Origin of the sequence: Streptococcus oralis subsp. tigurinus (genome assembly GCF_002093545.1) — a bacterium.
GTDB lineage: Bacteria > Bacillota > Bacilli > Lactobacillales > Streptococcaceae > Streptococcus > Streptococcus oralis_C.
Map to the genome: position 1 here is coordinate 1 of NZ_LNVF01000004.1, position 115343 is coordinate 115343.

Consider the following 115343-nt stretch of genomic DNA (forward strand, 5'->3'; position numbering starts at 1 on the left):
GTATAGGCGATTGGAGTGCCACCTTTATCTGCATCCAGATCGGTGAAAATAGCTTGCCAGTTGTTCGCAGCATTCAATTCACGTGTTTGACCAGTTTCAACACCATCTGCTAGAAGTTTAACAGTAATAGAGCCCGGACGTTTGCCATCTTGGTTCTCGCCATCATTCCAAACTTTCTTCACTGGAACCTGTGTTTTAGCTGGTGTGTAAACATTAGTGAAACTTGTGCTACCATCACTTGCATCACTGCGGTATTCAACCGTTTTATGCAATTTACCTTGACCATCATCGGTTACAGTTACTGTAGCTGTGACGGTCTTAGCATCGTAGGTGATACCATTCTCCGTTGTGCCAGCTTTTACTTCCTTAATAGTGTAAGTGTAAGTACCTGCTTCATCAAATGTCAACTCTGAGAACTTAACTTTTCCGTCAGCACCATTCTTCGCTTTTTCAACGTTACCAACTTGGTCTGTCAACGTAAATTCGAACATGTCAGCTTCGAGATTGCGATTGCTTAGTTTCTTATCTACTTCAAGAACAGCTTTGGTATTTTCAGCCTTATAGGTGTTTTCGAAAGTGCTGTCGTTATTGTCATAGGTAACAGTTGCTTCAAGCGCTCCCTTACCGTTGTCAACAACTTTGATCGTTACTTCGATAGTCTTGTTAGAATAAGTGATTCCTTTATCAGTTGTCCCAGCATTCTTTTCAACGATGGTGTAATGATAAGTGTCAGCTTTATTGAATTCTAAATCTTCAAACTTAATGTTTCCAGCTGCATCATTTGTTGTTGTTTGAATTGGAGCTGTACCATTTTTCTCAAACAAGGCAAACTCGAATTCACCACCTTGAAGCTGAATTGGCTTATCAGTGTTCTTATTGATGAATGATTTGGTTGCTGAAACAGGAGCTTTCACATTAGCAGGCTTATAAGTATTGACGAATGTTTGAATTCCGGCATCTGTAATGGTGTTGATGGCACCAGAGATTGGTGGTACAAGATTAGAACCAGGTGCTGAAGTTGAAAATTCAGCTGCTGGAAGTGCTACTTGAGAAATTTCTAATTTCTCAACCCAAGCAACCAGCTGACCTCTTCCATTATCATAGACGTGTACAATTACAGGAACTGTTCTATTATCATAGGTGATACCATTTTCAGTTTCACCTGCTTTTGCTTCCACAATGGTGTACTGATAATGTCCTTCTTTTGTAAATTTAATAGGCTTGAAGACTACGCGACCAGTTCCATCAGCATTAGTACCTTTATTCTTGATTCTTTGAACTTCTTTTCCATCATTATCTTTCAAGATAAATTCAAATTCTTCGTCTTGAAGCTCTGTTGGACGACCTTCCAATTTTTTCTTAGCTTCAATTACAGCCTCAGCTGGTGAAGCACTATAGGTATTGGTGATAGTAAGAGGGGCCGTTTGGCTAGGAGTATAACCGTCTATCGGATCTGCAATGAGATTGCCTTCTTCATCGACTTCCATCACACTATAAGTGTACTTCACACCGTGCTCATCAGTCGCAGGAAGGTCTGTCCATTCTACAGTTCCATCTGTTTTGGGAACTTCTTTTTGACTAACACCAGCCACTTCTTCAATCGCTCCACCTTCTGGTGTACGGTACAATTTGAAGTAGACAGTTGGACGAATATGTTCCTGACCGCCAACCCAGACTTTCTTAGCCGTCACGTTTGTCTTTGGAACTTCGTAAGTGTTGGTGACTTTGTTGTTTCCGTTATAGGATACAACATAGCTGTTGTCGCCTACTTTGACCTTCTCTCCTTCTTTCAAAGGAAGGTTTGTCTGGTCTTGAAGTTCGCGAACAGAGTAGATTAATTTCGTCCCATCAACATCACGTTCAGGAAGTTGATTTTTCCACTTATAAGTGTAGACACCGTTCGACACGGTTACTTCAGGGGTGTAGTTCCCGGTAACAGGTTTTGCATCTGCAACAGTTTGTCCTTCTTTGTGCACATACAAACCGAGTTTGACTTCTTTGTAGTCAGTTGCTTTTCCGTTTTTCCAAGTCTTGGTTGCTTCAAAGTCAACTGTCACACGTTTGTTAGAGATATTGAGGGGAACACCTTTTCCATCTTTCATCTCCACTTCAAACTCTTGACTATTTACCTGATAGCCTGATTTAGGAGTTTTTTCTTTAACAATATACTTACCATCACTGAGAGCCTCTGAAAGAGCAATTCCGTCTTTATCTGTTGTAACGGTATCAACCAAGTTATTAGTGGTTTTCTCACGGATTTCAAAGACAACGCCTGCCAACTTAATATCTGCATCCGCTTCATCGAATTTTGTGATTTTGATCTTTCCAGCAATATCAGCAGTAACAGTTGCACCTACAGATTTAACAGACTTTAAATTAAACGTTGCCTCTGTTCTGGTTCCGGTACTACCTCCGTATTTTTCCCAAATAAGTTGTGGTTGGTTATCAATCAAGTACTGCGCTGAGTTACTTATCGTTGAAGTATCTGCTGGTGAGGACGTATCATACGTTAAGAAAAAGCTCTTTGTACCCATATTGGTCGGCATGAGCAACTCAAATCCTCGTTTCCCGTTGACAAAGGTCAACAAAGCTTTTTTATCTGAGTTAGCCTTGTATACCTCCGGATCGGTTGTGATTTCGTATTCATCACCTAAACGTTTAAGAGCAGATGAATTCGTATTCGTCGTTTCGAATTCCGCTTCATGCATATAGAAAGTACCTTCCACATAGTTAGCAAAGGCTCCCTTTGAAACGTCATCTGTAATCTTCACCACATGTCCAGTCATATCTTTCTTAGCGCGATTAATCTTCATCTGAAAATGTGCTCTCGCCTTATTGTTATCGTTATAACCGTACTTTGTAATGGTTTCTCCAATCACGTCAGTCTGTTCATATTTATTCACTTTATACGTGATGGTCTGTTTTTTACCATCTGGTAAAACATAGGTAACCGTTTTCCCCTCTTTTTTGAGTGTTTCAGTTGCTTCTGCAACAAAGTCCCCACGGATATTTTGCTTGTCCTTCACCTTGTCATTGAAGGTAAATACCAGCCGATGGTTAGCATTCTCCACTCGGACAGTCCCCATTTTGATATTTGATGTCGAATCAATCAAATCCAGACTACCATCCGTCAAACTCAAGTTATCTGGAGCCTTTACGATAAAGTAATCACCATCCTTGATTTCATTAGCTGCCACATTGGGAAATGAGAATTTACCCGAATATTTCAATTTCATCGAAGTATCATTTGAACCATGAATTCCTTCAGTCTCGCTTCCTGTAGATGCTATAGTAATCTTCAAGTCATCTATTTTGACTTTACTCGTGATATCAGTTGCCGCATGTGCTTCACCCGCCGGGAAAAGCATCATCAAGAATAAAAGAGGGAATACCAGAAAACCGAGATATTTTTTTATCTTATCCATTATGACCAACCTTTCTATTTGTATATCGATAAAAAATTAAGTATTCAATTCTACGTACGCAACACCTCCACAATATAGTGACGTATCCATAATAACACCATGCTCTATTCTTGATAAAATTATATTCACTTACAGCACATGATATAATAGAACTTATCAAGTTTATTATAACATATATATTTTAATTGATTTATTTCATTACTAAAGAATTTATTTACGAAATGTCAACTTTAAAGAATCCATTCCTTTAATATTTCCACTCCCTTTCAATAAATAATGTCCCTTTATTCATAAAACTAAATATAACCAATTTATCAATCTATATACTGTTATAAGACTTAACATAGTAGAAATATATTAAAATAAAAGTTTAGAACATAACAAAAAGTGAACTAAACAGAATTCTGATTGTCCCAGAATAGTTTGGTTCACTTTTTATTTAATCTATTAGATTTTCAAAATTCATAATGAAGAGTTTTTAAAATATAAATCTATTTTGTCCCCATCTCTTCATATCGTAGAAATTCTAATCCTCTTTTTTGCCTTTAGTGGCTACTAGTCCTGCACTCAAACCAAGAAGAGCTAAACCTGCTGCTACTGCTGCTTGACCTTCTGCACTTCCTGTATTTGGTAACTGTTCTTTTTGAACCTGACTAGCTGCACTTGAAGTGTTTTGTTTTGTATCTGCTTTTTCTGATACTTGTGGTTTTGTAGACTCTTGCGGTACTGGTTTAGTCGTTTCACCAGCCGTACCTACTTCTACGATGCGATCCTGAGCCACGACTTTATCATAGCTTTCTTTTTCAGTTCGCTTGCCATTTTCAACTTCGATCAAGTGAACACGGATACCTTTTTGTCCCTCTTGGAGAACACGGGTTTGACCTGCTGGAAGCTTATCGTTCTTTTGTTCCTGAACCTTGAAATCAATTGTTTCTTCTTCGATTACAAGTTCTGGTCTGTTAAGGACAAGGTTCTTCACTTCATCCTCTGGAAGGGAGGTTCCTTGCTTCGTTCCTACTTCTACGATGCGATCCTGAGCTATAACTTTATCATAGCTTTCTTTTTCAGTCCGCTTACCATTTTCAACCTCGATCAAGTGAATGCGAATACCCTTTTGACCTTCTTGGAGGATACGAGTTTCACCTAGATACAACTTATCAGACTTACGTTCCTGAACCTTGAAGTCAATTGTTTCTTCTTCGATTACAAGTTCTGGTCTGTTAAGGACAAGGTTCTTCACTTCATCTTCTGGAAGGGAGGTTCCTAGTTTCGTTCCAACCAAGACGATGCGGTCTGTCGGAGCCTCTACCACTTCACGAAGTTTTTCTTCCTTACTTCCATCAGGATTAATCGCTGTAAAGATACGTTCTTTACCAACTTTTCCTTCTTGTTCTACACGAGTTTCACCTAGATACAGTGTTGAATCTTTTTTCTCAACCGTCTTGTAGGCCAAATCTTTTTCAACAAATTCGAGTTTTGGAAGTTCTTCTTGTACAGCAGCAACTGTCTTCTCAGAAACTGGTTTTTCCTTGGTCAACTGGATACGGTATTCCTTGACTTGTTTTCCACTTTCTGAAACAAGACGAACAAGTACTGGAAGGCTATCGTCTCCGCTATCTACAACTGTTGAAGCCACTTGGTCTGTTTCCTCAACTGAAACTTTTGGACGTTGTCCGCTATAAGTTACTTGATAGTCTTGACGGTTTTCAGAGAAATCAGGAAGTTCTTTTCCATCTACAAGAATCTTCGATTGAGTGCTTTCTTGAGGCAATTCGCTTGGAGCAAGGAAGGTCATCTCAATCATCGCAACACCGCTCTTGTCAACTTTACGCTCCATACGCCATCTCATGGCTTTGGCTTTGACAGCTTTAAATGTTACGTTGATTTCATCACCAGCTGCAATGTCTTTATCCGCACGATAAGGCACAGCTTCCCAATTTTCTGGATTGTTGAATGGATGGGCTGCATCATAGGCTTGATAGTTTGAATAGTAGGTAGGGACTTCAAAATCTGGGCCGATATAGCGCTCCAAAACAAGTTTAGATGGTGCATCCGTACCACTATCTGCAAAGAAATGAAGTTTGGCTTGCGCAACAGTCCGTTCTACAATCTTGCCATTTTCACGGAAGATCACACCTGCTGATACTTCTGGATTAGAAGATGGAGTTGGAGACCAGTTTGTCCAACGACGATTTTCTGAATGATTTCCGTCATTGAGATAGTCCACACGGTCATGGGAATTTCTATCAATATCGTTAGTGGCTGAAGCAAAGGCGCGGTTACTATTTTCATCATACTCTGGGTTATTTGAGAGAGCTTCGCCTAGTTTGTCTGTCACTCGTACAGTGAACTCAGCAACAAGATCACTACCTAGGACATGGCCTCGAACAGTAAATTGACCTGCTTTTGTCAGATTTTCTGCTGGAACTTCTTCCCATTCAACTGCCAAGTCTTTTGTTTCATAGCCGTCTTTACCTGTGAAGTAAACCGGAACCTTAGTTGGCAATTCAAGCGGTTGTCCTACTTGTACCAAGCGAGCTTGTTTGACAGCTGCAACTGGTTTACGAGAGAGCAAATCTTTATTGCTTGTGAAGTGCAGACGGTATTCTCCTAAGATATCACCATTTTCAGCCTTAGCGATAACACGAACTGGCTCACCTTCGCGAACGCTCGGAACAACGGTAGCAAGACCATTGTTGCTAACACTTGCTGTTACTGCAGGAACTTTTCCATCTACAGACTCAAGATAGTAGTCAGTCAAATCAGGATTGAAGTTTGCTAAATCTTTACCGTCAACTTGGATTCTCGTTTGTCCTTGTTTGGCTGCCGCAACTTGTTTCGCAAAGATTTGTACCTCTGTGATAGATGTTCCTTTCTTGCTATCAAGTCGAACCATACGAATACGGACAGCATAGGTTTCAACTTTATCAAAGCTAAAGTGATTCATTTCTCCAGCTTTTAATTGAGCTGGTGCTTTGAGATTGCTTACCTCTTTCCAGTTTGCAGGATCGTTAAAGACATGGTTTTCCTCACCTACAAAGCTAGGGTTTTTAGGAGCTGTTGGAACGGTCTTACCGACATAATACTCAATCACATAAGACTTCGGTACACCAACTCCGTGGTCTTCATGGAATCCGACACTTAGATTATCAACCGAACGTTTACTCAAGATACCTGAATCTCCGAATAGGACACCAACTGAAGCTTCTGGATTACTGCGATTCCAGTTTGTCCAACGGTTGGCTGGGCGGTCATTAAAGGAAATCAATTTATCGTTGACGTTTGAAACAGGGTCGCTTGGATTTGAGTCTGAAGCAAAGGCCAGTGGCAATTCTGAACCGGTCCATTGGTCAGAAATATTTGCTCCCTTCTCAGTTTGAGCAGATACGCGAACATGAAGTTTAGTTGTTAATTGCGTACCTTCTAGGCGACCATTAACTGTAAAGACACCCTCCTCGGCGTATTGGTCTGGATGAATCGCATCCCATGCAACCTTGGCAGATGAAACGTGACCATTTGAATCGTAAGTACGGACGCTTTCTGGTAATTGTGGCGCTTCTGCGATTGGTGTTGTCACACTGACTTCTTCAACCGATACGATACCTTCTACAGAGACTTTAGCACGCGCTTCAAGGTCAAGTCCTTCAACTTTACCTAGCACTTCAAAGGTTTGATAGTGGTCTAGTTTTTCTTTTGGAATAGCTTCCCAAGTGACTTTGTGGGCTTTAGGGAAACCTTTGTCATACTCAACTGTTACTGTTGCTGGAAGGCTTGGTTCCTGATGCAAGTCTGTTACTACGTTTACTGGACGGATAGATTGGGCTACTTTTTTCTCAGTATTGGCCTGAATCGTGAGATCGATTTGACCTGTAACCCCCTCATATTCTGCTTTGAGAGTGACTGTTCCTGGCTTATGCAACTCAAGCATTCCTTTACGAACTGCGACTTCCCCTTCACCACTTGTAGAGAAGTTCACTTTATCTGCTGGTAAAACTGCTTGTGTTCCGTCTTGATAGTGGGCAAGGACAGACAATTTCACTGTTTGATCTTCTTTAAGACCGTCAGCTTTCTCTACTTGTAACCTCAAGTGGTCAATTTTTGGTGCTTCTTCAAGGAATTGAATTGCATAGGTTTGAAGAGGGCCACCATCTTTTGGTTGAACATAGATGCTTGCACGCATGCCGTTTGCCGCACTTGCTTGGACTACAGTAACATCCGCATTTTCAGCACTTGCTGTGACTTTTGGTAACTTAGCGCCATAAGCAAGAGTGCGGTATTGCATTGGTTTTTGGCTAGTAAGTCCTGTGACAGCTTCACCACCAACCGTTACAGTTGGTACTACAGGTGCTGCAACATCACCGTCTTCTACTACAAGGGTAGCGTGAATAGTCTCACCACCCAGTTGGCCAGTCATTGGAATACGTGATCCTGCAACCGACAGTTTAGCTTTATCTGCTTCCGCAATCTCCCACTTATCAACTTCGTATTCTTGTATGCTTCCATCCGTAACAGCAATAGAAACGTATTTGTCAACAGCACTCAAGTCTGTTCCTGGAGCAACACGCTTAACAGTTGGAAGCTCATTTGCAATTGCTAGAATTTCGACACGGGCCTCAACTTCGCGTCCGTCTGCCATACCTTTAACAGTCACAACTCCTGCTTGGCTCACATCAACTGAAGACCAAGTTACTGGACGTTTTTCACGACTGCCATCACTGTAGATAAAACCGACTGTCTTCGGCATTTTTGGCTCTTTCTCAATAACAGTACGTACTTTTGGTACTTCTGTCCCGAGAACGGTCTTTTCTTGGTCTTCTTTCTTACCAGTAAAGATGGTGACTTGGTCCGATTTCAAGAGATCTGAATGGGCTGTTAGTGTGAATTTACCTGCTTGTTCAGTTGATTTGACAATGGCAACACCTTTACCGTTAAAGGCTCTGCGGACCCAAGAACCGTCTGGTTGCGCCTTGTAGCGTTCACGGCTGGCTTGTTCCCCATTATCGACACCGACCAGTTGACCTTGTCCATGTAATTGGAAACGAACCAGATTATTTGCAGTTGGTACAACATTTCCTTCACTGTCTACGATTTCGTAGTAGATGTAAGTCAAGTCTTTTCCATCTGCTGCGATTGCGTGTTCTTCCTTGACGAGGCGAACTCCTGCTGGTTGGCCTGCAGTAGTGATCTTATCACGTGCAATTTCTTTTCCAGCTTCATCTCGTGCTACAGCTTCCAGAGTACCTGGTTGGTACGCAACCTTCCACTCAAGATAGAGTTCCTTGGCATTGGCACCTTCTTGGTAAGTGCGTCCATCGCTGGTTTGTTTTTTGTTGAAGGTCTTAACTCCGAGAGATTGACCGTTCAAGAACAATTCAACGCTTGCAGCGTTAGAGTAAGCACGAACTGGAATCTTACCTTCTGAATCAGCAACATTTGCTTTTAGAGTAGGATCTTCCCAGTTCCAGTGAGGAAGGAGGTGAACCATTGGTTTCTTCTTAACAGAAACCCATTGGCTTTGGTAGAGATAAAAGTCATGTTTTGGAATGCCGGCTGTATCTACGATACCAAAATAAGAGCTCTTAACGGGAGTTTGGTTTTGGTTGTGCCATGGTGTTGGTTCTCCAATATAGTCCGTACCTGTCCAGATAAATTGTCCTGCGTAACCAGCATTATCTCGGTCAAAAGTCCATGAATCTGTTGCTGTTTTACCCCAGTTAACTCGGTCATTACCATAGTCAGACTGTTCGTAATGACGTTCAGGTCCGTTACTATGTTTCAATTCATGTTCAGGACGATAGTAACTTCCACGTGTACGGGTTGCTGAAGATGTTTCTGAACCGTAAATCAACCAGTTTGGATGTTTCGCACGAAGTTTCTTGTAGTTGTCTTCTGAGTAGTTGAAACCAACCGCATCCAGTTCATCAGCAATTTTCTCATGATCACCACTACCATCACCAAAGCGGAACTTATCTGCTCCCATGGTAACATAACGAGTCTTATCAACATCTTTAATCACTTTTACTAAGCGTTTAACCGTTGCAAGTGAGTGAGCATTGCCGTTGGCTTCACCGATTTCGTTTCCGATAGACCACATGAAGACAGCTGGGTTATTTTTGTCTCTTTCGACCATGGTACGAAGATCGTAGTCAGACCATTTTTCACCTTTTCTAGCTTCTGGGTGAGTGGCATCTTTTTCAAAGAAACGTCCGTAGTCATAAGGTTTCTTGCCACCATACCAAGTATCAAAGGCCTCTTCCTGAACCAGCAAACCAAGTTCTGCTGCGATTTGCAAGGTCTGTGGACTTGCAGGGTTATGGGTTGTACGGATGGAGTTAACGCCCATCTCCTTCATTTGTTTGAGACGACGGTATTCTGCTTTATAATTTTCTTCTGCTCCAAGCGCTCCGTGGTCATGGTGCAAGGAAACACCATGGAATTTAATGCGTTCACCATTCAAAGAGAAACCTTCATTTGGAGTCCAGTGATAGTAACGGTAACCAAACAAATCTTTCTTAGCATCAACCAATTGACCGTCACGGTAAACACGCGTAATCAATTCGTACAAGGCAGGTTTATCGTTTAAAACTGTCCAGAGTTTTGGTCTTTCAACTTCTAAAATTGCATCAAGGCTTGTTGATTCATGTGCTTTTAAGGTACGACTCGCTGTACGAACCAAACCCGTTACAGCCTGACCACCACGTTCAACGATTTGATACTCTGCCACCAGTTCATGGTCTTTATCATCTGTATTGACGATTTTGCTGGCTACATGAGTTTCAACCTTGCCATGTTGCTGTTCTTCAAGTTTTGGTGTTAAGATAGTTGTCCCATTCTTCTCAACATGAACCTTATCTGTCACTTGCAAGGTTACATCACGGTAGATACCACTACCAGAATACCAACGGCTACTTGGTTGTTTGTTGACAGCATGGACAGCAATCACATTCTCACGACCATCTTTGTGAAGGTATTTGGTGATATCGTATGAGAACTGGTTATAACCATTTGGATAATGCCCCACTAACTGGCCATTGACATAGACTTGAGAATCCATGTAGACACCATCAAATGTCACACGAACATTTTTCTTAAGGTCTTTTTCATCGAGCTTAAAGGTCTTGCGATACCAAGCTTCACCACCATTGAGCTGTCCACCTTCGTTTTGGGCAGGTGATTGATGGTCAAAATCGTTAAAGATACTCCAGTCGTGTGGGAGATCCAATTTTTGCCATGTTGATACATCGGCATCTGATTTCACAGCTTCTTTAGGATTCGCATTGAGTTTAAAGTGCCAATTTTGATTAAAATTCACTTTTCTATCTTCAATCATTTGATTCACTTCTTCATTTGTCGCAGCTTTCAAATCTTCCTTGACAGGCTTTTCTTGACTTGAAGCTTGAGATTCTACCTTTGGAGCTGTTTCTTCAGGTTTTAGTGACGCTTTCTCCTCTTTTGGAACTACAGGTTCATCTTCTTTCTTCTCTGGCTTGCTCGCTTCAATTGGAGCAGCTTGACTTTGGTCGACACTTGTAACATCCTTGTGCTCTGCTACAGTTTGATCTTCTTTTTCCTCCACTGCCGGACTTTCCTCTTTTGCTTGTTCCACAGTGCGGGCGATAGGAGTTTCATCCGCGAAAACTGGTGATTCTCCAATGACACTTCCTCCAAATAGAACCGCACAGGTTCCAATCATCACAGAGCAAGCGCCTACGGCAAACTTGCGAATGCTGTAGACTCTTTTACGATTCCAATGGCCTTTTTCCATAAAATCCTCCTTTAGTAACCGCTTCTATTTCATTGTAAGCGTATTACTTTTTCATAGCCTTTTACCCCTATTTTATAAAATAATATAGGGAATTTCAATACCCTAAACACAAAAAATCATATTTTTGATTGTTTTTTCTATAATTAGTAGAAAAGTTTAAAAATCTGAATGTACATTTAGTGAATGGTTTTACTAAAAAAGGCGGTGGGACAGAAATCGATAGACAAAGTCTCGATTTCGTAGTCCCAGCCCCGCGAGGATGATTAGGAGCTTTTTGGAGTCTAAAAGACGAACAAAAAGTTCAATCATCTACCGCGTCAAAGTTTGATTGCTAAAAAAAGTGAGGTCGGGATCTTTTGTCCCAACCTCTTTTACGGACTATCAAACTGATATTTCCTTATAGATTATTGACTAGATTTCCCCTTTTCCAAAAGCTTGACCATCTCATTTTTACGTTCTTCTAGCTCTGCAATTTGATGAAGCAAAAGCTCTGAAAAATCACAATTAAGCTCCTCGGTTTCGCCACTGTTGTACCAGTCTAGAGCAACTATGTGATTGTCCTTATCAAAACAGAAAATCACATCTCCATCACCAATGATAGACAGAAATGGAATATAATCCACAAAGCCCAGAGCGTGTAATTCCTTGGTTTTAAGACGAATGTCTAAGAAGTCTGGGATGCCATTTGCAATTCCCAAGACCTTAATACCTCGACAGAAGGTCCAAAATGGTGCTACATCGTAAGCCTTGGCTCTTGGCCATAGCTCTTCTCTGACCTCCATAAAGATACCTCCCAGAGCTGACATGGTGAATTCCCTGAAATCTTCTGGCAGACGAATGCCGTATTGATTTTCAAAATCCTGAACATCTTCTTCCGATGGTTCATTACCCATGCAGGCGACAACTTGATAAGTTTCCTTATCATAGTGACGAAAATAATCATAAACTTCATTGAGTGACATCATTCAACTCCTTATCCAAGATAGATATACTCGATAACCACATCACAGAGTTGGTGATCCTTATCATAGCCAAAGTAAACAGGATAATTTCCATCTCCAAAACCAGACTGAATCATTGGAATAGTCAGATCTGTATCTGGGATTTTAAAGTTTATCCAATCACCGCCTTCTCGCTGATATAGGGGATATTCTATGGCATTTTGAGCAAAAATTTCCGCAAAGAAATCATCATAAATGTTTTTTTCAGGATTTTCTTGATACCATTTTTCTTCAAAATCACAGTAGGCATTTTTAGTCTCAACATCCACAATGGTTGCCAAGCCTGCATCGACTGAAAATCCAAAATAAGAATCTTCTTCAACCGAATCCAGATTTTCAGTGCCAGTTAAGGCTTCATAGTAGACAACTGGAAGCTTATCTGTAAATTGAACTCTTGTTGCAACATACCTATAATGATCTTCTTCGATTTTGACTACTAAGGTTTTGAGAGGAAATGTTCCTTTGGGAACGGTCTCTAGATAGGGTTTTTCATTCCTACGGAGCCAGACCAAGGGATCTCTAACTAAAATTTCTCCACTTGGGAAGGTCACTTCCCCCATATCTAAGACAAATACTTCCTTTCCGTCTATTTCTTTCATCTCAAAACATGCTGCATAATTGACAGACGAGGTCAAAATATGCTTGATTTCTTGGTATTTTTGTAACCATTCTTTAGAAACTTGAAGTTTTTCCATCGGTCTTTCCTTTCTCGTTTAAAACAAACCTGTACTAGAGTTAAAAATCGATTTAAATCGAATCTAATTGAACTACAAATCCATCTGGCAAGATGACTTGCTGACCATCTTCAAACTGGCAATGACTCGCTAAATCAACTGAATCTCTGTCTAAGATAACATTCTCCTTAGACTGATTAAAGATAGCCTGAACTTCTTTTCCTTGGTAGTTCCAGCTCAAGGCAAGAACATCTGGTTTCACTTCTTGCAAGCAATATGAACCATGCTGAATCATACTTGCCACTTCCTTACGGACCTTAATTAATTTCTTCATGAAATTCAGCATATCATTGTCCTCAGACACACGGTCCCAAGGCATGACACGACGGCAGTCGGGATCTGGTCCACCTATTAATGCAAGCTCTGTTCCGTAATAGATACAAGGAGTCCCTTTTTGAAGGTAGAGGAAGGTTAAAGCAGCCTTGACATGTTGGAGATTTCCTTTGGCAGTTGTAAGAATACGCTCTGTATCGTGAGAATCCAGGAGATTTAACATAACCTCTGAGATTTGTTGCTTGTAGTACATTGACTGGCTATTGATTTCTGAAATAAACTGCTCTGTCTTTTTATGCTGACGCAAGAAATAATCCTTGATACTTTCAGAGAGCGGGTAGTTCATGACAGCATGGAACTCATCCCCTTTTAGCCAAGGTTGAGACGTATGCCAGATTTCACCTAAAATATACAAATCAGGCTTTTTAGCGAGAACTGCCTTTCTAAAATCTTTCCAGAACTGATGGTCAATTTCATTGGCAACGTCCAAACGCCAAGCATCGATATCAAAATTCTCAATCCAGTAGGTCGCAACACTTAAAAGATAGTCTTTGACTTCAGGATTTGCTGTATTTAACTTAGGCATATAGCTAGCAAAGGCAAAGGTATGATAAGGTAGTTCTCTCGCGTTTTTCAGTTTATCCTCTGTAATTGGGAATTCTTGAATATGGAACCAATCTTTATAAGGTGACTTTTCTCCATTTTTTAGAACATCCTGCCATTGGGCAGACTGGTCGCCAATATGATTAAATACCGCATCTAGCATGATCTTGATACCACGTTTGTGAGCTTCCTCGACTAGAGTAGCAAAGACTTCCTTGTCTCCAAAGTGACGGTCGATTTCAAAATAATCCGTCGTATCGTACTTATGATTGGTTGTAGCTTCAAAAATCGGACATAGATAAAGTCCAGTGATTCCCAAATCTTTTAGATAGTCTAGATGGTCGATAATCCCTTGTAAATCTCCACCAAAAAAGTCATTCCTATTAGGTGTAATGGCAGCATCCCACTCTCGAGCTGCATTTGGAGTTAGATTAGGATTTCCATTAGCAAATCGTTCTGGGAAAATCTGATACCAAACGGTATTTGAAACCCAGCTAGGAACTTGACAACCGTCAATTTCGTGAATATAAGGAAGCTTAAAGCCATTGCCTTCAGCATCCAAGTTTTCTTGAGTATGTTCCACACAACCCTTATCACCGTATAAAACACCCTGACCTTCCTCATCAAGGAGCTCAAAGAGATACTGAATCCGTGCAAAATCAACCGATACTGTAACCTGCCAATAATCAAATAAAGCATCCGAGGTTGCTTTAGTCATTTCTTTCTTGGCTTCATACTTATCCTCAATGAAAATAAAGGGATCTCCATAGTGCAAAATGACCTGCTGTACATCATTTTTCTTGGTTCTGATTCGGATATGTAGCTGACCTTCTTTATACAGATAAGCATACTCTGATTCTGGTCTATGATAAATGGCTGTCAATTCCATGTCTTGTCTCCTAAATAATCTATCATCAACAAAAACGCAAACGTTTTCATAATCGCTATTTCTAGTATACTATTTTAAGATTCGATTCGCAATACTTGGTCAAATTTGACAAGAAAACACCTCAAAATAAATACTGCAGACTAACCAAGAAATTTCAGCACCTATCTATAAGAAGCTCCCAAACTCAGCCTCACAGCCTAGTCAATTCGACAAAGGGCAAGTTCTTTTAAACCTCTGTCGTACAGGAAAGTTAAACAAAAGTTGTCTGTCATATTTTGAAGCTTGTGTTTACTCATTCCTCTAGGCAAGGCTATATCGCATAATTCTCTTGTTGCCAGAGAAAATAGCTTTTGCTTGCCCTTCCAATCATCATTCTTAAATAAGGGGCTCAGGATAAGATAAGGCGAATCCGTAAAAATTCCATTGACACCAGCTTTTTTGCCTAAAGCCTTTAAATGTTCAGATTCTAATAACTTTTCGATAATACGACCATCACTAGAGATTTTAACAAGAGCATAATAGTCCATGCCCCATTTATTGACAGAGGTTTGACTTTCTCCAGAGCTAAAGGCATAGAGCTCTTGCTTCCAAGATTTCATACTATCGATTTTAGGACAAAAACTTGAGTTCGTGTCGTGGTGATTTAACTCTTTTTTATCAATATGCGAATAAGTGGTCCACTTCGCCTGCTTTTTCTCTCGATCAAATTCTAAAAGGGCAAAGTTTCTTGCCTGATTTGTATAAACTTGATTTTCAAAACACACGGGTATCTGGTCGCTATCTGATACGATTTGAAAATATCTCTCTTGTGCCTTTTTAGGAAGTATACTTTGCGGATCCTTTATGGCAATGATTTCTGGATGAGAAAAATCACCAGTATAATAGACTATTTCCTTGCCAGCCTTGATGATGCCAATATTTTGTCCATCTGTAAAGAGTAGAGGCTCTTCCTCCCAAACATGGTCACAATACCAAGCATCTATCTCCTTCACACCCAAAGGAGATACTTCTAGCAGACAGTAGCGATTGCAAGCTTCCTTCTCACTGGTCAAGACAAAGGCTCTACCATCATGTAACATGACAGAATTGAAAACACTATTGTAGTCCTTGTCTAGTTCCCATTTATTCAATGGACTTAACTTTAACTTCCCCATTTTCTCTCTCCTAATCCATCACCACTCGTTGATGGCATATAGAATAGCTAATCTAATATTTCTTAGCAATTGATCTGAAAGTTCATCGTATTGTTGACCAAGTCCCTTATCTTGCGCCAACCATCCTGGTTCGTCATTCCATGAACCCATTCCTCCAAAAACATCCGCTGCACTTGCAGCTCTAAATATATTTTGATTTTGTGGCGGAATTTGAGGTTCCTCTAGTACCTTAGCAGCATCAAGGTCAAGTAGATGGTTTCTAGCAGAGTGAAAGACTTTGGCAAAGTTGTCACATTCAATTTTAATTGCTAAATCTTCTATACGAGCCAATATGTCCTTAAATTCTTCGATATTATTTTCATAGTGGGGAATGTCTTGAGAAGACCTTTCCCATTCATACTCGGTGTAGGTAACATCCCAGCCCCTGCCTAGGGAAGCAGATTTCCAATTTGGTAGGAAATAACTTGCCTTCCCATCTTTATAAAAACAGAGAATTGAACTCTGTGTCGTATTGGAGAAACCTAAAATACCTCTGTCATTTACTGAGATAGGGCAAAATAATTTTAAGTCCTTCAAACCTTTTTCCTTAAGATTTTCAAACCAATCAGATACAGATAGTTCTATAACTTCCCCCTTTTCTGACGGCAAAATTTGAAAGCTCAACTTATTTGTATATTTTTCAGGCTTATAGCATATTTCTTTACCACTTTTTAAAGCCTTCCTAGCTGCTGCCACGATACAGGCAATCTGATACATTTGTCCGTTCATATGATCTCATCCATTATCCCTTCAATCAGATTTGTAAGGCTTTCAGCCGCATAGATCACCTGGTCAGGATCATGGATGTAACAAATAATCTGCCCTTCCTGACCCTCCTGGTCTGGATCAAAATCCAGCATAAGATAACAAGAGTCACAATACTGGGCAAAAGGAAGCCATTTTTTATTAAAAAGATAGGGCTTTATTCTACTATCACGCATGTTTTCTAGGTCTTGACTAGAAAAATAGTCGGGAAATTCTGTTAACAAAGCATCCCTATTTTGAAAGTACTTTTTACAAGTCTCAATTTCCTGTAGACTCATGAGAGAAAAAGTCAAATCTCTCTGGTCAATTACACAAGGTAAAATAGAGAGGTATTTACTCCCATCTTTATAGCTATAAAGCTCTTTGAAGTCACTAGGTAGACGAATGCCAAATATTTCCTCAAAGGTTTGAAGCTCTTCCTCGGAAGCACCAGAAATGTCCTGATAATCTTCCAGATATCCTTCCTCTACAGGATCATCCAAATCCCAGTCTTCAAAACACTCACAAATATAAGTTTCTATTTTTTTAACTTGGTCAATTAGTTGCATAAGAGCCCCCCTTTTTGATTTCTCTTAACCTTCAAGAATTTCTTGTAAGTGTCTAGACATATTGCAGATAAATTCTTTAAAGCTACAAATATCACTTATAGTTTCGTGTTCCTCATCGTAAAAAGCTACTTTACTTGTCTTTGGATGCCAAATGAGATAGATATGAGTATAATCTCCGGTTGACCGTGAAATACGGAGAAATTTTTTACGACCTTTTTTTAAGGGAATTGTTTGCATGAGAGGGAAAAACTCTATCCACTTAAAATCACAGTTAGTAAGTTCAAAATATAAGTCTTGACTCATGAGAAAATCGGTAAGTTCCCGAGGCAGTTTAAATGGTTTTAGTTCATCCAATTTATTGCATAAATTATGAAATTCTACTGGCTCTAGTTTTTTAAAGTATTCTGCCATCTCTTGATCCCCCTTTTCGATAGCGATACTATAAGGTCTCATACCATCTTTTTCAGTGAGAGTCACGTCCGCCCCGTGCTCTACAAGGTATTTACACATATCTAGGTCAACATATCTTGCAGCTACACTGAGAGGCGTTGGCTTAAAGGGATAAACCGAGTCGGAGGCATTATAGTTTATATCAACTCCATTTTTAATAAAAAAATCTAGCACCTGATAATTTCTATCTGCAACAGCTCTCCTAAATGCTTTTCCGCCATATTTTTCGACACTATGTCCTAATGCATGGATAATAGCTAGATTATCAAATTTATTGCCAAATAAGGCTTCTTGAAAGGCTTCCGACTTTACAGCATTTACACTATTAATCTTTGCTCCATGTTCCATAAGATACTTGATGAACGTACCATCACAATACCTGACAGCCAACAAAAATGAAGGGTTATTTTTTACATTTAAATGAGCCCCCTTTTCCACTAGCCATTTTAGGGAGTCAAAATTTCCTGTAATCAAGGATAAATCAATTGGGCTTAGAGAGGTATACTTGCTGATTTCTATTTCTTGGTCAATATCCCAACCACTTGCAAGATATTGGTCTAAGGCCCAGGTGTCTCCCTCTATGATGTCCTTAACAAGTTGTGGAACCGATTTAAATTCTCCAATATTTTTTAATGTAATCATTGTCAAACTCTTATTCTTTTTACCGCTTATAACTTGGTTCTTCTAAGTCAATTGGTTTAGGATTTTGCTTAATCCAAGCAAGAGCCAATTGGCAGAGGCGATCCAAACGGGGACCATCGTTAAAATCTTTGCCGTAAATTTGACTGATGAGTTGCTTGGCTTCTTCTAAGTCAGTGTCTGAAAGTGGAGTTCCTAGAGAAAGATAGTGAGGCATAGCCTGTAGCATCTTGTGGTAGTCTCTGTCCCAGTTGGCCCCACCATTGCGATCCAGTTCATCTCGAACTCTGCCTGGTATACGGATAGCTTCTCCCTGAACAGTTTTGGCTGGCCCACTCGAAGGGATTAAGAAGGACCAAAGTTCCTCATATTGTTCCTCCCAGGATCCTTCTACTAGCTTAATCGGTGAAACTCCATCATGAGTTAGGCGTTTTTCTACAGGCTTAACATCAAATATCTCATAGAGCTTCGTTAAGCCTTTATCTGCAGCCTCTATGTAGTCAGGATGGATACCTTCTCTGTGAAATTCAAAATCCTTACCAATATTTTCAACCTTTTCTTTCATAGCAGAAGTTTTTTTAGCGCCCGCCTCTACCAACATGGTGGCAATTTCAGCTGTTTGGGCAATATAGATTCCCCGGCAGACCATCAAGACTGAAGCTAGAGGAGTTCTTCCCATATCATTCTCTACATTGACATTTGCTCCCTTGTTAATCAAAAATTTGACTGTTTTAGGATGAAAAAACTCAGCTGCCATATGTAGAGGGGTCTCGCCATATCTATTGGGCTTTTCAATGTCTGCCCCCAATTCACACAAGAGTTTTACTGTATCTCTACCCAAGATTGCTTGACGGTATAAAGGAGTCCCTCCATAATAATCAGGAATATTGATATCCAAGCCCTTTTCGACAAGCCAGATAACCAATTCATCCGGGACTCCTCCCATATGCAGAGGTGTACATAAGCTAAATCTTCCATCATGGGCGGTTAATTCACAACGATCATAGACTGCTTTAAGGGCTTCAATATTTCCTTCATCCATTAAATCCTTAAACTCTTTTGGTAATGTAACTCTTTTCTTTGCCATCTTTAGTTCCTTTCTTCTGATTCAGCATCTAGGGCAAGCCAATGAAGATTGTCAATATTTTTTAAAGTCCTGACTTTTCCATCATAATCATTTTTCAACTCAAGACCGTTTTGCTCAATAGATATATGATTGTACCAGTGGTCTAGGCTGGCGTATTCCCCCATATGAATATTGATGAGGATACTCGTTATGGGATTCCAAGTCCCTTTCTTAACTGTTTCTGCTAAGAGGTAGTAAGCATCTAAAAATATGAGATTTCTCCCATAGATCCAAAAGGGCAGATCAAGTTCTAACAAAGGCAACTTGGCAGAAAAAATCTCATCACCGTGTGGTGGTACGGTTTCATAATGAAATTCTATCTCACTGCCATAATAGGTAATCAAGGCTCCCTGACATCCGATATCTTGAGGAATCCCTTCCTCAGCTACAATAAATTCCATGACCTGCTCCTTCTATTTTCAATCATAAACTCCGACCAGACTCTGCCAGAATATCAGGCTGGACGCATTCCCTATTCTAGTCATCAAGTGGATGAAGTTACTTTCACAACCCTTCCAAACTGCAAATTGGGCCGTTCCCATGGCTCTCACAAATACTAGAAAATCTGGTGCCAGCCATATTTTTTCATCATAGGTCAGCTCTGCATCAAGAGCATAGACCGCCCCAGATTGACAATCCAGCAAAATAGTGTAGGGATCTCCATTTGCAATGATGATCAGACCTCTTTCTTGTAGAGTCGAGTAATCGTGGTATTCCAAATTGCGATTGATCAGCCAAGTAAGACTAGTGTCGTCCCCATATCCAAACTGGTAACTTAAAAAACCGACCTGCCCCCAGTTATAGGCCAGAATATACTTCCTAAAAATCGGATCCAAATCTTGTATTTGCAGTTGTTTTTTCAAACGATCCAGTTCAGACACAGGCACTTCAGTATGGCTCAGGACAATTCCTTCTCTTATCTCAGGGTCAAGCCCTTGTATTGCTTCCTCAATAATGGAAATAATTTGGTCAATTGTCAATAATTCCATTGTCAACCTCCGGCTATACATAGGGCATTATCTAGGGTAAGCTAGCTGGTTTGGGACTTCATTTATCTAATGAACTTTCTTATCTCAATTATACTCCAAAACTGTCAAATAGAGATAAACTACCAGTATTTTCAGGGATTATTTTTGATCAACAACTTCTCCTTATTAAAGCAAAAAGCCATTCCTCAAGGGAACAGCTTTCTCACTTATAATTAAAGGTTTCTCCAGCCAACTTATCAGCTAACTTGGGAAAGAGGCTATAAAATTTGTGGGCTAAATTGAGCGAAAGAGGAAGATTGAGTTCTCGTTTGTTTTTTCCTATGGTCTTGACGATTTTTTTAGCAACCGCATCTGGTTCTAAGAGAAATCGGTCAACCGACTTGAGGTAGCTACCATCTGGGTCTGCCTGGTCAAAAAAGGCAGTACGAATCGGTCCTGGATTAACCGTAGTTACATAGACACCATAGGGCATGAGTTCGAGGCGCAGAGCATTTGAAAATCCAATAGCCGCAAACTTGGTCGCCGAGTAAAGACTGGACTTGCTAGTCGCTATCAAACCTGCCATACTGACGATATTGATGATATGGCCTTTTCGGCTTTCTTTCATACGAGCTGCAAGACGACGAGACAGATTCATCAGGGCAAAGGTATTAACCTCAAACATCTGGTGAATGTCTTGATCAGAGATCTTGTCAAACTCTTCAAAAATCCCGTAACCAGCATTGTTAATCAAGACATCAATCTTGCCATAACGGAGATAGAGGTCAGCTACCAGAGCTTCTAGGGCTGAGTCATCAGTAATATCGATTTCAATCAATTCCACATTAGAATGATTTCCGTAGAGTTGGGCTAGTTTTTCCTTGTTTCTACCTAGTAAGATGAGTTGGTCATTTGGCAAGAGTTTGACCATTTCTTGGGCTAAGCCACCGCTAGCTCCGGTAATGAGAATAGTACGCATACTTATCCTTTCTCAATCTTCTAAATTTCCACTTCTTCCAAGTCTTTGACCACATGGACATTTTCAAAAACAGTGGCCGCATCTTTCTTGAGCCGGCTGATATCTTTTGAGAGGAAGCGGGCGCTGATATGATTGAGCAAGAGGCGCTTAGCACCGGCTTCTACTGCTACTTGTGCTGCCTGCATATTGGTTGAGTGACCATGATTGCGGGCAATCTTCTCATCACCCTTGCCATAAGTCGACTCATGGACAAGGACATCGGCATTGACAGCTAGACGCACACTGGCATTGGTTTTTCGGGTGTCACCAAGAATAGTGATAATCTTACCTGGACGGGGAGCTGAGATATAGTCAACTGCCCTGATTTCAGTTCCATCTTCGAGAACAACATCCTGACCGTTTTTGATTTTTCCAAAAAGCGGGCCAAATGGGACACCAGCTGCCTTAAGTTTTTCAGCATCCAAAGTTCCTTCTAAGTCCTTTTGCATGACACGATAGCCAACACAGAAAATAGTGTGGTCCAGCTCCTCTGCATACACCGTGAATTTATCGGTCTCAAGGATTTTCCCTAGAGAATCTTGGTCAAACTCATGAAAATGAATGCGGTAAGGCAGACGAGAACCCGACACACGTAGACTGGTTAAGACAAAGGACTTGATCCCTTGAGGTCCGTAGATGTCCAAATCTGTCTGCTCCTCATTGGCCTGAAAGGCACGGCTAGAAAGAAATCCTGGCAAGCCAAAGATATGGTCTCCATGCAGATGAGTGATAAAGATTTTGCTGACCTTCCGTGGTCGAATCGGGGTTTCCAGAATGCGATTTTGCGTTCCTTCACCACAGTCAAAGAGCCAAACTTCGTTAATCTCATCCAAGAGTTTCAGGGCGAGACTTGAGACGTTGCGGGCTTTAGAGGGCTGACCAGCTCCCGTTCCTAAAAATTGAATATCCATTTGATACTTTCTAATTAATCAATATATAACATGGCTGTGCGGTTTTCCGATCGGAAATAGCGCTTGCCAGAAAAAGCAACAGCTTCTTGTAATAAATCCTCTTGGCTATAACCTTTGAGACGTTTGCGACCATCAGCCAAGCTTTCCAAATCTGTCAAAGCTGTGAGACTCTCCACACTAACAACTTCTTCGTCTCCGGCATCCTTCATGTAAATCTTTCCAGACTCTTCAAAGACCAACTGATGAGGGAAAATTTGCGCAATCTCAAAAAGCAAGTCATTCGAGATTTCCTCTTCATTTTCAGAGAAAATCCTTCCCAGTCCTTCACTCTCGTAGCAAAATCCAAAAGATTTGCCAGATAAATTAAGACGAATGAAAGGCTTATTTTCAAAGGTGAAACTTGGCTCAGCATTGTAGAGATTCAATTCCTGGCTTAGTTCTACAAAATAATCCGTCGCAGCTTGAGGACTCTTTTTCTGGTAGAGTTCTGCAAAGTAAGCATTCACTACACTGGGCGGAGGGGTGATGAGAGCCAACTGCTCTTGTTCTGTTTTGCCAGCTAGAAGTTGATCCAGATAGACCTTATCCAGACTTGTATAGCCCCCATATTTTAGAGCCAAGGTTTTAATATCAGTCATAAAATTCCTCTAACCTCCATTTGTTTTTCTCCGAAATATAGCCTGTAATCGCTTCTCCATCATCTTGGTAGTCACGATCTTCAAGAATCGCTACACTTTCCAAATCATGAATCTTGTAGGACTTAGAAAAAGGCACCCGTAGAGTAAAGGATTCAAAAATATCCTTGATTTTCTCTAAAAATAAAGCCTGCAACTGCTCACGACTATCCTCAGACTTGGCAGAAATGAGGGTATAGGGCGTCTGAGTAGGCGTGAAATCCTCCACCAAATCCGCTTTATTATAAAGGGTCAGACGAGGAATATCCTCCATATCCAAGTCTTTCATGATAGACAGAACCGTTTTTTCATGCTCCTCGTGATAAGGATTGCTGGCATCAATGACATGAACCAGAAGGTCTACATGCTTACTTTCTTCCAAGGTTGACTTAAAACTGGACACCAATTCTGTTGGCAAATCTTGGATAAAGCCAACAGTATCAGTCAAGGTAACCTGAAGATTGCCTCCCAGATGGATACTCTTAGTCGTCGCGTCCAGAGTCGCAAAGAGTTCGTCCGCTTCATACTGGGTCTTACTGGTCAAGGTGTTCATGATGGTTGACTTCCCAGCATTGGTATAACCAATCAAACCAATCTTAAAGGTACTTGACTCCAAGCGTTTTTCTCTGACTGTCGCTCGATTCTTCTCAACTACCTTAAGCTGACGCTCAATATCTGTGATTTGATTGCGAACACTACGTCGGTTCAGTTCCAACTGACTCTCACCTGGACCACGGGAACCAATTCCCCCTGCCTGACGGCTGAGCATAATTCCCTGACCAACCAAGCGAGGTAAGAGGTACTTAAGCTGGGCCAAATGCACTTGAAGTTTTCCTTCATGGCTTCGAGCTCGCATAGCAAAGATATCCAGAATCAACTGCATACGGTCAATCACCTTGACACCCAGAACTTCCTCTAGATTGACATTTTGCCGTGGTGTCAGACGATTATTGACGATGACAGTGCTAATTTCTTCCGCATCTACCATCAGTGCAATCTCTTCCAACTTACCAGAGCCAACAAAGGTCTTGGAATCATATTTTTCACGTTTTTGTCTGTAGCTATCGACTACGACTGCCCCAGCTGTCTTAGCCAGACTGGCCAACTCTTCCATGGACAGGTCAAAATTATCCATGCCCTGCAGTTCAACACCAATTAGCAGGACCCGTTCTTCTTTTTTCTCCGTTTCAATCATTTAAAAACTCCTCAATCTGGCTTAGAATACGCTCCTTCACGCCAGACTCTCCTATCTGATAAAAGGTCATCTGCATGCGATTACGGAACCAGGTCAACTGACGCTTGGCAAAACGACGGGTAACCTGTTTGAGACTCTCACTAGCTTCCTCTAAAGTCTGCTCCCCACGGAAATATGGAAATAGTTCCTTGTAGCCAATTCCTTTGGCTGCCTGCGCATCAGGGTAATGGTCAAAAAGCCACTTGGCCTCATCCAAAAGCCCAGCCTCAAACATCAGATCCACTCGGTTGTTGATACGTTCATAAAGCTGACTACGCTCATCATCTAAGCAGATAATCAGAGGTTCATACAAAGTCTCTTGATTTTCCAAATCCTGACCAAAATGGGCAATCTCCAAGGCGCGCATGGCACGACGACGGTTAAACTGGGGAATTTCAAGACCTGCTTGCTTAACAAGATGGGCTAATTCCTCATCTGAATAAGGCTCCAAACTAGCCCGATAAGCTACAATCTCCTCATGAGGTGTTTCCCCACCTAGATGATAGCCTTCCAGCAAGCTCTGGATATAAAGTCCAGTTCCACCAGCGATAATGGCTAGCTTGCCACGGCTTTGAATATCCTCAATAGCCTTCTTAGCTTCTGAAACAAAATCAAAAGCCGAGTAAGACTCGGTCACCTCTCTGACATCAATCAAATGATGAGGAACAGCTACTTGCTCCTCTGGGCTAGCCTTGGCCGTCCCAATATCCAATCCTCTGTATACTTGCTGACTGTCACCACTGATCACCTCTCCACCAAAGCGCTTGGCCACTTCAATAGCAAGGGCTGTTTTCCCAACAGCAGTCGGTCCAACAATCACAATTATTTTTGTTTTCATCTTTTTTCCTTGAAAAATTCCCATTTTTTCGTTACTATTATTATATCACAAAAAGGTCGGTCAGAAAAATGCTACCTCTTGAGGAGCCTGGCTGATCGGGAAGATAAAGGAGGAAGACTCATGGCTAAAGGATTCGCTAAAGGTCTTGTAACAGGTGTCGCAGGAACTGTCGCTGCCGTTGCAGGTGCAGTATACGCAATTAAAAAGAAAGTGATTGAGCCAGAAGAGCAAAAAGCAGCTTTCATCGAAGAAAATCGTAAAAAAGCGGCTCGCCGTCGCGTATCACATTAAGCAACAAAAGAAGTTGGGGATAAACTTAATTTGAGGAGAATACCCAATAAATATTTCCACAATAAAACACATAGTATCAGGTATTCAAAAAGCTGATACTATGTGTTTTTTGATTTCGACGACTTTTAACCCATACTTTATAATTAAAAAGTAGAAATCGAATTGATAAATAAAGTATGAATCTATATTACGAAAGTTAGACAGAAAATTTCATGATTGAGGTGTAAATTAAATATGTTTGCTACTATTCTTTACTTATATTATTCATAAAAAGGCAATATTGAATCTATTAAATTTACAATATCAGATTTTGTAATAACGTATATATACACAATGACGTTAACTGTCATCCAAATGCAAACAATTCGCGTACTAATAATTTTACAAATGAACGAGACATACTTTCCTCTTTTTATTGATTGTCACTGAGACAAATTAATTACTTTGTCGTATTGTGCAAGTGTCTCCTCATCATAATGGTGGATTACCTCAACCAAGGTTTGTGGAAGGGTTAATAAGATATTTGAAATTTGTTTTGAATTCACTTTATCAAGATTGGCTTTAACCTCGTCTGCCAAAATCAGATCACTATCATGATACAAACTGCGAGCGATTTCTATACGTTGCTTTTCCCCACCAGAAAGATGATTTCCATAAAGAAGATGTCCCTTTAAAAATTCTAGATTTACTCGATTAAGAATCAGGTCCATCTTTATATTATCCATCGACTCTCCAAGGGTAATATTCTCCTCAAGTGATAAACCATCAAAAATATAGGAATCTTGTAAAATATAAGAAGCTGATTTGGCAACTTGCTCTTGATTTAAGATCTGACCAGCATAAGTCACCTTCCCCAAATCTGGAGATAGTTGCCCATAGATGAGGTTAAGTAAGGTTGACTTACCACAACCACTTGCACCTATTAGAGCAATTTTTTCTCCTTTTTTAATTTCAAATGATAGATTTTCAAAAAGTATATTATCTTCAAAACTTAAACTGACGCAATCAACTAAGATAGGAAAAAGTGATGTTGAAGACAGGTCATCTGTTTGTATAATCGCATCTTGAAGTAGAAAATCATAACGATTCCTAAGCTGCTTGCTTGATTTATAGGTATTGATAAAATATGACAATTCATTGAATTGATAGCCTATGTTATGAGATACTAGATAAATTGCAACAAAACTAGCTCCTGACAAATAATTATAATAAGTCATTATACCACCGATAATGATGGGAACTACCGAACAAAATGCGTCAATACTATTAATGAGAATATTATTAATCGTACGTTGTTGTTCATAACGAATGTCCTGATCAATTCTCTTCGACAAGGCTCTTCTGAAAAGAGAATAGAAGAAATCCATAGCACCGTAATTTTTAATCACACTCTCTCCACCAATGATATTCGTTGTCTGAGACAAGTACTCCTGATTCGACGTCGCTTTTTCCTCAGAAATAAGGGCTAATTTTTTACTACCTATACCACTACAGAGTGCAGGCATAGAGTAAAAAAAGATAAATATCCAGCCCAACCAAAAATTTGTTGTCAATGCATATACAATGGAAACTATTGTAAAACCAACTGAGGAAATAATAATGACTGCTGGTTCGAGATAAGACGTTTCTAATTGTTTGACATCGTTTTCAAGATTGGATAGGATATCCTCTTTTTTACTATTTTTATTATATAGAAAATGCTCAAACAATTTATATTTCGTGATCCAAGTGAAATCTGCTACTAACTTGGCATAATAATACCTTTTCCCAGCCAATCCAATAAGAATAAATAAATTACCAATTATACCTACAGTAAGGGCTATCCATAAATCATCCAGAATCTTCTTCTCAAAACTGGCTATAATCATCGATACCAAGGTTGGTGTGATGATAGCCTCTAACCACGTAATAGCAATGAAAATAAAATAGAGCACCAAATGTTTTTTTGTGATGAACTTTTTAAGCATATCTAATGAACCTTTCAAAATTGTTAACTAATTTTGTTAAACGCTCTTTATCCTTACTCAATTCAATAATTTTATAAATACAGTATTCCATTAAATCTTGTTTTTTACACTCAATAAATTTTCCTTCTTCAGAAATAATTGATGAATAGCCATCAATCATATTTGCGACACATTCCATGCACATTCCTCTACACCAACAATCTTTACACTTAGAAAAGTTATCCTTATTATTGAATTGTGTAACTTTATCACTGCTATGGGTCCCCCAAAATCTAAAGCAAGATTTAGTTGATCCATCAACATCAAATGTTATTGTTGTTTCTGGATCAATATCATCACAAAACGATTCTATCTTACTTTTAAAAATCATTGAAAGTAGCACATCATAAACAATCGGGCTAATGTAGTTTTTAACATTATTATTGATAATATCTTCGAATGACTGATCGATAAATGTTTTTCTATTTTCTTCAGTCATTTCCATTTCTTTAACTATTAGAATTTTATTTTTGCTAAATACATTATTGATATTAAATCTAACACCCATATCAGTAAAATATCTATAGATATCCCCTTTTTGAAATCCAAGTATTTGATGCATCCGCGTGTAAGTAGAAGCGACTTCAAAATTTTCGTAATCTATTTCTTTTAAATACTGAATAAAATTCAATGTTCGTCTATGACTTCCCTTGCCTCTTAACTTATCGTGAATCAATTGTGGGCCATCAAGGCTAACTGTTAAAAAAGGATGATAATTGTTAATCATCATTTCAACTTTCTTATTTAGGATGGTACCATTTGTCACAGTTTCAATTTTTTGAATCTCAATATTTTTAGATAGCTTTTCAATAATATAAACAAACAAATCAATATTTAAAAACGGCTCGCCTCCAAAAAGGATTAATCTCTTTATACATTGAATTCTGCGAGAGACTAGCTGATCAATAATTTTATCTGCTGTATCAATATTCATCAGTTGATTCATCATTCCGTAATTACCACCATCAGCATAGCAGTATGTACATGAAAGATTACAGTTATTTGAAATATTGATTACTACTTTTTTTAAAATACTATAATCGTTTTCTTTTTTGATATTATTATTCAAATCATCTATTGAAGTTGATAAAGTAAAGGTTTCAGAATTAAAATAAAGAGTATCAGATTCTGTAATAAATGCTTTTAACATAATTATTCCCCCTATATAACATAGAGAGGGAATAAAAATCCCTCTCACAATAAAAATAAGATAGTCGTTACCGACCTCCACCACAAGAATGACTAGGGCCGCAATCATGAATAACATAGGCTGATTTATTGGCTAGTAATTCTTCCAAATCGATAATTTTGAGATTATCCATTTTATTGTCCTCCTTTATTTGATGATATGATTATATCATTCAATAGTTCAGTCACAATTTCTTTCCCATATCTGCTTGACGACTGTCCTCCCCTAAAACTTTTTTTAAATGTCCTTCATAAATCTTTGCTAAGTGGTTACTGCCTGCTAATTTTATTGCTCCAATACATTTTTTCATTTCAATAATTGCAATCTTATTTCCGTTTTTTTGATAGCGATAAAGGTTTTGAGCATAGAGAAAAATGAGTCTTTCATAAATTTCTGTCTCGATAAAAAAGCATTGTTTCAATTGTTTTTCAAAATACAAAGCATCCATAAACTTTTTCTTTTCAATACAGGTAATATAAGCATTAAGCAACATGGTTGAAATCAGGCGTCGATTAATAGGAATTTCTTTATAAAAATCTGATCGTCTAGACATTTCTCTTGCTAAAACCATAAAAACATCATGTTTTAGAACATCCAAAGTATTCATGAAAATCAACAATTCATAATATCCCCAATATTCAACACCAAATAGATAATCGGTTAAATCATCCAAATCTGTTTCATTATAGTATTTTTCTCCCGATAAATCCTGAAGGCGAATTTTAACTAAAATGGTATTTATATGATGAAATTTCTCTCGTTTTCCTTCATTTTCCATTTGAGATATCAACAATCTCTTCATCCCTTCAATGTCGCCAGTCGTTACACATTTCCTAACCTGAGCTAATAGTTCATTTAGTTCATCACGATGAAAATCATGAACGGCATACATAAATTCATCAATTGGCATGTTAATTTCATTTAGAATATGTATAAACTTTGAAATGGTTAAATCCGTTTCTCCTTTTTCGAAACGTGAAAGCTGAGATGTTGATATACCAGCCTTCGTGAGATCCTTTAACCGCAATCCTCTTGATTCTCTAAACTTTTTAAAAATTTCTCCAAAATTTTTCATTCTGAACCTCCATCACGCATATATGGGAATATATTTTATTCACCCCAATAATAACATATAATAAAAAAAAACAAAAGTGAGGATTACACATGAAAAAACAAAAAATATTACCACTCCTACTCTTTTTACTAGAAGGAATTATTATTATCGGAGTTGGATAATCTTAATTTCTAAGGAGAGTTTTGCCTAGACTGCTCATCGATAAGTACTGCTGAGCGCCGGCTTATAGTTTGGAGGCAGGTAATGTACGTAACAGTCAGGTATTGCCTGCCCTCTTTAGCTAGATAGAAAACATCAAACTTTCTTACATTATCGCGAATTCCAGTTACAAAACTCCCATTAAACTTAAGTTCTTACTGAATTAAGACATCACTCCTATCTCTCCTTACACTCGTCCTAACAGACAGAAGGATATGCTTAGTCCGAAAAAGTTTAACTATAGTCAGCACAATGACTCCTATACCTGTCTTAAAAAGGCTTTTCGCTAGACCACTACAGTTGACGAAAAGCCTGCTTTTGCAGATTATAAATTTGAACTTTATCCTCATAAATTACAACATAAGAAAACACCTCATAAGTTAGATTTTTCTGTCTAACTTATGAGGTGTTAGTCATAGAAGGATATTTACATTTTTCTTAAATAGCCAAATCAAACTTCAGTTGTGGCTTGACTGGATCATAGTCAACCAACTCAAAGTCTTCCGCTTTGATATCAAAGAAATTAGTCCCATCAGGAACATTCAAGACCAAGCGTGGTTGGCAGTTTGACGGCTCACGACGGAGCAATTCCTCTGCTTGTTCAAACTGATTATCATAGATATGGAGGTTATTGATAAAGTAAAAGAACTTTCCAACCTTCCATCCAAAATGCTTAGCAATCATCATCTGAAGAGCCACATACTGCATAGCATTGATGTGGTGTGCAACCAGCATATCATTCGAACGCTGGGTCAAGGTCGCATCCAGATAGATTTCCCCATCAACGCGACGGACATCAAACATGGTCTGAAAGGCGCATGGAAGGAGGCCGTCTGTCTCCTCAAATGCTTGGTAATCCCAGAGTGAGATGATATTGCGGCGGTTCCAGGGATTGGCTTCCAACTGCTTGAGAATCTTGTTGATGATATCGTGCTTTTTAACCACAGCCCCATAGCGCTCACCGATAGTCCCCGTCTCTCCCACTTCCCAGTCATTCCAGTAGTGGACATTGTACTTGTCATTGAGCACTTCTAGGCTATTAGACTGATCTTGGTAGATCCAGAGTACTTCCTTGATGGCGGATTTGATTGCAATGGGTCGCAGGGTTGTGATGGGAAATTCCCCTTTTGCCAAGTCATACTCTGCAAAAGCACCCGTTACGTACTTGGAGTTGGCAACAGTCCCATCCTTGTACTTGGGACGAGCCTGCTCAGAAAAGACACCGTCTTTGAGGATTCGTTCAATATTCTCTTTAAAAATCGTATCTGCTTTTGTCATTTACTCTCACCTCATTTATTGTCCTAACTAGTATAGCATAAAAAAAGAAAGGAGGAAAATCACTGGCTTTAAAGTAGTGTTTTCCCCTTTTTATTATCTTATTGCAATACAAGTGATGCTGCTCCGATAACTCCAGCGTCATTTCCTAGAGTTGCGAGAGCTAATTTAGTTGATGTGCGTACTTGTGGGAAGGTATTTTCATCATAAACCTTTTGCACGCCTTGGAGAAGGAATTCTCCCGCAGCTGATACTCCACCACCAATAACGATTGTTGAAGGATTGAGGATTGAGCCGATATTGGCACAAGCGATTCCCAAGTAACGTGAGAAGTTACGGTAAACGATCAAGGCAAGGTCGTCTCCTTCTTTTGCAAGGTCAAAGACAGTTTTAGCAGTTACTTCTTCTCCGTCATCAATCAAGCGTTTCAAGGTCGCATCGCCTTCGTATTCATCTGCATATCGACGAGTCAAGTTGACAATCCCTGTTGCAGAAGCAACTGTCTCAAGACAGCCTTTTTTACCACAGGTACATGCGATTGGTTGGTCAAAGTCAACAGTGATGTGGCCAAGCTCACCTGCTGCACCAGCAACACCGTGAAGCAATTTGCCTTCTGCCACGATACCGCCACCAACACCTGTACCAAGTGTCATAAAGACAACGTCCGGTTGGTTGTCACCAGCCCCCATCCAGCGCTCACCAAGAGCAGCTACGTTGGCATCATTATCAATGAAGAATGGAATCCCCAAGGCTTTTTCAATCTTTTCTTTAATCGGTTGAAGGGTTTTCCAGTTGAGGTTATATGCACCGATAACAGTTCCTTTTTCACGGTCAACCACACCAGGTGATCCCATTCCAATCCCTCGGAAATCCTTAGCTGACAATCCAAGCAAGTCCAAACGATGCTGAATAGACTCAATCATATCATCTACAATGTGGCTTCCTTCGTCCAAAATGTTGGTCTTGATAGACCATTTTTCTTGGATTTCTCCTTCTTGAGTTAAAATCGCAAACTTGATAGATGTTCCACCAAGGTCAATCCCAATAATCTTTTGACTCATCGTCTTCTCCTTTTTAATTGAAAATGCTTACAGATATAGTATAACAGAATCGTCTGTTTTGTGCAAAGGTTTGCATTAACTTCCTAGAAATTATTCTGATTTATGGTTTCCAAAGGCCAGAACCATCTACGTAGTATCTGCCACCATCAACTCGCTCATTCTTTGCCATTTTACCATCTGATTTGAGGTAATAGTTCCCTTGCCAAGTGTTTCTAGCATAAACACCATTGGATTTTAGGTAGTACCATGCTTGATAACTGGTGTCATAAACCCATTCACTTGCTGCCATCTTACCATTCGACTTGAGATAATAGCTTCCTTGCCAAGCGTTACGGGCGTAAGCTCCGTCCTCTTTTAGATAATACCACGATTGATAATAGGAATCATATAGCCATTCACCTGCTGCCATCTTACCATTTGATTTAAGGTAGTAGCTTCCCTGCCAAGTATTTCTCGCATAAGAACCGTCGGATTTTAGATAGTACCAAGATTGATAGCTAGCATCATAAATCCACTCGCTGGCTGCCATCTTGCCATCTGACTTAAGGTAATAGCTACCTTGCCAAGTATTCCTAACTGCATGCCCATTTTCAGCAAAATAATACCAATAACCGTCCTGTTTGACCCATCCGCTAGCTGTGACATTGGATTGCGAACCCGACTGGCGTGGTTTAAAGACTCCCCGAGGTGCATTTGCACGTTCACAAGCTATCCCATCACCATCACGATCTAGTTTAGAAGAGTAACCTGGTTCTCCTCTATGAATATCAGAGTAACCATTTTCCCATGCTTCTCTACAACTAGAAAAATGAATATTTTCCTCTGCAGTAACTGGTTCGGTAAATAGTCCCCAAACTAGAAGGGCAGCAAAAGCCACTTTTAGCAAAACTTTTTTTTCATTATTCTCTCCTTTTTTGATACCGTTTTCGCTTTTATTTTACCAGACTTATTCCAGCAATTCAAGAAAACTTCTAGTCTTTTCTGCAAACTCCTTCGGTTTGTCAGTGTTCAGTGTGTGAGGACCGTCAGGAATAATCTGCAACTTAGAATCTGACATCAATTGATGAAGGCCTCTCATAGAACTGAGATTAGGCTTGTCTTGGCTACCACAAATTAGCAAGGTTGGATAGTAACAATTCTGTGCTACTTGGGTTAAATCAAGTGTTTTCAATTCCTCAGAAACACCAACCATGAGAGCTTTGTCTGCTCCCTGCTTTTCAAAAAAACTTTTTGGAAGTAGTTTAAAAATCATCAACTGGATTCTAAACAAGATATTACCTGCTAGTTTCACTGGACAGCCTGACAAGACTAAACCTTGAAGATTTGGCAAATCGTAACTTGAAAGCTCTAGTGCAAGAGTAGCACCGAGGGATAAACCGATTAAAACAAAAGGTTTCTTCTCCCCTGATAGGTATTTAGCTATCCGTTTTTTGGCTTCCTTATAAGACCCAACCCCCGTAGGAAACAATTCAAGGGCCTCAGAAGGATGATTGGCAAGTAGATCCTGAACTTCCTTCCAGCTTGCGGCCGTCTGACCTAAGCCATGTAAAAATATCAATTTCATTTATTTCTCCTTCAATAACAACTCATACAAGCCTCTGACTGCATTACAGCCATAGACAGCTTCTGCTTGGTTCAAGTCTGCCAAAGTCAGAATTTTCTCTTCTACCTGTCCTTTTCCTAGCAAATGCTGACGATAGATTCCTGACAAGATGCCAAGATTGATAGGCGGTGTGTAGAGCTTCCCGTCAATTTTCAGAACCAAATTCCCGATAGACGTTTCCAAAAGCTCCCCTGCTGCATTATGGTAAATGATTTCCTGTTTACCTAGACTTAAGTGTGGTCTATGAGTTGTTTTAAAGTAGGTAAACGCCTGATTCAAATCTGCTTCTTGCAGGCAGAGTTTAGCTTTGCAGAAGCTTGGACTAAGAGGTGTTAAGATTTGGCGACTGAGTTCTATCTCTCCAGACTTGCTGAGGCTTATTCGCAAACGGTAGTCTTGGTGGGAAGCACAAGCTCGACACTCTTCCTCTATCTTTTGTCTCAGTTCTTCTGGATCAAAAGGATAGGCAAAATAACGACTCGCCTTTGTCAGTCTTTCCAGATGTTGATCTTCAAACAACAGTTGTTTTTGGCTGATTCTCCCAGTTGTAATCAATTTGAAACGAGCTTGTTTACGATAGAGAACAGCCGCCTTTTGATGAACCTCTCGGTATTCAGATTCCCAAGTACTATCCCAAGTAATGCCACCACCCACTCCATAGATGGCTTTCCCTTGATGCAGTTGGATAGTCCGAATGGCGACATTAAAAATCCGTCGCCCATTTGGAAGCAAGAGACCAATAGTTCCACAGTAAACCCCTCTAGGTTGAGGCTCCAAGTCCTTGATGATTTTCATGGTAGCAATTTTCGGAGCTCCCGTTATGGATCCACAAGGAAAGAGAGAGCGAAAAATGGCAACCAAGTCCACATCCAATCGTAACTGACTCTCGATGGTCGACGTCATCTGCCAAACAGTTGAATACTGCTCCACTTGGCACAGACGTTCTACATGCTCACTGCCCACTTCAGAAATACGGTTCATATCGTTGCGCAAGAGGTCCACAATCATCATGTTTTCAGAGCGATTTTTAGGATCCTGTTCTAGCCAGCTAGCTTGGGCAAAATCTTCTTGGTCAGTCACTCCACGCTGGGTTGTTCCCTTCATTGGTCGCGTTGTCAACTCACGGTCATTTTGCTCAAAAAAGAGCTCTGGACTCATGGAAATCACTGCCATCTCGTCATGTTCAATATAAGCATTGTAGCCCGCCTCCTGCTCTACCACCATACGATTGTAGATGGCAAAAGGATTGGCACTTAAGTCTTGCTTGAGTTGGACGGTGTAGTTGACCTGGTAGGTGTCCCCCTGACGCAAATGATGGTGAATCTGGGCAATAGCCTTTTCATAGTCTGCTTCAGACGTTACTTCCTGCCAATTTGAAGGCAAATCAATATCATCATAAGTCAGAGGAATAGGCGATGTTTCTACCCTATCATGAACTGTAAAGTAAAGCAAGTACTCGCCCAGTAAAGGAGCTTTATGAACTGCTAATTTCTCCTCAAATGCAGGTGCAGCCTCGTAACTGACGTAGCCTACCACATAATAGCCTTGTTCTTGGTAGCTTTCCACCTGTGCCAGCAGGTCCGCAACTTCTGCTAAATCTCTCGTTTTTAACTCTTTGATCGGCTGGGTAAAGGTGTATCTCTCGCCCAAATCTCTAAAATCAATCACTGTTTTTCTATGCATACCTTAAGTATAGCATAAAAAGGCAGATACAGACAAAGCTGATCTACCTTTTTTCATTTTACTAGTCCTATCTACTATTTAGTGAATAAATCTCCAGTAAATCCGTCTGATTTCTGCAAGAGTTGTTTGTAAACTTTCCATTTAAGATTCACTGTATTATCAAATTTATTACCTTGAAGGTCTTTTTCAACTGAAGCATCGAATAGCTCTTGAAGTTTTTCATATGTTGAAATCTTTTGACCATCAATTTCAATTTCTACAAAACCTTTCTCAGCTTTAGCTCTGACTTCTTTATACCATTCTTTCTTCCACTCTTCTAATGTATTAAATCTACCTTTAGAAACTTTTTGGATGATAAAGTCATCACCTAGACCTACGTTACCGGCTACTTTAGATTCTTGTTTATACTTGTTAGATGCATACCCTAAGAATCCATCAAGGTAACCGTAGTAGCCCCACATACGGAATGTATTGTGTTTGAATGAGATTGAGCCAGCCGTACTCTTACTTGTGTTACCACCGTAAATACCAGTCATCATATTCACAACAGTATAAGCAGAATCGAATCCTTCAGTACGGTAATGACCATTACCTGGTAGCCCGTGTTTAGTAGCGAAGTTGTTATCTACAAGTTGATCAATAACTGTCAGTTTCATATTCTTCTCATCATCATTTAAATCACGAACTAAATCCCATTGGTGTGGTGCACCTTCTAACTTATTATAGCTCGCTTTTTCGCGATATTTCTTATCGATTTTCTTGAACCACTTATCGTTAGTTCCAGTATTTTTCTTGATGACAGATTCTGCTTCTAAGTAATCAAGCATCATCATTGATTCGTTATAGTTCTTCATGTAGTGATCAATCTTCTCACGACTACTTAACATATTAGGATCATAGTTATAAATTTGTGTACCATCATTTTTACGTTCGTACGCCATATTTAATCCAAGTGAACCATATTCACCATTATAGTTTGTAAGAGATGGTGATTGTAGCATACCTTGAGCAAATGATTCAATATCTGTCCCTTCACGGTGACGCCATGTTCCTAAGTAGGCCATACGGTCATTGATATGAGTTGTTTCGTGAGTGAATGCAGATGTACCATAATCACTAATCATACTAGAGATGATGTAGTATACAGCTTCTGAATTTTGTGGGTTAGAAAAGATATAAGCATACGCACCCATACCGTTATATCCGTGCCATTTACCTGTAGGTCCATAGAACTCACGAACTGGAGCATAGTCACCATTCTTATTATGACCCATTCGGTCAGCCCATCCATTACCTGGAACATCTTGGTTATCCCAAATTGCTGATGGAACCATATTTTCAGATTTCAACAACTGATTACGTACATTATCAGCAGCAAGTCTTGACCAGAAGTCTAAGTAATTAATTTGCTCTTGTGCACGTAAGTCGATTTCTTTCTTAAACGCTTCACGTTCAGCTTCTGTATTCTTACCATATTTCTCAAATGCACTAAACGCTAGCGTATTGTACGTTGAAATTAAGAACATGTGAGCCTTCTTCGTATTAAGAAGTGGTAAAATGTATCGACCATGTTCACCGTTATTTAAGTTTTCATATAAGTGATATTTCTTATTAGCAAAATCAGGGTTAGATGATTGTTTCTCAACTACATAGTTAGTATGAGAAATAGCTTTCTTATACCATACATTCATATCAGTATCTTCTGTAAAGAGTTTCATGTTATATGTTAAGAAGTCATTTAAATTACCTTTACCTGTTGCTCCCGCAATCACATCACGATAAGCATCTTGAGTTCGATCCCCTTTCAAGAAATGTTCACGTGAACCAATTTGAATCAATCTATCGATAACGCTAACGTTCTTACCATAAAAATCAGGCTTGAACATCATGAGGTCTTTAATGCTCATATCATTGTATTTAAATCCATAATAACGATTTAAATAAGTAAGACCCATCATAATCTTAGCTTTATTGTCTTCCACTTTTTTAAGAAGAGCTTTCATGGCAGCTTCATCACTATTCAATTGATGGTCTTCGTTTTCAACTAAAGCTTTGACTAATTTATCTAAATTAGCTTTCGTTTCTTCAAAGCTTTCTTCAAGGAACAAGTTACGAATGTAATTGTTCTTATGATTGTCACTATTCTCAGCTGGTTTGTTACGTTTGTCCATTAACGCACGCACTTCAGGTGAAATCAATTCAACACCTGCTAATTTTGCTTTAATATCGTTGATTAATTGTGTTCTATCTTTAACAACCATATTCGGTGTATAAACGACGTCACCAAGACCTTCGATACTATATTCACGAACTTGTTGGACTTGAGAATCAGCTTTACGTGTGACAACTTTTTCTTCCTTAGTACCATCAGCATAATGAATCATAATATGATCAACATCTGACAAGTCAGTTACAAATTGCCCATCTTTCATACCTGTCACAGATAATACTTCTGTAGTTAATAATTTAGATCCTTCAGGAGTCTTATTACCTTGATTCACAATCCACTCTTTATTGTAGAACGGTTGAAGTTTTTCAACATTTCGGTAAGCAAGTTCACGTTCTGCATTATAATCTTGAGTAGTTTTGTACGTGTCTTCTTTATACGCTACGTGATTTAATTTATCAGTCAAATATGGTGTGATTTCATATTTATCGGCTGTGATATTGAACGAAGCAATCCGTTTATCCGCTTCTGCTTGGTCGACACCCTTAATCTGTTTTGAACGGTTATAAGAAACGTTACCTGATGCAACATCGTTCACATACACATTGTTCTTGAAGTAATCAAATCCGAAGTATGGGTCACCTGAGTCAACTGACCCTGAACCATACATCATTTCACCATTTGTCACTTTCATCATGCTGACGTTATTTTCAACCCAACCCCAGTCATAGTTTTCGTGAATTAAACCACCGCTTTGATTATTGGTTTTGAGTGTCAATGTCCCTTTGATCACAGATTTAGTTAAACGACCTTTTTGTTTAACATCATTTGGATTTCCACCATGGTTGACTTTGGCAATCAATCCACCAAATTTAGCATTGTTGGCTTTAATGTCAGCTTCAACATAAGAACTATCTACATTGCTTCTCCAGCTTTCACTTACGAGTCCACCAGACCACCAACCTTTGTTACCTACGCTTTCGATTTTACCGATAAAGGCTACATTACGCATATTGGATTCATCTAGTTTGTTGACCATACCTGTAACGTCGTTATTACCAACCACATTACCCGTAACCTTAATATTCTCAATCGTTGAGTTCTTAAACATATCTCCAAGTGGAGCTGTTTTATCAGCCCACGACATATTGATATTCACATTACCAAAGTTGATGTCATGAATATAAGCATTTTCAACACGGTTGAACAATGGTCGAGCTAGATTGTGAATGGTATAACGTTTATCACCTTCACTATACAACTTACCTTTAAAAATGTTCGTCACGTATTGTTTATTCGGAGTCGGAACATTTGCTGCATTAAGATCCGCACCAAGTTTAAACTCACCCGTTGGGTTAGCTTGCATATCTTTTACAAGCTCATTGAAGTTGTAATATACATTACCTTCTTTTAATTTTTGTTTTTCAAAGTAATGAACATACTCTTCACTGAAAGTATCATCTGCTCTACGTTGAACTAAGTTTGGAGCTTTTGCTACCACTTTGTACAATATTTTTCCATCGACAACCACTTCTTCAACAGAACTTACCGTAAGTCTTGTTGTCTTATTATCATGAGTTGTCACTCGTAAGTAAAGTGGAGTAACGTCTGTCGGTTTTTCAGTAAGTAAGCTCTTATCTGTTTCAACACCAGCATCATCCACACTCATCAAGCTTGTTTCTTTGATGTTTTTGATTTCAACTTTTTTAAGGTCAAGTCTTAGCGGTTCTTCTTTCAGAACCTCTTCCTCATCACCCTCACCACGGTCATAAACCATCTTCGTTTCAAGTTTATAATCCTTGTAGTACTGTAAATCTGTCAGGGTAGTTGTCAAGTCGTCTGGTGAAACATTCAAGGTTTTGACAATCTCATCACCTTTTTTCAGAGTTAAGGTAATAGATTTAATGGCTGCCTTACTTGGATTTTCTAGACTATACTTAACATCTGAAGTACGCTTCAAATCCTTAGGCTCAACTGCTGTGATGGTCAATACTGGTTTTTCAAAGGTCTTGGTACCACGTTTCAAAATTTTGTCTTGAGGTGCCTCAAGAATTTCCTCTGTAACTTTTGGAGCGTCCTCTATTTTAACTCCCTTAATGGTATTAAAGGTCTTGGTGATTTTTTTCTGGCCTTCTTTTCCTTCTTGAGCTACAACTTCTAAGCCTTTTTTCAGTTGGTCATCTTCTTTAACAACTTCCTTAAATGGAATCTTTTCAAGACTTTCTTCTACAAGAGTTCCTTCAATTGGTTTAGTCCCACGACTTACCTGTTGGTTTACAGGCTCCTTGGTAACTTCTGTGCTAGTTGAAAGAACTTGGTCAGTTTTAACACCTTCTACTGTTTTATAAGTTGTTTTAGTAACTTGACTACCTTTTTCACCATTTCTTACGACAGTTTCTTCGTCCGTATACTTGGTTGGATCCTCAGTCGTTTCAGTTTTGTAGTCTAGGTCTGTAGTCGATGTTTCAACAAGGGTTCCCTCAGTTACTTTGTACTCAGGTAACTGTTCTTGTACAAGAGCTTGACCTACTTTACCTTCCTCTTGTGTACCTTTTACTTCTACTGGAGCATCTGGTAATGTTGGTTGCGTCAAAGCTTGACCTTCTTTGCCTTCTTCTTGAGTTCCTTTTGCTTCAACTGGAGTCTCTGGCAATTCAGGTTGCGTTAAGGATTGTCCTGCCTTACCTTCTTCTTGAGTTCCTTTTACTTCAACTGGGGCTTCTGGTAATTCAGCTTGTGTTAAGGCTTGTCCTGTCTTACCTTCTTCTTGTGTACCTTTAGCTACTTGGTGAGTTGGTTCAGCTTGTGGTACTGGAGTTGGAGCAGGTTGCACCTCTTTCTTAGTTCCGACTGCAATGACTTGAGACACAGGATTTTGGACTACTTGGTCTTCGATGACTTCTCTAACTTCTTGACCGTTAACCATCGATACCTTGGTTACAAGGCGACGCTGACCATTTACTCCGGCTGCGACGATACGAGTCTCTCCTTCTGCTAGATTCGCATCTGGGCTTGTGACTGTTTCAAAAGGAATCTCTACCAAGCTCTCTTCCTGTCTAGTCTGAGGATTCTCAAAAACTGGTTTTTCTTCAACAGCAGGAGAAACCGGAGTTTGTGCCACAGGTTTTTCAACGACGGTTTCTGGCGCAACAGTCGGTGTTTCTTGAACTACTTCTGTTTTCTCGATTTCATTTGCACTTTGCTTTTCTACTGGCAACTGAGGCTTCTCAGCTGAAGCTGGTCTTGATGGGTGGAGTTCTGCTTCCTTGAAGTAACCAATGTATTCATAGCCATCAATATGGATAATTCCTTCAGCCAAACCTTCATGTGTAGAGGCCGAAATAGTTTGGTTATAAGAAAGCAATTCTTTATTTTCAAATGCAAATGTCCCATAAGGTACAAAAGTGCTGGCTCCCAAAGAACCAATCAAGAGAACACCTAGGACCTCTTTGCGACCTTTTTTGGATACCAAAAAGACTGCTAGTGAGGCTGTTGCCAAGCCAAGACCAGCCAAGGCTAGTTCTTTACTTCCTGTGTAAGGAAGTTGTTGACTGTTAGTTGCTTTCTTGCGATAAACTACATAGAGAATATCTTCATCTTGAAATTCTGTAGGAACTTCATGGTGAATCAGGGCTTTTTCAGACTCGGTCAATTCCTGCTCCGCCAAATAACGGTAATGAACACTATGAGCACCGCCAGCTTCATTGGCATGCACTTTATCTACTGAAAGGGTACTGACACCAAAAAGGAAGGCCCCGATGGCTACAGGACCTACTCCAACAGTGAGCTTACGAATCGAATATTTGGTGATTTTTTCTAGTTGTTGTTTTGTTTTTCTCATTCTCACGACTTTCTGATAGAATCTTGTGGATACTGCGCACGCGCACCACCAATGAGTTTTGGACGGCTAGCTAGAGCCGTTACGTGGGCGTGCCCAATCTCACGCAAAACTGGTCGAATTGGAACCTGAACATGCTTGACATGCATACCAATTGCAGTGTCTCCGATATCCAATCCAGCATGAGCCTTGATAAATTCAACCTCAACTGGATCTTGCATAAACTTGAAGGCTGCCAACTGACCTGAACCTCCTGCATGAAGTGTAGGAAGGACGCTGACCATTTCCAGACCAAACTGCTCTGCCACCTGACGTTCAACGACGAGGGCTCGATTGACATGTTCACAACCTTGAACGGCTAGATGAATTCCATTTTCTTCTAGGATATCTAGGATAGTCTTCACAATAATTTCCCCAATTTCTTGGCTGGATTCCTTGCCAATCTGACCACCTATCACCTCACTAGAAGAAAGGCCCAAAACAAAGATGGATCCCTGCTTCAAATTGGCCTTTTCTAATACATCTTCAACAATCTGGCTTGTTGCTCTTTGAATATCTTTTTCCTTCATACTTGATACCTCTTTTGTCATTATCTATCATATCGTTTTTTCTACGTTTTAGCAAGATAGACAACCTAGAAAGCTTGCCCAATTACGCATAAAACTCCCAGAATTGACTGGGAGTTAGCTAGTTTCTATTCCATTTATGTATATTTCAACTGTCGTACCTTTTGAGGGAATAGAATCAATCTTCATTTGGTAATCTTCTCCAAAATGAAGTTTGAGCCGTTGGTCAACATTTTGAAGACCAACTCCCCCACGTTTGAGCTGACTTTGACTACTATCGTCAGGATTTTGGAAACCAACACCATCATCCTCAATGCGGATGATTAGTCCTGAATCCTTTTTCTGGACGGAAACTTTAATATGTCCCTGTCCATCTTTCTCCTTGATGCCGTGATAAAGGGCATTTTCTACAAGGGGTTGTAGCACCAGTTTAGGCAATACTAAATTATCAAAGACAGAATTTTCATCAATTTCATATTCCAGCTTATCCCCATAACGTTGTTTCTGGATAAAGAGGTACTGGCGGACATGATTGATTTCATCAGACAGGAAAATCAAGTCCTTTCCTTGATTGAGCGCCAAGCGGAAATAGGTTGCCAAGGACTTGGTCACCTGAACCACTCGCTGACTATCCTGAAATTCAGCCATCCAGATGATAGTGTCCAAAGTATTATAGAGAAAATGCGGATTGATCTGACTTGACAAGGCTTGAAGTTCATACTGACGGGTCGTTTCTTCCTGCCTGCGAACATCTGCCATCAACTGATCAATCTGATCCAACATAGCATTGAACTGGCGAGTCACTTCTCTCAGTTCATGGGCACCAGTTTCCTTGGCACGCAGATTCTGACCACCAGAAGCAATTTCCAGCATGGTTTCTCTCAGGTCCTTCAAGGGGGCGATCCAGCGCTTGAGACTGAACCACACCAAGCAGAGACAGGCAAGAAGAGATAAGGCACTAGCAGCAAGCAAGGTCCACATGAGTTGACTCCGAACCTTATCTAACTTCTCCAGTGAAGACACGCCTATAACCGTCCAATCAGTTCCTGCAATCTTTTCCTGACTCACATAGGATTGGTGGTCTGGAGTATAACCCTGCCCTGTCTCAATATAGGGTTTCATGGCCTCCATTTCGCTAGATGAGCTATAGACAGTACGTTTAGGATGGTAGACAAATTCATGCTTCTCATTGATGATAAAGGCAAAGCCCTGCTGGCCCAACTGGAGTTGGTTGAGATATGCTTCCAGAGTTTCATAGGAAATATCCAAGCGAAGCACACCTAAATTGGTTCCCTTTGCATCAACAAGTTCCTGAGTGACAGAAATAACCCACTGGCTGTCTGATTTACGAGCTGGTGTCAAAACGGGTTTAGCCCCCTGATGAATAGCCTTTTGGTACCAATCCTCAGCCATCATATCTGAGGAAGTTTTCATCTGCACACTGTCATCAGTGGAAATGACCTGACCAGACTTGGTTACCAACACCACCGTTTTCAAATCCTGGTCTGCCTTTAAGATGGTCAAAAATAGATCTCGGATTTCCTTGACCTTATCTTGACTAGGATTCTCAGCATAGGCTAACACATCCTTCTGCTGGGTCAAACTGGTTGAGGTGGTTTCTAATTTTTTGATATAAGACTGGATAAAGTGGCTAGTTTGACTGATGGTCGTTTGGCTATTGCCTTCAATGGTAGTCTCAATGGCTGATGAACTAGATTGATAGTAGAAAGTCCCAACCACAGCTAGGAGAATGAGAAAGACCAGAAAGATGGAAATAACCATTCTGACCAGGAGAGAAGAACGCTTCATCGGCCTTCTCCCTTCTTAAACTGACGAGGTGTCACACCTGCAATCTGTTTAAAACGTTGGGTAAAATAGTTCATATCTTCAAAACCAACCTTTTCGGCTATCTGGTAAATCTTTAAATCCGTGGTCAAAAGCAAGAGCTTGGCTTGTTTGACACGCTCTCTCACCAGATAATCCTGAAAAGGCAGACCCAACTCTTTCTTAATCAAGGAGCTCAGATAAGTCGGACTAAAGCCCAAGTCACTGGCCAAAGACTTCAAACTAAACTGACTATCAGCCAGATGGGACTGGATCTTCTGAGCCAGATTTCCCTCAAACTTATCGGTTAATAAATCTTGTAACTGCTCTTCCTTCTCTTCCTTATCTAGTTTTTGCTTGATTTTCCCCAACATTTCCTCAATATCCTGACGAGAAAAGGGCTTAAGCAGATAGTCATCTACACCTAGTTTGACAGCAGACAAGGCATAATCAAAATCATCGTAACCCGTTAAAAATACCAAATGCACTTGTGGATAGGTTTCTCGTACCAGACTGGCCAACTGGATGCCATTTAGCTGAGGCATGTTGATATCGGTTAAAATGATATCCGGCACTTGTTGTTGAATCAATTCCCAAGCCTGTCTTCCATTTTCAGCCTGACCGATGATTTTCATATCGTAGGCTGCTACATTGACCAGTTTGGTCAAGCCTTGTCTTACCAGATATTCATCTTCTACGATTAAGATTGTGTAGGTCATGCTCTGCTCCTTTGTCACTTACTAGTATCAGTATAGCAAAATTCTCCTCTAACCGCTTAGGAAAGCCCTCTTATACTCAATGAAAATCAAATAGCAAACTAGGAAGCTAACCGCAGGTTGTGCAAAGTTCAGCTTTGAGGTTGTAGATAAAACTGACAAAGTCAGCTCAAAAACACTGTTTTGAGGTTGTAGATGAAACTGACGAAGTCAGTAACTATACGTATGGGGACGGTAAGGCGACGCTGAAGTAGTTTGAAGAGTCTTAATCGACATAATCTAGTAAATAAGCATAGCCTTTTTCTTCCATTTGGTCTTTGGGAATAAAGCGGATAGAAAGACTATTGATACAGTAGCGCAAGCCTCCCTTGTCCTTTGGTCCATCCGTAAAGACATGACCAAGGTGAGAATCTCCAACTCGGCTTCTTACTTCCATGCGCGTCATATTGTAAGACTTATCTTCCTTGTAAGTGGCAACATCCGGGCTGATAGGTTGTGTGAAACTAGGCCATCCGCAACCAGACTCAAACTTATCCTTTGATGAAAAGAGGGGTTCACCAGTTGCCACATCCACATAGATACCGGATTCAAATTTATCCCAGTAGCGATTGGAAAAAGCTCGTTCCGTTTGATTTTTCTGGGTGACGGCATACTCCTCAGTTGACAAGGTCTTTTTCAATTCCTCATCACTTGGTTTAGGATATTTGCTGGCATCGATGACGGGATATGCAGCCTGATTGACATTGATATGACAGTAGCCATTTGGATTTTTCTTGAGGTAGTCTTGATGATAGTCCTCAGCCACCACAAAATTTTTCAAGGGTTCCTTTTCAACTGCCAGAGGTTGGTCATATTTTTTAGCAACTTCATCAAAGACTTGATTGATTACTTCCAAATCCTTGTCATCTGTGTAATAAACGCCGGTACGATACTGAGTCCCCACATCATTTCCTTGTTTATTTTTGCTGGTTGGATTGATAATGCGGAAGTAATGAAGCAGGATTTCTTTGAGGGAAATTTGGTTGGCGTCATAGGTGACATGGACAGTCTCTGCATGTCCTGTTTGGTTAATCAATTCGTACTTGGTTGTTTCCCCTCTACCATTTGCATAGCCTGAAACGGCATCTGTCACTCCAGGCACGCGTGAGAAGTATTCCTCCACTCCCCAGAAACATCCCCCAGCTAGATAAATTTCGTGCAAGTCTGCGTCTTTGCTAATCTCTGTTTTTTTCACTGTTTTTCCTCCTTGGCTAACTGACGCTTTCTCAATTTGCGAGCTATCTGTCTGGCCTGCATTTCGCATCAATAGAAAATAGAAACCGCTTATGGCTAGGAGAATGACCCCTGCCAAGACAAACAATTTTACTTTATCATTCATGATCTTTCTCTACCCCATTTCTTTCAATGTCTTTAAAATCATATCCTTATCCATAAAACCTGGTTGCGTTTTGACCAGCTTGCCTCCCTTGTCTATAAAGGCTTGAGTCGGGTAAGAACGAATACCATAACTTTCCAAAAGTTTGCCTGACGGATCAATTAGAACTGGAAAATTTTTATAATCCAAGCCCTTGTACCAGTTCTTAAAGTCCGCTTCTGCTTGCTCCCCCTTGTGGCCAGGAGATACCACTGTCAAAACTACGTAGTCATCACCAGCATCCTTAGCAATTTCGTCCGTATCTGGAAGGCTGGCTAGACAGATGGAACACCAAGAAGCCCAGAATTTAAGATAGACTTTCTTGCCTTTGTAGTCAGATAAACGATAGGTCTTACCATCTACTCCTGTTAGTTCAAAATCAGCGACTGCCTGACCTTTAGTCGCAGTTTGCGCACCGACTTGTTCTGTTTTGGTTTGCTCCTTCATAGTTGATTCGTCTGACATGTTTTTAGCCGAACAAGCTGCCAAGCAACAGATTGAGCCTACTCCAAGTAGACATGTTTGCCATTTCTTCATTTCTTCTTCCTCTCTATTCAAATAATCTTGTCAAAATAGAAGCATTTCCCAAAAGCACCAAGATTCCCATCAGGATAATGAGGAAACCACCCACTTTTTTGAGGGTTCCGAGGTAAGGATGGAGTTTTCGAAAATGTTTCAAAACATAGCTGGAGGCGAGAGCTAGAACCAAAAATGGTAGCGCCAAACCTAGCGTGTAAACCAACATGAGACCAGCTCCCTGCCAAGCACCTGAGCCACCTGAAGCCGCTAAGGCCAAAACAGACCCCAGAACTGGCCCCACACATGGCGTCCAAGCAAAACTAAAGGTCAACCCCAGTAAAAATGCCTGACTATAGCCGTTAGCGTTTTGACCCTGTCTCTTTAATTGTAGCCTTTTTTCCTTGTAGAGCCCCTTCAAATGTAAGACTTCCATCTGGTGTAAGCCCAAGAGAATGATAACTGCACCTGTCACATACTGAAACCAAGAAGCATACAGCAAATTGCCTAAAAAACCAGCTCCATAGCCCAGTAAGATAAAGATAAAAGAAATCCCCGCTATAAAGGCCAGAGTTCGCACTAAACTAACAAGTGAGATTGAAATTTTTCCGCTAGAAGCCTGAGCACCATCTTTGTCATCCAACAAGATCCCTGCATAGACCGGTAACAAGGGTAAGATACAAGGAGAAAAGAAGGAAAGAATTCCAGCAAGAAAAACACTGATAAAAAAGAATACATTGTCCATTGCCTTCCTCCATTCTTTGATTTGTTAAGTCTATTATAATTCCCAACTCTAAGAAAAAACAGGGACAATGATAGGAAAAAATAGGAATTTAATCAGTTTATTCAGAAATATGGTACAAAAAAAGCCAGACAAGGTCTGACTTTGATAGAAACAGAAAAGAAAATCACCTGTCTTCCCTAATTATCTGGTAATAAATAAGGTCCGAAACGTAGTCTTTTCTCTCCACACCATTGGCAATAGTTTTTAGATAGGACATTCCAGCCTTCTCCATCACACGGCCTGAAGCTGGGTTAAGACTGGCGTAACGAGCTCTGACCTTTTGAAAGCCTGCTTGAGTAAAACAAAAGTCTAAGACAGCTTTCAAGGCCTCCGTCATCATACCTCGGCTCCAATAATTTTTTCCTAAAATATACCCAATTTCACAAGAAGAATCGTTCTTATCCATATCAACGATGCTGATATCACCTATCACTTGTTCTGGGTTTTCCTTGAGGCAAATCGCCCATTTGTAATAGTTGGGATTGGCATAAGAGGCAACCCAATTGCGAATTGAGTTTCGAGTCACATCGACATCAGGATGGGGATCCCAGGTGACATAGGTCAGATTCTCAGCAGACGAAGCCCAATTTTCAAACATAGCTTCTGCATCACTTTCCACAAATCTTCTCAAAATCAATCGTTTCGTCTGCAACGTTTGCGTACCGATTGCTTTCATGATGTTACCTCGCTTTCTAAGCTTAAGGCTCAAGCTAAAAAGGTCCCCCGGACCTTCTTCGCTTTCTCATTTCTAGGCTCAGGGTAAAAACCTCCACTAGAGGTTCCTCGTTTTCCCGTTTCTAGACTCGGGCTGAAAACCTCCACTGGAGGTTTTCACTCCCAAAAGTCATCAAATACGGTGATGGGTAGGTGGCGTTTATGTTGGCCTTTGTGCCACCAGTTTTCAATAGTCGCTTGGGCTTCTGGGCTGATTGTTTTGCCTTCTAGGTAATCATCAATTTCATTGTAAGTGACTCCAAGTGCGATTTCGTCTGCAATACCTGGTTTTTCTTCTTCCAAATCTGCTGTTGGGATTTTTTCATAAAGGGCTGGGTCTGCACCAAGCTCTTTCAAGAGTTGTTTTCCTTGACGTTTATTGAGACGGAAAAGGGGTAAAATATCCGCACCACCATCACCAAACTTGGTAAAGAAACCTGTGATATTTTCAGCTGCATGATCAGTCCCAATAACAGCTCCGCTATGGGCTCCAGCAAGCGCATATTGAGCAATCATACGGCTACGAGCCTTGATATTTCCTTTATTAAAATCCGTCATTGGACTGCCTGTAGCTTCTACTGCTAAGGCCATGGCATCAACAGAGTCTTTTATATTCACAACCAAGCTGACATCTGGTTGGATGAAAGCGAGGGCTTTTTGAGCATCCGCTTCATCAGCTTGCACGCCATAGGGCAGGCGGGCAGCGATAAATTGGTAACTGTCATCTCCTGTCTCTGCTCGCATTTCTTCCATAGCTAATTGCGCCAAGCGCCCTGCTAAGGTTGAGTCTTGTCCTCCAGAAATCCCTAGTACAAAAGTTTTAAGGAAGGGGTGTTTTTTCAAGTATCTCTTTAAGAAATCAATCGAACGACGGATTTCTTCCTGAGCGTCAATCACTGGCTTGACACCCAGTTGCTGGATAATGGTCTCTTGCAAACTCATTCTTATTCTCCTTCACCAAGAGCTTCCTTGCGCATCTTGTCAATCAAGTCCATCTTATCTTGCCAAATATCACGCGCCAAGTCTACTGGATAGTGCTGTGGATTGAGTACCCGTTTATACTCATCCCAAAGCTTGTCAAATTCCTTACGAGCATAGGCTTGAATGTCAGTCAAACTAGGCAAACTATAAACTAATTTCCCTTCTTTGAAAATATCCACTAAGAGAGGAACGGCATCAAAATTACGAACGGTCTTCTTGATGTATGTATAAGTCGGATGGAACATCTTGATTTCAGTCATACCGCTCACATCCACACCATCATAGGTGATGTAGTCGCCTTCTGACTTGCCTTTTTCACGACTGGTAATGCGCCACACCTGTTTCTTACCTGGCGTTGATACTTTTTCAGCATTATTAGACAGTTTGATGGTATTGCGCATACGACCATTCTCATCTTCGATAGCTACAATCTTATAAACTGCCCCAAGAGCTGGCTGATCATAGGCTGTAATCAGCTTGGTTCCCACACCCCAGACATCAATCTTGGCCTTTTGCATCTTGAGGTTGAGAATAGTATTTTCATCCAAATCATTAGAAGCATAGATCTTAGCCTCTGTAAAGCCAGCCTCGTCCAGTTGCTGACGGACTTTCTTGGAAATGTAGGCAATGTCCCCAGAGTCGATCCGCACACCCATAAAGTTAATCTGATCACCCAGCTCACGCGCCACCTGAATGGCAGCTGGCACACCGATTCGCAACGTGTCATAAGTATCGACAAGAAAGACACAATTTTTATGAGTCGCCGCATAAGCCTTGAAGGCCTGATAGTCATTTCCATAAACCTGTACCAAGGCATGGGCATGGGTTCCTAGAACAGGAATGTCAAAAAGCTTCCCTGCCCGCACATTACTAGTGCCATTGGCTCCACCGATCACGGCTGCGCGTGTTCCCCAGATAGCTGCATCCATTTCTTGTGCACGGCGTGTCCCAAATTCCATCAATGGTTCATCTTCAATGACAGACCGAATACGAGCTGCCTTAGTCGCCACCAAGGTCTGGTAGTTGACGATATTCAAGAGAGCCGTTTCAACCAATTGACATTGGGCTAGAGGTCCTTCCACCTGCACAATCGGCTCATTAGCAAAGACCAAGTCCCCTTCCTGAGCAGAACGAACCGTCAATTCCAACTTGAGATTACGCAGGTACTCCAAAAACTCTCCATGATAGCCTAGCGACTCTAAGTAGTCGATATCACTATCTGAAAAGCGCAAGTCTTCAAGATAATTCACAATCCTTTCCAAACCTGCAAAAACAGCATAGCCATTGTTAAACGGTTGCTGGCGGAAGTAAACCTCAAAGACCGCCTTCTTATTGTGAATCCCTTGGTCAAAGTAAACCTGCATCATGTTGATTTGATACAAGTCTGTGTGCAATGTCAAACTATCATCTGGATACATATGTTTTCCTTCTTCCTAGTTTACAAACTTATGAAAGTTTTCGATAACTTTCATACCATCCGATAAATTAGTACTATTATAACACATTTTGTCGGGATTGAGAAAAGAGTAACAAGCTTTTATACTTCTTCAAGCTCATCCATATCTTGCTCAAACTTTTTTTGAGCCCATTCGCCATAACTTTTAAGGCCGAGATTGCCGATAAAAATCCAAGGAAGGTAAATCAGATAAGTAATGACCCAAGCAGACAAGTATTTAACGTTCAAAGGATTGTGCTGATAAATTTCTATGTTAAATTGATAATTCTCCAACATCAAGAGAGTCGTAATAGTGAGAGTTACCAGCAAACACCCTAAAATTGTAAAATGAAAACGACTATAGTAGTTCACACCCAAATCTCGAGAACGGCCGAAAAAGTAAGAAGTTCCAATAATGATAATGATGAGAATCATTCTCGGATTAAAAAGACTTGGTGCTAATACTGCAATCATATAAGATAAAATCAAGAAAGCTATAGAGATATAGAAACTTTCAGCCCCCGCTTTATTCATCAGTTGTTCTTCTCTTTCGTCTAATAATTGATAATAAAAAAATCTATTTTTCATCTTCTTCCTCCCAAACTTGCTGATTTCTGCGATTCAAGTATAGAATAACTCGGTCCATAGAATAACTCCCAACGAGATAGATGATAACTGCTAGAACCACTTTTAGGGAGTACTTCCAAGTCAATAGACTGACCAGTTCCTCGCGATTGCCTACGATATCAATCAATAAAACCACTATAGAAAATCCCAAAGCAGATAAAATTCTTTCTTTTCCAGTATTCTCAACAATATCTCGAATATCAATTCCTACATACATGCGGCGAATAATGGCATACAAACCTACTCCAATCAATAAAAGTAATTCTGGTGAATAGGATAGAAGCGTTAAATTAAAAATATAAACTTTGGCAAAAATTTCCAGTGCCAAAAATAGGCACATTCCCAAAAGAATTTCTCCTGAAATCTTTCCATCCAATTTTTCCGTACGTTCATCTTTGATCACAAGTTTTTTTCTATTCTTCATCTTCTTCCTCCCAAAATAATTGATCTAATGTTTTTCCTAAGCATCTGCAAATGGACTGGCAGAGGGAGAGACTCGGATTGTATTTCCCAGCTTCAATCAAGCCTATAGTCTGCCTAGTAACGCCCACAGCTTCTGCCAAATCCCCTTGTGTTAAATCACGCTCCACCCGAGCTAATTTTAACTTTAAATTTTTAGCCACTAGCGTCCTCCTTCACATTCTTAAAAAGTTGCGCTTCTTTTAAAAACATTATACCATATATCTAACTTAATGCAATATATAAATGTCATTTTGTAAGATTTTATTAACAAAAAAACTCTCTACTACAAAAAATAGAGAGCGTTGCCTTTAAATATAGGATTTCAAAATATCAACGACATCACTTCTTTTCTTGACCTGATGGGCCTTGATGCCCAAGTTCTGAGCTACGTTTGTATTGTCCTCAATATCGTCTAGAAAGACACAATTTGTAGGATCTAGCTGGTATTTATCGAGAATCTCCTTAAACATTACCAAATCAGGCTTTATAGCTTTTATATCACAGGATAAGACAAAGCCATCTAAAAGTTCTTTTAAGGGAGATAGTTGCTCTTCCAGCAAGTCATAAAATACCTTTGAGGTATTGGACAAGACAAAGATGCGATGCCCCTTTTTCTTTAGTTCTGACAAGACAGGAAAGACTTCCGTATAAATGTCAATGTAGCTAGGCCAGTTCCAGATAACTTCTTCGACCTTCTTTTGATAGGTCCTGCCAATCATTGACACAACTTTAAGCACCAACTCTTCTCTCGTCATGGTTCCAAGATCTAATCTTTCCCAAAGCCCCGACTGAAAAATGGCCTTATCTAAAATCAAATATTCTTCCTTCGTATCCGAAACACCTTGCAAAATCTTATCTTTGTTCCATTCTAATAAAACGTTGCCCATATCTAGTATGATATCCATTAGCCCACCTCCATAGTGATGTGAAGATTTCCTCTTTGATTTATACTTTCATATTTAGCTTACAAATCCTTTTGGTAATAGTATCTTTGTCCTGTATAGGGATAGTCTTGCAAGGTAAAGACTTCCTTGTAGCCATACCTTTTATAAAAATCTGGCGCTTGAAACTGGTAAGTATTGACGAAAGCAAAACGACAGTTTCGATTCTTAGCTTCACTTTCTGCCTGTTGCAATAGTTTTGAACCGATTCCCTGTTCTCGCAATTCCTCTTTCACAAACAAATACTCGATTTCCAACCAATTTCCGAAAGTCTCTGCTACTAAGCCTGCCAAGAGATTACCCTTTTCGTCTTCGACATAAGGATTCAGTGGCTCGCTTTCAGCCTCTTCTCTTTTGGAACGATTATAAGAACGAATCAGATTTCCTATTTCTTGCGCTTTATGCGATTCCTTATTTTCCAATCTAAAGTGCATCCAAACCTCCTTCGAACTGTTACAGCTTGATTATAATCTTATTTCAATAGACTGTCAAACTAGAAAAAAACTCACCAAGCAGAGTTGATGAGTTCATGAGTTATTTTCTAAATTTCCACTGGCTATAAATTCCGAAACCGATAATCCAGATAGCTGAACCAATTGCTCCCATAAAAGTAGATTCTTGTAAAAAGAGGGTTACAAAGACAAAGATAAAGAAGAGCATGGTTAAAGGATTTAGAAAACGGTAATGGGGCATGAGGTAGCCATCCGCCATGAAGTCTTGTGACTTGCGGTATTTGAGATGAGCCACCATGATCAAGATATAAATCGCGATGTAAACACCTGATGAAGACGCCGTAATCAAAGCAAAGGCATCGGAAACACCTGGCAAAACATTGATAAAGGCAGCTAGAGCAATCAAGATTGCTGAAGCGATGATGGCATTTTGTGGAACATTATGGCGAGAGAGAGTATCTGCCTTGATCGCTTTTAGGAAGCGATTGGGTGAATCATGAGCAATCTGGTAGAGGTGTCGCCCTGTTGAATAGAGGGTTGAATTAAGAGCAGACGCTGCCGACGTCAAAACGACAAAGTTAATCAGAGCCGCTGCCCACTTGATACCTGCTAACTCAAAGACCGTCACAAATGGTGAATCTGAAGAAGCAAGTTCTCTCCAGGGAATGATAGACATAATGGCTAATAGAGCACCACCATAGAAGAAGACAATTCGGAGAGGAATTTCTTTAACTGCTTTTGGCAAAACCTGACGAGGATTCTTCGTTTCAGAGGTTGTCACTCCGATAAATTCAATCATCAGATAGGCAAAAAATACCATTTGAAAGGCCATGACAAAGTTCATGACTCCATTTGGGAAAAGAGAGAATTGATTGCTGATATTTGCCAGACTTGCAGCACCATATGGTGTTTCAAATCCTGTCAAGACCATAAAGACCCCTGTTGCAATCATAGCTAAAATAGCCACAATCTTAACCATAGCAAACCAAAACTCGACTTCTCCAAAGAGCTTAACCGCAATCAGATTGACCAAGGCCAAAATCGTTAAAAAAACAATCTGAATCAACCAACTAGGCCAAGAAGGAAACCAAAACTGAACATAATGCGAAATCGCAGTGATTTCTGCCATACCGATAAAGACAACAGACAACCAATAAGACCAAACAGAGAAATACCCCCAGCCTTTCCCCAAATGACGGGTGATAAAGTTGATAAAAGTATGTTGTTCTGGATCCTGATATAGCATCTCCCCAACAGCCCTCATCATCAAAAACATAAAGGCTCCTGTAATCATGTAAATCAGGATGATAGAAGGTCCAGTAAGGCTGATAGAACGACCAGCACCTAGGAAAAGTCCTGTTCCGATTGTCCCCGCAATGGCCATCACCTGAACATGGCGATTGGTTAAACCACGCTCCATTTTATTTTTTTTCTTATTTGAACTCATATAGTCTCCTATTTATTCAAAAAATCAAAAAGGAGTTGAGCAAGTCAAGACCTCCACTACTCCGTTTTCATTCTATTTAGGCTGTTTTTTCAACCTTTAAAATTTTGACATCGTAACTACCAACAGGTGTCTCAATCGTAACAATATCGCCTGTTTTTTTGCCGATCAAAGCTTGTCCAATCGGACTTTCATTTGATACCTTCCCAGCGAAAGCATCCGCACCTGCAGAACCGACAATGATGTAGACTTCTTCTTCCTCTTCACCGATTTCTTGAATGGTTACGGTCTTACCGATAGCTACCTCATCTTGGGCAACTGCATCGCTATTAACAATTTCAGCATAGCGAATTTTTGTTTCTAGACTTGAAATTTGTCCTTCAACAAAAGCTTGTTCATCCTTAGCTGCTTCGTACTCACTATTTTCTGAAAGATCCCCGTACGAACGAGCAATTTTGATACGCTCTACTACTTCAGGACGACGAACGAGTTTCAATTCTTCTAATTCTTTTTCTAACTTTTTCTTTTCTTCAAGGGTCATTGGGTAAGTTTTTTCTGCCATTTTTTCAACTTTCTTTTCTGTTACTTTTTTAAAACAAAATTATGTGGAAAACCACATAATTTTAGTTTGAACTACTTGATTGTGTTAATTTACTATTGATATGTTCTGCAACGTTTTGGTCATGCTCTTCTTTTGTCGTTGCAAAGTACACTTTACCGTCTTCAACATTTGCTACAAAGTACAAGTACTCACTCTTTGTCTGATTTACACTTGCTTCAATAGCATCAAGGCTTGGACTATCAACTGGGCCGGGCATGAGGCCAAGATGTGTATAAACATTATAAGGTGAATCAATCGTAGTATCAATTGCAGTATCATCAGCCAAGCTAATCTTTTGGTCAAGTTTTCCTTCAGCATACAAGATAGCAATGTTGCTTTGAAGTGGCATACCAAGATTCAAGCGGTTATAGAAGACTCCCGCAATCAATTTACGATCTTCGGTCTTAGCCCCTTCTTTTTCGACAAGAGAAGCAATACTAAGCAATTCATTAACTGTCAGATTCTTTTCTTTGATCATAGTGTAATACGGTGACATGGCCTTGTCCATAGCTGCTAACATATCATCAATCAAGCTTTCAACTGTGGTGCTGTCTTTGATAGTGTAGGTTGCTGGGAAAAGGTAACCTTCAAGGCGATAACGAACGCCACTGTCTTTTGTTGGGAGACTTCCAAGAAGGTTTGGATACTTGGCTACTAGTTGGGAAATGAAGGTTTCATCTTGAGCTTTTGCCAGGAAAGCATCCGCTGTAAGAGGTTCTTTAAAATCACCTTGGAGTTGACCTACTGTCTGAGCAATTTGCTCTAAGGTATAACCTTCTGGAATAGTTAAGTTCGCAAGCACTGGTTCTTGAGGTTCAGGAGTTCCACCTTTTTGCAATTCTTGAATCAAGTCATCCGTACTCATGCTCTTCTTCAAATTGTAATAACCTGACTTCAAATCTGAACCCTTATACTTAGCATAAATACTAAAGATAAGTCCATGTTTGACCAAACCAGATTTTTCCAAAGTGCTCCCAATTTGTTGCACATTTGATCCTTCTGGAATTTGAACTGTCATATACTCCTTAGAGCTCGCATCAACAGGTTTCAAAGAGTCTTGAACATAACCGTACCCAAAGTATCCACCAGCAGCCACAAGTACCAAGAGAACTAAAAAGGTTACTAGGAAACCTTTGGCTTTTGATTTTTTCTTTTTCTTGGTTGGCTTTTTACCTTTACGGCGACGGTTACGACGTGATTCCTCCGTTAATCTGTCTGAGGATCCAGTTGAAGCTAGCGCTTCAGCTTTATTCTCAGAAGAAGCAACTGATGTATTGGCCTCTTCTGTCTTATAAGTCACATCTATCTTGGTCGGAGTATCGTTAAATTCTTTTTCTTCAGGTTCAAGTTCAACTGGTTCCACCTTAGGTTGAACGGACTCCACTACAGGTTCTTCAGCTGGATGAATCGGTTCTACTAGAGGTTCTTCAGATTCTACAACTTCAATCTTGTCAATGACAGGCTGTCTAATCTCTTTCTCTTCTTTTTCATCCGTTTTATCAGCTTCAGCACTCGAAAGTGGAGGAACACTCGGCGCATTCTTTAGAATTTTATCGACAACAGATAGGGAATCAGCCATCAACTCTTCTGTTGAAGCATCCGATTCAGGATTTACAGGAGTTACTGAACTAGCTTGAGATGATGAAGCTGTCAGATTTGGAATGTCTACTTCTTTCTCTCTTCTATCTTGTTCTTTTACTCTCTCTAAATCACGTAGAATCTGATCTTTAAAGCTTAATTTTTCTTCTTCTCTTGATTTTTCAGTCAAAAGCATTACCTCCTTGTTGACAATCCATAATATTATATCTTAAAAGTCGCAGAAAAGCAACCAACTAGGCCATTCCCTAGCTAGTTTTCTTTATTTTCCGGATGCCAAACCATATCATACCAACTTTCACCCGCAAAGCTTGACTGGGATACCCCTTCATTCACAAATCCATGTTTTTCATAATAAGGGATGAGATAGTCATGGCAGGTCAAGTTGATACCTTCTCGTTCATGTTCTAAAGCGACTTCTTTCAGAGCCCTTAACAATCTTTTCCCCACGCCCAAGGCTTGTGCCTCCTTAGCTATGGAGAGACAGGTCACAGAGATATAGCCTCCAGGTCGATGGCTATAGTCTTTTATCTCTTCTGTAAAGGACTGATCTTGTAGATGACGATGTGGGACGACTGGACCTTCGATATACCCAAGGATACGTCCCTCCTTTTCAGCTACGAGAAAACTGGTCTGAATTTCACGTAAATGCGACTCAAAGACCGAACGAGGAATGGCTTCTTCAAGGGAGAAATTCTCCAGCTCTATCTCTAAAATTTGATCTAAATCCGAAAATCTTGCGTGTCTGATTTTCATACTTCCTCCTGATAAAAAGGATTGGCCCAAATCAGATTCCATCCCGAAAATCTTGCGCATGAAGCTTCTGGCACTTCTTCCTCAACAAAGCCATTCATCTCAAAATAAGAGAGCAAGTCATCAGGACAAGTCAAGCGAAGATACTCATACCCTCCTTCCACCACCACTTGTTTCAAGCTAGCAAGAAGAAGGGTCCCCAAGCCTTGCCCGCGATGGTCAGGATGAATAGCTAATGATCTTATTTCTATCCATGTGGGATGAAGAGACTGAGATTCTCCTAAAACATAGCCTACGAGCTGGTTTTCATCTCTAGCTACAAGAAAGGTATCCGCAATCTTACGGATACTCTCTTCTAAAAATTCGTAGCTCACTATTTCTTCTGAGGATAAACAAGATTCTTCAATTGCTACAATTTCTTCTAAATCCGATAAAGTAACCCGTCTTATGGTGATTGGAATTTCCATTCTTTTTTCTTATTGGACGTTGCTTGTCAAATTAGACAAGAGACGTTCAAATGAGTACTCATAGGTTTGGATATCTCCTGCTCCCATAAAGACATAGACTGCATTATCATGCTCAAGGAGTGGTGATACATTTTCAACTGTGATGACTTGGCTTTTCTTCTTAATTTTATCTGCTAGGTCTTCTACCTTGACGTCACCATGGTCCACCTCACGGGCTGATCCATAGATTTTCGCCAAGTAAACAGCATCTGCCTGGCTCAAAGCTTTAGCAAAGTCGTCCAATAGGGCAATGGTTCTAGTGAAAGTGTGTGGTTGGAAGATTGCAACAATTTCCTTGCTTGGGTATTTCTGACGAGCCGCATCTAAGGTCGCAATGATTTCCGTTGGATGGTGGGCGAAATCATCAATAATAATGGTGCCATTGACAACCTTTTCAGTGAAACGACGCTTGACACCTGCAAATGTTCTCAAGTGTTCACGGACCAAGTTCAAGTCAAACCCTGCTGTATAAAGTAAACCAATAACGGCTGTCGCATTCATAATATTGTGACGACCAAAGGTTGGAATGTGGAATTGACCCAACTCTTGTCCGCGGAAATGAACTGTGAAGGTCGAACCAGTCGTAGAACGTAGAAGGTCGCTAGCTACAAAGTCATTTCCCTCAGCATCAAAGCCATAGTAATAGATTGGAGCATTGGCTGTAATCTTACGCAACTCAGCATCCTCACCGTAGACAAACAAACCTTTAGTAATTTGTTTGGCATAGTCATTAAAGGCGTTGAAAACATCCTCTAGACTAGTAAAGTAGTCTGGATGGTCAAAGTCAATATTGGTGATGATAGAGTATTCTGGGTGGTAAGGCATGAAATGTCGCTCATATTCGTCAGATTCAAAAACAAAATACTTAGCATTTTCAGAACCTCGACCCGTTCCATCCCCAATCAAGAAGCTAGTGTCTGTGATGTGAGACAAAACGTGAGACAGCATCCCAGTCGTTGATGTCTTACCATGCGCTCCTGCAACCCCCATGCTGACAAAGTCACGCATAAAGCTGCCTAGGAATTCATGGTAACGTTTGTAGCTGATACCATTTTTGTCGGCATAGGCGATTTCAACATTGTTATCTGGACGAAAGGCATTTCCAGCAATAATTTCAAGATCCCCTTGCAGGTTCTTTTCATCAAAAGGAAGAATCGTAATCCCTGCCTGCTCTAGTCCACGTTGAGTAAAGTAGTATTTTTCAACGTCTGAACCTTGAACCTTGTGTCCCATTTGGTGCAACATCAAGGCCAAGGCACTCATCCCTGATCCCTTGATTCCAATAAAATGATATGTTTTTGACATGTTTTTCTCCCTTACTCAGTAATTCTTGTCAGATTCAACTCTTGGGCAACCTGACGTTCCTGTTCCGTTTGCTTATTCTTTTTATTATAGATTTGACTCTTCTTTAGAAAATCATAGTTGTTCTTTTTAGCCTTTTCCGTTTGAGATTTCGGAGTTGGAGTCACTACCTGGCCAGCTTCCTCGGCTAAGATATAGTGGGACTGGCTCAAGTTTTTACTAAACTTGGCAAACTCACCTGGATTTTCCTTTTGAAATGGTGCTGTTGGTTGGTTTCCTTGACGAACAAGTGTTGAACCATTGTGTCGTCTAGTATGACTAACATCCTGAGTCAAATACTTGGCCGAACGTTTCTTCTTCAGATCCGCACGCGCCTCTTCTCGAGCCAATTCAGCATACGTTTTTTCAACTTTTTTAGGTTCTGGAACTGGTTCTGACTCCTTGCTAGCTGCCGAGGGAGTTACAGCCTGTTTCTCATTGATAGGAGACCATTCCAAATAGTTTTTATCGCGGTAATCACCCTTGATATTGCTAATAAAGTCTGACTCATCGTACAAGTCCATGACTGGCATTTTAGTCAGCATGATCTCATCATCTGACACCAATGGAAATCGATCTTGTTTCATTTTGTATTTCCTTTCAACACTTCATTATAGCGTATTGTCTTGATTTTTCAAGTGCTGGCTTCAGAAATCCCTAAAATTTCTCGAATTTCTGCCAGACTAAGACTCGCACGCGATTCCGTCCCATCTAAAACTTGGGAAACTAGGTGTCTCTTCTGTTCTTGGAGTTCTTGAATCTTTTCTTCAATGGTTCCTCTAGTAATCAAACGATAAACTTCTACCTTCCGCTCCTGTCCCATTCGGTGAGCTCGTCCGATAGCCTGAGCCTCGACAGCAGGATTCCACCAGAGGTCCACTAGGATGACGGTGTCAGCTCCTGTCAGATTGAGACCGACACCCCCCGCCTTAAGGGAGATGAGAAAGATATCCCTTTCCCCTTGATTAAATATTTTGGTCATCTCTTGTCGGTCTTGAGCAGGAGTTGAGCCCGTAATTTTGAAGGAAGTCAAGCCCAAATTTGGGAGCTCTTGCTCGATTTTTTCCAACATTCCTTTGAACTGGGAGAAAATCAAGACCCGATGCCCACCATCTGCCACTTGTAGCAATAAATCTCGAAGACTATCCAGTTTCCCACTGGCTCCCTGATAATCTTCCATAAAGAGGGCAGGGGTATCACAGATTTGACGCAAGCGCATCAGACCAGACAAGATTTCTACGCGACTTCTCTGGAATTCTTGATCTGTCACTTGCGCTAGGCGGTCTCGCATCTGTTGCAACTGGGCTAGATAGATGGCCTTCTGCTGGTCTTCCAGTTCATTTTTATAGACGACTTCGATCAGGTCAGGCAGCTCTGTTAGGACTTCTTCTTTCTTACGCCTCATGACGAAGGGCTTGATAAACTGCGCTACCTGCTCAGCTGGTAATTTCATAAACTCTTTCTTGTTCGGCAAGAGCCCCGGAAGCACAATTTGAAAGATAGACCACAACTCTCCTAAATGGTTTTCGATGGGCGTACCTGACAAAGCAAATACTGCTGGCACCACAAACTGGCGCAAACTCTGAGCAATCTTAGTCTGGGCATTTTTCATGACCTGGGCTTCATCTAAAAAGAGAAAATCAAAAGCCATCTCTTGATAAAGCTCGCTGTCTTGACGAAAGGTGGCATAGCTAGTCACATAGATTTGGTGATTTTCAGAAAGAATTGCTTCTCGATTCGCTTTCAAACCATGAACGACAGCCAAATCCAACTGTGGGGCAAATTTCCTAAATTCATCTGCCCAATTGTAGATCAAACCTGACGGCGCTAAAATCAAGACCCGACTATTTTCTGTCACCTGACTAGTCAAAAAAGCGATAGTTTGCAATGTTTTTCCCAGTCCCATATCATCTGCCAGAATGCCACCAAAACCATAGTGATGAAGCATCTGGAGCCAACGAACACCCTTTTCCTGGTAGTCTCTCAAACTCGCCTGCACCCGTATATCTCCCAAAGGAAAATCCTCTGGATGGGTCAAATCATGAGCTAAATGCTGAAATTCCTCTGTGAAGGAGATCCTATCTCGACCTTCAAAAAGCTGAGAAAGGCTATAAGCCAGAGATTTTCGAGCTTGAAAAGAACCATCTTTTAGCTCAACCCCCAGTTCCTGCAAATTTTGACGAATCTGCTTGGTTTCCTCATCAAAAAAGTACACTTGGTCAGAAGAACTGATATAGAAATCCTTATTGCTGGTCAAAGCTTTAAGAGCTTGATCAATCTCTTCTTGGGCAATTCCTTGGAAATCAAACTGGATTTCCAACAGTCCTCCCTTGGACTCAATCTGAACCTGAGGAGCTTGGACGCTGTAGAGCTGATTCATCTCATCAGACAAGAAAACCTGACCCAATTTCTCAAAAGCTGGAATCGTATGGTGAAAGAAAGAATAAACTGCCTCTGGCTTCAAGGCCTGTCTCCAAGACTGAAAATCAGCCTCAAAACCAGCCCCTAAACAGACTTGAAATAATTGGTTTACCAAGACAGCATCACTTGAAAATGGCAATTGTTCCAGCTGTTGACGACTAGTCACCTTAACATCTCCATAGTCAAACTGGATATCCAAGCGGATGCGGCCGTCATCCTCCCTATCAAAGTAAAAGATTGGTGAAAAGGGTCTGATTTGCAAGCGCTCGGGGGCAGACACTATTCCTAGCTGTCCAAACAAAGGCAGACAAGCGGCCAGACGGTCACGATCACTGTTGTCAAACTGGAGGCATTTTCTCCCTCTCTCCTCCTGAGGAAGCTCCTTAATTTTCTTTAGTAGGCTGATTTGTTTAGGGTTTAAGAGATAAAGATTCCCCTTACGAAATAGAACCGCTCCCCCATAGAATACGTTGACTCGCTCACTTTCAGAAATCTCCATTTCAAAATAATCGGGATGCTCCCTCACAGAAAAAGTGAAAAGTCCCGCATCGGGATCTAAATCATGAAAGAGAAGATTTTCATAACTATCGATCTGGTGTTCGAAATGAAAATCTTCCAAGTTCATCAGCAACTCCACTCCCTGCTCAAAAAAGGTCAGAGGGAAAAAGAGGTGACGACCTTGATTGGGGAAAAAGAGGTCTTGACTCAGTCCCTCCTCAATCAAGCCACATAAAAAAGTAAGAACTTCTTGACTAGCTGTATCAAAAGCATCCCAAGACAAGTCATTTTCATAGTGTTTCCCAATCATGTATGGCTTTCGTTGGACCAAGACCTTCAAAAAGAGAGGGATGTCACGAATGACATAATATTTTTGACTATCAACTAAACCGATTCGGAGAGTCCAAAGGAGGCGATTGGTCCCAGCTTCCACCTGGCCTTGAGCCGACAAAGTGTAGATTTGCTCTCTCTTCTGAGGTTGGATACGCTCCAAAAAACTACCGCCAAAACTAACCTTGGTTTCGACCTCTTCTTGCTCTTCATGTCCTTTTTCTAAGGCTTGTAAAATCACCTGGCCTTCTTCATCATTCTTCAGATAATGCTCTAGCGCTGCGAGGTGAACACAGTAACCTCTTTTTTGGAAAAAATCACAAGAACAAAAAACAAGATCATCCTCTAAGCTGTAGCGCAAGTCTTCTCCCGCCACACGAGTATAGAGGCGATTCCCTTTTTCCTTGATAATCTCAATGTTGCCTGTCTCATAGAGAGTAACACCCTCCATGCGCAACTTTCCCGGAATCAATTTAGCCATAGTTACCCCTTTATCTTATCTTTTCATTATACCACATTTTCCCCTATGAAAATAGCCTTCTAGGAAGACTTTTCTCCTAGAAGGCTGGATTTTTAAAGTGTAGCAAAAGTGGTCACGATGCGTTGACAAACCTCTTCCAATACTGACTTCGGCATGGCTACATTGAGGCGGGCATGAAGAGTTCCCTTCTCCCCAAAGTCCAAACCTCGGTTCAAGATGACCTTGGCTTCATTCTTCAAAAGCTCTTGCAAGCGGTCATCCGTTAGGTCATAGGCTGAAAAATCAAGCCAGATCAAGTAGGTACCTTGTGGTTTCATGACCTTAATCTTGGTTTCGTTGCCCAAAACATCCACTACATAGTTAATGTGGTTCTCAATGACTTCTTTTAACTCTCCTAACCAATCCTTGCCATAACGGTAGGCAGCTTCTGTTGCCAAATAGCCCAAGCCTGAGATTTCATGCTGGTTATTGGCCAACTGGCGTTTCTGGAAAGCAACTCGAAGCTTTGGATTTTCAATAACTGCATAGGAATTCTTGGTCCCAGCAATATTAAAGGTTTTAGTGGCACTACTCAAGATAAGGGCAAAGTCTTTAAAAGCAGGATCAATGGTATTGAAAGACTGGTGCTTGTGACCAAAGAGGGCCAAATCTTGGTGAATCTCATCTGAAACAAGCAAGACACCGTGTTTTTGGCAGAGATGGCCAATCTTTTCTAACACTTCCTTTTCCCAAACACGTCCACCAGGATTGTGAGGATTGCAAAGGATATAAAGCTTCACATCCTCTTCCACCATATCCTTCTCCAACTGGTCAAAGTCAATCTCAAACAGACCATTCTTTTCCACCAAAGAATTGGTAATCAATCGGCGATTGTTCAGTTTGACACTGCGGGCAAACGGTGGATAGACTGGTGTGTTAATCAGAACAGCTTCTCCTTCTTTTGTAAAGGCTTGAATGGCTGTTGAAATAGCTGGTACCACTCCCTCGATAAAGACGAGAGCATCTTTGTCAAAGTGATAACCGTGTTGGCTGGCTTCCCATTCTTGAACCGACTCAATCAAAGCGTCGCTTGCATAAGTATAGCCATAGACCAACTGATCTGCGTAGGCTTGTACAGCTTGTCGAACTTCAGGCAAGACTACAAAGTCCATATCCGCTATCCAAGCTGGTAGAACTTCTCGATCAGCTTCTGCCTCTTTCCATTTATAGGTATGATGCCCAAAACGATTGGGCAGGCTTGTAAAATCATATTTCCCCATATCTGTCTTATCCTCCCAAGGCTTGGCGCAAGTCCGCAATCAAATCTCTAGCATCTTCAATCCCAATTGACAAGCGTAAGAGGTCATCTGTTAAGCCATAGGAATGGCGCACTTCTGCTGGAATATCCGCATGAGTCTGAGTTGTCGGATAGGTGATCAGACTCTCCACTCCACCCAAACTCTCAGCAAAAGAGAAGACCTTCAAGCTATTTAAAATGTGAGGAATAACTTTCTCATCTGCTACTTTAAAGGAAATCATCCCCCCGCGACCAGTATAGAGAACTTCCTTAACTGCTGCAGAATCCTTCAAAAAGGCAACCACTTCTTGGGCATTGGCTGTTGAGCGTTCCATACGAAGAGACAAGGTCTTGAGACCACGAATCAATTGATAACTGTCAAATGGTGACAAGACTGCTCCTGTCGTATTGAGATTGTAGAAAAGCTTCTCGTATAGTTCTAAACTATTGGTCACAACCACTCCAGCCAAGACATCATTGTGGCCTGCTAGATACTTAGTTGCTGAATGCAGAACGATATCCGCTCCATCTTCAATTGGACGTTGGTAAATCGGACTATAGAAGGTATTGTCCACCACCACTTTGGCACCCTTAGCATGAGCCAATTTTGCTAGTTTTTCAATATCAAATTCCAACATCAAAGGGTTGGTTGGGGTTTCGATATAGAGAACATCCACATCTTTCTCTAACTCGGCAATCAATTCTTCTTCTGTATTGGCATAGGTAAAATGAAAACGACCTTCCTGCTCGACTTGGTTGAACCAACGGAAAGAACCACCATAAAGGTCACGCACTGCTAGGATCTTACTTCCTACCGGAAAGACACTAAAGGCCAGTACAATCGCGGCCATACCTGAGCTCGTTGCTAGGGCGTAGTCTGCCGATTCGATCGCAGCCAAGACTTCCTCCGCCTTACTCCGAGTTGGGTTTTTAGTGCGAGTGTAGTCAAATCCCGTAGACTGGCCAAACTCTGGATGCTGATAGGTTGTTGAAAAATGAAGCGGAGTTACCAAGGCACCTGTTGCCTTATCTGACTTGATTCCTGCCTGGGCCAAAATTGTGTTCATGTGTCGTTCTTTGCTCATACAATACCTCCAAATCTATAGTAACTATTGTATCATTTATTTTCGCCAACTCATTTTCTTGTTTTCAAGAGCTAGTTATAGTTTCAAACTATACAAAAACGATAGTTCCTTGAGAAACTATCGTTTTTCCTGTTGAATAGACTGGTTATTTAACGTGTTTTGCCAGTTCTTCTTGGGCTTTTTTATTTGATTCTTCTTTTTCTTTCAGCCATTTTTCTTTAGCTTTTTCGTACTCATCAGTCGTTACAGTCTTATCTTGCAACTTGAGGTACTTGTATGATTCGACACCCTTATTTCCAGCTTGTGAGAATGGCGATGAGAATGGAACTGTCTTTCTCAAGCTAGGTGTTCCACCTTGGGAAACGTTTGGAATTGCAAGGGCGCTATCAACGAGCCAAGCTTGAACTTCAGCATATTTTTCATAACGTTTTGCTGGGTCTTGCTCTTTATTAGCTTCTTCCAACATTTGAGTGTAAGTATCCAGACCAACTGCCTTAGCCTTGTCATTGACCTCACCTGGTTCTAGACCAAGGTTTTGCAACATACCGCCGTTATTGACATTTAGGATATCTAGATAGCTTGATGGATCCAAGTAGTCCGCACTCCAACCACCATTATAGATATCAAAGTCTTTTTGAGCTGCAGTTTGAGCGAGGTAGCTAGAATTATCGTAGTCATCTGTTGATAATTGTTGGATATCGATAACCACATTCTCAGCTCCGAGAACAGATTCGATGGATTGTTTCAAAGAGCTCGTTTCAAGTACACCTTTTTTAGCTGATTGGTCTACAGATACATCCAAGTGGATTGGGAATTGTACACCCTTAGCTTCCAATTCTTTCTTAGCTTCTGCAAATTTAGCTTTAGCCTTGTCAGGATTGTAGTATGGGTCTTGCGCGTCTGCAAAGTTGATTCCTTGCCATTCTTGGCCATAGTTGACCATCTTTTCTGAAACAACATCACCAAAGTCTTTTCCGTTGATACTTACAAATGTTGGAGGTACAACCAAGTTACGAATAATCTTTGTTGCTCCTTCTTCCCCTTGAGATTGTGCTCCATAGGCTGTACGGTTATAAGCATAGTTGAAGGCTTGACGGAAGTTTTTATTCAGAACTGCTTCTTGGGTTGATTTCTTTTCGATATCTGAGGATTTAGACGTGAAGTTATAAGATTTTCTGTCCAAGTTGAAGTTCAAGTAATAAGAAGTTGCGTTTTGCATACTATAGATGATGTTATCCTTGTTCTTCTCTTTAATTCCTTCAAAGCTTGAGCTATTTGGGTAGAGACGCGCGTAGCTGTATACTCCTTCTACGAAGTTACGAGCTAGGGCATCTTGGTCACTACCATCATAGTAAGTCAATTTCACATCATCCACAAAGACATTTTTAGCATCCCAGTAGTTGGGATTTTTCTTGTATTCGATAACAGATTTTGAAACAAAAGATTTCATCAAGAAAGGTCCATTGTACAAAATGCTAGAAGGGTCTACCTTAGCAAAATCATCCCCTTTTGATTTCAGGAAGTCCGCATTGACAGGGAAGAGAATGGTTGAAGTTGTTTTAGAATTCCAATAAGGTTCTGGACGAGTCAAAGTATACTGAACTGTTTGGTCGTCAATCGCCTTAACACCGACAGTTGAAAAGTCAGTTGTTTTCCCGTTGATATAGTCATCCAAACCTGCTACAGAGTCTTGAACCAGGTACAAGGCTTCGGATTTTTTATCAGCAGCATATTTCAACCCAGTGACAAAATCTTGCGCCGTTACAGGGGCGTATTCTTCACCCTCATAGGTATACCATTTTGCATCCTTACGCAATTTGTAAGTATAGGTCAAACCGTCCTGAGAAACAGTCCAATCCTCTGCCAACGATGGAACATAGTTACCGTATTGGTCATTTTCCATCAATCCATCTACCAAATTAGTAACGATGTCGTTGGTTGTTGCACGGTTTTCTGCAAGATAGTTCAAACTAGATGGATCGCTCGAATAAACATAGTTATATGTTTTAGAAGAACTACTTGAGTTTCCACATGCGCTCAGTAAGATACCTGCGCTTAACACGACACTTGCAAGTGTCAGATACTTGGCCTTAGACTTTTTCATTTCCAGAACCTCCTGTTTTAAATATTTGTTATATTATACAGTTTTGGTTTTATTTAGTCAAGCTTTTTTTGAAGAAAAAGTCAAAAAACATATTTTTTCGCTACTAAATTTAGAGAAAGTTCTACTTTTTTAATATTTTGAACAATAAAACAACCTTTCTTTAATAGAAAGGTTGTAATTATAACTTTTATTTATAAATCATTTACGATATTTTCAATCGTGTCCGTAGTCGATCTGCTTGAGCTTGGCCAATTATCTTGTCCAAGAGTCGTGTCCGTAGACTCATCAAGCCATAAAGACCTCCTCCAAGCCCTCCGATGAGAGCTACATAAAGGAAACTCCAGAAGCGTCCACTTGGCTGGAAGACAAAACCGAGTAGCCACTGTATGAAACCAACTAAGATAAACATGACAAGGGTCAAAATAGTAATCAAGATAGTTCGCTTCAAGATAATCTTTCGACGAGCACCCGTTACTTGGCAGATATCTCGGTACATCAAAAAATTTGGAATGATGAGACCGATGGTCGTTGAAATCAAGGGACCATAACTATGGAAAATGGCAATAGCTGGTAACTGCAAGACTAGCTTAGCAATTGATCCATAGACAAAGTAAAGAACTGCCTTGCGGTTGCGGAACATGGCCTGAAGCATAGGAGACAAGACCATATACAAGCCTAGGATAGTAGACTGCAAAACTGCAAAGACAAATAAGCCCATGGCTAGACTATCTGGCTTACCGTAAAAGACTGTATAAAGAGGTTCCCCTACCATGACCACTCCAACCGTTGCCGGTAGTAGAAATAAGAAGAGCATGGTGAGGCTATCTTGGACTAGGCGAGCCGCTGCCTGCAAGTCGCCTTTTACATAGTTTTCCGTCAACAGCGGCAAGCCGACACTCCCAATCGAAACTCCCACAGAGATTAAAATCATGGTAATTTTATTGGGATTGGCAGAAAAATAAGAAAACATGACAACCAAGTCTTCGTTGCTATAGTTGGTAAACCACTTCATACTATTGATAAAAGTCATCTGGTCTAAAATCTGGAAGAGCTGAATGGCCGATCCTGTCAGGATAAAGGGAATGGCTTCCTTGATGGTATCGACTAAGAGTCGCTTACTATTGATCTTATCCCGTGTTTCAAAGACTCTCTTAAGCAAACCTTCTTGGGCAAGAAAATAAATCAAAACTGCAAAACTTGCCACCATCCCCACAAAGGCCGCAAAGGTCGATTGGGTAACGGCTGATAGGTAGTCACCAGAACCCATCTTCATAATGAAGAAGGTCGCCAACAACATCCAGATAACACGAATCACCTGCTCAGCGATTTGGCTCATAGCATAGGGTTTCAGATTGTTCATCCCTTGGAAGAAGCCCCGGATGACACTCATAGATGGGAAAATCAAGACCGCCCAAGCCAAACTCTGCATGATGGGAATCAGGTCTTTCCCCACACCTGACAAATCTGCTAACCAGGGAGAAAAGAGATACAAGACCAAAGCAAAGACTAAGCCCAAGCCCGTCATAAAGCTTAGGAAACTCCGAATCAAGGCAAAGCTGTGCTCTTCTTCTCGCATGGTATTGTACTTAGCCACTTGTTTGGCGACTGCAACTGGAATACCCGCTGTCGAAATCAGCAAGAACCAGGCGTAAATATTATATCCCATGGTAAAGAGTCCATTTGCCTTAGCAGCATAGGTCCCCATCCAGATATACCAGGGAATAATGTAGATAGCCCCAAGGAGGCGACTAATAAAGTTACTAGCTGTTAGCCAAGCAGTCCCTCGCAACATCTGGGCTTGCTGGTGATTGTTTTCGTTAGACATAGCTTCCTCATTCAATTTTAATAACTAGGAAATTTTCCTCATCTTCCATTATAAACTTTTCCTTGTTACTTGTAAAATTCAGACTTTCGGTTTACAATAGAAAGTATGATAAAGATTGAAACCGTATTAGATATATTAAAGAAAGATGGTCTCTTCCGCGAGATTATCGACCAAGGACACTACCACTACAACTACAGTGAAGTTGTTTTTGACAGCATCAGTTACGACAGCCGAAAAGTAAAAGAAAGCACTCTTTTTTTTGCCAAAGGCGCTACCTTTAAAAAAGAATATCTTCTCTCCGCTATCTCGCGGGGGCTGAGTTGGTGTGTAGCTGAGCAAGACTACGAGGTCGGTATTCCTGTTATTGTCGTGAACGACATTAAGAAAGCCATGAGTTTGATTGCGATGGAATTCTATGGCAATCCACAAGAGAAACTCAAAATTCTCGCTTTCACAGGGACAAAAGGAAAGACAACTGCAGCCTATTTTGCCTATAACATCTTGGCTCAACATCATCGCCCAGCTATGTTGTCTACTATGAATACAACCTTAGATGGTAAGACCTTCTTTAAGTCTGCACTCACAACTCCTGAAAGTATCGATCTCTTTGATATGATGGCTCAGGCTGTTCATAACGGAAGAACCCATCTTGTAATGGAAGTCTCAAGTCAAGCCTATCTAGTTCATCGAGTCTATGGTTTGACCTTTGATGTAGGTGTCTTTCTTAATATCACTCCTGACCACATCGGACCAATTGAGCATCCTAGCTTTGAAGATTACTTCTACCACAAACGTCTCTTGATGAAAAATAGCCGAGCAGTTGTCATTAACAGCGACATGGACCACTTTTCTGTCTTGAAAGAACAAGTAGAAGATCAAGACCATGATTTCTATGGTAGTAAGTCAGACAACCAAATCGAGAACTCCAAAGCCTTTAGCTTTTCCGCTACAGGTAAACTCGCTGGTGATTATGATATCCAACTCATCGGTCACTTCAATCAAGAAAACGCTGTTGCTGCTGGACTTGCCTGCCTTCGTCTAGGTGCTAGTCTGGAGGACATCAAAAAAGGAATCGCTGCAACCCGCGTTCCTGGACGTATGGAAGTCTTGACTCAGAAAAATGGTGCCAAGGTCTTCATCGACTACGCCCACAATGGTGATAGTCTGAAAAAACTGATCTCTGTTGTAGAAACTCATCAAACTGGAAAAATTGCTCTGGTTCTCGGTTCGACAGGCAATAAAGGAGAAAGTCGACGCAAGGACTTTGGCCTCCTCCTTAATCAACATCCTGAGATTCAAGTCTTTCTCACCGCTGATGACCCCAACTATGAAGATCCAATGGCCATTGCTGAAGAAATCAGCAGCTATATCAGTCATCCTGTTGAAAAGATTGCCGATCGTGAAGAAGCCATCAAGGCAGCTATGGCCATCACAAATCAAGAACTCGATGCCGTGATTATTGCTGGTAAGGGAGCTGATTGTTACCAGATCGTCCAAGGAAAAAAAGAAGACTATCCTGGAGATGCGGCTATCGCAGAACGTTATCTATAAAAAAATCAAGGGAAGTTTTCCCTTGATTTTTTTAGTCTTCTTTCTTAAATGAATTTTTAAGACCTTCAACGGCACCTTCTACAGCACCTTTAGCATCTTCAACAACTTCTTTTGCTTTGGCAACTGTTTTTTCTACAGTACCTTCTGCTTCTGTCTTGCTATCACCAGTAACTTTACCAAATCCTTCTTTTATAGCACCAGTTGCTTGATCCAATTTATTTTCAAGTGACATAGCTCTGTCTCCTTTGCTTTTAATACGATAAACGTTACCGCTTACATTCAGTTTATGCTTATTCTTTAATAAAGTCAAACAATCTGCTCAAAATGAAGCAATTAAGGTAAATAGAAAGTCAACTGTTCCTTGTCGAAATCAACAGCCAACTCATACTTCCCTTCTTCGTTTTGCACAACATAGCCTAGGACGACCAAACTATCCACAAAGATATCACGGCGTTTCTGCATCAGTTGATCTTTTTTGAGGAATTTTAACAAAAAAGTCGTCATATATTTGAGGGCGTACTCAGGATTGACATCTCCTAAAATGGCATAGAGTTCTAGCTGTTTTTCTGTCAAAGGATAATGATTCTTGACCTTATAGAAATAATTCGACAGGGTCATCTTTTCTCTTGCAAAATCCGTATGCTCGATTAAAATAGCTGCATTGGTTTGATTGCGCAATTCCGTCTCAAAAGTCTTCTCCACCAAGTCTTGATAGACTGGACTGTCCTCTCTGACAAAAATCTCTTTATCAAGGGCTAAATCATCCGTAGATTCTAAAAAAGGAAGATTGAGCGAATAGTGTTTATTTTCCCTTCGGATCAAGCCTGCCTTTATATACTCTTCCATGAGTTTATCAACTGCCACATCTGGAAACTGAGCCTTGATTTCTCGTAGAATCACATCGTCATGCTGGTCCAGATAGTCAACCAAATCTATAAAAAATGGCTGTCGAGTCAAACGAGATGGATTAAAAATCTGAATCATGAAGATTCCTTTCTTTACATTTTAAAAGAGGGGATGCTGCTAACTGACTAGGATTGGTCCCCGGCTGGTTCAGAGGCACAGGAAGTTCGAGTTTCCTGTAATATTCCCTCCAAAAATCACTAATCTCCTGCTCCCCGTCTCCAAATTGCATCGGAATGGTCTCAAAAATAGGGAGAATTTCTGCGATGTACTGGGAACAGTAAAAACCAGATCCATCTGGATAAAAAGAGGCGTTATAGGGTGCACCTAAATGTTTGCTGGCTCTTTCCTTTACCAAGTCAGCTTCCATCTCTGGATAGACATAAAGGTCATAGAGATGAGTCGGTTCAAAAAATTCAGCTGGTTCTTGACAGATGACACCTGCTTGCCCACTAGCATGGTAGATCAAACCGTCCAAAAAGATAGCTACATGACTATAGTTCCCAGTAGAAGCCTGGATGGCCTGCCCCATATCTGAAAGGTCCTTCACAAAAATCAAATCGCCATTTGCTAACATCTTTCTCTCCTAGAAAAAAAGGAGCCGAGACCCCTTTAGCTATATGGAAAATACCGTTTTCTATTTTGAAATAACACCCAAAATCTTAAGCATTAAAGCTCTCAGTCAACTGAGGCACCACTTGTTTCTTACGTGAAACAGCACCTGGAAGAAAAGCATGGTTGTTTTCAAGTTTGAAGTTGAAGGCTGCTTCCACCTTGTCCATGTTTGATCCAAGAGCCAAAATTTCTGAGTTTGAGTTGACGATGTCTGTAATCATCAAGACAAAGTCAGAGTAGCCGTTTGCTGCATTAGCCGCTTGCATTGCTGCTTCGATTTCAGCTTGGCGTTCCAAGACTTCAGCAATATCAACTGTGTTAACCTGAGCAACACGAACCTTATTTCCGTTGAGTTCAAAAGTCTTAGCATCGATGTCAATCAATTCTTCAGCAGATTTACTAGCCAAGTTTGTACCAGCTTTCAGCATAGCAAGACCGTACTCTTCCAAGTTGACACCAGCCAATTCTGCCAATTCAGGAGCAATGACCTTGTCAGATGGGTGAGTTGTTGGTGATTTCAAAAGAAGAGTATCTGAAATCAAACCTGAAAGCATCAAACCAGCAATTTCTTTAGGAACTGCTACACCGTGTTCTTTGAACATGCGGTAAACGATAGATGAAGCTGATCCAACTGGTTCCAAGCGCATGTAAAGCGGGCTCGCAGTTTCAAAGTTAGCTACACGGTGGTGGTCTACAACACCATAAACTTCTACTTCAGCGATATCTGAAACAGATTGTTGGAATTCATTGTGGTCAGTCAAGATAACTTGCTCTGCACCTTCTGCTTTAGCAGATGTAATGACGCGTGGTGCTTCTACACCAAAATAGTTCAAAACAAAGGCTGTTTCTTCATTAGGAGTTCCAAGTGCTACTGCTTCTGTGTCCAATCCATACGCCTCTTTTGCAAGATAAGCAAAGGCTACAGATGACCCGATGGCATCTGAGTCTGGATTTTGGTGACCAAATACTAGAATCTTAGACATGATAATACCTCTTTAAATTTATTCATCTTATTTTAGCACTTTTTTCCTCTTTTGACAAAAGTAAGAGGAGTCAAAGGACTCCTCATTAGACATCAATATCGTTAACTAGATTTTTTTCTTGATTTTCGGATAGAAATCGTTCTTTCTGTGGACGTTTCTTTCGTTTGAGAAGAGCCTCTGCTGACATGGCTTCTTCCTTACTGGCAAAACCTTGAGCATAGATGAGTTTGACTGGCAAGCGAGCTCGGGTATACTTGGCGCCCTTACCACTATTATGAACGGCAAGGCGTTTCTTCACATCTGTCGTGTAACCAGTATAGTAAGAACCATCACGGCATTCCACCACATACATATATGCCTTATGATCCATAGTAAATCTCTTGAATTTCTGGCGTGTAGGAACCATCATCGTTGTGAACAATGAGTGGTGGCAGGACCTTGAAGCCACTAATAGATCCATCTTTGATAGCTTCGATTAAAAGCATATTGGCTTCCTTTTCCCGTTTAGGATAGACAAATTGCAGGCGCTTAGGAGCCAAATTGTGGCGTTGGAGCATGTCTAGGATATCCAAGAGCCGATCTGGACGGTGAACCATGGCCAAACGCCCGTTAGACTTGAGAATACTCTGGGCGCTCCGACAGATTTCTTCTAGATTGGTTGTAATTTCATGTCTAGCTAAAAGGTAGTGTTCACTCTCGTTCAGATTAGAATGCAGATCCACCTTGAAATAAGGGGGATTGCACAAAATCATATCCACCTTACTTCCTTGGATGTGAGCAGGCATATTTTTCAAATCATCGCAAATAACCTGTATTTGCTCTTCCAAGCCATTCAACTGAACCGAACGCTCTGCCATATCCGCCAAGCGCTCTTGAATTTCTACAGAGAGAATTTTTGCCTTGGTACGACTACTTGCAAAAAGTCCAACTGCACCATTTCCAGCACAAAAGTCCACAATTAAACCCCGTTTAGGGAAGCGAGGAAAGCGTGACAAGAGAACACTATCCACCGAATAGCTAAACACCTCTCTATTTTGAATGATCTTGATATCTGTCGAAAAGAGCTGGTTGATGCGCTCTCCTGATTTTAATAATTGTTCTTCTTTCATACTTTTATTATATCAAACCATGTTAATATTACAAATGATTTAGATAATTGTATTTATGGTTTCTTCTTTAAATGCTCTAGTGCCTCACGCGTCCAAACAGGCATCATTCGTCCAAGTGGTGCAAAACCGTGCTTGATTCGATCATTTGAAAAACGTCTCCGTCTTGGCAATTGATGTTTTTCCTCTTCCAGGGTACGTATGGAAAGACTAGCCTTACCAGTGTATTCGTCAAAATCCACCACCTGAACTTGGACTTCATCGCCAATTTTTAAAATGTCATAGATATTTTCAATAAATCCCGTCCGAATCTCCGAGATGTGAATCAGCCCTGTCACCCCTGTCTCTAACTCAACAAAGGCACCATAGGGCTGAATTCCTGTAATACGCCCGTTTAGCTTATCACCTATTTTCATCCTAGTCCTCAATTTCAATCGTTTCAATTACCACATCTTCAACTGGCTTATCCATTGCACCAGTCTCAACAGCTGCAATGGCATCCAAGACCGCAAACGATTCTGCATCTACCAATTGCCCAAAAACAGTATGGCGACGGTCAAGGTGAGGAGTTCCACCTTGTTCTGCGTAGATCTCAGCGATTGGTTCAGGCCAACCACCACGCGCAATCTCTTTCTTAGAGTACGGCAAGTGTTGATTTTGAACGATAAAGAACTGGCTTCCATTGGTATTTGGACCCGCATTGGCCATAGAAAGAGCACCACGGATATTGTAAAGTTCTTCTGAAAATTCATCTTCAAAAGCTTGACCATAAATGGACTCTCCGCCCATACCAGTACCAGTTGGGTCTCCACCTTGGATCATAAAGTCCTTGATAATGCGGTGGAAAATCACACCATCATAGTAACCGTCTTTTGACAGAGCAACAAAGTTGGCTACTGTTTTGGGAGCATGTTCAGGGAAGAGCTTGATACGCAAGTCTCCGTAATTTGTCTTAATAGTCGCCAACGGACCTTCAACTGTTTCAATGTCTACCTGTGGGAAATGCAATTCTTTTTCTACCATACCAAATCCTTCTAAGGCATCAAAAATGCCATCTTCTTCTACTGTTTTTGTAATATAATCTGCTTTTTCTTTGATTTTATCATGGGAAACACCCATAGCAACACTAATGCCTGCATAATCAAAGAGTTCTAAATCGTTAAGACCGTCCCCAAAGACCATAACATTCTCTGGTTTCAAGCCTAGATGTTCTACAACCTTGGCTACACCAGTTGCTTTGGATCCTGAAATCGGCACGATATCAGATGAATGTTCATGCCAACGCACCATGCGAAGTTTATCTGATAAAGACTCTGGTAAGTGCAAGCCATCCCCTTTATCTTCAAAGGTCCACATCTGGTATATATCTGCTTTTTCATGGAAGTCAGGATCCACATCCAAGTTCGGATAAATCGGATCAATAGCCTCACTGATCAGTTCTGTTCGAGTAGAGAGCTTGGCGTCATGACTGCCAACCAAGCCATATTCAATTCCCTCTCGCTTAGTCCAAGAGATATACTCCTCAACATCTGACTTGTCAATCTGATGCTGATAAATGACCTGACTTTTTTTATCTTCAATATAAGCCCCATTTAGGGTTACAAAAAAGTCCGGCTTGAGCTCACGAATCTCTGGAACAACTCCAAAAATACCACGTCCAGAAGCAATACCTGTTAAAATTCCTTTTTCACGCAACTGCTTAAAGACAGTGGGAATTGTAGCTGGAATAAAACCCGTCTTTGACGTACGCAGGGTATCATCAATATCAAAAAAAACGATTTTAATCTTCTTTGCCTTGTATTTTAATTTCGCATCCATCTCTCTACCTCTTTTCCATCACTCTTTCCATTATACCATAAAGCTGATGAAATTCCTTTTTTGAAAAAAGATGAAAATCCTATCAAAAAGAGAGCCAGTATAACTAGCCCTCTCTTTTCATTCTAGAACATCTCTAGAGCAATCATGGTAATCATTGTTGCATCATAGTAGTTGTCCAAAGATAAATCTTGTGTAAAAATGTATTTATTTTGCTGAAGAAGTTTCAGATAACCTTCTCCCTTGTCAGATGCATAGGTAATCGGTGCCAAAAAACTACCTGCCTGGTATTGATTGAGGGCCGTTCCATTCAAGTCATAACCAGCATAAATACGTTGCTCTTTCATAAAGAAATCCATCATCTTTTGAACGAGTTTTTGGCTTCTTTCATCCTGACTCTGTGACAAGTGATATGGCAAACGACAAGCGTTATAAGAATACGCTCCATCATACTGAGATTCGATAGTGTTGGCATCAACAAGACGTACCCCTGACTTCTCAGCCCAGATAAAGTCTGGCAAGAGACCCGTATCAGAATGAGAACTGATTTGCTCCAATTGCCCAAGCATCTTATCCTTAACATCTAACCACTGTTTGTTTCCAGTCAGGTCATAAAAAGACTGGAAATAGTGAGGAAGAGTATCAGACGTTCGCATCAAGTAATAGTAATCGGAATCCTTGTTGGCCCAGTTCCCTACTGTCAGAACACCTGTCTGATCGTTGTAATTGTATTGAAGGATATCAGCCAAGATCTTTTTAGCTTGCTCTTGGTATTCCTGTGCTTTATCTGGCCACTGTTTGGCAGCTTCAATTAAAGAATAAGCGATATAGAGATCTCCATCAGTTGCGTTTTGCTTCTCAACCGTTTCACTCTCATTTTTGATCACTTGCTTCCAAGACATCAACTGCGTCCCCTCAATACGATGATTTTGGTAATAACTATAAAGACTATCAAAATCTGCTTGACTTGCTTGCCCTTTTTGGGCAGCTAAAACTGTTATGAGCATGCCGTAACTTTGAGCTTCTGATAGAACTGTTGTCTCCTCAGAATCATTCGTCGTACGGACATAGGACTGATTTCCCTTAGTCACAAGAAACTGTTGGCTCCATTGGTGGTAAATACGATTGCGCATCTCGACTTTACTCCTTCCTCTTGCTAAAAACAAGGTTAAACAAAAGATAGAAAGGATGAGCACAAACCATACATATTTTAATTTATTCGTTTTCATAAATCCTCCTATCCTGCAAATCGCTTGGTTTTAACCCACTTGGTTTCTTTTCGTCGGAGTACCTTGTCCAGAACGATTGAAGAAATGGAATCAATGGATACAACGATAAACATCTGTGCGTAAGAGAAATAGGCTACCAAGGCTAACCAGATTTGTTTTGTCGTCGCTTGTCCAAACTGACTTGCTAATGCCGTCATAATTTGCATCAAATAGAGACCAATCATGAGAATTCAGTTGAAGAGCATGAGCTGGGCGATGTAGATATTATCCGCATCAAAAGCAAATGGAATTCTGACATCTGGGAAGAAAAGATTAAGACAGATCGCTAGCACATTCGCTAGGAAAATCAAATCCGATAGGACAATGGCAAAGTTAAACCAAAAGAAAACACAAGAATAGTTAAAGACTTCTAGTTTAACGCGCCAGTTTGCTCTGCCAAATAAATGCTTAAAATTTGAGAGAACAACTTCGTAGTTTCCTTTAGCCCAACGTTTTCGTTGCATATAGTAACTCTTTAAGGTTTCAGGTTCTTGTTGGAAAGCCTCTGAGTTATAAGCAAGGGCGATCAATTTACCACTCTGCATGATTTTAAAAGAAATATCGGTATCCTCAGTCAAGGCACCATTTTTCCAACCACCGATACTCTTTACAAAGTCGGTTTGAATGATAAAGTTGGTTCCTGGGATACGACCAATTTTAAAGAGATGCCACATCCCAACATGGTGCACCCGCTGGGTAACAACGATTTCTTGGTTGATACAACGAGTCAAAAAATTTTGATTGGCATTTCGAGTCTTGTTGCGACCGAAAGATGCCACGTGGCGTTCTGGGTCCTTTATCACTTCTTTGACAAGGAAATAAAGGGCATTTTTTTCAGGCATGGCATCTGCATCATAAACACAGATATATTCACCCGTTGCCATCTCTAAGGCATCGTTTAGAACGCCTGCTTTTCCTCCCGTACCAGTACGGTCGATAATAGTCAGATTTCTTCCTACATATTCAGGCAGAGCTTGTACAGACAAACACTCTGCATAGGTGTTGTCCGAACAGTTATCCGCAAATAGAAGCAACTCCACACGATCGTGAGGGTAATTCATATCCAAGATAGCTTTTGCCGTCTGGGCAATAACCACATCCTCATTATGAGCAGGAACAACAATAGTAACCTTAGGGTAATAAGGTAGTGGCGAGGTATCCACACGAAAATCACTGTGTTTAAACCAAAAGTGAACAGCTGAAAAGAGAATTACCAAGCCCCAAGCTAGAGAAATCCAAATTGTAAGCAAGGTAAAAATCATTAACATTTGACTAATCATGATTCACCGCCTTAAAATTTTTGTTCACTCGATGGTAGAGAATATTGTATGCAATAAATAGTATAATAAAACAAATGCCAAAGGTGAGACTGAGTCCCAAAGCAATGCCAAAAAATATATTGGTTAGAGTCATGTTTCCCTCCTAATATTCTACAATTACATCTGTCTCTAATTGACGCTTGAGATTACTGGCAACATCCGAGTAGTTTTGGTATTTATCTTTATTATCAGAGTTAATCATCAAGTAACCTGTTTGAAATTGAATTCCTTGGTTTCCATCTTCTCCATGAAAAACTAAACTGCCTAGTTTCTCCTGCAAACCATTCAAATAGAGTTGCTTCAAAGAATCTTGACTACTATTAGATAAAACAAGAAAATTCCCATTTGAAACGTAATAGAGTTTATCGTTGTAACTCAATTCCTGAGAAATTACCTCTTGAATGCGACTGAGCATCAGATTATGTTCTTTCGGTTTAATCTGGAAGAACAAATCTTCATGCGCCCAATGAATCAATAAGGACTGTACCGTCACATCACTTTGTTCAGTTACCATAGCATGGTAATCTGCTCGAGCTGCGTCCTCCTGTTCTTGTACCTTTGAGGCCACCTTGAAGAAATAATAACGAACCTTAAGTAGAATCCCAATCAAAAGAGGAAAACTGATTAATAAGAAGACCAGTTGAATGATTGGGATATAAACCACACCCGCCACCAAAACGATAAGTCCAAGCCCAAATGTTAAGATAAGGGTCCAAGTAAGCAAAAGGTCAGATAATACCAACACTGCAAACAAGGCTAAAGCTAAAAACAAGATTTGTTCTAAAATGATTGCTCGAGCATACAAAAAACAAAGCACCAAAAGAATGGCCTCACAAGCAAGCAAAGCCATAAGCCAGTTTTTAAATTGACTCCAATTTTTCATGTTATCTTATTTCCCCCCTTTGAATTCAGATACAGAAGTCGCTGCACCAAAGTACTGTTGAATGGATTGGACGATTCGTTCAGAGGCTCTTCCATCTCCATAAGGATTCGGTGCCTGGGACATTTGTATATAAAGAGCTCCATCTGTTAAGAGAGCTGTCATTGCTTCTTTCACACGTACTGGATCCGTACCAACTAGCTTCAAAGTACCTGCTCTTACTCCTTCTGGACGTTCCGTCGTGTCACGAAGGACAAGGACAGGTTTGCCGAGAGAAGGCGCCTCTTCCTGAACACCTCCAGAGTCAGTCATGATAAAATAGCTTCTTGAAGCCAAATTATGAAAATCAAGTACATCTAAAGGCTCAATCAAGTGAATACGATCATGACCAGCTAAGATATCGTTTGCTGTTTCTTGCACAGCAGGGCTAAGGTGAACAGGATAAACAACTTCAATTTCCTGATGAAGATCGACCATCTCACGTAAAGCTGTAAAGACATTTCTCATTGGTTGACCTTGATTCTCACGACGGTGCATGGTTACCAATACAAGTTTCTTATCTGTATCCAATTGATCTAGAACTTCATGATAGTAATCCGATTGAACGGTTAGTTTCAAGGCATCAATGGCTGTATTTCCCGTAATGACAATAGCAGACTCAGGATGATTTTCCTTGAGTAGATTTTCTTTACTCTCACTAGTTGGAGCAAAATAGAGATCCGCAAGGTTATCTGTCATCTGACGATTCATTTCTTCTGGGAAGGGAGAATACTTATCAAAGGTCCTTAGACCAGCTTCAACGTGGCCGATACGTACCTGATTATAGAAAGCAACTAAACTTGCTACAAAAGTTGTCGTTGTATCTCCATGAACAAGAATCATATCTGGACGTTCTTGCTTAACAATTGGATCAAACTTTTCTAAAATTTTTCCAGTAATATCTAAGAGGGATTGATTTTGCCCCATAATATCCAGGTCATAATGCGGCTTGATGCTAAACGTTTCAAGAACTTGATCTAGCATTTGACGGTGCTGAGCTGTCACAACTGTAATCGTCTCAATACTGTCACTATGTTTTTGCAATTCCAACACTAAAGGGGCCATTTTAATAGCTTCTGGTCGTGTCCCAAAAACAACCATCACTTTCAATTTCTTCATTATGGTATCCTTCTACTATAATAAAATTTGACACATCAGATTAATCTTTATATCGAATTGTTGCGCAAATCAATTAATTTGATTATCTTAATTATTTTACCGTCAATTAATTTATATGTCAAATTTTTCTAAGTATATTATTGCATTTAATTTAATTTTAATAAAATGTAATATTTCTGTAACGCTGTAATTTACAGCTTGTAAACCTTATACCTTAAAGTTTTCTTAAAATTTTTTTGAGCGAAGTATTTTTAAAACATTCTAAAACTTACCATTATCTAAATATTTATTTTTTCTTAATAATTCAGATAATTATATTTTAGCGTTTCATAGAATGTATCTCTTTTTCTAATACGAAAAATCCCTCTCTAATGAAAAAGGGATTTACGACTTCTTGCTATTTTAAAGTTAAACTTTATAAGATCTATCTTAAATCAAATCTTTTGACAGATATAAAACAAGGTCACCGATATCTTCACAAGTAGCATTCATCGCCACTGGATGGTTCCGATACCAAACCCCTGAACCATCAGGTAGATAGCCTCTTTTTACATATAGGCGTTGAGCAGATCCATATCCTGAATGGAGCCCAACACCAAGGGTCACCTTATCCGATATGAGCTTAACTCGTTTTTCCGCTTCTTCCATCAAGAGATTTCCAATACCTTGATTTTGAAAGGGCTCAAAGACATTGAAATCTGAGAGTTCTGGATAGATTTCTGCAAAAGGCCCCTGCTTAGCGCAGGGCAAAATTGTGATATAACCCGCTAAAGCACCCCCAACCTCTGCAACTAAGACTTCTCTCTCCCCACATTCTTGTTCAAGAAAATACCTAGCCAAAATTTCTTCTCTCCCCGGCCAACCTTGATTGATAAAACCTTGGGATAGTTCTTTAACATCAGATGTTTGCATTTTTCTAATCAGACACGTTGTTTCCATAAGGTACTCCTTAAAAACCTTCTTCCACTATTATAGCACGATAATAGAGATAATAGAGATAAAAAGAAAAAGAAAGACCTAGCAAACTAAAAATAGAATCCTACTAGGCCCAGAAATATCTGCTTTTGATTGTTCACAGTAAGAATCTTAATTCGCTTTCTTATTTTCAAACTCATGAAAAGAGGTTCACCCGGACCCAACTCGCTCTCTCATTTCCATGCTCGTAAAAAAAGACCCGTAAGGGTCTTAATTCGCTTTCTTGTTTCCGAGCTCATGAAAAAGAGGTCCACTGGACCTCAACTCGCTCTCTCATTTCCATGCTCGTGAAAAAAAGACCCGTAAGGGTCTTTTCTTTAATCTTCGTTTACGAAAGGCATCAAAGCCATTACGCGAGCGCGTTTGATAGCTGTTGTTACTTTACGTTGGTTTTTAGCTGAAGTTCCTGTTACACGACGAGGAAGGATTTTCCCACGTTCTGAAACGAAACGGCTAAGAAGCTCAGTATCTTTGTAATCAACATATTCAATTTTGTTTGCTGCGATGTAATCAACTTTTTTACGGCGTTTGAATCCGCCACGACGTTGTTGAGCCATGTTTTTTCTCCTTTATAGTATTAATTGTCCATTAGAATGGTAAATCATCATCTGAAATGTCCAATGGATTTGTTGCTCCAAATGGATTTTCAGAACGTGAAAAGTCTGGTACTGGGTTTGCAGGTGCTGATTGACCAGCAGTTGGTGCAGAATAAGCTCCACCTGAATGTCCTTCGCGCACTCCGCGGCTTTCCAACATTTGGAAATTATCCGCCACGACTTCTGTTACGTAAACACGTTGTCCTTGCTGGTTATCGTAACTACGAGTCTGGATACGACCTGTGATCCCGATAAGAGAGCCTTTTTTAGCCCAGTTAGCAAGATTTTCAGCCTGTTGACGCCACATAACGACATTGATAAAATCAGCCTCACGTTCGCCATTTTGACTCTTAAATGTACGGTTTACTGCAAGAGTAAAAGTCGCAACTGCTACATTTGATGGGGTATAACGCAACTCAGCGTCACGCGTCATACGCCCTACAAGTACAACATTGTTAATCATAATCTACCTTCTTACGCGTCAAGTTTGACGATCATGTGACGAAGAATGTCAGCGTTGATTTTTGAAAGACGGTCAAACTCTTTAAGAGCTACGTCATCGTTTGCTTCAACGTTAACGATGTGGTAAAGTCCTTCACGGAAATCTTGGATTTCGTATGCAAGACGACGTTTTTCCCAATCTTTTGATTCAACAACAGTTGCACCGTTGTCAGTCAAGATAGAGTCAAAACGTGCTACCAAAGCGTTTTTCGCTTCTTCTTCAATGTTTGGACGAATGATATAAAGAATTTCGTATTTAGCCATTGATATGTTCCTCCTTTTGGTCTAATGACCCCCAGTCTTTGCAAGGGGTAAGTGAGGTTCGCTCACAATAAACCATTATACTAGAAAAACTGACAGATAGCAAGTAAAAAAGATAAAAGTGAAAAAATAACTTTATTACTTAGAAATAACATCCTCTTTGAGTTCCAAAGCTCTGGCCATCTCTTTCAAAATGAAAAATAGCAAAAAGCTGGCTAGCACTAAAACGAGCCCTAAGTAAAGGAAGGCTACTACAAATCCTAGATAGTCAATCAACCATCCCGTCAGAGGAAAAATGATGATCATACTTAGGCTGAACATCATAGAGTAGACACTTAGCATGGTTGCCCGTACCTCGCTTGGGAGTCGCTTTTGTAAATCATTATCAAAAATCGGCTGAAAGAGGGCATATAAGGCGTTACTGAGCCAATAAATCAAAATGTAAATCAGTGGCGTACCAAAATAGGAAAGCAAATAAGTTCCTCCCGTCAAGAGTACAAGAATTGGAAAGAGTTTTAAGGCTGAATACCTCTTTCCAATCTTACTTGCTAGATAAACTGCCCAGATATTCAAAACACTGCCGATCAGCATGACTATCGAAATCTGCCACCCTTCTAAGTCAGGCAGTTGATTTTGATAGTAAAAATAAAACATGCACATCAGTGTCCCGATGATTTGGGAAAGAATCATCCAACTAAAAAGACTGGGGTTTCTCCGCAACTCCTCTTTGACAGTCCAGATTATTTTTTTCATTGTCAGACGCTCAGACTTTTGTGCTTTAACACTAGGCTCTTTTAGCATCCAAGTTAGGAAAAGAACGATTATAGAAGTGGCAATCATGATATAGTAGGTCAAATGCAATTGACCATGGACAAAAAACCCCGCTAAAACGGTCCCCAAAGACCGAGTTCCTTCTGCTACTCCTGACATAAAACTGGAGATAGACAAGTAGCGCTCTTTTAATCCAGCCTCCACGGCCGAATCATAAACCATAGCTGCACTCGTCCCCGAATCAAAATTATAAGACAAGGCACTCACCACCATAGCGAGTGCGTAAATCCAAAAATTACCTTGTCCTAGTAACATGAGAATAGACGACGCGATTCCAGCTATTCGACTTAAATATAGATTGGTTTTATAGGAATAGCGGTCAGCTAACATTCCAGAGGGAATTTCACAGATGACACTGGTAGCATGAAAAATACTTTCCAATAAGCCAATCTGCCAAAGCGACATCCCGTTTTGACTGAGAAATAGAATCCAAAAGCTGGTAATGCCCAGAAAGGCAAAAAATTCCACACCAGCCATGAGACCGATATTCTTCCGATAATTTCGTTTAAACATAGTTTCTCCTTTAACAAGTGTATTTGTATCTTTGTGTTTGTCACTTGTTAAGCTGTGCTTTACATGTTCTCCACCTCTTCTTTCTTCTACTTTGAAAAAACGCCCCTAGGGCGTTTTGATTTATTTTATGGTTTGATACGGTGCAACATACGTGGGAATGGAATCGCTTCACGGATGTGTTTTGTACCTGCTGCGAAAGTTACCATACGCTCGATACCGATACCAAATCCACCGTGTGGTACTGTACCGTATTTACGAAGGTCAAGGTAGAATTCATACTCTGTACGATCCATACCAAGTTCATCCATCTTAGCTACAAGGGCATCGTAGTCTTCCTCACGCATAGAACCACCGATGATTTCTCCATAGCCTTCTGGTGCAAGCAAGTCTGCACAAAGCACGCGCTCTGGATTTCCAGGAACTGGTTTCATGTAGAAGGCCTTGATAGCTGCTGGGTAGTTCATGACAAATGTTGGCACACCAAAGTGGTTTGAAATCCAGGTTTCATGTGGTGAACCGAAGTCATCTCCATGCTCCAAATGCTCGTAGTCAGCATCTTCATCGTTTTCATGCTCTTGCAAGAGGTCAATGGCTTGATCGTAAGTGATACGTTTAAATGGCTCAGCAATGTAGCGTTTCAAAAGTTCTGTATCACGCTCCAATGTTTCCAAGGCTTGGGGAGCACGGTCCAATACACCTTGGAGCAAAGCTTTTACATAAGCTTCTTGCAAGTCAAGTGACTCATCATGTGTCAAGTAGGAGTACTCAGCATCCATCATCCAGAACTCTGTCAAGTGACGGCGAGTCTTAGATTTCTCCGCACGGAATACTGGACCAAAGTCAAAGACACGACCAAGAGCCATAGCTCCCGCTTCTAGGTAAAGCTGACCTGATTGACTCAAGTAGGCTGGCGTTCCGAAGTAATCTGTTTCAAAAAGTTCTGTAGAATCTTCTGCTGCGTTTCCTGAAAGAATTGGGCTATCAAACTTCATAAAACCGTTCTTGTCAAAGAACTCATACGTTGCATAAATGATAGCGTTACGGATTTGCATAACAGCCACTTGCTTACGAGAACGAAGCCACAAGTGACGGTTGTCCATCAAAAAGTCTGTTCCGTGTTCTTTTGGTGTGATTGGGTAGTCTTGAGATTCACCGATGACTTCGATATCTGTGATATCGAGCTCATAGCCAAACTTAGAACGCTCATCTTCTTTGACAATCCCTGTCACATAGACTGAAGTTTCTTGGCTCAAGTGTTTGATAACATCAAACTTCTCAAGTCCCACTTCTTCACCAAATTTTTCTACAAAGTTTGGTTTGAAGGCTACACCTTGGAAGAAGGCTGTCCCGTCACGCAATTGCAAGAAGGCAATTTTTCCTTTTCCTGATTTGTTGGCAACCCAGGCTCCGATAGTCACTTCTTGATCAACGTAGTCTTTTACTTCGATAATTGTTACACGTTTTGTCATAATCTATCTTCCTTTTTTCGTTTAACTTGTCCGAAGACATCATTACCCACTATTTTACCATAAATAGACTGCGATAGCTAGGTTCTACTAGAGAAAAATCGCGAGATTTTCGATACAAAAAATCTTCGTCAAAAAGGCGAAGATTTTGAGTTTTATTTTTCCATAAATTGATGCAAGCGACGAATAGCTTCTTTTAATGCATCCAAGTCTGTTGCATAGCTGAGACGAACATTTTCTGGTGCTCCAAATCCAGCTCCTGTAATCAAGGCAAGGCCGACTTCTTCGAGAATAGCCGTTGTAAACTCTGTCACATCTGTATAACCCTTCATCTCCATCGCTTTCTTAACATTTGGGAAGAGATAGAAGGCTCCTTGAGGCTTGACAACTTCAAATCCTGGAACTTGGCACAAGAGAGGATAAATGGTATTCAAACGTTCCTCAAAAGCCTGGCGCATGGTTTCGACAGAGTCTTGTGGCCCAGTTAGGGCTTCAATGGTAGCATATTGCGATACGGCAGTCAGGTTAGAGGTTGTTTGTCCTGTTAGTTTGCTCATAGCAGCTATAATTTCAGGATTTCCCACAGCATAACCTACCCGCCAACCAGTCATGGCATAGGCCTTAGATACACCGTTAATCACGATGGTTTGCTTGCGAATGGCTTCTGACAGACTAGAGATTGGAACAAATTCGTTCCCGTTATAAACCAAACGACCATAAATATCATCTGCTAGGATAAGGACATCATGTTCAACAGCCCAATTTCCGATAGCCAAGAGTTCCTCACGAGAGTAGATCATACCGGTCGGATTAGATGGCGAATTGAGAACTAAGACCTTGGTCTTATCTGTTCGGGCTGCTTCTAGCTGCTCTAATGTTACTTTAAAGTGATTGTCTTCCTTGGCCTGGACAAAGACTGGCACTCCTTCTGCCATTTTGACTTGATCTCCATAGCTGACCCAGTATGGTGTAGGGATAATGACCTCATCACCTGGATTGACCACAGCCATAAAGAAGGTGTAGAGAGAGAACTTGGCACCAGTGGCAAAGGTAACCTCGTTTACCGCTACGGAATACCCATAGTAGCGTTCAAAATAGGTATTAACCGCCGCTTTTAACTCTGGTAAGCCTGAAGCAACTGTATAGAAGGAAGCACGTCCATCACGAATCGCTTCTACCGCTGCATCCTGAATGTTTTCAGGAGTATGAAAATCAGGCTGTCCCAAGGTTAAGAAAAGAACATCCTTTCCCTGAGCTTTTAATGCTTTGGCTCTTGCATCACTGGCTAGAGTGACGCTTTCTTCCATTTCTAGTACACGTTTGGATAGTTTCATATGCCCTCCTTATTGGATCACTGCTCCTGTTTCAAAGTCAACCAGATAGTACTGGTTTCCTGACTTGACTTCCCAAATCGGCTTATCCTGATAGCGACCAAAGGTGACTTTGTCAATATCGCTAGCTCCTTTTTCCCTCGAAATCGTCGCTGCCTTGTCTTGAGAAATCCCCTTATCAAGCTGATAAACGTAAATCTTATGTTCATTCTTTTCAATCAGTACGGCAATGGCCTCTTGCTTTTTATTATGTCCTAAAACGCTGTAATAACCTTCTAGTCCATTATAAAAATCAACCTGATCTGCCTTTTCCAATTCTGCATACTGCTTGGCCAGTTTTTCTCCTTCAACCCTAGCATCTTGATAGGGTTCCATGCTGAGTGATATCAGATAAAGAAAGGAAGTGGTCATGACTAGCAGTACCAGAGAAATGCCGATTCCATATTGTATAAGTAGCTTATTTTTTGCTTTTTTCTGTCTTAGTTTCACTCGTCTATTTTACCATCTCTCCTCCTTTATTACAAGTGATGACAGAAACATTCTGAGAATCATTTCCTATAAAATATAAGTTCTTGTTTTTCTCTCTCATTATTGATAAAATATCCTTATGAAACAGTATTTAAAAGAGCAAATTTCCGATAATCAATTAGACTTAAAAACGGCTATCGTCCTCAATAAGGCCATACGAACTTTTAAACCCTATGAAGCCAAGGCAGCTAAAGAACACGGATTAACACCAACTCAATTTTCTGTTCTGGAAACTCTCTATAGCAAGGGAGAACTGCGCATTCAGGATTTGATTGAAAAAATGTTGGCCACTTCTGGAAACATGACTGTTGTTATTCGAAATATGGTTCGAGATGGATGGATTTCTAGAACCTGTGATCCCAAGGATCGCCGTTCCTTTTTCCTGAAATTAACACCTGCAGGCCGCAGGAAAATTGAAGAGGTTCTTCCTGATCATATTAACTCTGTTGTAGATGCTTTTAGTATCTTGGAAGATGGCGAAAAGGAAGATTTAATCCGCATTTTAAAAAAATTTAAAAATTTGTGAGCAAAATTATTGCTAATTAGTATCATTTGTTGTAACATATATGGTAACAAAAGGGCTCGCTCTTTGAATTTTAAACTAAAGGAGACACATCATGTCTAAAAAAGTACTATTTATCGTCGGTTCACTTCGCCAAGGTTCTTTCAACCACCAAATGGCCCTTGAAGCTGAAAAAGCACTTGCTGGAAAAGCGGAAGTTAGCTATCTTGATTATTCAGCTGTTCCTCTCTTCAGCCAAGATTTGGAAGCTCCAACTCATCCAGCTGTAGCTGCTGCTCGTGAAGCAGTCCTTGCTGCTGATGCAATCTGGATCTTCTCTCCAGTCTACAACTTCTCTATCCCTGGAACAGTGAAAAACTTGCTTGACTGGCTCTCTCGTGCCCTTGACTTGTCTGATACACGTGGTGCTTCTGCCCTCCAAGACAAGTTTGTTACTGTCTCATCTGTAGCCAATGCCGGTCACGATCAACTCTTTGCTATTTACAAAGACCTCTTGCCATTTATCCGTACACAAGTTGTTGGTGACTTTACTGCCGCTCGTGTCAATGACTCTGCTTGGGCAGACGGAAAATTGGTGCTAGACGAAGCAACTGCTTCATCACTTGCTAAACAAGCTGACGACCTTCTTGCAGCCATCAACTAATCCAGCAAAAACCAGCTCATTCGAGCTGGTTTTATGCTTGTTTCACAAAGACGAGTTCTAAGTCACTTGATAAATCAGGTTGGTAGTCAAAGCCGGCGAAGCGGAGCTTGCGAGCTTGGTCAACTGTTTGGACTTGGCCTTCTATTAGAGCCGTCAGAAAGGCGCCCCGCGCTTTTTTTGAAATAGTTGAGTGTATTTTCAACTGACCACGCTTGTCCTCCATAAATTTGAAGGTCACCATCTTTTCTCTGATTTCCTTAGAAAATACGGTTTCAAACTCTGATGATAGGAGCGAGAATATCAAGTCGTCATCCTGTAGGGCCTCGTCGTAGGCTGATTTCCAATGACTCTTTAAGGTTTTTCCATCTACTTTTAACTTCATCAAGAAGTCCAAACGGTGAGGAGCCATGGGCGACAAGGCTGGGACAACACCGTATAAAGCCGAGGTAATCAGAACATGATCTTCAAGATAGGCTTGTTCAGTCTCGGTCAAACCATCTCGTTTGATGTGGCGATACATGAGACCATCGAAGAGTTTCAAGGCTGGATAATGTTTAGCGCTGTGATTTTTTAGAGCTTGAATATGAGCGTACTCTTCTGCTGCTTTCTCGGCAGATACCTTATAAAAGCCCTCTAATTCACTGGCTGAGTAGCGAGCCAGTGAGTCAAGGACTGCCTGACTTTCTTTTCTCAAGGGAGTCGCTACTATACTAGGAAGATTTGTGTTCATTTCTTTGGCTGTTGGGATTAAAATTTTCATATTGTTAGTGTAGCATATTTTTTAACCACAACCAAGAATTTCATCTTTAAAACCTCGGTTCATACCGAGGTTTCTTTTACTTGACTTTAAATGTTTTGAGATAGTTATCTTTTCCAACTTGACCTTCGAAGGATTGACCATTTTCGAGGTAAGGAAGGTCATCTGATACCGAAGCCTTGACCTTATAAATCTTACCATCAACTTTGAAGAAGTAGACGGTATCCCCCTTGATGACAGCTGATTTAAGGTCTGAGACGATTCCCTTAATGTTTTCTACCGTTTCATTATCCAGCTCGAGGTCATTTTTATTGGCATATTTGTTAAGGAGTTCATCTACCGTAGTTGCTACGATGACGTTTTGGTACTCCACGGCATCGACCAATGCATACTCCTTGACCAAGCCTGCATTGTCCTTCAAGCCCATGATATAGAGTGGTTTGTCATTGAGATTAACTAGGATAGGGAAGGTAGCCTTGTAGGCCTTCTCCTGAACCGCTCCTTCAGCTGAAGCACGGGCAGATTCTTCGGTTGCTGAAGCTAGATTGTACTTGGTGATTTCACCAGTGCGCATGTTTTCAAGGATAAATCCTAGATTACTTTCGTCAGCATTTGCTGAAGTCACACCCGTGTAGAGATAAATGTCATTTCCGATAGAAAGATAGTTATAGCCCTCTGTCGTTTGGGTAACATTTTTCTTAGAAATCAAGGCATTCCAGAAGCCATCTTTATATTTGCCGTTGTAGTTGATTTGCTCGATGGTTTCTTCGGCTGGATATACACGATCCACCCATTCTGGCACTTCATCCAAGCTGTATTCCTTAGTTTCTCCATTGGTGGCGTCTAAGATAATAACAGATGAAGGACGAGGCACTCCTAGACCAAACTGTTTTTGATAAACGGTTGCTACATAGAAGGGATTGCCTTCATCATCCACCTCAAAGGATGGCGTTTTAAAAATCTTGGTCGGATACTTGATCCGAAGATGGCGTTTGACGTCTCGGTTAAAATACTCAGAGTCCGAATACTTCATCGGTGTTTTTAAATCTACCAATTCCGCATTTCCTGTCACCATATCAACCTTGATATACTCGCCAATCCCCTTGGACTGATTATTAAACCATTTAATCGGGTCGGCATATTCCAAAGGTGTCACCCGATAGGGCTTGCCACCAACTGTCAGCTGGGTATAAGTATCTGCTGCTACGTACTGGGAGACCTTATCCGTCAGAGAGCCTAGATAACGGTCTCCAATCTTTTCTGCAGTGCTCCGATCTAGGATTGGAACCTTACTGGTATCACTCTTAGGAAAATCTTTAAAATCTTTTTCTGTGATAGACACCACATTAGCATAATTTTTTGCTTGGAAAAAGCTAGAGGTTACTAGGCTTACCAGACCAGCAAGGGCAAAGATAAGGCCTGCAGCCAGCAACAATCCTCCACCTAATTTATTAAAATGAATCCCTTCTAGATTGAGTTCGTTGGTAGCCTTACCATGGCGTAGGTGAACTGTCTTGAGGAGATTGGTATCCTTGCGGAAACTAAACAAAATTCCCATCACCACCAGATGTACACATAGGAAAAAGATAAATTCCCAACTGGTAAGATTAAGTGGCGGTAAAAAGATATACCAGGTCGTTGCAATAAAAATAAGTTCAAAAAGTATACGTTTCATCTGAGTTCCTCCTAAATAATCCGTCCTTCCAAATGATCCAGTTCATGCTGGCAGATCTGAGCTGGAAAGCCTGTCAGCGTAATAATCTGCTCCTGCCACTTGCTATCGCGATAGGAAACCGTAATCGTTTCGTAACGAGTCGTTGGCCGTACCCCAGTCAAGGACAAACAACCTTCCTCGGTCTCGTAAGGTTCTTTGTAGGAAAGGAGAATAGGGTTAAACATGACCATGGGAACTAGGCCAAGATTAATGATAATCACGCGCTTCTGCACACCAATCATATTGGCCGCCAGACCGACACAGGTCTCGCGATTAGCCAGCAGGGTATCCTGCAAATCCTTAGCCAGATAAAGGTCTTCCTGACTTGCAGGTTTCGATACCTGCGACAAGAATAAGACATCTCGGACAATTTTCTTTTCCATTTCTTACGCTCCTTGCTACTTTACTTTATTATAGCATAAAAGTGGATAACTCCTAACTATTCTCCTCAAATGCAAAAAAAGCCATCCGAAGATGACTTTCTTTTTAAATCGCGTTCTTATCAAAACCAAGCTTGCGTTGAATAAATTTAACGATCTCGACAATAATAATCATTGAGAAGCTTCCAGCCATGACAATTCCCCATTGTGACAAGTCTAGTTTGGTTACGTGGAAGATACCTTCAAGCGGTTCTACGACGATTGTTGCCATCAAGAGGATGAAAGATACCAAGATAGACCAGTTGAAAGTCTTAGACTTGAATGGTCCGACTGTCAAGATGGATTGGTAAACAGACTTGACGTTGTAGGCATGGAAGAGCTGAATCAAGCCAAGTGTTGCAAAGGCCATGGTGAGGGCATCCGCGTGAATGGCTTGATTATCTCCTACATGGACCGGATAGGCAAGAGCAAGACCATAAACAGTCAAGACGAGTGCCCCTTGGAGTACACCTTGATAGATAATGGAACTCATGACCCCACCTGAGAAGAAGCTTGATTTGCGTCCACGTGGTTTGTGGGTCATAACACCTGGCTCAGCTGGTTCAACACCAAGAGCGATAGCTGGGAAGGTATCGGTTACCAAGTTAATCCACAAGAGATGAACTGGCTGTAGGACATCCCAACCAAACAAGGTTGATAAGAAGATGGTTAATACTTCAGCCGTATTGGCAGAAAGTAGGTACTGAATGGTCTTTTGAATGTTTGAGAAGATCTTACGTCCTTCTTCAACTGCGATGATGATGGTCGCAAAGTTATCATCCGCAAGAATCATGTCAGATGCACCCTTAGAAACCTCAGTACCAGTGATTCCCATACCGATACCGATGTCGGCTGTTTTCAGAGCTGGAGCGTCATTAACACCGTCACCTGTCATGGCAACGACCTTACCTTGGTTTTGCCAAGCCTTCACGATACGAACCTTGTGTTCTGGAGATACACGCGCGTAAACAGAGTATTGACCAACGACTTTTTCAAATTCTTCATCAGAAAGTTCGTTGAGCTCTGCACCTGTCAAGACATGGTCTTCCGAGTCATTTTCATCGATGATTCCCAAACGTTTGGCAATAGCTTCTGCTGTATCTTGGTGGTCACCAGTGATCATGATTGGACGGATTCCCGCTTCCTTAGCTACACGAACGGCTTCTGCCGCTTCGGCACGCTCAGGGTCAATCATCCCAATCAAACCAGTAAAGATCAAGTTGTTTTCAAGCTCTTCAGAAGTAAGATTTTCTGGAATACTATCGATAATCTTATAAGCACCTGCAAGGACACGCAAGGCTTGGTGAGCCATGTCAGAGTTGTTTGTATGGATTAATTCAGTGACTTTCTCATCAATCGGAGCAATATCACCAGCCTTGTCACGAGCAACACAACGTTTCAAAAGTTGATCTGGAGCCCCTTTGACTGCCACGAGGAATTTGCCATCTGGCAATGGGTGAACTGTTGACATGAGCTTACGATCTGAGTCAAATGGCAATTCAGCTACGCGAGGATATTTCTCTAAGAACCCTTTAACATCATAGCCCTTGTCCAAGGCATACTGGATGAAGGCTGTTTCCGTTGGGTCACCAATCAGGTTTCCTTCAGCATCAATCTTGGTATCATTGGCCAAGACAACTGAACGAAGTAGTGGCATGTCCAAGCCAAGTTCAATATCATCAGCAGAGTCATGTAGGACTGCGTCATAGAAGACTTTTTCGACTGTCATCTTGTTCATGGTAAGCGTACCAGTCTTATCAGAAGCGATGATTTCTGTTGAACCAAGCGTTTCAACTGCTGGTAACTTACGAACGATAGAGTTTCGTTTAGCCAAAACTTGAGTACCAAGAGCAAGAACGATGGTCACGATAGCAGGAAGCCCTTCTGGAATGGCTGCAACAGCAAGCGCAACAGAGGTCATCAACTCACCAAGTGGATCTTTACCTTGAATGAAGACTCCAACTACAAAAGTAACCAAAGCAATGACCAAAATTGCATAGGTCAAGACCTTAGAAAGGTTGTTTAAGTTTTGTTTGAGTGGCGTGTCTGTCTCATCCGCATCTTGGAGCATGCCAGCGATATGACCCACTTCAGTATACATACCTGTATTGACAACAACACCAAGACCACGACCATAAGTCACATTTGAGTTTTGGAAGGCCATATTGACACGGTCACCAATTCCAGCATCGGCAGCAAGCTCGACTGTCAAGTCTTTTTCAACTGGAACAGACTCACCTGTCAAGGCAGCTTCTTCGATTTTGAGTGAATTGGCTTCTAGCAAACGTAGGTCTGCTGGTACTACGTCACCTGCTTCAAGGGCAACGATATCTCCTGGCACCAATTCTTTGGAATCAATCTCTGCCATGTGCCCATCACGAATAACGCGAGCAGCTGGACTGGACATAGACTTGAGGGCCTCGATGGCTTCTTCTGCTTTTCCTTCTTGGTAAACACCGAAGGCTGCGTTGATGATAACCACGGCTAGAATGATAATGGCATCTGCGATATCTTCTCCACCAGAAGTTACGACTGACAAGATAGCCGCAGCAACTAGGATGATAATCATCAAATCCTTAAACTGTTCGATGAATTTAACCAAGAGAGATTTTTTCTCACCCTCTTCGAGTTCATTGCGCCCATATTCAGCTAGGCGTTTCTGCGCTTCGCTTGACGAAAGACCTTGCTCAGTTGCTTCAACCGCCTTCAAGACCTCTTCGGGACTTTGAGTATAAAACGCTTGGCGTTTTTGTTCTTTTGACATGTGTCTCCTCCTTGACTTTGTGTGCAAAACAAGCTCTCTTTTGGTTTTATGACAAACAAAAAGAGACCTGTTAATCATAACAAGTCTCGCTGTTTAAGATAGCGCCGGAAAGAATACTTTGCGGTATAAAATTCGGAATGACGACACTATCACAGGTTTCTGCCAGCTACTCCCTTGAGTAGTACTATTATATCAAAATTTGAACAATTTTCAAGAATTAAAATCCGATGAAACAAGACTAAATTTGAATTTTCCTATGAAAACCAGTATAATGAAAACAGAATCTCAACACTAGAAAGGAAGTCCGATGAATCAATCCATGTCAAATCTCAAGTTGGCGGAACGTGGTGCCATTATCAGCATTTCAACTTATCTGTTTTTGTCAGCGGCTAAACTGGCAACAGGTCATCTTTTGCATTCATCCAGTTTGGTGGCGGATGGTTTCAACAACGTATCTGATATTATTGGAAATGTTGCCCTCTTGATTGGCATTCGGATGGCGCGCCAGCCTGCAGACCGTGACCATCGTTTTGGTCACTGGAAGATTGAAGATTTGGCTAGTTTGATTACTTCCATCATCATGTTCTACGTTGGCTTTGATGTTCTTCGGGACACCATTCAAAAAATTCTCAGTCGGGAACAAACGATTATTGATCCTCTAGGAGCATTACTAGGAATCATTTCTGCGGCGGTTATGTTTGTCGTTTATCTCTATAACACAGGCCTCAGTAAGAAATCCAAATCCAAAGCTCTAAAGGCAGCTGCTAAGGATAATCTTTCTGATGCTGTTACCTCACTTGGAACCGCCATTGCCATACTAGCTAGCAGTTTCAATTATCCAATTGTGGATAAACTGGTTGCTATCATCATCACTTTCTTTATCTTAAAGACAGCCTATGATATCTTTATCGAATCTTCCTTCAGTCTTTCAGATGGTTTTGATGACCGGCTACTAGAAGACTACCAAAAGGCTATCATGGAGATTCCAAAGATTAGTAAGGTCAAGTCCCAAAGAGGGCGTACCTACGGTAGCAACATCTACCTTGATATTACCTTAGAAATGAATCCCGATTTATCAGTCTATGAGAGTCACGAAATTGCAGACCAGGTCGAGTCTATGCTAGAAGAGCGTTTTGGAGTCTTTGATACTGATATCCACATCGAACCTGCTCCTATACTTGAAGACGAAATTTTGGACAATGTCTATAAAAAACTACTCATGCGCGAGCAATTGATTGACCAGGGGAACCAGCTAGAAGAACTCCTTGCTGAGGACTTTCTCTATATCCGTCAAGATGGAGAGCAGATGGACAAGGGCGCCTACAAAGCTGCAAAAGAACTACCTACTACAATCAAGGATATTCAGATTACTTCCATCAGTCAAAAAACCAAGCTCATTTGCTATGAGTTAGATGGTATCGTCCACACCAGTATCTGGCGTCGCCATGAGACTTGGCAAAATATCTTTCATCAAGAAACCAAAAAAGAAGAATAGAAAAATCCTGTCATGAGACGGGATTTTTCTATTCTTCTATCTATCAAATTCACTTAGATATTCATAGCGTTCGTATTTTTCAAGCAGTTCTTCGTTTTTCTCGTCTAGCTCTTTCTGAAGGGTCGCTAGTTTGCCAAAGTCAGAGCCATTTGCCTGCATCTCCTCTTCAATAGCAGCGATACGATTCTCCAAGGTTTCAATATCGCCTTCAATGCTTGCCCACTCCTGCTTTTCTTGGTAGGTCATGCGTTTCTTGTCTTCTCGAACCTTGACCACTCTTTCCTTTTCGGCCTTTTGCACTTGATTGGCCATCTCTGTTTCAAAGGCTTTTTCGTCAAGGTAGTCGGTGTAATGACCAAAGAAAGGACGAATCTTGCCATCTTCAAAAGCGAGAATCTTGGTCGCTACCTTATCCAAGAAATAGCGGTCATGGCTAACTGTCAAGACAGGACCTGCAAAGCCTTGCAAAAAATTCTCCAAAACTGTCAAAGTCGCAATGTCTAGGTCATTTGTCGGTTCGTCCAAAAGAAGAACATTTGGTTTTTCCAAGAGCAATTTGAGGAGATAAAGACGTTTTTTCTCTCCACCAGACAATTTCTCAATCAAGGTTCCATGGGTCGATCGTGGGAAAAGGAATTGCTCCAGCAACTCTGCAATGGAAGTTGTAGAACTACCGCTAGTCTTGACCTCTTCTGCTACTTCCTGGAGGTAGTTGATGACCCGTTTGCTTTCATCCAACCCTTCGATTTGTTGAGAGAAATAAGCGATACGAACGGTTTCCCCAATCACAACTTGACCTGCTGTCGGTTCAAGACTTCCCGCAATCAGATTAAGAAGAGTTGATTTTCCGACGCCATTATCACCAACAATACCGATACGGTCTTTGGCTTGCACTAAGAAATTAAAATCTTGTAAAATCGGCTTGTTCTCATAAGCGAAGGAAACATCTTTAAACTCGATGATTTTCTTACCAATCCGACTGGTCTCGAAGTTCATGGTTAAGTCTGTCTCAGTAGGATTATCTGAAACTTCCTTTTTCAAGTCGTGGAAACGATTGATCCGAGCCTGCTGCTTGGTTGCACGCGCTTGCGGTTGTCTGCGCATCCAAGCCAATTCTTGCTTGTAAAGTTGCTCCTTTTTGTGAAGGAGAGCAGCGTCACGCTCATCTTGTTCCGCCTTAAGACGAACATAGTCCTGATAATTTCCCTGATACTCAGTCAAGCCTGCTCGGTCCAACTCAAAAATCCGTGTTGATAGTGCATCTAGGAAATAACGATCATGGGTGATAAAGAGAACCGTCTTCTTGGAATTTTTCAAAAAGAGGGTCAGCCACTCGATAGTCGCTATGTCCAGATGGTTGGTCGGCTCATCCAGTAGCAAGAGGTCGTGGTTTCCTAGGAGAACTTGTGCCAACTGAACACGTCTTCTCAGACCACCTGACAATTCACCAACTGGAGTCGACAAATCCTGAATCCCCAGCTTGCTGAGAACCGTCTTGACCTGACTTTCGATTTCCCAGGCTTGGAGAGAATCCATCTCCGCCATAACGCGTTCCAAACGCGCCTGCTTGTCCTCACTGTAGTTGATCATGAGGAGTTCATAGTCACGAATGAGCTGGATTTCCTTGAGGTCGCTGGATAGGACCGTATCCAAGACCGTCTTGCTATCATCAAAATCTGGATTCTGAGTCAAGTAGCCAATCTTGTAGTCATTCTTTGCCGAAAAGGGACTGACATCCCCATCAAAGCCAGAAACACCTGATAGAACATCTAAAAGGGTGGTCTTACCCGTTCCATTGACACCAATCAGACCGATTCTATCCAAGTCATGGATGATAAAGGAAATATCCTTAAAAACGGTCTTGTCACCGACGGATTTACTTAGTTTTTCAACAATAAAATCACTCATTTTTTCTCCCTCAGGTAAGTATGGATGGCTTGACGGTCATTTTCCAACTCTCCATCGACAATGGCATACTCAATTTCTGCTAAAATCTCTCCCAAATCTGGACCAGGCTGATAGCCGTACTCTTTGATGAGAATACCTCCATTGATTTGGATTTCTTTCTTATCATGAATGGTCAAACTCTGGTAAGTTTCAGTGATGGCTTGTGGGTTGACTTCTTTTCCTTGGGCCTGACGAAGACTTTCAGCTTGTAGAAGGGAATCCAAATCAAAGCGGTAACAATCACGCTTGCTCAATTCCCCCTTCTCACGAAGCATCAAAATGCTCAGCAAATCCTGAACCTGCTTGGCAAATTGGCGTGAGGTTTTCCAATGTTTCAAAAATGGCTGTGCATCCTTAATCTCTAAGGCCCACAGTAGAGCCGCCCAGGCTTGTTCGGAAGACTCAAAGGTGAAGTCCGCCTCTAAAGCAAACAATTTTTGAAGCTTTTCTCGACTGGCTGCCATATCAGGGAGATAATCATAAGCTTGACTCTCAATCATGGAAGACAGGCCAACTCGCCAAAAAGGGGCCAGCAAGAGTTTATCAAACTCAACGAAGGTACGTTCCACAGAAATCTTCTCCAAGAGTGGAGTCAAGGATTTCATCGCTTCAAATGTTTCTTGCTCAAGTTCAAAACCAAGACTGGCCTGAAAACGAAAACCACGCATAATACGTAAGGCATCTTCATTGAAACGTTCACTAGCTACGCCAACTGCTCGTAAGACTTGGTTTTCCAGATCTTTGAGACCATCGAACAAATCAATAATTTCTCCTGTTTCATCCAAGGCAAAGGCGTTGACTGTGAAATCACGACGCTTGAGATCTTCTTCTAGCGAACGCACAAAGGAAACCGCGCTGGGTCTGCGATAGTCCACATAGACATCCTCTGTCCGAAAAGTGGTTACCTCATACTCCTCATCACCATCTAGGACCAAGACGGTGCCGTGCTCGATTCCGATATCGGCTGTACGGGAGAATATCTGCTTGGTCTCCTCTGGATAGGAAGAGGTCGCAATATCCACATCATGGATGGGACGATTGAGGAGGGCATCTCGAACAGAGCCCCCAACAAAATAGGCTTCAAAACCTGCTTCTTTAATTTTTTCTAATACTGGTAAAGCCTTCTGAAATTCAGAAGGCATTTGTGTTAATCTCATAATAAGTGTTCTAATCCATAGACAAGCTCATGACGCTTGACAACTTCTTTGATTCCCAAATTCACCCCTGTCATGAAGGAGCTACGATCATAGGAGTCATGACGGAGGGTCAATCCTTCTCCCTGATTGCCAAAGATGACTTCCTGATGGGCTACCAAGCCTGGTAGACGAACTGAATGGATGCGCATGCCATCAAAATTAGCACCACGAGCTCCTACAATGAGTTCTTCCTCATCGGGCGCACCTTGCTGGATAGACTCCCGAACTTCTGCCATCAACTCAGCTGTTTTAATGGCTGTTCCACTCGGAGCATCTTTTTTCTTGTCATGATGGAGCTCGATAATCTCCACATTTGGGAAATATTTGGCAGCCTGAGCCGCAAATTGCATCAGCAAGACCGCACCCAAGGCAAAGTTAGGGGCAATCAAGCCACCTAAATCTTTCTCACGGGAAAATTCTTTTAGTTCTGTAATTTCTTCACTAGTGAATCCAGTTGTTCCTACGACAGGAGCAAAGCCATTTTCAAGGGCAAAGCGCGTATTTTCGTAGGCAACGGCTGGTGTTGTAAAGTCTACCCAGACATCTGCTTCAAATCCGGCTAAGTCAGCCTTATCATTGAATACAGGAATTCCCTGCCATTCTGATTCAGACTCAAAAGGATCCAACACTGCCACCAAGTCCAAGTCAGGATCAGCCAAGACCATCTGACAAGCGGCCTGGCCCATCTTTCCCTTAAACCCAGCAATAATCACTCGAATACTCATCTCTACTCCTATTCAAGATACAAAGGACGTTAGCTGCCCATGAAAAATAGGGAATGGCGCTGACTTTCCACGAAAGGCAAGACAGGCATCTTTTTTCAAGAGGCAGATAGTCCGTGTTCAATTTCTAAGATACAAAGCCTGTAAGAACACAAAGTGAAAATAGGAGTTCTGATCAAGGAGTGTCTACTCCTTGGAAGAACTATCTTTTTCACACAGGGTTCCATGCGTGTTCAATTGCTAAGATACAAAGGACCTTAGCTGCCCATGAAAAATAGAGAATGGCACTGACTTTCCATGAAAGGCAAGACAGGCATCTTTTTTCAAGAGGCAGATGGTCCGTGTTCAATTTCTAAGATACAAAGTCTGCCTAGAACAATCTAGACAACTGGCGTATAGCTCAAGGCAATACTGCCTTCTCCAAGGTGGGTCCCAATGACACTACCAAAGCTAACAATTGGAATCTCAGAATTCACACCACTCTCAATCAAGAGTTGGCGCAAATCTGCCGCCTTTTGAGGTGCATTACCATGAATGACTGTAATACGGTAGTCCCCATCTTTTGTCAACTCTTTGATGATTTCCACCAAACGTTTGGTTGCCTTCTTTTCCGTACGAACTTTTTCGTAAACTTCAATTACACCTTGGTCATTGAAGTAAAGAATGGGCTTGATACTGAGAAGATTTCCTAGAATGGCCGCCCCATTTGACAGACGTCCTCCCTTAACCAAGTGATCAAGGTCGTCTACTATGATAAAGGCCGAGTTGTCAGCGATTTGGATAGCTAATTTCTCCTGAATCTGAGTAAAATCATCGCCCTTTTCTGCCCATTCAAAGGCACTCTCTACCATAAATCCTAGAGGAGCACTTGTGATATGGGTATCCGGAAAGGCAATGGTCAAACCTTCATACTCGTCCAACAGGTATTGGATATTCTGATAAAAGCCTGAAATTCCTGACGAAAGGAAAAGGCCCAAGACATGGGTATAACCCGCTTCTTTCAAGGAACTTAGAGTCTCATCCAATTTGGCAATACTTGGTTGACTAGTTTTAGGCAATTCTGCAGACTGAGCCATTTTTTGATAAAATTCCTCAGCAGTCAGATTGACACCTTCAACATACTCTTCCCCATCAATATTGACAGGAATATCCAAGATAAATAGATTCTCTCTTTGCAGCGTCTTCTCCTCTAAATAGGCTGAAGAATCTGTAATGACAGCTAATTTCATGACTAAAACTCCAAATTGATCCCTGGAAGATCCAAGGCGATTTCTGTTACTTCATACGTCAAACGGTTGAGCATGTTCAAGCATGGACGTGCCAAGGTTTCAACTTCTTCTTGGTTAAATTCACTTGGTTCGTTAACAATACGACCTTCCACATGGTTAACTTGGGAAATCGTTCCACTGATGACAAATTTGTCAAAGACAATCATAAAGCTCAAGATAACAACTAGCGAGGTTACTTGGTTTTCTTGGTCGTATTGGAGCAGCTGGAAATTCACGTCTACCTTGGTTTCAGGAGCCCCATTTTCATTTTCCCATTCAAAGTTACGAGCATCAAAGTGATACTGGCTAACAAATTCTTGTTCTCGTTTAAGATTCATTTCTCTCTCCCATTGCTACAATTTACTATGCAATTGTACCACATTTTTATCATTTCATCTAGTTTTCTAGGCTTTAGTCAATACCGATTTCATCTTTAACCACAGCAGCAATCGTATCTACATAGTAGTTGACTTCTTCTGTTGTTGGCGCTTCTGCCATGACACGCAAGAGGGGTTCTGTTCCACTTGGGCGAACAAGGATACGGCCGTTTCCTGCCATTTCTCCTTCCATCTTTTCGATGATTTTCTTGATGGCTGGTACTTCCATGGCCTTTTCTTTCATAGCATTTTCCACTCGGATATTGACCAGCTTTTGTGGGTAAATCGTTACTTCTGATGCCAGTTGAGACAAGGTTTTACCGGTTTCCCGTATAACTTTTGTTAGTTGAACGGCAGTTAACTGTCCATCACCTGTCGTATTGTAATCCATCAAGATAACGTGACCAGACTGTTCACCGCCAAGGTTATAGCCTGATTTTCTCATTTCTTCGACGACATAGCGGTCACCAACTGCAGTGACTGCCTTATTGATGCCTTCACGATCCAAGGCCTTATGGAAACCAAGGTTAGACATAACGGTTGTTACGATAGTATTTTGAGCTAACTGGCCTTTTTCAGAAAGGTATTTCCCGATGATATACATGATCTTATCACCATCAACGATATCGCCATTTTCATCAACAGCAATCAAACGGTCACTGTCTCCGTCAAAGGCCAAACCAATAGCTGACTGGCTTTCTTTGACCACTTCTTGAAGAGCTTCTGGGTGTGTTGAACCAACATTTAGGTTAATGTTAAGCCCATCTGGTGTTTCTCCGATAACTGTCAACTGAGCACCAAGATCTGCAAAGATTTGACGGGCACTTGTAGACGCTGCACCGTTTGCTGTGTCTAAGGCCACCTTCGTTCCTTCAAGTGGAGTTCCAGTTGAAACTAGATAGCCTTCATACTTGCGTAAACCTTCTGGATAGTCCACTAAGGTTCCCAATCCTTCGGCACTTGGACGAGGAAGGGTATCTTCAGCAGCATCTAGCAAGGCTTCAATTTCTGCTTCTTTTTCGTCATCAAGTTTGAAACCATCCCCACCAAAGAACTTAATCCCATTATCAAGGGCTGGGTTGTGACTCGCTGAAATCATGACACCCGCACTGGCTCCCTCTGTTTTTACCAAGTAAGCTACTGCTGGTGTTGCAAGGACACCGAGTTTGTAGACATGAATCCCTACAGAGAGAAGACCTGCCACCAAGGCAGATTCTAGCATTTCTCCTGAGATACGTGTATCACGTCCTACAAAGACTTTAGGGGCTTCCGTTTCATGTTGACTGAGGACATAACCACCAAAACGTCCTAGTTTAAAGGCCAACTCTGGCGTTAGTTCAACGTTTGCTTCTCCACGGACTCCATCGGTCCCAAAATATTTACCCATTTTATTTATCATCCTTTTCTATTATTTATTATTGTTTAGACGAATCTGATTTTGTTTCTGAACTCGTTGAAGACGAACCGCCTTCTGAAGAACTTGTTGACGAGTTACTTGAACCAGACGTTGCTGTTTTTGTTGTAATTTTCATAGTTGTGTCAAATGGCATAATGACGCTTGGCAAAACATTTCCATTTTTATCAACTGCTTGTAGCGGAACAGAAGCCGAGTAGTTACCTGTTATCCGTTCACTCGTCGGTAAGATGGCAATGACACGATCTACTCTAGAGAGAGTCTCCTCATCACTAATAACCTTTACTTTTTCATCTGATACAGTAACGGTATCGATTTTCACGCGAGAATCAATCTGACTAGGATCAATCTCCGGTACAACAATGACATTGTCCCGTTTTGCTTTTTTACCGACCTTCACTGTTATCTTTTGCGGTGTCGCAACAGCTGTCAAACCGCTTGGAAGATTTTCAATGGTTAGAGGAACTTCGATGGTCCCTACACTGGCATTGGTTAAATCAGCTTTGACCTTGAATTTCCGAGTGCTTTCCTGCATCTCGCTCGCCAAAGCAACTCTATTTGATCCAGTTAGAAAGACAGTAACTTCAGATGTAAAACCACTGATAAAGTACTGGTCGCTGTCATACTGAATATCGATTGGGACATTAAGGACCGTATTGGTGTAGGTTTCTGTCCTCACCTGTCTGGCACTATTGCTATTTTGGTAGTTTGTAGAAGTCGCGTAGATAAAGAGGATGCAGGCGAAAAAGAAGGAAGAAATTATGTAAAGACTATTTTTTCTCATGTTTCAATCCTCCTAGTAAACGCTCTTTCAGACCATGTTTTTCCTCTGATTTTGGTAGTAGGATTCTTCTCAATTCAGCTTCAAACTCTTCCAAGGTCAAATCATGTTTAAAGACTCCATTATAGGTGATTGAGATTCCACCTGTTTCCTCAGAAACCACAAAGGTAAGAGCATCCGATACTTCTGACAAACCAATCGCCGCCCTGTGACGTGTCCCAAACTCCTTGGAAATCCCGGTATCTTCAGTCAGGGGTAGATAGGCTGAAGTTACGGCAATCCGGTCCTCCTTGATAATGACAGCACCATCATGCAAGGGAGTATTGGGAATGAAAATATTGATAAGCAATTCAGCCGAAATTTTAGCATCTAAAGGGATCCCTGTCGAGATGTATTCCTGTAAGGTTCTCACTCTCTGAACCACTACAAGCGCCCCAATCTTACGAGGACTCATGTATTCAACTGATTTCACAAATGCACGAACCATCTGCTCTTCCGCACTAATAGGGGCATTGGAGAAGAAATCAGTAGCCCGGCCCAATCGCTCCAAACCAGTTCGAATCTCTGGTGAAAAGATAACCACCGCTGCGATGACCCCGTAGGTGATAATCTGATTGATCAACCAGGAAATGGTCGTTAAACCAATCATATTAGAGAGAATCTGGGCTAGAATAAAGACCAAAACTCCCCGAACCAATATCATGATTTTAGTCCCTGCAATCGCTTTGGTAAAATGGTACAAAATATAAGTCACAATCAAAATATCAATCAGATTGATGACTATAGTCCAAGGACTTGAAAACAAACTTGTCCAGTATTGCCAATTGGATAATTGTTGAAAATTCATCCCTGGCCTCCTCCCTGTCAAAACACTTTCCGTACTATTATACCATTTTTTGCCCATTTTTTCCCTATCCTACCTCATTTTAAATTAAGCAAAAATATGATAAAATAAACTGACTAGAAAAAACAAAGGAGAAATCATGTCTCAACTCTATGATATTACCATTGTAGGTGGCGGTCCTGTCGGCCTCTTTGCTGCCTTTTACGCCCACCTACGCCAAGCTAAAGTCCAAATCATCGACTCTCTTCCCCAACTCGGTGGTCAACCAGCCATCCTCTACCCTGAAAAGCAGATCCTTGATGTGCCAGGTTTTCCAAACTTAACCGGAGAAGAGTTGACCAATCGCTTGATTGAACAGCTAAACGGCTTTGATACCCCTATTCATCTCAATGAAACAGTTCTTGAGATTGAAAAACAAGAAGAAGGCTTTGCCATTACAACCTCTAAAGGAAGTCACCTGTCTAAAACAGTTATCATTGCCATGGGTGGTGGCGCCTTCAAACCACGTCCGCTCGAATTAGATGGCGTTGAAAACTATGAAAATATCCACTACCACGTTTCCAATATCCAACAATACGCTGGGAAGAAAGTAACCATCCTTGGTGGAGGGGACTCAGCAGTTGACTGGGCATTGGCCTTTGAAAAAATTGCCCCAACTACTCTCGTTCACCGTCGAGATAACTTCCGTGCCTTGGAACACAGTGTGCAAGCCCTGCAAGAATCATCTGTAACCATCAAAACGCCGTTCGTCCCTAGCCAACTTCTTGGAAATGGAAAAACACTTGATAAACTGGAAATCACAAAAGTCAAATCTGATGAAGCCGAAACGATTGACTTAGACCACCTCTTTGTCAACTACGGTTTCAAATCATCTGTTGGCAATCTTAAAAATTGGGGTCTGGACCTCAACCGTCACAAGATTATCGTCAATAGCAAGCAAGAATCCAGCCAAGCTGGTATTTACGCTATCGGAGACTGCTGCTACTATGAAGGAAAGATTGATTTGGTTGCGACAGGACTGGGAGAAGCACCTACTGCCGTCAACAATGCTATCAACTACATCGACCCTGAGCAAAAAGTACAACCCAAACACTCAACCAGTTTATAAGAAAAGAACCACGGATCAATGATTCGTGGTTTTATAATGGAATTATATTATTCGCAACGTGTAAATCCCCTAGAAATATTATAAAGGCTACTTTGATTGTAGAAAAAGAAACTGAATTAAGACAAAAGCCCCAATGGTGGAATTGGGGCTTATATAAGTAGTTGGACGGATTTCAACCGTCGTCTTGATAATAGCACAAGCTTCAATAGCTAGATACTACTAAACTCAGTGTACCCTCGCTAAATCCATCCTCTTTCAAAGGTGCTATACCATGTTTTCACTCGTAAACTACTAACCTACTTATTTATTTCTATTGTACCAAGAATTGACCGCTTTTACAACTATTTTCATATCCCTAGAATTCAAGCATAAGTACACCCTTCTTTATCAAATTTGTACCCCGTAAGCACATATAGAAGTTTAAAATCCGCTTATCTTGTGTTCTTTCTTCATAATTCATCTGCAATCTTGTTTATTTTTCTCAGTCTGTGGTTGACACCACTTTTGGTCAGGGAATTGCTCAGGCTATCTGCCAACTGTTGGATAGAGTAGTCTGGATGCTGTATCCGCAAGCGAGCCACTTCCTGCAAATCTACTGGTAGATTTTCTAAGCCCATGATATCTTTTATTTTACTGATATTATTAATAGTCTTCATACTGGCAGAAACCGTTCGAGCGATATTAGCTGCCTCGGCATTATTAGCTCGATTGAGATCGTTACGGGTTTCACGCAAAATCTTGACACGCTCAAAGTTATCACGCGCCTGCATAGCCCCAATCACGATCAAGAAATCCATGATGTCCTCTGCACGCTGGAGATAGGTAACTGCACCTTTCTTGCGTTCAATGACCTTGGCATCCAGTAAAAATTGCTGGAGGAGAGAGGCCAGTCCTTGGGCATGGTCCATATATACGGAACTAATCTCCAACTGGTACTTGCCAGACTCAGGATCTCGGATGCTACCATTTGCCAGAAAAGCCCCACATAAGTAAGCACGTCCAGCTTCTTCATCTGCTAAAATATCAGGATCAATGCCTGTCTCCAAACCAAAGAAGGAATCCGCAAGCCGCAAATCAGCTAAAAGCTCCTGCACCCTCTCATCAGTATAGACCGTATAGACACGGTTCTTGCGAAGATTGCTTCTCTGATGGTGGCGAATCTCTGATTTGATATCATAAAAATAGAGAAAGGACTCATAAAGGTGGCGAGCTAACTTGGCATTTTCAGTCACGACAGACAGGGTCAAACCCGAAGTCGAGAGACCGATACTGCCAGACATCTTGATGATGGCAGACAATTCATGACGACTGAGATGGTGTTGACCAAGAATTTCCTCTTTTACTGCAACTGTAAAACTCATTTTCTCACCTGTATAATGCGCATCAATTCGTCTACAATCAAATCGCCATCATGGAAGGCTCCTCCATTTTCCAAACGAAGAAAGTTGGATGAAATCACACGAGGAACCTGTTTGCAAAGACCAGCAAAATCATGCTCTACCTGAACCAAATATTCATCAAAACGGTTGGTATCCATGTATTCTCTAGGAACCTTCTCGATATTAACTAAGACCGTATCGATAAAAGGCCGACCTAAGTGTCGATGGAGGACTTCCACGTGGTCACTGTCTGAAAAGTACTCTGTTTCCCCACGCTGGGTCATGATATTGCAGACATAGGCGATCTCTGCCTTAGTCTCCAAGAGAGCCTGCCCAATCTCCTCAATGACAATATTGGGCAAAATCGATGTAAAGAGGGAACCAGGCCCCAAGACGATCATATCACTCTCGAGGATAGTATTGACCACTCGACGGCTGGCTTGGGGTGTTTCATCATCCAAGGTATTGGTCACATAGACATGGTCGATCATACCTGGATGATCTGCAATGTGGCTCTCACCTGCCACCTCAGAACCGTCTTTAAAGACTGCATGCAGTGTCAGAGGCTGATCGCTTGATGGGTAGATTTTTCCTGTTGTGTGGAAAAAGAGACTTAGCAGCTGCATGGCATTATAAGTGGACCCTTGCATTTCAGATAGGCCAGCAATGATAATATTTCCTAGCGGATGACCCGCAAAAGCTCCAGCCTCTTCTGAGAAGCGGTACTGAAAAACTTTCTCATAAAATTTAGGCATATCCGACATGGCTACCAGAACATTGCGAAGATCACCTGGTGGTGTCAGCTGTTGGATATTTTTTCTTAGCTCACCAGAAGATCCACCATCATCAGCTACCGTTACGATGGCTGCGATATCAACATCCTTTTCTCGCAAGCTTTTCAAAATGACGGGGATACCAGTTCCTCCACCAATCACCGTTATCTTTGGTTTTCTCATGAACGGTTTACCGTTTCCTTTCTTCGGTCTTTGTCACGATGGCTTTCATTGACAGGCCAGTTTTTAGCAAGGTCCTGAGCGATTCGTTTTGCAAAGGCAACACTACGGTGTTGTCCACCTGTACATCCTACTGCAATGGTTAGAACGGACTTGCCTTCTTTTTTGTAACTTGGCAAAATGGGCTCAATCAAGGCGAGTAAGTGCTGATAGAAACTTTCAGACTCTTCATGATTCATCACATAATCATAAACTGCTTGATCCTCACCTGTCTGATTACGAAGTTCCGGAAGGTAGTATGGGTTTGGTAAGAAACGGACATCAAAGACCAAGTCTGCATCAATTGGGATGCCGTACTTGAATCCAAAAGACATGACTTCGATACGAAAAGACTGGGCCTGTTCTTGGTCTGAAAATTGCTCTGCAATGGTTTTACGCAGTTCACGCGGAGTGAGTTCTGTCGTATCCACCACATTTTGACTCATGTTTTTCAAAGGTGCTAGGAGTTCACGTTCCAGCTTGATGCCATCTAAAATCCGACCATCAGCAGCTAGAGGGTGACTTCGTCTAGTTTCCTTATAACGGGCTACCAATTCCTTATCTTTTGCATCCAAAAAGAGGATTTTGAAATCCAAATCATCCTGGTTTTCCAATTCATCCAAGACAGCCTGAATCTCCGAGAAGAAGGAACGGCTACGCATGTCCACTACCAAGGCCAGTTTGTGGTCATCATCTTTGGTTTCGACCAACTGTAAAAACTTTGGCAAGAGGGCTGGTGGCATGTTGTCAATCGTGAAATATCCTAAATCCTCAAAAGATTGAATGGCTACGGTTTTTCCTGCACCACTCATCCCTGTCACAATCACTAGGTGAAGTTGTTTCTTTGTCATCTATCTCTCCTTATATCAAAAGAAGTTTGGCAAAACCAAACTTCAACTAGCTTATCCAATCTCTGCGATGACTTCAATTTCGACTTTCACATCGCGAGGAAGACGAGCTACTTCCACTGCTGAACGAGCTGGGAACTCCTCTTTGAAGGCCGTTTGGTAAACCTCATTAAAAGGAACAAAGTCGTTCATATCGCTCAAGAAGCAAGTTGTTTTGACAACGTGATCAAAGTCTGTTCCCGCTTCTGCTAAAATAGCACCAATGTTTTTCAAGACTTGTTCTGTCTGTTCTTGGATGGTCTCTCCTACAATCTCCCCAGTTTCAGGCGAAAGAGGAACCTGCCCACTCGCAAACAATAGATTGCCAACGATTTTCCCTTGAACATAAGGTCCGATAGCCTTTGGAGCCTTGTCTGTGTGAATAGTTTTTGCCATTATTTTCCTCATAATTTTTCTAAAATAGCATCCCAAGCTTGGTCCATCCCTGCCTTACTGACTGATGAAAAGAGGATGAAATCGTCACTTGGATCAAAGTTCAGTTTCTTTTTGATTGCAGATTCGTGCTTGTTCCACTTACCACGAGGAATCTTATCTGCCTTAGTCGCAACGATGATGACCGGAATTTCATAATACTTAAGAAATTCGTACATCTGTACATCATCTGCTGATGGGTCATGGCGGAGGTCCACCAGACTGACCACTGCACGGAGATTTTCACGAGTTGTCAGGTACTCCTCAATCATGCGACCCCACTTTTCACGTTCCTTTTTAGAAACACGGGCGTATCCATACCCAGGCACATCCACAAAGCGCATCTTGTCATCAATATTAAAGAAGTTAAGGAGCTGGGTTTTCCCAGGTTTCCCTGATGTACGGGCGAGATTCTTGCGGTTGAGCATGGTGTTGATAAAGCTGGACTTCCCAACATTTGACCGCCCTGCAAGGGCAATCTCTGGCAGGTCATCCTGCGGATAGTGGGATTTATTAGCCGCACTGAGCAAGATTTCTGCATTGTGTGTATTGATTTCCATAGTCACCTCTAGGCTGTTTCTAGGATTGGTTTATCCGTTCCATCCACAGCTGCTTTGGTAATGCGGACCAATTTCACATTTTCCTGACTCGGTACTTCAAACATAACATCCAACATGGTTTCTTCGATGATGGAGCGAAGACCACGCGCACCCGTTTTGCGTTCGATGGCTTTATTGGCAATCTCTTGAAGGGCTTCGTCGTCAAATTCCAACTCAACGTCATCATAAGAAAGTAAGGTTTGGTATTGTTTGACCAAGGCATTTCTTGGTTCTTTCAAGATGCGAACCAAGTCATCGACCGTCAATTGCTCGAGAGCTGCAAAGACAGGCAAGCGTCCAATCAACTCTGGAATAATACCGAATTTTTGAATATCTTCTGCGATGATTTCTTGCATGTATGAGCTGTTTTCATCAATCGCCTTGTTATTTTGGCCAAAACCGATGACTTTTTCACCCAGACGTTGTTTAACGATTTCTTCGATGCCATCAAAAGCACCACCCACGATGAAGAGGATATTCTTGGTATCCACCTGAATCATCTCTTGTTGCGGGTGTTTGCGGCCACCTTGAGGCGGTACGCTAGCGACAGTTCCCTCGATAATCTTGAGAAGGGCTTGCTGCACACCTTCACCCGAAACGTCACGTGTGATAGACACATTCTCGCTCTTCTTGGCAATTTTGTCAATTTCATCCACGTAGATAATCCCACGTTCTGCACGTTCGATATTAAAGTCAGCAGCCTGCAAGAGTTTGAGGAGGATATTTTCCACGTCCTCACCCACATACCCAGCCTCAGTCAGAGCTGTCGCATCTGCGATAGCAAAAGGCACGTTCAAGCTCTTAGCCAAGGTTTGAGCCAAGAAAGTTTTCCCAGAACCAGTTGGGCCAATCATCAAGATGTTTGACTTCTGCAAATCCACATCTTCAGACTCTTCACACGTATCGTGGAAATTGATGCGTTTGTAGTGGTTGTAAACTGCCACTGCCAAGGCACGTTTGGCACGATCTTGACCGATCACATAGTGGTTCAAGATATTGAGGAGCTCGATTGGTTTTGGTACTTCAGACAAGTCTGCTAAGACTTCCTCAGCCAACTCCTCCCGAATGATCTCCTGGGCCAATTCCACACATTCATTACAGATAAAAGCATTGTTCCCAGCGATTATTTTCTTTACTTCTTCTTGGCTCTTGCCACAAAATGAGCAATAAACCATCATATCATTTTTCCTATTTGTAGGCATGATTTCCTTCCGTTCTAAATTTTCATTCTATCTAAAATAAGGTCATATAAAAAGCATGAATACTGTTTACTAGATTGGTAAAGGCATTCAACCAGAGTAAGGCAGACAGTCCATAGCGCTTCTTACGAAAAGCTTGTGCTCCAGTCAAGATACAGATTACACACAAAAAAGCTGTAAAAAATCCAAATATACTGCGCTCCATTAGACTTCCTTTCTATCTCGGTATTCGATGGTAAAATCATAGTTGTTTTTCTCATCTCGGGTATAGGATTTGCTTGCGACTGTCTCAAAACGAGACAAGTCAAACTCCTCAGGAAAATAGGTATCTCCCTCCACCTGAGCATGAATCTGTGTCACGATGATTTCATCTAAATAAGGCTCAAAAGCCTGAAAAATCTGTTTCCCACCAATGATATAGAGATTTTTTTCCTGACTCTGATACCACGCTAAAACAGACTCCACATCTTGAAATACGAGCGCCCCATCTATAACCTCTTCGCTATTGCGCGTTAAAATCAGGGTTTGCCGCTTTGGAAGCAGACGACGTCCCATGCCATCAAAGGTCACTCGCCCCATCAGTATAGCATGATTTAAAGTTGTTTCCTTAAAATGTTGCAACTCTGCCGGCAAATGCCAAGGGAGACGATTTTCCTTCCCAATCACACCTTTTTCATCCTGGGCCCAAATGGCTATGATTTTCTTTGTCATGCTTCCGTCCTTTTTATTGATATTACTATTTTATCAAAAAACTCCCAAAAAGACTGTTTTGAAACGCGCTCAAAAGAGAGAAAAGGAGCAGGCATCATCTAGCCTGCTCCTCTCGTCCCTAGGACATATATTTTTTTGCTTCTGATTCAATTTTTTCGACTACTTCTTGGATACTCAATCCAGTTGTGTCGAGGTAAACTGCATCCTCTGCTTGTTTGAGAGGCGAGGTTTCACGATGACTATCCTTGTAATCACGTGCCGCAATTTCTTCCTTCAGCGTTTCCAAGTCAGTCTCAATCCCTTTAGCAATATTTTCCTTGTAACGACGCTCTGCTCTCTCTTCAACAGAAGCCACTAAGAAAATCTTGAGTTCAGCTTGTGGTAAAACAACTGTCCCGATATCACGCCCATCCATGACAATACCACCTTGCTGGGCAATCTTCTGTTGAAGAGAGACCAATTTCTCACGCACTTCAGGAATAGCAGCAATGCTTGAAACCTTGTTGGTCACTTCATTTTCACGGATAGGATGAGTGATATCCACATCCCCTACAAAAACAAGTTGATCACCTGTTTCTGAACGTCCAAAACTAATGGGATGTTGATCAAGCAATTCCAAAAGTTGCTCTACTTTTCCTGAATCCAACTGGTGTTTGATGGCGATATAGGTAGCCGCACGATACATAGCACCAGTGTCGAGATAAGTATAGCCAAAATCCTTAGCAACAATCTTTGCAACCGTACTCTTACCACTGGAAGCTGGACCATCAATAGCAATTTGAATTGTCTTCATTCCCGACTCCTATCTTGTCTTGATCACATCACCTGGATTGGCAAACCAAGATCCAGATGACATATGAGAAGGATTTAACGCTTCCAACTGGGCAATGGAAATCCCTGCACGCTGAGCAAGAGCTGCCTCACCCTCTCCAGGATGCACAGTGAGTGTTCCTTCTCCTTCTGTGTGCTCTTCTGAACTGCTCTCTGAAGGAGTTGTTTCAGAAGAAGATGTTTCTTCTACCTTGCTACTTGAAGATGACGATGCTTCTACTTTAGAACTTGAACTTGTAGAAGGAGACGATGTATCATAGAAGTCCTTCAAAGATGAAGTACGATTGCTTCCTCCGGTTGATAAGTAAATCAATACAACTACCATCGCTACAACGATCACAAAGAAGAGGCTAGCTAGAACTGTTAAGACACGATTAGCAACAGCGCCCTTTCCTTTTTGTTTACGGCGACGACGCTCTGTTCTTGATTCTTCCTCACTATTTTCATAGATATCTTCTTGCCATGGTTCCTTTGCCATACCTTACTCCTTGTATTTTTTAAACTTTCTTATTACAATATAAATATGAAACTCACACTTATACCTGAACGGTGCATTGCCTGCGGGCTTTGCCAAACCTATTCTGAACTCTTTGATTACCATGATAATGGAATCGTTCGATTTTGCGATGATCCAGTTGAATTGCAAAGAGAAATCGCTGAGAGCAGCGATGTTCTAGAGGCCATCAAAAATTGTCCTACACGTGCACTTCTAAAAGATCCATCATAGTTTAAAAGGGAGATTGATTTTGTAGATTCTCTTTATCACTTTAATCCCTTCACCTACTAGTTTAGCATATTTCTAGGTAAAATTATAGTCTTTTCCGGTTATTTTTTCCTTCAACAATAGAAAGATCACTTTTTTCTTTGATGAGGTAGAGTGGTCTTTTTTTGGTCTCTAAATAAATCTTACTGATATACTTGCCCAGAATCCCAATGGTCAGGAGTTGAATCCCTCCAAGAAAGAGAATGACAGCCATCAGAGAGGTCCAGCCAGATGTCGGATTTCCCAAGATAAGGGTCCGAAACACCACAAAAACAGTCATCACAAAAGAAATAAAACAAGATAGAAGTCCCGCTACAAAGGCTATACTCAAGGGAAAATCTGAAAAGTTGAGAATCCCTTCAATCGAGTAGAAAAAGAGTTGCCTAAAACTCCAACTGGTCTTGCCAGCCTGTCGTTCAACGTTTGGATAATCAAGATAGTGCGTTTTAAAGCCCACCCAGGCAAAGAGTCCCTTAGAAAAACGATTGGATTCAGTCAAGGCTAAAATAGCATCCACCACAGACCTTCTCATCATCCGAAAATCACGGACACCCGAGGGCAGAGCTACAGGGCTGATTTTTTGCATGAGGCGGTAAAAGAGATTGGCACAGAAGCTACGAAGGAAGGGTTCTCCCTCCCGACTAGTTCTCCGTGTCCCAACACAGTCTAAGTCTGCATTCTGGTCTAGTAAGGCCTTCATTTCGAGCAACATACTAGGAGGATCCTGGAGGTCTGCATCCATCACGACCACCAGGTCTCCACTTGCATGCTGCAAGCCTGCATACAGAGCTGCTTCTTTCCCAAAATTTCGCGAGAATGAAATGTAATGTACCGCAGGATTTTGCATCCGATAGGCCTTTAGCAAGTCTAAGGTTCCATCGCTAGACCCGTCATCCACAAAGACATAGTCGATCTCTGCTCCCAATTCTGGAAGCAGTGCTTCAACAGACTGATAAAAAAGAGGAAGTACTTCCTCTTCGTTTAAACATGGGACAATGATTGAGATCATCATCTTAGTCTTCAAATCCGTTTGGATGCTTACTTTGCCAACGCCATGCGTCTTCACACATTTTCGTGATATCAAATTCTGCTTCCCAGCCGAGTTCTGCTTTGGCTTTTGCAGGATCTGAATAGCAGGCAGCGATGTCTCCTGGGCGGCGTTCTACGATGCGGTAAGGAATAGGACGTCCCACTGCTTTTTCCATATTTTGAATAATTTCAAGAACAGAGTAGCCCTTGCCTGTTCCAAGGTTATAAATGTTAAGGCCAGACCCTTTTTGGATTTTTTGAAGAGCTGCAACGTGACCTTTAGCCAAGTCAACAACGTGGATATAGTCACGGACACCAGTTCCATCTTCCGTATCGTAATCGTCTCCGAAGACTTGCACTTGCTCTAATTTTCCAACAGCTACCTGAGTCACATATGGTAAGAGATTGTTTGGAATACCGTTTGGATTTTCTCCTAAATCTCCACTCTCATGTGCTCCGATTGGGTTAAAGTAACGAAGCAAGACCACATTCCATTCTGAGTCTGCTTTGTAGATATCGGTCAAGATTTCTTCTAGCATGAGTTTGGTACGACCATACGGATTGGTCACTGAAAGTGGGAAATCTTCTAAGATTGGAACTGTGTGAGGATCTCCATATACTGTCGCAGAAGAACTGAAGATGATATTCTTACAGTTGTTTTCTTCCATGGCTTTCAAAAGGCTGACAGTTCCAGCGATATTATTGTCATAGTAGGCAAGAGGGATACGGGTTGATTCGCCAACAGCCTTCAAGCCCGCAAAGTGAATGACACCAGTCGGTTCTTCCTGCTTGAAAATATCTCTGAGAGTATCTGTA

At 41.1% G+C, this 115343-nt stretch carries 102 protein-coding genes and 1 pseudogene (1 of these 103 running past the window's edge); 7 read left to right on the forward strand and 96 right to left on the reverse strand.

Going from position 1 to position 115343, the window contains the following annotated elements; translation table 11 throughout:
- The 17 genes from ATE34_RS05945 to miaA form a co-directional block, all read right to left on the reverse strand.
- The coding region (locus ATE34_RS05945; protein WP_142357481.1) for a Spy0128 family protein at nt 1-3425 on the reverse strand (3425 nt) is incomplete at its 3' end.
- A gap of 526 nt (nt 3426-3951) precedes the next feature.
- On the reverse strand, nt 3952-11190 hold the full coding sequence (bgaA, locus tag ATE34_RS05950; RefSeq protein WP_084911316.1) for an LPXTG-anchored adhesin/beta-galactosidase BgaA: 7239 nt from the start codon (nt 11188-11190) through the stop codon (nt 3952-3954).
- 404 nt (nt 11191-11594) lie between these two features.
- On the reverse strand, nt 11595-12152 hold the full coding sequence (locus tag ATE34_RS05955; protein ID WP_084911317.1) for an SMI1/KNR4 family protein: 558 nt from the start codon (nt 12150-12152) through the stop codon (nt 11595-11597).
- Between the two features lie 11 nt (nt 12153-12163).
- The gene (locus ATE34_RS05960) at nt 12164-12886 is read right to left on the reverse strand and encodes a DUF4241 domain-containing protein (RefSeq protein ID WP_084911318.1); all 723 of its coding nucleotides are present in this window, start codon (nt 12884-12886) and stop codon (nt 12164-12166) included.
- Nucleotides 12887-12938: 52 nt separating this feature from the next.
- Complete coding sequence (locus tag ATE34_RS05965; protein ID WP_084911319.1) at nt 12939-14690, reverse strand: glycoside hydrolase family 13 protein; 1752 nt, start codon at nt 14688-14690, stop codon at nt 12939-12941.
- A gap of 197 nt (nt 14691-14887) precedes the next feature.
- Complete coding sequence (locus ATE34_RS05970; protein ID WP_084911320.1) at nt 14888-15844, reverse strand: hypothetical protein; 957 nt, start codon at nt 15842-15844, stop codon at nt 14888-14890.
- 18 nt (nt 15845-15862) lie between these two features.
- The gene (locus ATE34_RS05975) at nt 15863-16612 is read right to left on the reverse strand and encodes a hypothetical protein (RefSeq protein WP_084911321.1); all 750 of its coding nucleotides are present in this window, start codon (nt 16610-16612) and stop codon (nt 15863-15865) included.
- Complete coding sequence (locus ATE34_RS05980; protein ID WP_084911322.1) at nt 16609-17196, reverse strand: SMI1/KNR4 family protein; 588 nt, start codon at nt 17194-17196, stop codon at nt 16609-16611. The genes ATE34_RS05975 and ATE34_RS05980 overlap by 4 nt, the downstream gene beginning before the upstream one ends.
- Before the next feature lie 24 nt (nt 17197-17220).
- Nucleotides 17221-18288: an ankyrin repeat domain-containing protein gene (locus ATE34_RS05985; protein ID WP_000631363.1), complete on the reverse strand. Its 1068-nt coding sequence runs from the start codon at nt 18286-18288 to the stop codon at nt 17221-17223.
- Between the two features lie 19 nt (nt 18289-18307).
- Nucleotides 18308-19372: an ankyrin repeat domain-containing protein gene (locus ATE34_RS05990; protein WP_084911323.1), complete on the reverse strand. Its 1065-nt coding sequence runs from the start codon at nt 19370-19372 to the stop codon at nt 18308-18310.
- A 2-nt stretch (nt 19373-19374) separates the two neighbouring features.
- Nucleotides 19375-19812, reverse strand: coding sequence for a hypothetical protein (locus tag ATE34_RS05995; RefSeq protein WP_000394423.1), 438 nt, complete (start codon nt 19810-19812; stop codon nt 19375-19377).
- A gap of 18 nt (nt 19813-19830) precedes the next feature.
- Nucleotides 19831-20400: a hypothetical protein gene (locus ATE34_RS06000; protein WP_000422115.1), complete on the reverse strand. Its 570-nt coding sequence runs from the start codon at nt 20398-20400 to the stop codon at nt 19831-19833.
- Between the two features lie 202 nt (nt 20401-20602).
- The gene (locus ATE34_RS06005; protein WP_084911324.1) at nt 20603-21358 is read right to left on the reverse strand and encodes an SDR family NAD(P)-dependent oxidoreductase; all 756 of its coding nucleotides are present in this window, start codon (nt 21356-21358) and stop codon (nt 20603-20605) included.
- A 20-nt stretch (nt 21359-21378) separates the two neighbouring features.
- A complete protein-coding gene (gene rnz, locus ATE34_RS06010; RefSeq protein WP_084911325.1) occupies nt 21379-22308 on the reverse strand; it encodes a ribonuclease Z in 930 nt (309 codons plus the stop codon).
- A gap of 14 nt (nt 22309-22322) precedes the next feature.
- Entirely contained in the window at nt 22323-22946 is a 624-nt protein-coding gene (locus ATE34_RS06015; protein ID WP_084911326.1) for a cystathionine beta-lyase, read from the reverse strand.
- Nucleotides 22939-24177 (reverse strand): GTPase HflX, encoded by a 1239-nt coding sequence (gene hflX / locus ATE34_RS06020; protein WP_084911327.1) that lies wholly within the window; start codon nt 24175-24177, stop codon nt 22939-22941. The genes ATE34_RS06015 and hflX overlap by 8 nt, the downstream gene beginning before the upstream one ends.
- Entirely contained in the window at nt 24170-25054 is an 885-nt protein-coding gene (miaA, locus tag ATE34_RS06025) for a tRNA (adenosine(37)-N6)-dimethylallyltransferase MiaA (RefSeq protein ID WP_084911328.1), read from the reverse strand. Before miaA ends, hflX begins: the two co-directional genes overlap by 8 nt.
- 120 nt (nt 25055-25174) lie before the next feature.
- On the opposite strand from miaA, the gene ATE34_RS06030 reads away from it, so the two are divergent.
- A complete protein-coding gene (locus ATE34_RS06030) occupies nt 25175-25345 on the forward strand; it encodes a DUF3042 family protein (RefSeq protein ID WP_001051782.1) in 171 nt (56 codons plus the stop codon).
- A 422-nt stretch (nt 25346-25767) separates the two neighbouring features.
- On the opposite strand, the gene gggC is transcribed toward ATE34_RS06030, so the two are convergent.
- The 36 genes from gggC to ATE34_RS06210 form a co-directional block, all read right to left on the reverse strand.
- Nucleotides 25768-27312 carry a streptosactin export ABC transporter GggC gene (gene gggC, locus ATE34_RS06035; protein ID WP_061428084.1) on the reverse strand — a complete coding sequence of 515 codons (1545 nt, stop codon included), beginning with the start codon at nt 27310-27312 and terminating at the stop codon, nt 25768-25770.
- On the reverse strand, nt 27305-28501 hold the full coding sequence (gene gggB, locus ATE34_RS06040; RefSeq protein ID WP_081102494.1) for a streptosactin maturase GggB: 1197 nt from the start codon (nt 28499-28501) through the stop codon (nt 27305-27307). Before gggB ends, gggC begins: the two co-directional genes overlap by 8 nt.
- A gap of 67 nt (nt 28502-28568) precedes the next feature.
- On the reverse strand, nt 28569-28673 hold the full coding sequence (gene gggA, locus ATE34_RS11365; protein WP_000369345.1) for a streptosactin: 105 nt from the start codon (nt 28671-28673) through the stop codon (nt 28569-28571).
- 51 nt (nt 28674-28724) lie between these two features.
- Nucleotides 28725-29615 (reverse strand): helix-turn-helix domain-containing protein, encoded by an 891-nt coding sequence (locus ATE34_RS06045; RefSeq protein WP_084911329.1) that lies wholly within the window; start codon nt 29613-29615, stop codon nt 28725-28727.
- Nucleotides 29616-30251: 636 nt separating this feature from the next.
- Nucleotides 30252-31091, reverse strand: coding sequence for a thymidylate synthase (locus ATE34_RS06050; RefSeq protein ID WP_084911330.1), 840 nt, complete (start codon nt 31089-31091; stop codon nt 30252-30254).
- A gap of 98 nt (nt 31092-31189) precedes the next feature.
- Nucleotides 31190-32149, reverse strand: a complete 960-nt coding sequence (locus ATE34_RS06055) for an ROK family glucokinase (RefSeq protein ID WP_084859402.1) — start codon at nt 32147-32149, stop codon at nt 31190-31192.
- A 100-nt stretch (nt 32150-32249) separates the two neighbouring features.
- On the reverse strand, nt 32250-33035 hold the full coding sequence (locus tag ATE34_RS06060; protein ID WP_009755276.1) for an excalibur calcium-binding domain-containing protein: 786 nt from the start codon (nt 33033-33035) through the stop codon (nt 32250-32252).
- A 60-nt stretch (nt 33036-33095) separates the two neighbouring features.
- On the reverse strand, nt 33096-33713 hold the full coding sequence (locus ATE34_RS06065; protein ID WP_084911331.1) for an alpha/beta fold hydrolase: 618 nt from the start codon (nt 33711-33713) through the stop codon (nt 33096-33098).
- Nucleotides 33714-35435 carry an aminodeoxychorismate synthase component I gene (pabB, locus tag ATE34_RS06070; RefSeq protein ID WP_084911332.1) on the reverse strand — a complete coding sequence of 574 codons (1722 nt, stop codon included), beginning with the start codon at nt 35433-35435 and terminating at the stop codon, nt 33714-33716.
- A gap of 74 nt (nt 35436-35509) precedes the next feature.
- A complete protein-coding gene (locus ATE34_RS06075) occupies nt 35510-41443 on the reverse strand; it encodes a ZmpA/ZmpB/ZmpC family metallo-endopeptidase (protein ID WP_084911333.1) in 5934 nt (1977 codons plus the stop codon).
- Nucleotides 41444-41445: 2 nt separating this feature from the next.
- Nucleotides 41446-42009, reverse strand: coding sequence for a TIGR01440 family protein (locus ATE34_RS06080; protein ID WP_180382678.1), 564 nt, complete (start codon nt 42007-42009; stop codon nt 41446-41448).
- Nucleotides 42010-42123: 114 nt separating this feature from the next.
- Nucleotides 42124-43815, reverse strand: coding sequence for a cache domain-containing sensor histidine kinase (locus ATE34_RS06085; RefSeq protein ID WP_084911335.1), 1692 nt, complete (start codon nt 43813-43815; stop codon nt 42124-42126).
- Nucleotides 43812-44549, reverse strand: coding sequence for a response regulator transcription factor (locus tag ATE34_RS06090; RefSeq protein WP_084911336.1), 738 nt, complete (start codon nt 44547-44549; stop codon nt 43812-43814). The genes ATE34_RS06085 and ATE34_RS06090 overlap by 4 nt, the downstream gene beginning before the upstream one ends.
- Before the next feature lie 262 nt (nt 44550-44811).
- A complete protein-coding gene (msrB, locus tag ATE34_RS06095; RefSeq protein WP_000998577.1) occupies nt 44812-45924 on the reverse strand; it encodes a peptide-methionine (R)-S-oxide reductase MsrB in 1113 nt (370 codons plus the stop codon).
- Nucleotides 45925-45933: 9 nt separating this feature from the next.
- Nucleotides 45934-46497, reverse strand: coding sequence for a redoxin family protein (locus ATE34_RS06100; RefSeq protein WP_000759258.1), 564 nt, complete (start codon nt 46495-46497; stop codon nt 45934-45936).
- Between the two features lie 13 nt (nt 46498-46510).
- Complete coding sequence (ccdA2, locus tag ATE34_RS06105) at nt 46511-47221, reverse strand: thiol-disulfide oxidoreductase-associated membrane protein CcdA2 (RefSeq protein ID WP_009730372.1); 711 nt, start codon at nt 47219-47221, stop codon at nt 46511-46513.
- A gap of 163 nt (nt 47222-47384) precedes the next feature.
- Nucleotides 47385-47936 carry a GNAT family N-acetyltransferase gene (locus ATE34_RS06110; protein ID WP_009730373.1) on the reverse strand — a complete coding sequence of 184 codons (552 nt, stop codon included), beginning with the start codon at nt 47934-47936 and terminating at the stop codon, nt 47385-47387.
- 155 nt (nt 47937-48091) lie between these two features.
- Nucleotides 48092-48916, reverse strand: a complete 825-nt coding sequence (gene nadE, locus ATE34_RS06115; RefSeq protein ID WP_009730374.1) for an ammonia-dependent NAD(+) synthetase — start codon at nt 48914-48916, stop codon at nt 48092-48094.
- Between the two features lie 2 nt (nt 48917-48918).
- A complete protein-coding gene (locus ATE34_RS06120) occupies nt 48919-50373 on the reverse strand; it encodes a nicotinate phosphoribosyltransferase (RefSeq protein ID WP_084911337.1) in 1455 nt (484 codons plus the stop codon).
- Between the two features lie 119 nt (nt 50374-50492).
- Entirely contained in the window at nt 50493-50978 is a 486-nt protein-coding gene (locus ATE34_RS06125; protein ID WP_084911338.1) for a DUF6773 family protein, read from the reverse strand.
- The gene (locus ATE34_RS06130) at nt 50968-51441 is read right to left on the reverse strand and encodes a DUF6773 family protein (RefSeq protein ID WP_000797306.1); all 474 of its coding nucleotides are present in this window, start codon (nt 51439-51441) and stop codon (nt 50968-50970) included. Before ATE34_RS06130 ends, ATE34_RS06125 begins: the two co-directional genes overlap by 11 nt.
- Nucleotides 51431-51640 (reverse strand): helix-turn-helix transcriptional regulator, encoded by a 210-nt coding sequence (locus ATE34_RS06135; RefSeq protein ID WP_038805946.1) that lies wholly within the window; start codon nt 51638-51640, stop codon nt 51431-51433. The genes ATE34_RS06130 and ATE34_RS06135 overlap by 11 nt, the downstream gene beginning before the upstream one ends.
- Before the next feature lie 147 nt (nt 51641-51787).
- Nucleotides 51788-52384, reverse strand: a complete 597-nt coding sequence (locus ATE34_RS06140; protein WP_084911339.1) for an HAD family hydrolase — start codon at nt 52382-52384, stop codon at nt 51788-51790.
- A gap of 59 nt (nt 52385-52443) precedes the next feature.
- Nucleotides 52444-52854 (reverse strand): GNAT family N-acetyltransferase, encoded by a 411-nt coding sequence (locus ATE34_RS06145; RefSeq protein ID WP_084911340.1) that lies wholly within the window; start codon nt 52852-52854, stop codon nt 52444-52446.
- Nucleotides 52855-52954: 100 nt separating this feature from the next.
- Nucleotides 52955-54319 carry an amino acid permease gene (locus tag ATE34_RS06150; RefSeq protein ID WP_057489444.1) on the reverse strand — a complete coding sequence of 455 codons (1365 nt, stop codon included), beginning with the start codon at nt 54317-54319 and terminating at the stop codon, nt 52955-52957.
- 76 nt (nt 54320-54395) lie between these two features.
- Nucleotides 54396-54878 carry a transcription elongation factor GreA gene (gene greA / locus ATE34_RS06155; RefSeq protein WP_000818770.1) on the reverse strand — a complete coding sequence of 161 codons (483 nt, stop codon included), beginning with the start codon at nt 54876-54878 and terminating at the stop codon, nt 54396-54398.
- A gap of 61 nt (nt 54879-54939) precedes the next feature.
- Nucleotides 54940-56691: an endolytic transglycosylase MltG gene (gene mltG, locus ATE34_RS06160; RefSeq protein WP_084911341.1), complete on the reverse strand. Its 1752-nt coding sequence runs from the start codon at nt 56689-56691 to the stop codon at nt 54940-54942.
- Nucleotides 56692-56765: 74 nt separating this feature from the next.
- The gene (locus ATE34_RS06165) at nt 56766-57269 is read right to left on the reverse strand and encodes a GNAT family N-acetyltransferase (protein WP_084911342.1); all 504 of its coding nucleotides are present in this window, start codon (nt 57267-57269) and stop codon (nt 56766-56768) included.
- The gene (locus tag ATE34_RS06170; protein WP_084911343.1) at nt 57266-57733 is read right to left on the reverse strand and encodes a GNAT family N-acetyltransferase; all 468 of its coding nucleotides are present in this window, start codon (nt 57731-57733) and stop codon (nt 57266-57268) included. Before ATE34_RS06170 ends, ATE34_RS06165 begins: the two co-directional genes overlap by 4 nt.
- Before the next feature lie 9 nt (nt 57734-57742).
- The gene (murC, locus tag ATE34_RS06175) at nt 57743-59077 is read right to left on the reverse strand and encodes a UDP-N-acetylmuramate--L-alanine ligase (RefSeq protein ID WP_084911344.1); all 1335 of its coding nucleotides are present in this window, start codon (nt 59075-59077) and stop codon (nt 57743-57745) included.
- 11 nt (nt 59078-59088) lie between these two features.
- Nucleotides 59089-59700, reverse strand: coding sequence for a cystathionine gamma-synthase (locus ATE34_RS06180; RefSeq protein ID WP_084911345.1), 612 nt, complete (start codon nt 59698-59700; stop codon nt 59089-59091).
- 47 nt (nt 59701-59747) lie between these two features.
- Entirely contained in the window at nt 59748-62843 is a 3096-nt protein-coding gene (locus tag ATE34_RS06185; RefSeq protein WP_084911346.1) for a DEAD/DEAH box helicase, read from the reverse strand.
- Between the two features lie 92 nt (nt 62844-62935).
- Nucleotides 62936-64102, reverse strand: coding sequence for a MalY/PatB family protein (locus ATE34_RS06190; RefSeq protein WP_084911347.1), 1167 nt, complete (start codon nt 64100-64102; stop codon nt 62936-62938).
- A 7-nt stretch (nt 64103-64109) separates the two neighbouring features.
- Nucleotides 64110-65204: a cystathionine gamma-synthase gene (locus tag ATE34_RS06195; protein WP_084911348.1), complete on the reverse strand. Its 1095-nt coding sequence runs from the start codon at nt 65202-65204 to the stop codon at nt 64110-64112.
- Nucleotides 65205-65349: 145 nt separating this feature from the next.
- Nucleotides 65350-67308: a peptide ABC transporter substrate-binding protein gene (locus tag ATE34_RS06205; RefSeq protein ID WP_084911349.1), complete on the reverse strand. Its 1959-nt coding sequence runs from the start codon at nt 67306-67308 to the stop codon at nt 65350-65352.
- Nucleotides 67309-67510: 202 nt separating this feature from the next.
- On the reverse strand, nt 67511-69133 hold the full coding sequence (locus ATE34_RS06210; RefSeq protein ID WP_084911350.1) for a putative polysaccharide biosynthesis protein: 1623 nt from the start codon (nt 69131-69133) through the stop codon (nt 67511-67513).
- Between the two features lie 105 nt (nt 69134-69238).
- Here ATE34_RS06210 and ATE34_RS06215 point away from each other — a divergent pair, with 105 nt between their 5' ends.
- Complete coding sequence (locus ATE34_RS06215) at nt 69239-70684, forward strand: UDP-N-acetylmuramoyl-L-alanyl-D-glutamate--L-lysine ligase (protein ID WP_084911351.1); 1446 nt, start codon at nt 69239-69241, stop codon at nt 70682-70684.
- A gap of 31 nt (nt 70685-70715) precedes the next feature.
- On the opposite strand, the gene ATE34_RS06220 is transcribed toward ATE34_RS06215, so the two are convergent.
- From ATE34_RS06220 to ATE34_RS06315, 20 genes and pseudogenes are all read right to left on the reverse strand, one after another.
- Nucleotides 70716-70916 (reverse strand): CsbD family protein, encoded by a 201-nt coding sequence (locus ATE34_RS06220; RefSeq protein WP_000051179.1) that lies wholly within the window; start codon nt 70914-70916, stop codon nt 70716-70718.
- A gap of 101 nt (nt 70917-71017) precedes the next feature.
- On the reverse strand, nt 71018-71668 hold the full coding sequence (locus ATE34_RS06225; protein ID WP_084911352.1) for a DUF1803 domain-containing protein: 651 nt from the start codon (nt 71666-71668) through the stop codon (nt 71018-71020).
- The gene (locus ATE34_RS06230) at nt 71652-72164 is read right to left on the reverse strand and encodes a YiiX/YebB-like N1pC/P60 family cysteine hydrolase (protein WP_084911353.1); all 513 of its coding nucleotides are present in this window, start codon (nt 72162-72164) and stop codon (nt 71652-71654) included. Before ATE34_RS06230 ends, ATE34_RS06225 begins: the two co-directional genes overlap by 17 nt.
- A gap of 85 nt (nt 72165-72249) precedes the next feature.
- On the reverse strand, nt 72250-73185 hold the full coding sequence (locus ATE34_RS06235; RefSeq protein ID WP_000036035.1) for a manganese-dependent inorganic pyrophosphatase: 936 nt from the start codon (nt 73183-73185) through the stop codon (nt 72250-72252).
- A gap of 85 nt (nt 73186-73270) precedes the next feature.
- Nucleotides 73271-73555: a GIY-YIG nuclease family protein gene (locus ATE34_RS06240; protein ID WP_049477469.1), complete on the reverse strand. Its 285-nt coding sequence runs from the start codon at nt 73553-73555 to the stop codon at nt 73271-73273.
- Complete coding sequence (locus tag ATE34_RS06245) at nt 73545-74294, reverse strand: tRNA1(Val) (adenine(37)-N6)-methyltransferase (protein ID WP_084911354.1); 750 nt, start codon at nt 74292-74294, stop codon at nt 73545-73547. Before ATE34_RS06245 ends, ATE34_RS06240 begins: the two co-directional genes overlap by 11 nt.
- Before the next feature lie 53 nt (nt 74295-74347).
- Complete coding sequence (locus tag ATE34_RS06250) at nt 74348-74707, reverse strand: S1 RNA-binding domain-containing protein (RefSeq protein ID WP_000689615.1); 360 nt, start codon at nt 74705-74707, stop codon at nt 74348-74350.
- Between the two features lies 1 nt (nt 74708).
- The gene (locus tag ATE34_RS06255) at nt 74709-76109 is read right to left on the reverse strand and encodes a bifunctional Cof-type HAD-IIB family hydrolase/peptidylprolyl isomerase (RefSeq protein WP_084911355.1); all 1401 of its coding nucleotides are present in this window, start codon (nt 76107-76109) and stop codon (nt 74709-74711) included.
- 122 nt (nt 76110-76231) lie between these two features.
- Nucleotides 76232-77335, reverse strand: a complete 1104-nt coding sequence (locus tag ATE34_RS06260) for a glycosyl hydrolase family 8 (RefSeq protein ID WP_084911356.1) — start codon at nt 77333-77335, stop codon at nt 76232-76234.
- 8 nt (nt 77336-77343) lie between these two features.
- Nucleotides 77344-78654: pseudogene (locus ATE34_RS06265) on the reverse strand (glycosyltransferase family 2 protein).
- 142 nt (nt 78655-78796) lie between these two features.
- Complete coding sequence (locus ATE34_RS06270; RefSeq protein WP_084911357.1) at nt 78797-79576, reverse strand: hypothetical protein; 780 nt, start codon at nt 79574-79576, stop codon at nt 78797-78799.
- Nucleotides 79577-79582: 6 nt separating this feature from the next.
- On the reverse strand, nt 79583-80731 hold the full coding sequence (gene wecB, locus ATE34_RS06275; RefSeq protein WP_084911358.1) for a non-hydrolyzing UDP-N-acetylglucosamine 2-epimerase: 1149 nt from the start codon (nt 80729-80731) through the stop codon (nt 79583-79585).
- A 429-nt stretch (nt 80732-81160) separates the two neighbouring features.
- Nucleotides 81161-81670 carry a GNAT family N-acetyltransferase gene (locus ATE34_RS06280; protein ID WP_084911359.1) on the reverse strand — a complete coding sequence of 170 codons (510 nt, stop codon included), beginning with the start codon at nt 81668-81670 and terminating at the stop codon, nt 81161-81163.
- 353 nt (nt 81671-82023) lie between these two features.
- A complete protein-coding gene (rpsR, locus tag ATE34_RS06285) occupies nt 82024-82263 on the reverse strand; it encodes a 30S ribosomal protein S18 (protein WP_000068664.1) in 240 nt (79 codons plus the stop codon).
- A gap of 31 nt (nt 82264-82294) precedes the next feature.
- Nucleotides 82295-82765, reverse strand: a complete 471-nt coding sequence (gene ssbA, locus ATE34_RS06290) for a single-stranded DNA-binding protein SsbA (protein WP_000609592.1) — start codon at nt 82763-82765, stop codon at nt 82295-82297.
- An 11-nt stretch (nt 82766-82776) separates the two neighbouring features.
- Nucleotides 82777-83067 carry a 30S ribosomal protein S6 gene (gene rpsF / locus ATE34_RS06295; protein WP_001151775.1) on the reverse strand — a complete coding sequence of 97 codons (291 nt, stop codon included), beginning with the start codon at nt 83065-83067 and terminating at the stop codon, nt 82777-82779.
- Between the two features lie 135 nt (nt 83068-83202).
- Entirely contained in the window at nt 83203-84408 is a 1206-nt protein-coding gene (locus ATE34_RS06300; RefSeq protein ID WP_084911360.1) for an MFS transporter, read from the reverse strand.
- Between the two features lie 125 nt (nt 84409-84533).
- Nucleotides 84534-85877 carry an asparagine--tRNA ligase gene (gene asnS, locus ATE34_RS06305; protein WP_084911361.1) on the reverse strand — a complete coding sequence of 448 codons (1344 nt, stop codon included), beginning with the start codon at nt 85875-85877 and terminating at the stop codon, nt 84534-84536.
- A 152-nt stretch (nt 85878-86029) separates the two neighbouring features.
- On the reverse strand, nt 86030-87208 hold the full coding sequence (locus ATE34_RS06310) for a pyridoxal phosphate-dependent aminotransferase (RefSeq protein WP_084911362.1): 1179 nt from the start codon (nt 87206-87208) through the stop codon (nt 86030-86032).
- A gap of 9 nt (nt 87209-87217) precedes the next feature.
- Nucleotides 87218-87694, reverse strand: coding sequence for a cell wall elongation regulator TseB-like domain-containing protein (locus tag ATE34_RS06315; RefSeq protein WP_084911363.1), 477 nt, complete (start codon nt 87692-87694; stop codon nt 87218-87220).
- Nucleotides 87695-87812: 118 nt separating this feature from the next.
- Here ATE34_RS06315 and ATE34_RS06320 point away from each other — a divergent pair, with 118 nt between their 5' ends.
- A complete protein-coding gene (locus ATE34_RS06320) occupies nt 87813-88259 on the forward strand; it encodes a MarR family winged helix-turn-helix transcriptional regulator (RefSeq protein WP_000816322.1) in 447 nt (148 codons plus the stop codon).
- A 91-nt stretch (nt 88260-88350) separates the two neighbouring features.
- Nucleotides 88351-88899 (forward strand): NADPH-dependent FMN reductase, encoded by a 549-nt coding sequence (locus tag ATE34_RS06325; protein ID WP_084911364.1) that lies wholly within the window; start codon nt 88351-88353, stop codon nt 88897-88899.
- A gap of 31 nt (nt 88900-88930) precedes the next feature.
- On the opposite strand, the gene yaaA is transcribed toward ATE34_RS06325, so the two are convergent.
- From yaaA to ATE34_RS06345, 4 genes are all read right to left on the reverse strand, one after another.
- On the reverse strand, nt 88931-89659 hold the full coding sequence (gene yaaA / locus ATE34_RS06330) for a peroxide stress protein YaaA (protein ID WP_084911365.1): 729 nt from the start codon (nt 89657-89659) through the stop codon (nt 88931-88933).
- Nucleotides 89660-89735: 76 nt separating this feature from the next.
- The gene (locus ATE34_RS06335; RefSeq protein ID WP_084911366.1) at nt 89736-91331 is read right to left on the reverse strand and encodes a hypothetical protein; all 1596 of its coding nucleotides are present in this window, start codon (nt 91329-91331) and stop codon (nt 89736-89738) included.
- Nucleotides 91332-91342: 11 nt separating this feature from the next.
- Nucleotides 91343-91753 carry a peptide deformylase gene (locus ATE34_RS06340; protein WP_084911367.1) on the reverse strand — a complete coding sequence of 137 codons (411 nt, stop codon included), beginning with the start codon at nt 91751-91753 and terminating at the stop codon, nt 91343-91345.
- Nucleotides 91754-91856: 103 nt separating this feature from the next.
- On the reverse strand, nt 91857-94553 hold the full coding sequence (locus ATE34_RS06345) for a cation-translocating P-type ATPase (RefSeq protein WP_084911368.1): 2697 nt from the start codon (nt 94551-94553) through the stop codon (nt 91857-91859).
- Between the two features lie 307 nt (nt 94554-94860).
- Here ATE34_RS06345 and ATE34_RS06350 point away from each other — a divergent pair, with 307 nt between their 5' ends.
- Nucleotides 94861-96048 (forward strand): cation diffusion facilitator family transporter, encoded by a 1188-nt coding sequence (locus tag ATE34_RS06350; RefSeq protein ID WP_084911369.1) that lies wholly within the window; start codon nt 94861-94863, stop codon nt 96046-96048.
- A gap of 36 nt (nt 96049-96084) precedes the next feature.
- Here ATE34_RS06350 and ATE34_RS06355 read toward each other — a convergent pair whose 3' ends face one another.
- From ATE34_RS06355 to cdaA, 8 genes are all read right to left on the reverse strand, one after another.
- The gene (locus tag ATE34_RS06355) at nt 96085-97956 is read right to left on the reverse strand and encodes an ABC-F family ATP-binding cassette domain-containing protein (RefSeq protein ID WP_084911370.1); all 1872 of its coding nucleotides are present in this window, start codon (nt 97954-97956) and stop codon (nt 96085-96087) included.
- Nucleotides 97953-99152: a CCA tRNA nucleotidyltransferase gene (locus tag ATE34_RS06360; RefSeq protein ID WP_084911371.1), complete on the reverse strand. Its 1200-nt coding sequence runs from the start codon at nt 99150-99152 to the stop codon at nt 97953-97955. Before ATE34_RS06360 ends, ATE34_RS06355 begins: the two co-directional genes overlap by 4 nt.
- A complete protein-coding gene (dapB, locus tag ATE34_RS06365; RefSeq protein ID WP_084911372.1) occupies nt 99149-99916 on the reverse strand; it encodes a 4-hydroxy-tetrahydrodipicolinate reductase in 768 nt (255 codons plus the stop codon). The genes ATE34_RS06360 and dapB overlap by 4 nt, the downstream gene beginning before the upstream one ends.
- A 377-nt stretch (nt 99917-100293) precedes the next feature.
- Nucleotides 100294-101142, reverse strand: coding sequence for a DegV family protein (locus ATE34_RS06370; RefSeq protein WP_084911373.1), 849 nt, complete (start codon nt 101140-101142; stop codon nt 100294-100296).
- A gap of 2 nt (nt 101143-101144) precedes the next feature.
- The gene (locus tag ATE34_RS06375; protein WP_001050095.1) at nt 101145-101519 is read right to left on the reverse strand and encodes a DUF1149 family protein; all 375 of its coding nucleotides are present in this window, start codon (nt 101517-101519) and stop codon (nt 101145-101147) included.
- A 73-nt stretch (nt 101520-101592) separates the two neighbouring features.
- Nucleotides 101593-102945 carry a phosphoglucosamine mutase gene (gene glmM, locus ATE34_RS06380; RefSeq protein ID WP_084911374.1) on the reverse strand — a complete coding sequence of 451 codons (1353 nt, stop codon included), beginning with the start codon at nt 102943-102945 and terminating at the stop codon, nt 101593-101595.
- A 28-nt stretch (nt 102946-102973) separates the two neighbouring features.
- Nucleotides 102974-103756 (reverse strand): CdaR family protein, encoded by a 783-nt coding sequence (locus tag ATE34_RS06385; protein WP_084911375.1) that lies wholly within the window; start codon nt 103754-103756, stop codon nt 102974-102976.
- A complete protein-coding gene (gene cdaA, locus ATE34_RS06390; RefSeq protein WP_084911376.1) occupies nt 103743-104600 on the reverse strand; it encodes a diadenylate cyclase CdaA in 858 nt (285 codons plus the stop codon). Before cdaA ends, ATE34_RS06385 begins: the two co-directional genes overlap by 14 nt.
- Before the next feature lie 136 nt (nt 104601-104736).
- Between cdaA and ATE34_RS06400 the strand changes: the two genes are divergently transcribed.
- Entirely contained in the window at nt 104737-105705 is a 969-nt protein-coding gene (locus ATE34_RS06400; protein ID WP_084911377.1) for an NAD(P)/FAD-dependent oxidoreductase, read from the forward strand.
- A gap of 449 nt (nt 105706-106154) precedes the next feature.
- On the opposite strand, the gene whiA is transcribed toward ATE34_RS06400, so the two are convergent.
- From whiA to ATE34_RS06450, 9 genes are all read right to left on the reverse strand, one after another.
- Nucleotides 106155-107066: a DNA-binding protein WhiA gene (gene whiA, locus ATE34_RS06405; protein WP_084911378.1), complete on the reverse strand. Its 912-nt coding sequence runs from the start codon at nt 107064-107066 to the stop codon at nt 106155-106157.
- The gene (locus ATE34_RS06410) at nt 107063-108040 is read right to left on the reverse strand and encodes a YvcK family protein (RefSeq protein WP_001231060.1); all 978 of its coding nucleotides are present in this window, start codon (nt 108038-108040) and stop codon (nt 107063-107065) included. Before ATE34_RS06410 ends, whiA begins: the two co-directional genes overlap by 4 nt.
- Complete coding sequence (rapZ, locus tag ATE34_RS06415) at nt 108037-108927, reverse strand: RNase adapter RapZ (RefSeq protein WP_084911379.1); 891 nt, start codon at nt 108925-108927, stop codon at nt 108037-108039. The genes ATE34_RS06410 and rapZ overlap by 4 nt, the downstream gene beginning before the upstream one ends.
- Before the next feature lie 51 nt (nt 108928-108978).
- Nucleotides 108979-109359, reverse strand: a complete 381-nt coding sequence (locus tag ATE34_RS06420) for a RidA family protein (protein WP_001140420.1) — start codon at nt 109357-109359, stop codon at nt 108979-108981.
- Nucleotides 109360-109367: 8 nt separating this feature from the next.
- Complete coding sequence (yihA, locus tag ATE34_RS06425; RefSeq protein WP_000405196.1) at nt 109368-109955, reverse strand: ribosome biogenesis GTP-binding protein YihA/YsxC; 588 nt, start codon at nt 109953-109955, stop codon at nt 109368-109370.
- Nucleotides 109956-109963: 8 nt separating this feature from the next.
- Nucleotides 109964-111196, reverse strand: a complete 1233-nt coding sequence (clpX, locus tag ATE34_RS06430; protein ID WP_084911380.1) for an ATP-dependent Clp protease ATP-binding subunit ClpX — start codon at nt 111194-111196, stop codon at nt 109964-109966.
- 201 nt (nt 111197-111397) lie between these two features.
- Complete coding sequence (locus ATE34_RS06440; protein WP_084911381.1) at nt 111398-111904, reverse strand: dihydrofolate reductase; 507 nt, start codon at nt 111902-111904, stop codon at nt 111398-111400.
- 118 nt (nt 111905-112022) lie between these two features.
- Nucleotides 112023-112697, reverse strand: a complete 675-nt coding sequence (cmk, locus tag ATE34_RS06445) for a (d)CMP kinase (RefSeq protein ID WP_084911382.1) — start codon at nt 112695-112697, stop codon at nt 112023-112025.
- 9 nt (nt 112698-112706) lie between these two features.
- Nucleotides 112707-113213: an SAG1386/EF1546 family surface-associated protein gene (locus tag ATE34_RS06450; RefSeq protein ID WP_061598150.1), complete on the reverse strand. Its 507-nt coding sequence runs from the start codon at nt 113211-113213 to the stop codon at nt 112707-112709.
- Nucleotides 113214-113258: 45 nt separating this feature from the next.
- On the opposite strand from ATE34_RS06450, the gene ATE34_RS06455 reads away from it, so the two are divergent.
- A complete protein-coding gene (locus ATE34_RS06455) occupies nt 113259-113462 on the forward strand; it encodes a ferredoxin (protein ID WP_007517026.1) in 204 nt (67 codons plus the stop codon).
- A gap of 82 nt (nt 113463-113544) precedes the next feature.
- Here ATE34_RS06455 and ATE34_RS06460 read toward each other — a convergent pair whose 3' ends face one another.
- Both ATE34_RS06460 and galE read right to left on the reverse strand, forming a co-directional pair.
- Nucleotides 113545-114510 (reverse strand): glycosyltransferase family 2 protein, encoded by a 966-nt coding sequence (locus ATE34_RS06460; protein WP_061598149.1) that lies wholly within the window; start codon nt 114508-114510, stop codon nt 113545-113547.
- Nucleotide 114511: 1 nt separating this feature from the next.
- Nucleotides 114512-115343, reverse strand: partial view of a UDP-glucose 4-epimerase GalE gene (gene galE / locus ATE34_RS06465; RefSeq protein WP_061598148.1) — the 3' portion only. 188 nt of this gene lie beyond the right edge of the window; the window shows 832 of its 1020 coding nt (coding positions 189-1020); its start codon lies beyond the right edge, outside the window — the gene reads right to left on this strand; it ends in the stop codon at nt 114512-114514.

Excerpts from the sequence above, each read along its gene's own strand:
- bgaA (WP_084911316.1), bottom strand. The coding sequence starts at position 11,190 with ATGGAAAAAGGCCATTGGAATCGTAAAAGAGTCTACAGCATTCGCAAG.
- ATE34_RS05955 (WP_084911317.1), bottom strand. The coding sequence starts at position 12,152 with ATGTCACTCAATGAAGTTTATGATTATTTTCGTCACTATGATAAGGAA.
- ATE34_RS05960 (WP_084911318.1), bottom strand. The coding sequence starts at position 12,886 with ATGGAAAAACTTCAAGTTTCTAAAGAATGGTTACAAAAATACCAAGAA.
- ATE34_RS05965 (WP_084911319.1), bottom strand. The coding sequence starts at position 14,690 with ATGGAATTGACAGCCATTTATCATAGACCAGAATCAGAGTATGCTTAT.
- ATE34_RS05970 (WP_084911320.1), bottom strand. The coding sequence starts at position 15,844 with ATGGGGAAGTTAAAGTTAAGTCCATTGAATAAATGGGAACTAGACAAG.
- ATE34_RS05975 (WP_084911321.1), bottom strand. The coding sequence starts at position 16,612 with ATGAACGGACAAATGTATCAGATTGCCTGTATCGTGGCAGCAGCTAGG.
- ATE34_RS05980 (WP_084911322.1), bottom strand. The coding sequence starts at position 17,196 with ATGCAACTAATTGACCAAGTTAAAAAAATAGAAACTTATATTTGTGAG.
- ATE34_RS05985 (WP_000631363.1), bottom strand. The coding sequence starts at position 18,288 with ATGATTACATTAAAAAATATTGGAGAATTTAAATCGGTTCCACAACTT.
- ATE34_RS05990 (WP_084911323.1), bottom strand. The coding sequence starts at position 19,372 with ATGGCAAAGAAAAGAGTTACATTACCAAAAGAGTTTAAGGATTTAATG.
- ATE34_RS05995 (WP_000394423.1), bottom strand. The coding sequence starts at position 19,812 with ATGGAATTTATTGTAGCTGAGGAAGGGATTCCTCAAGATATCGGATGT.
- ATE34_RS06000 (WP_000422115.1), bottom strand. The coding sequence starts at position 20,400 with ATGGAATTATTGACAATTGACCAAATTATTTCCATTATTGAGGAAGCA.
- ATE34_RS06005 (WP_084911324.1), bottom strand. The coding sequence starts at position 21,358 with ATGCGTACTATTCTCATTACCGGAGCTAGCGGTGGCTTAGCCCAAGAA.
- rnz (WP_084911325.1), bottom strand. The coding sequence starts at position 22,308 with ATGGATATTCAATTTTTAGGAACGGGAGCTGGTCAGCCCTCTAAAGCC.
- ATE34_RS06015 (WP_084911326.1), bottom strand. The coding sequence starts at position 22,946 with ATGACTGATATTAAAACCTTGGCTCTAAAATATGGGGGCTATACAAGT.
- hflX (WP_084911327.1), bottom strand. The coding sequence starts at position 24,177 with ATGATTGAAACGGAGAAAAAAGAAGAACGGGTCCTGCTAATTGGTGTT.
- miaA (WP_084911328.1), bottom strand. The coding sequence starts at position 25,054 with ATGAAAACAAAAATAATTGTGATTGTTGGACCGACTGCTGTTGGGAAA.
- ATE34_RS06030 (WP_001051782.1), top strand. The coding sequence starts at position 25,175 with ATGGCTAAAGGATTCGCTAAAGGTCTTGTAACAGGTGTCGCAGGAACT.
- gggC (WP_061428084.1), bottom strand. The coding sequence starts at position 27,312 with ATGCTTAAAAAGTTCATCACAAAAAAACATTTGGTGCTCTATTTTATT.
- gggB (WP_081102494.1), bottom strand. The coding sequence starts at position 28,501 with ATGTTAAAAGCATTTATTACAGAATCTGATACTCTTTATTTTAATTCT.
- gggA (WP_000369345.1), bottom strand. The coding sequence starts at position 28,673 with ATGGATAATCTCAAAATTATCGATTTGGAAGAATTACTAGCCAATAAA.
- ATE34_RS06045 (WP_084911329.1), bottom strand. The coding sequence starts at position 29,615 with ATGAAAAATTTTGGAGAAATTTTTAAAAAGTTTAGAGAATCAAGAGGA.
- ATE34_RS06050 (WP_084911330.1), bottom strand. The coding sequence starts at position 31,091 with ATGACAAAAGCAGATACGATTTTTAAAGAGAATATTGAACGAATCCTC.
- ATE34_RS06055 (WP_084859402.1), bottom strand. The coding sequence starts at position 32,149 with ATGAGTCAAAAGATTATTGGGATTGACCTTGGTGGAACATCTATCAAG.
- ATE34_RS06065 (WP_084911331.1), bottom strand. The coding sequence starts at position 33,713 with ATGAAATTGATATTTTTACATGGCTTAGGTCAGACGGCCGCAAGCTGG.
- pabB (WP_084911332.1), bottom strand. The coding sequence starts at position 35,435 with ATGCATAGAAAAACAGTGATTGATTTTAGAGATTTGGGCGAGAGATAC.
- ATE34_RS06075 (WP_084911333.1), bottom strand. The coding sequence starts at position 41,443 with ATGAGAAAAACAAAACAACAACTAGAAAAAATCACCAAATATTCGATT.
- ATE34_RS06080 (WP_180382678.1), bottom strand. The coding sequence starts at position 42,009 with ATGAAGGAAAAAGATATTCAAAGAGCAACAAGCCAGATTGTTGAAGAT.
- ATE34_RS06085 (WP_084911335.1), bottom strand. The coding sequence starts at position 43,815 with ATGAAGCGTTCTTCTCTCCTGGTCAGAATGGTTATTTCCATCTTTCTG.
- ATE34_RS06090 (WP_084911336.1), bottom strand. The coding sequence starts at position 44,549 with ATGACCTACACAATCTTAATCGTAGAAGATGAATATCTGGTAAGACAA.
- msrB (WP_000998577.1), bottom strand. The coding sequence starts at position 45,924 with ATGAATGATAAAGTAAAATTGTTTGTCTTGGCAGGGGTCATTCTCCTA.
- ATE34_RS06100 (WP_000759258.1), bottom strand. The coding sequence starts at position 46,497 with ATGAAGAAATGGCAAACATGTCTACTTGGAGTAGGCTCAATCTGTTGC.
- ccdA2 (WP_009730372.1), bottom strand. The coding sequence starts at position 47,221 with ATGGACAATGTATTCTTTTTTATCAGTGTTTTTCTTGCTGGAATTCTT.
- ATE34_RS06110 (WP_009730373.1), bottom strand. The coding sequence starts at position 47,936 with ATGAAAGCAATCGGTACGCAAACGTTGCAGACGAAACGATTGATTTTG.
- nadE (WP_009730374.1), bottom strand. The coding sequence starts at position 48,916 with ATGAGTTTGCAAGAGACCATTATCCAGCAACTGGGTGTCAAGCCAGTG.
- ATE34_RS06120 (WP_084911337.1), bottom strand. The coding sequence starts at position 50,373 with ATGTATCCAGATGATAGTTTGACATTGCACACAGACTTGTATCAAATC.
- ATE34_RS06125 (WP_084911338.1), bottom strand. The coding sequence starts at position 50,978 with ATGAAAAATAGATTTTTTTATTATCAATTATTAGACGAAAGAGAAGAA.
- ATE34_RS06130 (WP_000797306.1), bottom strand. The coding sequence starts at position 51,441 with ATGAAGAATAGAAAAAAACTTGTGATCAAAGATGAACGTACGGAAAAA.
- ATE34_RS06140 (WP_084911339.1), bottom strand. The coding sequence starts at position 52,384 with ATGGATATCATACTAGATATGGGCAACGTTTTATTAGAATGGAACAAA.
- ATE34_RS06145 (WP_084911340.1), bottom strand. The coding sequence starts at position 52,854 with ATGCACTTTAGATTGGAAAATAAGGAATCGCATAAAGCGCAAGAAATA.
- ATE34_RS06150 (WP_057489444.1), bottom strand. The coding sequence starts at position 54,319 with ATGAGTTCAAATAAGAAAAAAAATAAAATGGAGCGTGGTTTAACCAAT.
- greA (WP_000818770.1), bottom strand. The coding sequence starts at position 54,878 with ATGGCAGAAAAAACTTACCCAATGACCCTTGAAGAAAAGAAAAAGTTA.
- mltG (WP_084911341.1), bottom strand. The coding sequence starts at position 56,691 with ATGCTTTTGACTGAAAAATCAAGAGAAGAAGAAAAATTAAGCTTTAAA.
- ATE34_RS06165 (WP_084911342.1), bottom strand. The coding sequence starts at position 57,269 with ATGAAAATCAGACACGCAAGATTTTCGGATTTAGATCAAATTTTAGAG.
- ATE34_RS06170 (WP_084911343.1), bottom strand. The coding sequence starts at position 57,733 with ATGGAAATTCCAATCACCATAAGACGGGTTACTTTATCGGATTTAGAA.
- murC (WP_084911344.1), bottom strand. The coding sequence starts at position 59,077 with ATGTCAAAAACATATCATTTTATTGGAATCAAGGGATCAGGGATGAGT.
- ATE34_RS06180 (WP_084911345.1), bottom strand. The coding sequence starts at position 59,700 with ATGAAACAAGATCGATTTCCATTGGTGTCAGATGATGAGATCATGCTG.
- ATE34_RS06185 (WP_084911346.1), bottom strand. The coding sequence starts at position 62,843 with ATGGCTAAATTGATTCCGGGAAAGTTGCGCATGGAGGGTGTTACTCTC.
- ATE34_RS06190 (WP_084911347.1), bottom strand. The coding sequence starts at position 64,102 with ATGGGGAAATATGATTTTACAAGCCTGCCCAATCGTTTTGGGCATCAT.
- ATE34_RS06195 (WP_084911348.1), bottom strand. The coding sequence starts at position 65,204 with ATGAGCAAAGAACGACACATGAACACAATTTTGGCCCAGGCAGGAATC.
- ATE34_RS06205 (WP_084911349.1), bottom strand. The coding sequence starts at position 67,308 with ATGAAAAAGTCTAAGGCCAAGTATCTGACACTTGCAAGTGTCGTGTTA.
- ATE34_RS06210 (WP_084911350.1), bottom strand. The coding sequence starts at position 69,133 with ATGTCTAACGAAAACAATCACCAGCAAGCCCAGATGTTGCGAGGGACT.
- ATE34_RS06215 (WP_084911351.1), top strand. The coding sequence starts at position 69,239 with ATGATAAAGATTGAAACCGTATTAGATATATTAAAGAAAGATGGTCTC.
- ATE34_RS06220 (WP_000051179.1), bottom strand. The coding sequence starts at position 70,916 with ATGTCACTTGAAAATAAATTGGATCAAGCAACTGGTGCTATAAAAGAA.
- ATE34_RS06225 (WP_084911352.1), bottom strand. The coding sequence starts at position 71,668 with ATGATTCAGATTTTTAATCCATCTCGTTTGACTCGACAGCCATTTTTT.
- ATE34_RS06230 (WP_084911353.1), bottom strand. The coding sequence starts at position 72,164 with ATGTTAGCAAATGGCGATTTGATTTTTGTGAAGGACCTTTCAGATATG.
- ATE34_RS06235 (WP_000036035.1), bottom strand. The coding sequence starts at position 73,185 with ATGTCTAAGATTCTAGTATTTGGTCACCAAAATCCAGACTCAGATGCC.
- ATE34_RS06240 (WP_049477469.1), bottom strand. The coding sequence starts at position 73,555 with ATGGATCATAAGGCATATATGTATGTGGTGGAATGCCGTGATGGTTCT.
- ATE34_RS06245 (WP_084911354.1), bottom strand. The coding sequence starts at position 74,294 with ATGAAAGAAGAACAATTATTAAAATCAGGAGAGCGCATCAACCAGCTC.
- ATE34_RS06250 (WP_000689615.1), bottom strand. The coding sequence starts at position 74,707 with ATGAAAATAGGTGATAAGCTAAACGGGCGTATTACAGGAATTCAGCCC.
- ATE34_RS06255 (WP_084911355.1), bottom strand. The coding sequence starts at position 76,109 with ATGGATGCGAAATTAAAATACAAGGCAAAGAAGATTAAAATCGTTTTT.
- ATE34_RS06260 (WP_084911356.1), bottom strand. The coding sequence starts at position 77,335 with ATGAAAACGAATAAATTAAAATATGTATGGTTTGTGCTCATCCTTTCT.
- ATE34_RS06270 (WP_084911357.1), bottom strand. The coding sequence starts at position 79,576 with ATGAAAAATTGGAGTCAATTTAAAAACTGGCTTATGGCTTTGCTTGCT.
- wecB (WP_084911358.1), bottom strand. The coding sequence starts at position 80,731 with ATGAAGAAATTGAAAGTGATGGTTGTTTTTGGGACACGACCAGAAGCT.
- ATE34_RS06280 (WP_084911359.1), bottom strand. The coding sequence starts at position 81,670 with ATGGAAACAACGTGTCTGATTAGAAAAATGCAAACATCTGATGTTAAA.
- rpsR (WP_000068664.1), bottom strand. The coding sequence starts at position 82,263 with ATGGCTCAACAACGTCGTGGCGGATTCAAACGCCGTAAAAAAGTTGAT.
- ssbA (WP_000609592.1), bottom strand. The coding sequence starts at position 82,765 with ATGATTAACAATGTTGTACTTGTAGGGCGTATGACGCGTGACGCTGAG.
- rpsF (WP_001151775.1), bottom strand. The coding sequence starts at position 83,067 with ATGGCTAAATACGAAATTCTTTATATCATTCGTCCAAACATTGAAGAA.
- ATE34_RS06300 (WP_084911360.1), bottom strand. The coding sequence starts at position 84,408 with ATGTTTAAACGAAATTATCGGAAGAATATCGGTCTCATGGCTGGTGTG.
- asnS (WP_084911361.1), bottom strand. The coding sequence starts at position 85,877 with ATGACAAAACGTGTAACAATTATCGAAGTAAAAGACTACGTTGATCAA.
- ATE34_RS06310 (WP_084911362.1), bottom strand. The coding sequence starts at position 87,208 with ATGAAACTATCCAAACGTGTACTAGAAATGGAAGAAAGCGTCACTCTA.
- ATE34_RS06320 (WP_000816322.1), top strand. The coding sequence starts at position 87,813 with ATGAAACAGTATTTAAAAGAGCAAATTTCCGATAATCAATTAGACTTA.
- ATE34_RS06325 (WP_084911364.1), top strand. The coding sequence starts at position 88,351 with ATGTCTAAAAAAGTACTATTTATCGTCGGTTCACTTCGCCAAGGTTCT.
- yaaA (WP_084911365.1), bottom strand. The coding sequence starts at position 89,659 with ATGAAAATTTTAATCCCAACAGCCAAAGAAATGAACACAAATCTTCCT.
- ATE34_RS06335 (WP_084911366.1), bottom strand. The coding sequence starts at position 91,331 with ATGAAACGTATACTTTTTGAACTTATTTTTATTGCAACGACCTGGTAT.
- ATE34_RS06340 (WP_084911367.1), bottom strand. The coding sequence starts at position 91,753 with ATGGAAAAGAAAATTGTCCGAGATGTCTTATTCTTGTCGCAGGTATCG.
- ATE34_RS06345 (WP_084911368.1), bottom strand. The coding sequence starts at position 94,553 with ATGTCAAAAGAACAAAAACGCCAAGCGTTTTATACTCAAAGTCCCGAA.
- ATE34_RS06350 (WP_084911369.1), top strand. The coding sequence starts at position 94,861 with ATGAATCAATCCATGTCAAATCTCAAGTTGGCGGAACGTGGTGCCATT.
- ATE34_RS06355 (WP_084911370.1), bottom strand. The coding sequence starts at position 97,956 with ATGAGTGATTTTATTGTTGAAAAACTAAGTAAATCCGTCGGTGACAAG.
- ATE34_RS06360 (WP_084911371.1), bottom strand. The coding sequence starts at position 99,152 with ATGAGATTAACACAAATGCCTTCTGAATTTCAGAAGGCTTTACCAGTA.
- dapB (WP_084911372.1), bottom strand. The coding sequence starts at position 99,916 with ATGAGTATTCGAGTGATTATTGCTGGGTTTAAGGGAAAGATGGGCCAG.
- ATE34_RS06370 (WP_084911373.1), bottom strand. The coding sequence starts at position 101,142 with ATGAAATTAGCTGTCATTACAGATTCTTCAGCCTATTTAGAGGAGAAG.
- ATE34_RS06375 (WP_001050095.1), bottom strand. The coding sequence starts at position 101,519 with ATGAATCTTAAACGAGAACAAGAATTTGTTAGCCAGTATCACTTTGAT.
- glmM (WP_084911374.1), bottom strand. The coding sequence starts at position 102,945 with ATGGGTAAATATTTTGGGACCGATGGAGTCCGTGGAGAAGCAAACGTT.
- ATE34_RS06385 (WP_084911375.1), bottom strand. The coding sequence starts at position 103,756 with ATGAGAAAAAATAGTCTTTACATAATTTCTTCCTTCTTTTTCGCCTGC.
- cdaA (WP_084911376.1), bottom strand. The coding sequence starts at position 104,600 with ATGAATTTTCAACAATTATCCAATTGGCAATACTGGACAAGTTTGTTT.
- ATE34_RS06400 (WP_084911377.1), top strand. The coding sequence starts at position 104,737 with ATGTCTCAACTCTATGATATTACCATTGTAGGTGGCGGTCCTGTCGGC.
- whiA (WP_084911378.1), bottom strand. The coding sequence starts at position 107,066 with ATGAGTTTTACAGTTGCAGTAAAAGAGGAAATTCTTGGTCAACACCAT.
- ATE34_RS06410 (WP_001231060.1), bottom strand. The coding sequence starts at position 108,040 with ATGAGAAAACCAAAGATAACGGTGATTGGTGGAGGAACTGGTATCCCC.
- rapZ (WP_084911379.1), bottom strand. The coding sequence starts at position 108,927 with ATGACAAAGAAACAACTTCACCTAGTGATTGTGACAGGGATGAGTGGT.
- ATE34_RS06420 (WP_001140420.1), bottom strand. The coding sequence starts at position 109,359 with ATGGCAAAAACTATTCACACAGACAAGGCTCCAAAGGCTATCGGACCT.
- yihA (WP_000405196.1), bottom strand. The coding sequence starts at position 109,955 with ATGGAAATCAATACACACAATGCAGAAATCTTGCTCAGTGCGGCTAAT.
- clpX (WP_084911380.1), bottom strand. The coding sequence starts at position 111,196 with ATGCCTACAAATAGGAAAAATGATATGATGGTTTATTGCTCATTTTGT.
- ATE34_RS06440 (WP_084911381.1), bottom strand. The coding sequence starts at position 111,904 with ATGACAAAGAAAATCATAGCCATTTGGGCCCAGGATGAAAAAGGTGTG.
- cmk (WP_084911382.1), bottom strand. The coding sequence starts at position 112,697 with ATGAAGACAATTCAAATTGCTATTGATGGTCCAGCTTCCAGTGGTAAG.
- ATE34_RS06450 (WP_061598150.1), bottom strand. The coding sequence starts at position 113,213 with ATGGCAAAGGAACCATGGCAAGAAGATATCTATGAAAATAGTGAGGAA.
- ATE34_RS06455 (WP_007517026.1), top strand. The coding sequence starts at position 113,259 with ATGAAACTCACACTTATACCTGAACGGTGCATTGCCTGCGGGCTTTGC.
- ATE34_RS06460 (WP_061598149.1), bottom strand. The coding sequence starts at position 114,510 with ATGATGATCTCAATCATTGTCCCATGTTTAAACGAAGAGGAAGTACTT.